This window comes from Chryseobacterium binzhouense, assembly GCF_007474545.1.
GTDB classification, from domain to species: Bacteria; Bacteroidota; Bacteroidia; order Flavobacteriales; family Weeksellaceae; genus Chryseobacterium; species Chryseobacterium binzhouense.
The window spans coordinates 1-115,343 of sequence record NZ_VKOG01000002.1 but is presented as its reverse complement, the minus strand read 5'-3'; the positions used below and the strand labels follow the sequence as shown (position 1 = coordinate 115,343).

The following is a 115,343-nucleotide window of genomic DNA, read 5'->3' as shown; positions in this document are numbered from 1 at the left end:
ATTCACATTGTGGGCAATGTCAAATTCTACCTTTTGTTTTTTTACAAATGAAACAATGCCTCGCTGCCATAAATAATAATACAGAAGCGCACCGCGACCTCCCTTTTTCCAGAAACGCATCCAGTAAGGAAGATCAAAATAAAGGAAATTCATGTTCTGATATAAAGGATCAGGATTTTCCTTCATGTATTTTTCGATATGTGTTTTATTGTTTTCTCTCGTTACGACAAAAACTTTACGAAATCTGGCGATCTGATACACAAAATTCCATCCCATCGCATCTTCCGATCCTTTATACGGATTGATGGCGTAGCAGGTTGCGAGTATCGTCTGACTGGTTTTCATGAGTTCTTGTTTTTAAAAGTTTAGCGGGAATTCCGCCGATAATACTATTGTCCGGAAAAGATTTGGTAATTACACTTCCTGCCGCGAGAATACATCCGTCTCCGATTTCCACACCGTCCAGAATCGTTACTTTACTGCCGATCCAGCAGTTTTTCCCGATTTTTATTCCTTTTCTGTTAACGCCCTGAAACCGGATTGATGTTTCCAGATCTTCATAATTGTGATTTTCGGGATGACAGCTCAGATATTGTCCAACAATGCATTCGTCTCCGATTTCCAGACCTCCGGAACCGCCGAGATAAGCAAATTCTCCGATCCCGACATTATTTCCTATCTTTATTTTTTCTCCGATATTGTTAAAAGAAGTGGAAACAATCACTCTGCTGAAAGCGCCGATTGACACATTGTCTCCGAATTCAATTCCGTGTCTGGAAAGGGCAGAAACGTACACATCATTTCCCAGACGCAGAAACTTTCCCCATTTTATTTTAGAAACATTAAAGAAACTTACTCTTTTGCCCAAAAGCATTGCTTTGGGATTTCTGAAAAAAAGAAGCATCCTGAAACCTCTGATGATGCTCCAGAGCTGGATCCAGATAAACTGCAGAACCGCTCCGGAGTTCAGATCATCATCTATAGTAAAGTAGGGACTTCTTAGTTTTATAATTTTTACGACAAGCTTTTTCATCTCTCTGTGATTATCGTATTCATGATAGTTCCCAATGTCACATCAAGATCATTGTTTTCGATCGCGAGATACTTCACTTTCCGGTTTTTCCTTTCCAGTTTAGAGAAAAGGGAACTGTACTCTGAAGTAAGGTCGCAGATCGAGTGATACGAAAGTTCTTTTTTTCTGCTAAGTATTTTTTCAGGCGCGGCATACAGGAAGAAGTTGAACTCAGGCTTCATCAGGAAATGATATCCTGTCTCCGTTACGGATTTCGGAAGCTGAATGTTGCTCCTTCTTGCATCGGCAATAAAATCGAAATAATACCTGTCGTATAAAACTATTTTTCCCCTCAAAACATATTTTGTGTAAATAACAAATTGTCCTAAAATATAATCTGTATAATAATATCCGAATCTCAATAAAGAAGAAAGGGAGTTTTTATTGTTTCCCTGTCTTGGCAAAGAGTTTACTGCATCCTCATGTGCTTTTTCCTTCCCTTTTGTCCATACACTCAGGATCGGAAGCAGGGAAGGTCTGTGTCTCAGAACTTTCACAGGTCTCCTGTAACGTTTTTCAATCAGTTCGGAAACTTCCGAGATCACGGTAGATTTTCCGGCTCCGTCTACACCGCTGAATGTGATGATGAATCCTTTTTCTGCAAATGAATCTTTTAAATAATGAACAATATTTTTAAAATAACTGAATCCTCTGTTTTCGGTTTTCATTTTCAGGGTTTTAATGGTAAGTTCTCTGTCGGTTATCTTGTTTGATTTTAAATGTTCTGAAACAAATTTCTCATATGCTTCAGGAATTTCTGCATGGTTCAGGCTGTAAAAAAGATCAATAAATCGGGCAGTGTCTTTTTCTGAAACTTTATAGACGCCAAATCTGTTTTTTCTTCTGTTCTCAAGGATTTTTGAAACTTCCATGATCTGTATATGCTTCCATTTTACCTGATGGATAAGATCCAGATTAAGAATCTCGTTTTGCAGGGTAACAATTCTTACTGTCTGCATGAAAGATTTTTTCACTGTTGAAACTTTCTGCACCAAACTGTGTCCGGATAAATAACTGACTAATTTGTGAGCGTTTTCAGAGGAAATAATCAGATCAATATCAGAATTCAGTTTCAGTTTTTCAGGTTCTTCGCTGTGAAATTTCAAAGCGGCATAATCTGTATGGTAAAGCGCATCGAAAGTATCTAAAATTACGAGTTCTCTTTCGGTAGAGTAGTCTTTAAGAACCAAATTCAGTGCTTCATTCCATGTTTTTAACAGCCAGTGAATCTGTAAATGCCATTCTTCCTGTGCCGCATAAATAGTAAGATAAGAAAGCGTATTCGTGAGAAGATAGAATTTTAAATATTTCTGAATTTCTGCGTCACTGAAGCGAAAGGTCATTTTATTTTTCTCTTCAATTTCTGTATAAATTTCTTTCCAGCTTTTTCTCTGGATTAAAATTCCGTTCTGAATGATAAAATGAAAGAAATCGAACGCTTTCGGTTTTTCTGTGGAAGACAGTTCCCAGTCGTAAACCGCCAGTTTTTCATTCTTTACGTAACAGTTCCATGAGGTGAAGTCTCCGTGCGAAAAGGCAACATCGATGTTTTCGTCTTCGTTGGTGTGTCTTAGGATCGCTTTTATCTTTCGGATGATGTTTTTCGGAATTCTTTCATCTTCAATATTTAAAAACTGTTCTTTTACCTTTTGAAAATAATTCCATTCCGAGATTTTCACGCTTCTTTCATGATGTATAGAAATCATTTTCAAAGCTTCCGCATGAATTTTCGTAAAAGAATTTTCACGCATTCCGCCTTTTGAAATATCAGATAATTTAAGGATATTTTCATTGACCAAAGAAACTTCCGGAACCTCCAGCGCTTTATCTGAAATAATTTTTCTAAGGTTTTTACTTTCTGTGGCAATCAGTTTTTTGGCAGAATCCGTTTCCGCAATCTTATAAAAATATCCTCCGCTGAAAAGGATTGCCTTGTTGTTTGGTCCTACTGTTCCTGTAAAAATTGCCCAGTCATTTTCGATATTAAAAACCGGCTGATTATCTTTTACATAATAAAGAACTTCTTTTTTGAAAACAATTTTCTGCAAACGAAGCGCAAAAACCGTCTTCACCAATACTTCGAAAAGTTTTGCTTTCGGTGTGGCTGCATTGTAAAATTTTAGAAATAAAGGCTTTCCGGAATCTGAGTTCCAAAACCACCTTACTGTTCCGTCAGGATTTTTGATGTACGAAAAAGAGATTTTTTTGCTGTTTTCCTCCTGTTTTGTAAACAATCTGTACCCAGTATTTCTAAATAATGTTTTCATGATAATTATTTATATACCAAAGCAGTATAAAAATATCTGCCAAAAAATTAAGTTACTGGTAATTAAATAGTTATTTAATTTTTAGTTAAATTAAAATTCCAAAATATGGAAAAAATACTGTTCTGTGGAAATTTATTCCTGCGTCAGCTCCGGTCTTTTTTTCTTAAGAATGATTTTCTGCAGTCTTGTAAGATGACTGTTGTTGCGGAAAGCGATGGAAAAAATAATGATCTGGTAAAACATGATTCCGTAATTACTTTCCCCGAAAATCCCAAATTCTGTAAAGGAATTGATCACGATAGGAATAAGAATCCCGATAAGCATCAGTTTCAGTTCTTTCTGTTCAGACAGTATGGATTTTACGGTAAAAAATACCTGAAAAAGAACAATGGTAAACCCAATGAATCCAAGATTCATGAGAACCTGCATGAAAGTATTGTGTGTCATTTTTCCCGGGTATGTATGTGCGCTCTGGAAAAACTCTTTGTAATCGATCCTCATAAAACCAAAGCCCAACAGCGGTTCTCTGGGTAAACCTTCCGTAATTAGAGCCTGCCAAAATGGAAGTCTTCCTGTAAGACTCATGATCTCTTCCAGCCTTTCCTGATCGCCGCCTTTCAGAATAACGCTGTACACGGCGAAAGGTGCAACCATGGCAACAAGTGCTATAATGGCAAATTTCAGGGTTTTCTTTTTGGTCTGGTTGATATGGAAGAATACGATCAGCAAAAATCCGATAAGAGAAGATCTCGATCCGGTCATGAATAAAGCATACAAAATGACAAGGATTTTTATAATGGTCCAGACTTTCTTTTTAAAACGGTAAAGATCAAAAATAAGACAGGCAGAACCCACTCCGGCAAGCATTCCGAGTTCATTTGGGTTCATCATTGTTCCGCCCAGTCTGGCTTCTTCACCACCGTCTGTAAGCCGGAAAAATACATCGGGAGCAACCCACATTCCGATCACGAAGATCAACTGAAGCACAAAAACCGTGTTTCCTAAAAGGTGATATAATCTGATGTTGTGTCCTTCAAAATAAACATCTAAAACTTTGAGACTTTTTACGAAAAAATAGGCAAAAACAAAGCTCTGAAAGGTCATGAACCACTGCAAAGCACTGAATCCCGGATTGGTACTCCAGGAAAATGAAATAAAGCCTAAAATTAAGTAGCAGATGTATAGAATCGGCGAAAATATATTTTTGTATTCTAAAGAATTAATGCTTCCGTAATTAATAATCTTCCGGTAAACCAGAATAGAGGAGATCATAACGCCCATTCTTCCGACCACTTTTATGGCTCTCGTAATGTTTACGTTTTCGCTCCATGTAAAAAAACAGGCTACCATAAGCAGCAGAATGATGAAGAGCTGATTGTTCAGCTTTTTAAGAAATTTCTGATGATGAAGAGGTAACGTTTCCATTTCAGCAGTTGTAGAGTTTGGAGTTCATTTCATCAAGAATATAGTTCCAGTCGAAGGCTTCTTCTACCATTTTTACTGCATTTCCGCAGATCTTTTCATAGTTCTGCCGGTCTTTCCAAATTTTGGAAATATCGAAAAATGCTTTAGTGAGAAGCGTTTTTTCAGGAAAAGGAATATTGATTCCCGCGTTGAACTGTTCCACAAGATATCCGATGTTGGTATTTTTGGTAACGATACAGGGTTTTCCGAAATTCGCCGCTTCGATCACCGAAACAGGCAATCCTTCGTTTCTGGAAGGATGCACAAAAACGTCCATCTTTTTCAGGAGATCATTTTTTTCTTCACCGAATTTACTTCCGAAAAGAACTGTTTTTTCTTCTATTCCCAATGTCTTGATCTTTTGGTGAAGTTCAGCTTTTTCATTGCTGTCGCCAATGATCCATAACTTAGAATCGGGATCCGCCTTAGAAAATTCAGCAAAACTTTCGACAAGCAGATCCAGACCTTTTGTGTAAATATCCAGCCGTCCGACAAATCCGAAGATCAGCGTTTCCTTTTGAGAGCTGAAAGAAAGATCATCTTTTATTCTTTCCAAACCATAAGGAATCAAAGTGCCTTTTCGGGTCGGAAAAATCGACTGTAAACCCTCCATTTCGCTTTCGCCGATGCAGTGAACATTTGATGCGTTTTTAATAACGGTTTTTTCAAATAATTCAAAATACACTTTTTTGGTAAGTATACTTTTCTGCATTGCGACTGCGTTGTACGCACCGTGCGGCGTAATGATATATGTAAAATTGTGTTTTCTTAAAAATCGGCTTACTGTGGCAAAAACAGGAATCCATCCGCCGTGAAGATGAAAAACCGTAGATTCTTCGCTGTTTATAATTTCATTCTGAAGATCTTCAGGAATGGAAAAAGGATTTTTTCTGCGTTTAAAAATCTTTGTTCTGAAATTTCTTTCCGGATAATTGATCTCTGTGTTTTCGGAAATTCCCCAGACTTCCACATCCTGCCTGTTTTCAGCCTGTTTGGTCGCGATGTTGTACACGACTTTATTCACGCCGTTCATCTTTTCAGGATTCGCTTTCCCCAATATCAAATGTACTATGCCCATACCGAAATCTGTTTTCTGTTAAGTAAAATTTTCCAGTATACGATCATTAAAATCTGGTTGATCACAAGACCTGCAACTGCGCCGTAAAGTGCACCGTATTTCAGTAAAAAATGAAAACTGAGAAGCGAAAACACAAACGAAATGCAGTATCCTGTAAAAAAAGCTTTGTTCTGTTCTAAAACTCTGATGGAAATCCGGGTAGGGTAGCTGTACAAAATCACGATATATAAAACTGAAACCAGTTTAATCACAAAGCCGTACTGTTGATATTTTTCTCCGCCCAATAAGGTAATGAGAGGTTCCGAAAAAATAAAGAAACCGATGATTAAAATTCCTAAAGCCATCATTCCTTTCGACATACTGAAAAGAAGGGATTTTTTTTCTTCTTTTTTATCCTGATAATGAATCTGGGCTGTTTTCGGAAGGTAATAATTTTCAACGGTCTGAAGAATGACATTAATAACCCCGAAAAACGACTGAACCAGCCTTAACGATCCTAAAGCATTGACTCCTAAGTAAATTCCCGCTACCAGAGTGAAAAAATTACTGGAAAACCACTGAACTACCGAAGCGCTCAAAAGCCATTTTCCTTCTGTAAAATGATAATGAAAAAGGGAAGCATTTTTTAAACTGAATTCTGCATTTTTCAAACAATACCAAATTCCGGGAAGGGAAGCAATGGCGTTGACGATAGCAATAATCAGAAGACTTTTTCCTAAATCAAGACTGTTTTCAAACCAGATTAAAGGAAAAACAAGAAGGAAGATGCTGTCGATAAAAAGCACCAGTTGTATGCGGTCTATCGTAAGCAGAACTTTTCTCAGGAAATCTTGAAAAACATAGGCTGCTGCAAAAGCAATAATTGCCAAGAGATTGTCTTTAAAAAACGCCAGTGCAGAAACGGGCAGAAATTTAGCCATCAATAATAAGGCAGAGAAAATCATTATTAAAACCACTGAAGCCTGAAAAACAAAACCCAGCGATTTTTTAGTGAATTCTTTGGCTGCCAGAATCTGGAAAGGCTGTACTACAATGGCGTTGCAGATACCTACCAAAAGATACGTCACCAAAAGTACAGACGAGAAGAGACCAAAATCTGAAATATTCAGTTTCTGGGCAAGAAGAAACGTCAGAAGAAAATTTGTTCCGCTGAAAATCAGCTGGTCTGCGAAAACCAGAGATGTGGGTCTGCGAAATATTTCTGTAAGCTTTTTCACGATCTTTTTCTGTTTATAAAACTTTTAACAGTTGTTATTAAACTCGGGTTATAGCCTTCTTTATTCAGTACAAACCAAAGATTGTTCAGTTTGTATTCATCCTTCAGAAGTTCTACGTTCATGATTGTTTTTTCGGCTGTTTTCCGGCTGTCTAAGACAAACAGATTTTCATCTGCCATTTTCAGGAATAGTAAAGGAAGTTTCCCTTGTTTTATCGACTGGTTATTGATGAGGCAAAGATCATTTCCTGTCATTTTTTCACGGATCAGATTTTCAATATCCGTTGAAGTTGATCTTAGGTTTTTCTCTTCTGAAAAGTCGATATAATCAATGTTTTCAATGTCTTTCAAATTTCCGGCTACATCGATCACCAAAACTTTTCTGGATTGCGCCTGTAAAGCTTTTATGATGTTTTTTGAATGAAACATATGCTGTTTCGATTTATCATAAGACGTGATGCAGATGAGGTTTTTATCTTTAATAATTTCTTTCAGTTCCATTTCCAGAACATTTTCGAGGAAATGATGCATTATATTTTCTCTGTTTTTAATATAAGGCGTTGTAAATGCAACGGGAATGGTGCTGTTTTTTTCGATGGTGTACACATCATTCACTTTCGCTTTCGCAAAATGTACGGCGTAGATCAGAGCAATAGATCCGATCATGCTCATAATGGCTGCAACAATGATGATGATGGAACGCATCGGTGAAACCGGCTGTTTCGGAAGTTCACCTCTTGTAATAATTTTATGAAAAGAAATTTTTGCCGCTTTGGCAATTTCTGCATCTATTCTTTTTTCGTTCAGGAAGTTGTAGTTTTTTTCGTAAAGATTAAACTCGCGATTCATGATATTCAGCAGTTTTTCTTTCTCGGGAAGCCCGATGAAAGCCTGTTCTGCAACCTGAATATCTCGGTCAATATCGTTGTATTTAATCTGTAAATTCTTCTGGGTGTTTCTTATACTTTCGGTCTGGTAATCGGTAAGATCTTTAATTTTAGCATCAATAATTTTTACTTTTTCGTGTTCCGGAGTGTAGGTTAAAAGCAGTTCCTTTTTTTCGGCCTGAAGCTGCTTCATATTTTTCACCATTTCGGTGGACAGAAGGTCGTTGAATGCTTCAAAATTTGGTGCAAGTTCGAGATAGTTGTCTTTTCCTTCAGAAATATAGCTGTTGAGATTTTTAATGGCATCAAGATTCATTTTCAGATTGCTTTTCTGAATTTTAAGCTGGGAAATTTTTCTCAGATCTGTTTCTGTTTCCTGCGGAATATTGATGATATTTTCTTTGTTTCGGTAATTTTCTATACGGTTTTCTGCACCGGAAAGCTTATTGTTTGCCTGTCCGATTTCATTTTTCAGAAAGTCCACCGTTGTATTGGCAGCGCGGTATTTATTTTCAATATAATCCTGAATATAGGTTTCTGCAAGTGTGTTTACCAGAAGACTCGCTTTTTCTGGAACGTTGCTTTTGTAATTGATCCTGATAACGGGAACATCTTTGTCTACGGAAACAATATCCAGATTTTTATTTACTTTATCCAGAAGTTTTTCTCTGCTCAGGAATTCAACTTCATACTGATCGACAATTTTGGCATCAGGTTTAGACTGAAGATAGCTGTCGTTTTTACTGATCAGAATTTTTCCTCCTTTAATGGCTGTCGGAACTCCGAAAGTTCCTTTTATTTCTTTGGCGGAATCTGAATTTATTGTAAAATTCTGATTTGAATTTACATTAATAATAAATTTTTTATCGTAATTTTTTTCATCGCTAAGAATGCTTTCCACTTTTATCGGAGAATCGTTGAACAATTCTACAGAGCGCACTTTTCCTTTTCTGTAAATTTCTGTTGAAAAAGGCAGTTTTGCGAGTGTTTTTTCAATTAAGGATGTAGATTTGAGAACCTCTATTTCTGTGCTGATTTTGTTTGGCGTGGCAAAAACATCAAAATCTTTGAAGAGATTGGCGCTCGGAACGCCTTCCTGTGTATCCGCAAGCTTCAGTTTTGCCGTGCTTTCATACATCGGCGTTACATAATTGAGGTATTTTTTCGCTGCCAGAACTGCAATAATCATGGCAAGAACGACGATAGGAAATCCTCGTAACAGCGGTTTCAGAAATCTTACATTCTCGTTGTTCATGGTCATCAAATTTTATAATAATCCTATCAGAATTGCAGCTGCGGAAGTTACGGTTGCAAAAGGTATAATGGTGGAAATTCTCTTGTCAAAATCTTTACTTTTCTTGGAAGGAACAATGATGTAATCTCCCGGATGCAGAATGATATTCTGGTTCGGAACATCTTTCATTCTGGTAAGATCAATATTGGTAACACGAACGTTTTCACCTTCCTGTCTCAGAATTTTAATGGATTTTAAATTGGCATACATTTCGAATCCGCCTGCTTTTGAAACCAGCTCCAGTAATGTGTTTTGGTCTTTATCTACCTGAATTACAGCCGGGTTTCTTACTTCGCCCATTATTGAAATTTCTTTGTTGAGAACTTTTACATCAATCACGGGATTTACAAGCCATTTTTTGAGTTTTGTTTTTATTTCTTCCTTCAGTTCCGGAACAGATTTTCCCACCACCGCAGTTGTCCCCAGTTTTGGGATTTCTATATTCCCATTGATGTCTACCAGAAGCCACTTTCCGTATACTTCATTAGAATTATAAATTCCGTACACAGAACCTACACTCAAATCATCCTGTCCCCAAACGGAAAGCGTAATTTTGTCGTCTTTACGGATTCTGTATTCATAGCTCGGATCATAGCTGAAATCCTGCATATTTCGGGAAGCTTGTTCCTCTTCCAGTACATTGTAGGTTTTACAGGAAACAAGAAGAAACAGAAAAAGAGACGATATGAAAACTTGTCTTAACATATGTTCTAAAATAAAAGAGAAAAGAATTTTCGGACGCCTTTCAATTGATTACCAGACATTTCTTCTTTAATGAGCAGAATTTTCTGTATGGTTTCTGTCATTTTTTCGCAGACATTGGCATCTTTCACCAGATAATCGAAAGCACCATATTTCAGCGCATTAACGGCGGTGTCAATATTTTCCTGTGCGGAAACCATAATGACATATATATTGGGATCGTATCTTTTTATTTTCTTTAAAACTTCAAACCCATTCATATCTTCCATATTGTGATCCAGAAAAATAATGTCCGGCTTTTGATGAAGTTCATCCAGACATTCTTCTCCGTTGCTGAATGAGGTAACATCTTCATAATTATGATTTTTCAGATACTGCTCATAAACACTCGCGCAGAATCTGTCATCATCCACAATAAAGAATTTTAGGTTTTGGTTGTTGGTTTCCATTTTAAACATTTGGAAACATTATCTCTACTTCTGTGCCTTATTATAAGTTATTGATAAATAGTTGTTTGAGTTTAAATATATTTCCAAAAAATGGAATAAATTCTTAATTTTGGATTCTAAATATTATTTTAATTCTTCTTTTAGCTGAATAATAACAGTGTTTAGAGTTTGTTTTACTTTTTCAAACAGCAAATGCAGTTTTGAAAACTCAGTATCATTTTCTTTGGCTAAAATTTCAAGCATTTTTACATCTTCTTTAATAGAATAAATTCCGATGCCTTCGATACTAGGTTTTATTTTATGGGTCAATCTTGCAATTTCAGCGCTGTTTTTCTCGTCAAATGCTTTTTCTACCAAAGGAATTGTCTCCTGAGTCTGTGAAATGAAGATAGAAAGCATTTTCTGAACAAATTCATCATTACCTCGGCTGAGTGTTTTGATGTTTTTAAGATCATATAGCACTTCGTGTCCATCAGATTTTTTTTGGCGGAGAGGTTTTTCTTTTTTGGTGTGTTTATAAATGATCTTGAGCAAATTTTCCTCGATAAATGGTTTGGTAATGTAATCATTCATTCCTGTATTGATGCAATTGTCGATTTCTGTTTTGAAAGCATTTGCGGTTAAAGCAATGATCGGAGTTTTGATTTCGAGTTCTTCCCGCAAAACTTTAGTCGCTTCAATACCGTCCATTTCCGGCATCTGAATATCCATCAGAATAATATCAAAAGATTCATTTTTTACGATGTCTACTGCCATTTTTCCGTTGTCTGCTTTTGTGACAATACATTTAAAATGATTCAACGAATTTTCTGCAATCAACTGATTAAGTTCATTATCTTCTACAAGCAGAACTTTAGTTCCGGCAATGGAAATGGTTTGTTTTTCCAATGAATTTCCTTTTTGAATTGCTTCACTTCCTTTGTCAATAGTAAATTTTAAATTGACGCAGGTTCCGGCATTTTTTTCGCTTTTCACCTGTATTTCACCTTTCATCAATTTTACCAGTTCTTTCGTAATTGGCATTCCGAGACCTGTACCGCCATATTTTCGGGAAACAGAACTGTCTTCCTGATTGAATTTTTTAAATATATTTTTTACGTATTCTTCGCTCATCCCGATTCCGGTGTCGGTGATAGTGATTGTTATTGTCTGTTTATCGGGGAAGTCTTTCTGCAGATTGCATTCAACTTTAATCTCTCCTTTATTGGTAAATTTCAAAGAATTGCCAATGATATTAAATAAAATCTGCTCTATTTTCAGAGAATCTCCTTTTAATGCAGTGGAAATATCAGGAGAAAAGTCTGTGATAAGATGTAGTTTTTTTTCTTTGGCTTTTGGCTGAAGAATGGCAATAACATTCTGAATACTTTCCTGAAGCGAGAAATTCTTATTATCCAGTGACATCTCACCAGATTCTATTTTCGATATATCAAGAATATTGTTAATAATGGATAACAGATGATGTGAAGCATTGTAGCTGTTTTCTATAAACTGTTTCTGTGTGCCGTCATTTCGGTTTATCCTTTTCAGTTCCCGTAAAAAACCAATAATTGCATTGAGCGGAGTTCTTATTTCATGGCTCATATTGGCAAGAAATACCTCTTTGGCTTTTGATGCTTCTAATGCTTTTGCTTTTTCCTGTTTCAGCTCTTCTTCAAGCTTTTTCTGATCTGTCACATCCAGATGGATTCCTATGGAGCCAAGCTGGTTGCCGTTGTCATCATAATTCGGAGCCCCGCTTATTGCCCACCATCTAATTTCACCTCTTTTATTTTTTACCGGCAACTGATAAACGCTAGAAACCCCAACTTTTCTTAATTGCAGCTGTTCCTGTACAAATTCTACACTGTTTTCTCCGTGTAAAAAGAGTTGGGAAGGATTTTTACCGATTAATTCATCCATTTCATAACCGGAGACATTACAGAAGCTTTGGTTGGCATACCGAATCACCTCATTATTGTCCACTTCCAGCAAGCCCAAATTCATATTGGCAATCATATTCCGGTACTTTTCTTCCTGTCTTCTCAGATGTTCTTCAGCTCTTTTTCTCTCTGAAATATCTTTGATAAAGTAGCAATAGTGTTTATCGTTATTCTGAATAACTGCAATCACTGACATTTCCACTGTAAGTTCTACACCATTTTTTTTGGTTACATTGAGTTCCAGCTGTTTGTTCAGCATCAATTTGTACAGTCTTTTATCAGCTTTCGGAATAATTTTACCAATAATCTGTTCGCCTTTCATTTCTTCTTTTGTCCAGCCAAAAGTTGAAGCTGCGCTTCGGTTCCAAAACGTGATCTCACCTTTGTCATTGGTAATAATGATAGCATTCATAGCAGAATCCATAATCATTCTGTTTCGTTCTTCACTTTGTTTAAGAAGATTTTGAGTAACAACGCGTTCTGTAATATCATTGTATTTCCAGAGATGTCCTTTGTAATGATCATTAATGAAAATAGGAATGTAATCTCTTTCCAGAAAGTTTCCGTTTTGGGTTTCCAGAAGTTCATTGGTTACAATTTTCTTTTCTTCCAGAATTTCATTAATTCTTTCTACAAAATGTACTTCATTTTTAAATAATGACTTAGATTCCTCAGCAGAATTGGTACAGTCTGCGCCGATCATATCATCCGAAGAAACCGGAATATTAAACATTCTGCAAAACAGATCATTGGTGAAGATGATTTTTCGGTTTTCGTCCTCCATTAAAATCCCGGACTGTAAATTTGCAAGTAGTTTTTTCAGAATTTCTACAGTTCTTGAAAGGTCTCTCTCAAGAAAAATACGCTCTCTTACGTTGACAAGCACCTGCGTGAAAATGGTAAGAAGATTTTTCTCTGTGTCTGACAATTCATGATAATCTTTTACAAAATCAAATCCTACAAAACCCAAACATTCGTTTTGCATCATTGCTGGAATAACCAGCAAACTTTTGATATCCTGTTCCTGTAAAATGTTTTTGATATCACTTTCCGGCAATTCATTAACATTCGGGTAATAAATACTTCCGCCTTTTTTGTTAATCTCCACCCATTCACCGATCATTTCCAGCGGTATATCCTGAAGATTATCTATTTGCGGACTTATTCCCTCATTGCAGTATTCAAAAACATTGGAACAGGTATTTTTTTCAAATTCATACTTAAAAATATAGGCTCTGTCTGCTTTTACAAACTCAGACATTTCTTTTAATGATTTATTGACACTTTCTGATACTTTTTCAATCGGGATGTTGATGTATTCAGAAGAAATATCCATTAGAAGATTCTGAAAATCAAGCTGTTTGTTGAGCTGTTCCTGCAGGAAAATTCTCTTTTTCAGCTGTTCTGTAACGTAAGATGATAATTCAGCAAGATCTTCAGAATTTTGATTTTCAACAGAAGGATCAAGGATTTTTATAAATTCATAAAGATTGGAGATCGATTTTTGCTTCAGCAGATTTTCATTTTTGAGATTGTTGTAAATCTCCTGATATTCTTCTTCACTTTGTTTAAAAGCGTGATCCATCAGTTCTTTATCTCTTTCAAAAGATTTATAGGACTGATTAACTGCATTAATGAAATTTTTGAATTGCGGATGAGATATACAGTCATCCGTAAGATGTTTGCTGATCTGCCTTTGTAAAAGTTTGTGGAATTCCGGCTCCATTTTTATTCAGTTTCGTTAACGGTTGTAATGGTAATTGTCTGATTGTGAAGTACACAATCTTCAAAGGGTTTCAGTGGAGAAATTTCGCCGTAAGAGTAGAATCCTGTAATAATAGGAACAGATCCCAATACATCTTTTATCATTTCTGCTTCTTCGTTGGTACGATCTCCTAAAACTAATTTTCTGCCGACACAGCTTATGATAACAGCCAGTTTTGGCTTCGTAGGATTCATCAAAAGACATTGGTTTGCTGCATCATTGGCTGCGTCAATCAATCGGTCCATATTTGCTTTCATAAATCTCACTTTACTGCCTTCCGGAAGATCTCCTGCGAAAACCATCATATTATTTTTTTCATTAATGGATAAAATCGTTCTTACAACCGGAGAAGTATTGTCATCAGATTTCAGTGATAAAGGAAAGAGCAGGGCAGAACCGGGAAGTTCTTCTGCATATTTTCCCAGGTATTTTTTATAAAGATCAAGCGCATTTTTGTGATCAATTTCATAAAGAATATTATTGTGAGATTTAGTTACTGTTCTTTCCAGCCCGAAGCTTTCCCAGCCACCGTAAGAAGCGTGAGATAATTCGAGATTTTCTCCGTAAAACCCAATTGCCACGATCTGATTGGGAACAGGAATCTGATTGAGCCCGACTGCTGTTTTTTCAAATTTATCGCCGTCACCCGCCAATCCTCCGGAAATCAGAACATTTTCCGGACGTACAGAATTTAGTCCCTGCACAAGCTGACTGCCATTTACAAGGCTTCCGTCTGATAAAACAAAAACCCATTTAAGATGTTCTTTTGGGAGCTTTTCCAGAAGGCTTTTTCCAGCTTCAAAACTGTTTAGGAAATCTTCTGTATTAATTTGTGACGTTTTAATATGAGATTTTGAAAAACTGATAACGGTAAGAACTACAGTATCATCATAGACTTCATTACTGAAAATCTCTCCGGAAGATGATGATAAAGCAATCTCTGCATTTGGGAATTTTTCTTTTAAAAGGAGAAAAAAACTGCTGTCTTCAATAATATGTCTCGCTCCGAATCCAATAACTAATTGAGCATTCTGATAATCAAGATTTTCATCATTTCTTTCATATTGACATTCTCCGTTTTTAAAAAATAATTTGGCAACTTTCATTAGTTATTTTGTTTTTTTTGGATTTCAACGGTATTTATAAGATTATAAATTGTTGATTTGCCGATATCTAAAACTTTGGCTGTTTTTATGACATCATTATTATTTTTTTTCAGGAAGTGTAAAATTATATCTGATGTATATTGTTTCAGTGTTTTATGTTCGCCAAGAAAAGACTCAGAATCTTTTTCAATAGCGTAGAAATTAATGTCTTCTGCTGTAATTTCGGAAGTATCAGACATTACGCAGGCAAGATCTATCACCGATTTCAGTTCTCTCACATTTCCCGGAAAACTGTAGGCTAAAAGTTTTTTTCGGGCATCTGCAGATAAAGCTAAAGGCTTGATTTTATTTTCTTTTGAAAACATTTCTATAAAATGTTTGGCAAGAATAAGAGTGTCCTGATCTCTGTCTCGCAAAGGTGGCAACTCAATCGGAAGACCAACAATTCTATAATACAAATCTTCACGGAAATTGCCTTTTTTTACTTCCTGTGCAAGATTTTTGTGGGTTGCTGTAATTACTCTTACATCCAGTTTTATTTTTTGATTTCCGCCGACTCTCGTAATTTCTCTTTCCTGAAGTGCACGCAGCAGTTTGCTTTGTATATTAAGATCAAGCTCGGCAATTTCATCCAGAAAGATAGTCCCTCCGTTTGCCTGCTCAAATTTTCCGGAAGATCTGTCTGTTGCGCCCGTAAAAGCGCCTTTTTCGTGACCGAAAAATTCACTTTCTACCAATTCTTTGGGAATGGCTGCCATATTTACCGCAATGAAAGGTTTGTTTTTTCTCGCAGAATTATAATGTATTGCTTTTGCCACCACCTCTTTTCCCGTTCCTGTTTCTCCGGTAATAGAAACATTGATGTTGGACTTGATGGCTTTATTAATTTTTGAAAATATATTTTTTATACCCTCACTTTGCCCGATTATGGTTTTTTCGAAGGTATATTTTTTCTCAAGTTCTTCTTTTAATTCTTCAACTTCCTGTTTTAAGATGATATTTTCTCGTAATCTGATAATGGAACTCCACAATAGGTCTTTGGTATGCTCATTTTTTACAATGTAATCTTTTGCTCCCTGTTTCAGAAAATCTATGGCAACTGTAATATTTTCCTGTCCGCTGATTACGATAATCGGTAAATCAGGATGGGTATTTTTTATCTTTTTAAAAAGCTCATCGCCTTTCATATCGGGCAGACCAAAGTCAATACATAACATGTCCGGATTTCTGTAAAGCTCCGCAAGGCACTCTTTAGCTGTGGAGTACAAAAAAACTTTATAATCTGGGTTGAGCTGAAGATGATATTTTAGCATTTCACCAAAAAAAAGATCATCATCTACTAAAAATATTTTGCTCATTGTGATGTTAAAATTATATTCAAAAATAATTATTTATTATTACAAATTTAAAAATTTATGTTCGTGAAATTATTTTAAGTCATACACAATGTTGTGTTTTGCTTAAGTTTATCTCAAAGCCATATTTCTGAAATATTTTTCTATTTAAAGAATATTAAGTTTAAACTTATTTCAAATCCTCTACTTAACTTTTGATGCATATTAAAAAGAGTTAAGATTACTGCAACTACGGAATACAGAGACCAAAAAACTTTCAGATAAGTCTAAAAAAGAGGAATTTTGCAAACGGTAATTACAAACGAGATCATCCTGTTTTCATAAAAGTAAAGACTACTGCAACTACAGGATGAGAGGGTAAAAAAACTTTTATAAGAACAAAATAATGATCAAATTTGAACTCTCAAAATTCGGATAGTCATTGACTGCAAAAAGTATTATGTTAAGAAATTGGGCATAAATTATTGCAGATAAAATGTAAAGTTTTGCTGTTGATCGCAAAATATTTTTAAAAAAACAGGGTTGCCTGATCATAACTCTGTAATTAATCCAAAACCATAAAGAAAAACTTTATTCATAGCGATTGGCTTATGAACAGGGAGAGAATTTTCTCAATTATCAATTTGTCAAATCTAATTTTCAAAAAGCAAATGAGTACACCTACACCATTAAATACGATCTTCAGTTGGTTTGAAGAAGGCGATATGCCTACGGAATATCAATTTAAGCAGACATTCTCTTCATTCCGTCATTTGGATGATAAAATTAAAATGACTGATGTGACAGGATTAAATGAAGCTTTTACTGCAATTTTTGCTAATCATCTCGAAGATCAGAATGCGCATCATTCGGTACTGGCAAAGCTTAATGCATCAAATCTCACTGCAGCCAATGTAGAGGAATGGAAAGAAAAGTTAAAAATACATTTAGCAGCAACTGTTGATGGCAACCAGGAGACAGGAAATGTCTATACAAAAGAGCAGATCCGGGAGATTCTGAATGCATTTCAAATAAAAGATGATGAAATGCTTGCTGATATTGCCAGAATTAATGCAATGCTGATTTCCAATGATGTAAATCTTGATGAATTACAAAAAATAGTAGACTACATCAAAGAAAACAGGCAGCAGATAGAATTGCTTAAAGAAACTGGAATCGGAAATAGTTCAGACGATAAAATCAGTCTTATTGGAAATTATTCAAACTGGGGTTCAGTTACTTATCAAAATCAGTTTAACGATTTGGTGTATGATAAGATTAAAAAAATAGAAACAGCTGATCCCGAAAAAATTAAACATGAAGAAAGAGTAAGGGGAGACTCCCGAATAAAACATGATCTCGATACATTAAGTTTTATCATTGATGCTTACGATACAGTTACCATGTTTACAACGCCTCTTAAGGTAAAAAGAATAGACACAAATACTATTGACGTGCTATTCGATTCTATCCCACCAAATATGATTCAGTTAACCATTAAAAAAATATAATTATGGACATTAAATACGCTTATTACAGAAGTTCTGTCGGTTACAAAATTGAAGGAAAAACAGACAGCGAAGTTTTAACAGCCGGCGGCGGCACAAGGTCAATCAGTACGTTTTGGCATGATGGAAATTTGAATCCCTCAGATTTTGTACCCAAAACACGGACATTAACCATTAACGGTACAGCTTATGATTTGTCGGCAAACAGATCATTCACAACGCCCGATACGATTACCCGTTTAAAAGGAGGTGCATCAGGTTCTCTGGTTTCGGGAGATATTACGCTTGCTGCAGGTTCTAATATGGCAATCAGTCAGGCAGGGAATACCATTACTTTAGCTTCCACGGACACCACTTACAGCGCAGGAAATGGTTTGACATTGTCGGGAACTACATTCTCTTTGCCGGTTACCACTTCAGGTACAGGAAATGTAGTTACAGGAATTACCCAAACTGCTAACGGAATTACGGTATCTTTAGGTTCTTTGCCAACAGCTGCGGATCTGGCTAATTATATTCCGGTATCGCAAAAGGGTACAGCGAATGGAGTTGCTACACTGGATGCATCGGGGCAGGTTCCTGCAACGCAATTACCATCGTATGTAGATGACGTTTTAGAAGGATATTATAAAGCTGCAGACGGAAAATTTTATAGAGAAGCTGCGTATACAAACCTTCTTGCTGCTGAAACAGGGAAAATTTATGTTTCGCTTGATACCAACAAAACGTACCGATGGACGGGAACTACGTTCGTTTATATTACTTCCGGAGCTGTAGATTCTGTAAACGGATTAACAGGTGTTGTGGTTTTAAATAAATCTCATGTAGGTTTAAGTAATGTTGATAACACGGCAGATGCAACCAAAAGTGTTCTTTCTGCTACAAAATGGACTACAGCTAGAAGCATCGCCCTATCAGGAATTACCTCCACAGCACAAAACATTGACGGTTCCGGAAATGTTACCATTCCTGTCACTGCTGTTCCGGCAACATTATTAACGGGAACTGCGGCAATCAATACCACCGGATCATCTGCAAAACTAACAACTCCGAGAACAATTTCTGCTACGGGCGACGGAACTTGGAATGTTTCTTTTGACGGTTCTGCCAACGTTACTTCAGCTTTAACATTAGCTGCAACAGGAGTGACAGCGGGAACTTACGATGCGGTTACAGTAGATTCTAAAGGTAGAGTTATCGCCGGAAATAATTCTGTGAAATCATACAGTACTTCCATTTCAGGAACTGCAAGTGTGGTACACAACTTAGGTACCAGAAACGTAGACGTTGCAATGTACGATACAGTAACATTTTACAAAATCGACGGCAGAATAAAATTAACAGATCCGAATAAAATCGATATTGAATTTGATTCTGCTTTACCAAACACTGTAGCTATAACAGTAACCCGTAAAGATATTTAACATGGATATTAAATATGCATACTATAACACCTCCAAAGGCTATAGGGTATTGGGCGGTACTGCCGCCCAATTTTTAAAAGCGGATGGTAGTTTAGATTCCAACAATTATTCATTATCAGGACATACTCATGCATTTTCCCAAATAACATCTAAGCCAACTACAGCATCAGGATATGGTATTACAGATGTACCAAGACAAGCGGTATTAGGAGGTGATGTCAACTCTGTAAGAAGCGTTGATACAAGAAATACAAATCCGTTACCTTCAACTGATATAAAAGCCGGTGTATGGTTTGATTTTAAGTCAAATTCAGCAATTGAACTGAATAATTTTCCTGTAGGTACTTATAGCGCAAGTATGACTTTTGTACCCTATAGTGATAATTCAGGAAATAATAATACAGCATTCAGATTAGTACAATCCAGTAATAATTTATTTTTTCAAAATTATAACAATACATGGGGTGTCTGGAATAAAATTTTTCATACGGGAAATTTTAATCCATTAGAATATGCTTCAGTAAATCATACGCACACTTTTGCATCATTAACTTCAAAACCAACTACATTAGCTGGTTATGGTATCACTGATGGGCTTAATAATGTTTATTTATCATCAAAATCTATATCTGATGCTAATTTAGTAAGCGAAGGTACGCAGACTAATTATCTAGGGGGCAGTAATAGACCTTCCGGCACTATGGATGGTAGTTTATTATCCTTAAGTTACAGTTCTGCATGGACTACACAATTATATGGAGACTGGAGAACCAATGACATATATCTTAGATCACAAACAGCTGGTAACTGGATTTCATGGGTTAAACTCTTACACACAGGTAATTTTAATCCGGCAATTTACGTAACACAGTCATCTTTAAATTCTCAACTAAGTGGAGTATATGCTACACTGAATGGTGTTCAGACTTTTACCAGTACCAATACTTTTTCGCAAAGTCCTGTAATTCCCAACGGAACTTTAGGAACTCATGCGGTAAACAAGAATCAGATTGAATTAATCACCAATTCTGAAAGTGAAGGAGGGCAACAATTAACGATCAGCGGAAATAATTCTGTAAAACTTACCAACTTTTTTGTAACATCAAGAGACGGTTCAAGAAACCCGGATGACATCGCTCCGAATTCAACACCTAAAAGAGTAAGGTTTGATTTTGCAAATGCAACAAGCGCTGGATTAGGAGCGTCAGGAAATTATGCCGGTATAATGACTTTTGCTCCTTGGGACGGAACATCTGCCTCTACAGGAGATTCATCATATCAGCTGGCATTTGCAAATCAGAATGGTGTGAATGGTTCGGGTGTTCCGATGCTGAAAATTAGAAAAGGAATTGATGGGAAATGGACAACTTCGTGGTATAAATTCTGGACACAGGCAGATTTTACATCAACGAATATTCAGCAATGGAATTATATGGCTCAATACGGTCTGCAGCTCAATTCAGACTTTACTGTAAATACAGGTGCAGGTTTACTCATTGCAGATGATTATTTCGGAGGTGAATCGGGGATGGTCGATCGTAATACTGAAAGATTTGTCTCTGCCAAGCAAGAGAGTTTTTATAAATATGGTTCACTTTACGGTAATTTTGACGGGCTGAACTTTAATTTAGATACAAGACTCTTCGGAATGGGAAGAGAATCTAATAAGGAGGATAAATTGACAGTAGAAGGTTCGGTTAAAGCCAGTAAAAACTTCAAATCCGAAGAGGAAAGACCCGACACCATCTTTATTCCCAATGGTAATGTAGCAAGTCTCAGAGATGAAATTGTGAACGATGAATCTGAATATGCAATCAGATTAGATCCCCACGAATACGAGATTGATCCTTCTGGTTATCTGGATGTAGATGACAGAAACCGACTGATTCATATTGTTGGAGAACAAATTAAAATGGTTGTTAATTTCAAAGAAATCTATCCGAAACAACAGATCGTTATTTATAATTTTGATAAATATGGTGGTACAATGGCAGTTAAAATTTATGGCAAAGACATTTATCATATTCCGGGGGGAGCTTTTCTGAGGCTGTATGTGACAAAATCACGCAGAGTAATTGCAGAAAGAGATTTACCATGTGAATTTGTCTGGTAATAAATACTATTTTAATTTGATATAAACCCACAGTCGAAGAATGAAAGTCTTTTGATTGTGGGCTTATGTATTTCTGTAGATTTTTTTTAAATTAATAACGATGTAAAATATATATTAATGATTTATTGTATGGCAAAAATTACAATGTACTGAAAATTAATAAAACCAGATGCTTCATTTTTAATAAATTGTGAGATGTTTTTCAAGGTATTAATTAAACATATTAATATCAGTCAAGACTGTAAATCATAGAATTAGATTCAGTTTTAGAGCATTGTTTTGAAAAGAAAATGCCTTAGATATAATAAAAATCCGCCTCACAATTGTAAGGCGGATTTCATAAATATTTTATCAGTCAGCACTATTTTTTTTCGACGATAGTATCTTTACGGCAACGGTAGTGACTACTGCTGCTGCAAAAATCTTTAGCAGAAAGTTCTTTCTATTGTGTTTCCATTCGGCTCCCCAACCACGTTCGGCAAAAATGTTTGGTAAATGACCTTTTTTTAAGTCGTCAATAATTCCTTCCAATGCACCCACACGGTCTGCCAGTACAAGAGGTAGCCATCTTCCATAGCTGGATTCACTATATTTAAAGGCAAATTTTCTAATTTCTCCATTGAGACCTTTTGGTGGTGATGCAGTTCCGAAAGCAGCGGTTAGATTGGGGCGCTCTACGGACTTCAGAATCTCAACATTTTCAGATTGCTGTTCGGGTCTTTCCCAGGCATATCCTTCGTGTTCTTCATCAGTACGTTTTTTCATAGGGTAGACGGGATCATTTTCAGGATCGGCATCAATTCCCCAACCTTTTATATGACTGTAATCTGTCTCTTCACTTTTTTTAAAATCGGAGGGTTTTGTTTCGTCTGTAAGCATGTTGTTCAATTTTTTAGTTAAAATTTATTAAGCCGTTGGCGGAATAAGCACGGTCTTTATGCAGCCATCAAGTTTGCGTGAAAATATATGATAGGCTTCTGCTACTTCTTCCAGTGGAACCCTGTGAGTAATGATTTGCTTAGGGTCAAGAATACCGTTTTTTACATGCTCAATAAGCTTTGGCAGATTACGTTTCACAGCTGCTTGGTTAGCCCGGATCGTAATACCCTTATTTACTACGTTTCCTATCGGAACCAAAGCGTCTGTAGGACCGTAAACGCCTACAATAGAAACAATGCCGCCTTTCTTTACAGAATTAATTGCCCAATGAAGCGCCGTTGTAGAACCACCCTGTAAAAGTAACTTTGTTCCCAAAACTGTATTCATCAAATTTCCTTTTGCTTCACAGCCCACGGCATCTATGCAAACATCAGCACCCAAAGAATCCGTTTGTGTTTTTATAAAAACTACCGGATCGCCGATACTGTTAAAATTATACGCTTCACATTGGGCATATTTTGCTACGAAATCAAGTCTATATTCCAGATGGTCGATGACGATTACTCTTCCTGCGCCAAAAAGCCATGAACATTTGGCGGCCATAATGCCAATCGGTCCTGCACCGAAAATTACTACCGTATCGCCTTTTTGAATGCCTGCCATTTCTGCCGCCTGATAGCCGGTAGGTACAACATCAGTAAGAAGTACTGCGTCATCAGGATCCATCCAGTCAGGAATTACGGTTGGACCAACATCTGCGTAAGGAACACGTGCATATTCTGCCTGCCCGCCCTGATAGCCTCCTGCCGTGTGGGAATAACCAAAAATGCCGCCTACTGCTGTTGCCATTGGATTAGATTCGTGACAGTTGCCATAAAGTTCCTGTTTACAAAAAGCACACTTACCACATGAAATGTTGAAAGGTACCATAACCTTATCGCCCACTTTCAGTTTTTCTACTGATGAGCCAACTTCAACCACTTCTCCGATGAATTCATGTCCAAAGATAGTGCCTGTACGTGTATCAGGAACAAGCCCATGATAAAGATGGAGATCTGATCCGCAAATGCATGATCTTAACACCCGCACAATGGCATCTTCAGGATGTTCTATTTGAGGTTCGGGCACGCTGCGGTCTGCGCGAACGCGGAAAGGTCCGCGGAAATTCATTGCTAACATATAATATTTTTATTTGGTGATGTTGTATATAAAGCAAAACGAATACCGATATAAAAAGGTTTAATACAATACATGCTTTTTTCTATAAAATAAACTGGAATTCGGAAGTCAATATAAAAGGTGTTTCTTTGTAATAAAAGCTAACACACATTAATTTATTTTGGTCAGAGTTTTTTTACTTTTTTTATCAATCATAGCAGGAATTTTAATTAAATATTTGAATTTCAATACTTTAAATATGCTAATTTTTTCTACTTTTTGTATCATGAATTTATTTATTCTTATCCCGAACTCATGTTAAATAAGATTATAAATTTTAGTTTTATCAAATAAAGATTTCTGATTTAATATCGTAATATTATTTTGAAATTCCAGCAAAACTGAAAGACTTTCCTTATGAATTTTTCGCTCTAAGGTTTCGGGATCGGGAATGTCCCAAAGTCCGCTGTGATGCCAATTGTTCGGGAAATCCCAATCAGGGCGGTCTATTATTGGATAAATGCAGCAACCGTATAATGGTAAACCGCTTTTAAGAATGGTTAAGCATTCTTCTGTAATCATTTTCAGCCAATCGTATCTGTCATCTTCAGGAATGCTGGTTTCCGACAATACAATTGGTTTTTTGTAATTAATAAATACTTCTTCAACTAATGAATGAAGACTTCGCCAGTATGGGTTAGCTGGTGTTTCGTTCCACGGAATAAATTGATGGACTGGAAATGTCCACTGATTATTAAAATAAAAATTAACTCCAATAATATCCAGATACTCTGGTTTTCCTCTCAGTTCAGGACATATTTTTCCTGTCAGAATCTCTAAAACCTGGAATTGTTCCTGATTTTTTTCGTTTGCTTTCAGCACTGAGATTAAATTTGACGGATCTTGCGAAGCAATATTAATTAAAGGCTCCGTTGTCATAATTTTAACTGTAGGATCTACTTCTTTCATCATCTCTATTCCTTCAATATAGGCTTTCATTAGCATATACTTCACTTCCCAACCTTGATTAACGCAGTAGGGACTTGTGCCATTGGCTTCACCACCTAGCCACGAAAGAAAACTGACTTCATTAATGGGCGTGATAATTAATTCGCCTTCAGGAACCAAACTTCGATATTTAATGACAAAAGCTCTGCATAAATGTGAGAATCTTCTGGCAAACATCGGATGCAAAGGGGTTAAATCGTCCGGAAAACCAAAATGGCAAATATCCCAAATAACCTGGATGCCGTTATTTTTGGAAGCGGCAATGATCTCTTCAACTTGTGTCCAATCATACTTGAATGGCATCTTTTCTATAAAACTCCATCGTATTCCTTCTCGAACCGTTTTAATATCAATCTTAGAAAGTCTTTGGTAGTCTTCGTGTATGAAACGGTTGTGACCTGTCAGTTCAATAAGGTCAATGCGTTCACCAAAAGCATTTTGATGATCCGCACATTCAAAACCGCCCATAAGAAAGGATTGAAAAGGATTTCTAAAGTTGGTAGAATTACTGCTGTGCTGCATCTTCTTCTTTGATGATCTTTCGGAATAATGCCAATGATTGTGCTACAACCTGATCCATATTGTAGTATTTATAAGTTCCCAACCGACCTGTGAAATAAACATTCTCTGTTTCATCAGCCAATTTTTTGTACTTATTATAAATTTCTTGATTTTCTTTTCTTGGAATTGGGTAATAAGGATCACCATCCGCAGTCGGATATTCGTAAACAATCGCTGTTTTGTGATGCTTTTGTCCGGTCAGATGTTTAAACTCCGTTATTCTTGTGTAAAGATTGGATGTGGGATAATTGATGGTTCCGGTTTGCTGATAACTTTCCTGATCCAGAGTTTCAAATATAAAATCAATTGATCGGTAAGGCAATTTCCCAAACCGATAGTCAAAATAAGCATCGATTGGTCCTGTATAGATCAGCTTTTTATGAGGTATAATATCCACAATGTCTTTATAGTTTGTATTCAACATAATGTGAATATTCTCGTGCAAAAGCATTGTTTGAAACATTTCAGTATAACCATTTTTTGGCATTGCCTGCAAAGAATCAGTAAAATAGCGGTCATCGCTGTTAGTCCTTGTCGGAACTCGGGCGGTAACCGAAGCATCCAATTCTGAAGGATCCAGGTTCCATTGTTTTTTGGTGTAACCACGGAAGAATTTTTCATAAAGTTCTTTTCCGACAACATTCAGGACGACATCTTCTGAAGTTAAAACAGGTTTGCGTAATTCTGCTTTTGAAGCTAAGAAATCTACAACCTCATCAGACGTTAGATTTTTTCCGTAGAGCTTATTGATTGTTGTGAGATTGATCGGAATCGGTACGAGCTGTCCGTCAACACTTCCTAAAACCCTGTGTTCATACGGGCGCCATTCTGTGAATTTGCTTAGATATTTAAAGACATCTTCGGAATTAGTATGGAAAATATGCGGTCCGTACTTATGGATCAGTATGCCTTCTTTGTTATAATAATCGTAAGCATTCCCTGCGATGTGATTCCTTTTGTCAACAATCAGAATCTTTTTTCCTTCTTTAGCTAATCTTTCTGCCAAGACCGAACCCGCAAAACCACAGCCAATAATTAGAAAATCATACATATATTCCGTTGTTTTTTTTAACATTGTTAATTAAATGATTCATTTTTTCAAACGTGCTATCCCAGGATTCATTCGCAAGAAAAAGGTCGACTTTTTTCATCCAATCTTTACTTGACGTTTTAGCCAGCTCTTCCTCTCCGTAATTAATGAAAGTTTCAGCATCTTTGGCAATGTAAACCAGATTTTCTTCCCCGTATGGTTTTATAACATCTTTTATCGGGGTTGAGATCACAGGAAGTCCCGCTGCGAGATATTCTGGTGTTTTTGTAGGACTAATGAACTCGGTAGATTCATTGATGGCAAACATTATCATAGCAATATCCCATTGGCTGATATAATCTGGAAGCTGTCCGTATTTTTTTGATCCTAGATAATGAATGTTTTCTGCTCTCGGAAGATCGTTGGCATCAATTTTCACAACCGGACCAATAATCACAAATTGCCAGTCTGGTTTTTTTGTAGAGATTTCTTTTAACAATTCGATGTCGAACCTCTCATCAATGACGCCAAAAAAACCAAACCTGGGATTGGCAATGTGCTTCTGGTCGTCAGGATCTTCCGTATAATATCTTGCTGCTTTGAAATGCTGTTTGTCTATACTGCTTGGAAAAGGATGGATGTTATGATGGCGGTTTTTCTTTGCCTGATAAAGGGTATGACCTCCGGTAAACACCACATCAGCTTTTTTGAACAGTTTCTCTTCCAGATCCAGCAATTGAGGCGGTGCAAAACGGAATGCAGAAAGCTCGTCCATAGAGTCATAGATAGTTACTTGAGGTTTGAGATGTGACGTGTATTCCAAAGCCATAGGTGTGTAATACCAACACAAATATGTTTTAATGTTGTGATCTGTAAGAACTTGGCTAACCAGCTTTTCCAGGCGTAAATTAATATTGTCTCCTTCCTCGCTGAGAAAGATTTTAATTATCGAAACGCCATCCTGAAGATCTATTTCGTAAAAATCCGAATTTGCTTTTCTTGGTTCTTCAAAATAAAAAACCCGATTTTTCTTGGCAAATCTTGTTAACAGATGTTGAGGGCGCTGGTACACGAAATCCCAGTGTAAATGGCTGAAACATATAATATTTTGCATAAGTTTGGTCACAAATTGAAATGGAAATTTTTTCCAGCTCTACTAAAAGCAATATGATCTGATTGAATGATGAGCAGTTGTGATTTGTAAAGCTAGACTTAATAAAATAATATGGATATGATTTAAGTCATAACGCATATAGTGCAGTCTGTTTTTGCAAATTGGTTGCATATACACAGAATTAATAATCTGTTTGTTTGCACAATCATCAAAAATTAAGAGCGGCGTGTAATGGCATAGCTCACCTATCAGAACAGTTACGGTAATTTAGTATCATTTTTGATAATGTTAATTAAATCTGAATAATCACCGTAGTATAAAGATATATGACAGAAAAAAAATTGAAACTCAGACAGCAAGCATTTGCATTAACGATCTGTACACTTACATTTATGGTTGTTTACAATTTTTCTACCTGGTATGCTGTTTCTTTAGATCAGGTTCCGTCATTTACTTTTTATTTTGAAAGGTTCATTCCTTTTGTGCCTCTGTCGATTATTCCTTACATGGCAAGCGGTTTGTTTTTCTGCGTTGCATTTTTTTCTTGTAAAAGTACATACCAGCTTAAAATATTAACATGGCGCATGCTATTTGTAACTTTTGTAGCAGGAATATTTTTTATAGCGTTGCCATTACAATTTTCGTATGCGAAACCAGAGGTGTCTAACCGCATTTTACAGCTGCCTTTTTCTTTCTTAAAGGCATTTGACTCTCCCTTTAATCAGTCACCATCACTACATATTGCTTTTGCATTTATATTTTGGACGGTATTTAAAAATCTGTCCAAATGGCGAATTCACCTAATGATCTGGCTGATTCTTTTGGGGATTTCAACTCTGACTACCTATCAGCATCATTTTATTGATATTTTAACAGGTTCAATTCTTGCCCACATCAGTTTTATCGTTATTCCTTACAGAAAGAACGATCCTAAGTACAGAAATTTATATTTGGCAAATTATTACTTTCTATCCGGATGGATATTTTTTTCTGCTGCTTTATTGCTACAGTATTTTGTTGGTAAGGAAGGTCTTATCCTTTTTGTGCCTTCATTGGCAAGTATGATTCTTGGTTATTATTGTCAGCTTAATAAAAATTTTTTATTAAGGTATGTTTTAACAATACAACAGAAATACTTGTTATGGATTGATAGGAAGGAATCTGAAGTAATAAAATAAATGATTGATGAAGAAATTCCGATAAGTAGAAGTATAGTCAAAACTTTGGAAGTATTTCCATAATAGTAAACATTTTTTTCAATTAAGCATTACGTAAAAGGTGTTGTTTAAAAGTCTACTTTTCCATTCAGCAAATTTAAAATAATGATGTTCTGTCGAGTTCGATCCAGACAGGTGCATGGTCACTGCTTTTTTCCCAGCCACGAACTTCCTTATCAACACCTCCTCTGAGCAGGCTTGATTTCAAATAAGGACTCAACAAAATATGGTCAAGTCTGATTCCTGCATTTCTGTCGTAAGCTTTGTACAGATAGTCCCAAAATGTATAGATCGTTTCATCGGGAAATAAGGTACGGATAGAATCTGTCCACCCATTTTTCATAAGCTAGCTGTAAGCTTTTCTGACTTCCGGCTGAAAAAGTGCATCATCTTTCCATCGTTCAGGTTTATAAACATCTTTTTCAGTCGGAATAATATTAAAATCACCTATCAGAATGGCAGGAAGATCCATATCAATAAATTGTTTTGTTCTTTTTTGTAAACGCTTGATCCATTCCATTTTGTATTCGAACTTTGGTCCCGGAAAAGGATTTCCATTCGGTAAGTAGAGACAGCAGATCACCATCTGGTCAATAATCACTTCAAGATAGCGGCTTTGGGTATCGTCTGCATTACCAGGAAGTGAACGCTGAACTTCTGTCATTTCAAGATCTTTAGACAGGATTGCTATTCCATTCCATTGCTTCTGACCATGCCATATTGCCTGATAGCCTGCCTGGTTAATTTCAGCAATAGGGAATTTTTCCTGTGACGCCTTTAATTCCTGAAGACATACAACATCGGGCTTTGCATTTCTCAGCCACTTTAGAAGCACGGGTAAACGGCTGTTGATGCCGTTCACATTGTATGTTGCTATTTTCATCGGTATGATCTGTATTTAAATTTTCTTTAAAGCTGAAGCTTTATGAACAGCACTTTTGCCCGTCTTTTCGCTGATTACCTCATATTGCGGACTGTCCTGAGATGCTCTTCTCTGCCTGTTTATAAAAATAAAATCGCTGGTATGAATTTTTGTGATGATTCCATGGGTCTCTCCATAACGAAATTTCCATTTGACCTTATCTCCTTTTTTCAACATTATTTTTTATTTTACCGGTTTCAATACTATCTGATCAACCGATATAAGACAAAAACCATACCTTATAAAAAGATTCTTTTTACTTTGAATAGAAGGATTAAGCTTGACGATAAAATCAATTGAGATATTTAAATGACGAAGAATATCATATTATATCAGATCTAACTTCATGAAAAAGTTTTAACCCATAAAGTCAATAGTTTTGTACAGAAAAGAATTAGAAATAAAAAAACCGACAAAGAAGTAAAAAAACTTCAAATGTCGGTCTTGTGACCTCGACAGGATTCAAACCTGTAACCTTCTGAGCCGTAATCAGATGCGCTATTCAGTTGCGCCACGAGGCCGTTCCTTTCTCCTTGTTTAAAGGTTTGCAAATATAGCACTTTTTTCTTTTCTTTGAAAGATGAAAGCAAGATTTTTAATGCTCATTGCAATTTTTATTTTAATTGCCTGTAAGAGAGAAACAAAAAATATAAATACAAAAGCTGTTTCCATATCCAAATTAGTCAAATTTAAAGAAGAAGCAGATTTTTTACAATTATCATCAGGGAATTTTAATTATTCCATCAAAAAAGACCAGCTGCCATTTAAAAAAATTATTTTGCTAAATGCAAGTATGGCAGGGTATGTCACAGAACTGAATGCTGAAAATCTGATTACCGGAATTTCAAGTCCCGAATATATTTATTCAGAAAAGATTAGAAAACTTATTCAGCAGGAAAAAATACAGAATGTAGGAAGCGAACAAAAATATGATATTGAGAGAATCATTTCGCTGAAGCCGGATGCTGTTTTCACCAACTATGTCGCTAATTTTGAAAATGCCTATGAAGTTTTGAAAAACAATGGTATTCATGTGATTTTTTTAGATGAATTCAACGAAGAGAAACCATTGGAAAAAGCTGCGTATATTAAAGTTTTTGGAAAACTCTTGGGTAAAGAGCAATTGGCTGATGCAAAGTTTAAAGAAATAGAAAAAAACTACAATAACCTGAAAAAACTGGCGCAGACTTCTCATTCAAAGCCAAAAGTTTTAGCTAACGAAATGTATGGTGATGTTTGGTATCTTCCGGGAGGAAAAACTTCTTTTGCCAATTTTATTTCTGATGCCAATGCGGAATATATTTTAAAAAATAATTCTGATACAAAAGCTGTAACAATGAGTTTTGAAGAAGTGTATATCAAATCAAAAAATATTCAGTTCTGGCTAAATGTTGGTAATCATCATTCAAAAAAAGAATTATTGTCAATCAATCCGTTTTATGCGCAGCTGGATGTTTTCAATCAGGGAAAAATATACAGTGTTTCGGGAAAGGAAAAACAAAAAGCCAACGATTTTTTTGAACAGGGAATTGTGCGCTGCGACTGGGTATTGAAGGATTACATTAAAATCCTTCATCCTGAACTTTTACCCGATGATAAAATTACTTATTTACATGAATTAAAGTAACTCGCAGTATTTTTATATTTTTGCATCAAGTTTATGCTTATGTGGAAAAAGATAAAACAATTTATTTTTATAATTCTTTTGCTGAATGTGGTTTTTATCGTTTGGGGAAGATTTTTTAATCCTCCAATTACCATTACACAGATCGGCGGCATTATAAAGTACGGAAAATTGCAGCGTGATTATATTTCCTATGATGAAATGGGAAATAATGTGAAAAAAGCGGTCATTGCCTCGGAAGACCAGAAATTTTTTATGCATAATGGCTTTGATTATACAGCGATTGAAAAAGCCATGAAATACAATGAAAAAGGTAAAAAAATCAGAGGCGGAAGCACAATTTCTCAGCAGACCGCTAAAAATGTATTTCTTTGGCAGGGTAGAAGCTGGATCAGGAAAGGACTGGAAGCAATTTATACTTTCATAATAGAAAAAGTCTGGAGTAAAGATATAATTCTTGAGCGTTATCTCAATTCTATAGAAATGGGACAAGGAGTTTTTGGAGTGGAAGCCGCAGCACAGTATTACTTCGGCAAATCCTCAAAAGATCTCAATACATCTGAAGCAGCGTGGATTGCAGCCGTTCTGCCCAATCCTAAAAAGTACGATCCCAAAAATCCTTCTGCGTATCTTAGAAAAAAACACAGCTGGATTATGAGACAAATGAAGAATGTGAGCCTGAAATAGTATCTTTGTACTAATGAAATTTTTTAGTTCAAATACGGGGAACTTTAAATCTGTTCTTAAAAAGTATTTTTCTTTTAAGAACGAAACTGCTTCTTTAGAACCTTTAGCCGATTTTTTGGAAGCAATAAAGAAGGCTGACTTTACGGATGTTCTCAATTTTTTTAAACAAAACCAACATTTTGCAGATAACTTCAAATACTATCTTTACAGAGTTTTTTCTGAAAGACCTTTTAATCTTTCATTAACGGAGGCAAGTATTTTATCTGAAAATGCTTTTTTTCCCGAACTCAAAAAGAGAATTCTTAATAAAGTTTTACCTCCTGTAGAAAATGAAAATACGGTTTGGTATCTTATTGACAATGTAAGCTTCAGACCAAAGCAGGATTTGGAATATTTTCATAATCTGCCGGAAAATGAAGTCGATGAAATGATGCAGATTCTTGGAATTTCCGATTTTATTCAGAGTTCTAAGGTGAAAAATGAACTGATATTTTCTATGAACATTCTTTCCTGGAGGGTGACCGGGATGGCTCTTGAAGTGGAAGTGGTGAGAATGGCTCCCGAATACCGAAATTTTGATAATCCCTTTTTGGCACTGCAAAATGAGCTGGAATCATTACGGGAAGAGTTTGAAGAAGATTCTGCTATACAGCTTCATTCCAAAGACAGCAGATATAAACAGATTAAAATTTATCTGCAGCAATGTCAGGATTTTGTAGGAATTGCATTTAAAAATTCTTCGAAATACGGAATTTCCGGTAAAATAAATCAGTCTTTGCTTAAAATCCGCCAACAGACCAAACGGATTTCTGAGATACTTAATTTATTAGTTATAGACAACGAAAGAGATATTATCGTAAAATCAAAACAGTTGATTTTTAATATTTTAAAATATAAATCTTCAAAAAATAATATTTCTGATCTTTTTAATGACAGTACCAGATTGCTTTCTCATCTGATTACCAATCATACTGCAGAAGCCGGCACGCATTACATTACTTCCAATCGGTATCAGTACGTTAAGATGTTTTATAAAGCAAGTGGCGGCGGAATCATCGTAGGTGCACTCTGTGTATTGAAAATGCTGTACGGCTTTATGCCCGGAAGCGACTTTTTTCATGCATTTTTGTACTCGCTCAATTATGCAATGGGATTTGTGATGATTTATCTTATGGGTTATACTTTGGCTACCAAACAGCCTGCAATGACAGCGGCAACAATGACAAAAGTATTGTCTGAACAGGAAAAATCAAACAGTAATTATACAGAATTTGCAGATCTGGTGTCTAAACTCTTCAGAAGTCAGTTTATAGCTTTTGTTGGAAATGTTTTGCTGGCTTTTCCGGTTGCTGTTGCGATTATTTACGGGCTGGATGTATTTTTCTCACAAAATCTTGCCGTTGAAAGATCAGATAAGCTTTTAAGAGATTTAGATCCTTTTAAATCGAAAGCAATTCTGCATGCTTGTATTGCTGGTTTCTATCTTTTCATTTCCGGCATTATTTCAGGAAATATTGGGAATAATTCGGTTTTCTTTCAGATTCCGCAAAGGATTGCTAAAAATCAGTCAGTTAAAAGGTTATTCGGAGACCGGTTTGCTCAGAGTTTATCAAGATATTATGCTAAGAACTGGCCCGGAATAATTTCTAATTTTTGGTTTGGGGTTTTTCTGGGTGCAACTGCGCCTATAGGTCTTTTTTTCGGGTTGGATCTGGATATCCGTCACATTACTTTTGCCGCAGGGAATTTTGCTTTAGGCTTGTACGGAAAAGATTTCACCATAGATTCTTACACATTCTGGATTTCTCTGATTACTGTTTTTCTTATAGGATTTTTCAATTTCCTGGTGAGTTTTAGCTTATCTATGTTTTTAGCGTTCCGTTCAAGAAAAATGAATCTTGGTGAGGTGCGGGAGATTTACCGTGCTATTTTCAAGTATTTTCTGAGACATCCGCTGAAGTTTTTCCTGCCCATCCGTTCTAATTTTGATTCTAAAGTGACGGCAATGGTCAGAAGCAAAAGTTCTATAAAACCAGAAGGTCAGTAAATTTGTCTTCACCAAATTGATCCTGAAATTTTTTCAGGTAAAAGCTTTTACGCATTTTAAAATCATTTTTCAGTAGAGGCGAGTTGATTCTGATCTGAATAATTTTATTGTCCAGATTTACACTCTCAATTTCCTGAAATAAAGATTCGTCCAAATAGTCTTCCAGATAATCTTTAATTTCAAAAGCAACCAGTTTATCTTCAAATCCGTAAATTCTGGCAAAAGATTTTACCAGTTCTGAAGACTGAAATTCACGTTTTTTATTTCTTTTCATTAATAACTTCTGTTAGATTTTGTTTGAAAACCGTTGTCTTTGAATAATTTTTCTATTTTAAGATAAAAATTATCGCACATTCCATTTATTTCTAATGATTTTTCTGAATTGAATTGCATTCTCTGGCATTCAAAACAAATTTCAAGAATTTCAAAAACTTTATCATTATCATTGAGAAATAGAACAGCATTTCTGGGAAAAAAGCATTTGTTTACTTCACGCATATCATTTTTAAACTTTCCACATGTATTGTAAAGTAATTGAGATAACTCAAATGTTTCTTTAAAATTAAGAGTTTTGATTTGCTTAATTCCTTCCAAACTTTCCTTCCCTAAAATTTGTTCTAATTTAATCGGAAAAGTTTGTTCAGAAATTAGCCTTTTTATCATTGTAGAATCAACATTTTTTCCTATTGGTGGTAAAGGTATAGGAAATTCACTTAAAAAATCAGTATTATAGGAAATGATCTTAACTTTGGTTGTTTTGTTAAAGGGATAGCTGTTTATAATCTCATTTATAGACAGCTTTTTTTGTCCAAAAGAGAACAGTGAAAAAATAAATAAAAAAACTGTAAATATTTTTTTCATAATACTTTGAATTTTTGTATCATTTGTGGGAAATCACACCTCAAAAATTATACTTTCCTCATTAATTTTTTTTACCACACTTTCTGTACGTTCCCGGTGAGTATCTGTAATGAAGATCTGTCCAAAGTTTTCCTGATTCACGAGTTTTATCAACTGCGCAACACGTGTGTCATCTAATTTGTCGAAAATATCATCTAACAGAAGAATAGGAGTTTTTCCGGTAAGTTCTTTTACCAGACTCATCTGTGCCAGTTTTAATGAAATTAAAAATGATTTCTGCTGTCCTTGTGAACCGATTTTTTTGATCAGAACCGAATCCATATCAAACAGAAGATCATCCTTATGAATACCTTTGGAAGTGTAGGTAAGCATTCTGTCGCGATCCAGACTTTCTTTCAGTAAATTTTCAAATAAATCTTCCAGTAAGTGAGATTCATAAACAACCGATACACTTTCTTTTCCGCCTGATATTATTTCATAGAAACTCTGTACAATAGGATTGAGTTTTTCAACAAAACTTTTTCTCTTTTTAAAAATCTGCGTTCCGGCTTTGGTTATGGGATCATCATAAATTTCTAAAGAATCTTTATCCCATGTCCTGTTTTTAGCAAAATATTTTAGCAAAGCATTTCTCTGTTGAATAATTTTCTGATATTGTATTAATCCAAAAAGATATTCAGAATCGGTTTGTGAAATCATAGAATCCAGAAATTTCCTTCTGCTTTCTCCCGAATCTGAGATGAGGTTGGAGTCGTAAGGTGAAATCATTACACTCGGCAGATAACCGATATGATCTGCTAAACGGTCATACGTTTTATCATTTTTTTTGATGATTTTCTTGGCTTCTTTCGGTTGGGAAATTTTAATAATGTCTTCAGAATCATCATTTTGAATTTCTGCGTTGATGGAGAAAAAATCTTCATCTTTTTTGATGTTATTAAGGTCTGTATTTCCCAAAAAACTTTTCCCTACAGAAAGATAATGCAGAGCATCCAGTATATTGGTTTTTCCCACACCGTTGTTTCCCACAAAGCAGTTGATTTGCGGAGAAAGATCAAACGTTTTTTCTGAATGATTTTTGAAATTGTAAAGGGAGAGTTTTTTGATGATCATAATCCCAAAAGTTTTTTCAGTTTTTCAGGATTTTGACGATTATCCCAAAAGGAAATGATATAAATGATTGATTCTGATTGTCTGTAAACAAGACTGTAGTTTCCTAGATGTAAAATTCTAAATGGTTTTATACTACCAAGTTTACCCATCAAAGGATTTATTTTTAGAAGATCTAAATTTTTATATATTTCCGCATTGATTTTTTTTGAATAGCTATTGCTTTTATTTCGATGATTCCAATATTCAAAAACCTTATTTCTTTGTGAGATTGCGATGTTTGACCAAATGATTATTATCTCATCCATTCTTCATCAAGTTTTCTAAGTTCTTCATCGGTAGTCACTCTTCCATATTTAATATCCTCTTCTCCGATCATAAGAAGTTCTTTCTGAGAATCAGAAAAAATATATTCATCTTCATCTTTTGCTTTTACAGATTCTAATAAATCGTTAACAGCTTTCAAAATACCTATGTTTTTAGTAGAAAAAATTTTTTCCATCAACTGGCTTCTCAATATTTCAATATTTTCCATCTCTCAAAATTTTAAGTAAAGATAAATAATCCAAAATAAAAACGGCAAACCGCAGCAGGTTTCAACTCCGAAAGAAAAATAAGCATCATCTCGTTTGCTTTCAGAAAAGTAAATTAAGATAAAAGTAATAATTGCAGTTAGAAATATACTTAGTCCGTATTGAAATTTCAGATAAAAAAGAGATAAAAGGACAGATATAAAAACCAAAACATAAGCGAGATATTTGGTGTTTTGTACCCCAATGAGTTTAGGAAAAGTCTGAATAGTATCGTTTTCCATATCTCGGATGTCAAAAGGTAAAACCAGAGCAGTAATAAAAAAGAAACTGATAAGAAATACAGGAATATTAAATTCTGGCAGCGTAAGCCAGCAATTCACCAATCCCCAAACCAATCCGACATAAAATACTTTCAGTAAGGGGATTTTCCGGATATAGTTTTCAAGAAAAAAACTGTTGTAAAGCAATCCTAAAATCACAATAATAAACCATTTTAGCAATCGTATTTCATTATGATTAAATATGATTAAAACTGCCGAAAAAATTCCGGCGATAATATTTAAAATGAAGATTTTGTAAAAATGTTTTGTTTTTTGATATTTGGTGTAAAGATAGCCGCTGAAATAGGTGATAAATATTAAAAGCACCGAAGGAAAACGGAATGTATTTTGCTCCAGCATGAAAAAAACTGCAAAAAAAGTTCCCATTAAAGAGACGTATAGTTGGCTGTCTATAACGGTTTTTTTCAGTACTTTTAAGCAATTCATTTAGTAAAAATAACACTTATGCAAAGATATTCCAAGATTTCGTTCCTATTCCTGCTTTTACTTAATTTTTCTATGGTTTTTTCACAAAAATATTACGATCAGCAGTGGAAGAAAGTACAGATAAATTCATCCAAAGGAAATTTTAAATCTAGTTTGCCTCTTATTTTAGAAATACAAAACCAGGCTATGAAAGAAAATAATACACTGCAGCTCATCCGTTCTTTGAAAGCGGAATTCAGTATCGTCAATCAGACTTCTGATGATGAAAAAAACGATTCAGCTTCAAAGTTTTTTGCAAAGCTTCAGAATTCAGAAAAAAAACTGAAAGGAGAGGATCTATTGGTTTATAAAGTTCTGCTATCGGGATTTATGTTTGATTATTATAATGAGCATTCATGGGAAATAAACGGAAGAACCAATATGAATTCTCAGGATGTTTCAAAAATTGAAACGTGGAGCAAACTTGATTTTAAAAATTATTTAAATAAAAATTTTAAAGAGCTTGATCAGCAAAGCAAGGCGATGAAAAAAGTTTCTTTTGTGAAGTATAAAGATGCCTTTTCAAATACAGATGATGTTCTTTATTTTCCTACTTTGATAGATTGGTATTCTATACGAAAAATTAATTTTTTATCCAATAACGAACTGTTTACCAAAAATGAATTAATGGAAAACAGAGCTGTAATCAATACAGTTTTTGATGAATTGATTGCCAAGAATTCAGGAAACTCTAAATTGTATTTCATGCATCAGAAATTGTCTGAAAACTGCGGGTTTACTCAATGCAAAGATAAACTGGAGCAACTTCAGGCTATTGTGAAATCTGATATTGACGGTGATTATAAAGTTCTTGTGATGGAAGAAATCATGAATGAATTAATCATTAAAAGCAAACAAAAAGAAGCTTCAGAAATTGCCAATCTTGCAAAAACCCAATATCCAAAATCTCCATTTTTAGAAAATATTAAAAATAAAGAAAATCAGATTACCAATCCTTATTTGGGTTTGAAATATGAAGAGCAAACGCAAAGTAACAAACCTATTCATCTGGTTGCAGAATATAAAAATGTTTCCGCTTTTTCGATTAATATTTATGAGGTGAAAGATGATTTGCAGTCATTCATTCAATACACGAAAAGTCCGTACAATAATGCTTTTTCCAAAGTCAAGAAAACATTGCTAAGAAAAGAAAGTTTTCAGTTAAATGATCCTAAAGATTATAAGCTTCATAAAACTTCATTCGAAATAAAGCCGCTTCCATCGGGAATTTATATGATTGAATATTTGGTTTTAGGTTCTGATGTTAAAGAGGAGACAGAACAGCAAAACTTTTATGTTTTGGTTTCGAATCATAAAATTATTTATCAGAATAAAAATGTTAAAAATAACCTTTTAAATGAGCTGAAACTTGTAAATTCTGAGAACGGAAAGCCAGTTAATAATGAAAATCTTAATTTTTACGAATTTGTAGATAACAAAACGCTGAATAAAATTGCAGGAAAAACCGATACAAGAGGAATTTTTAAGTTTCCTGAATCTAAAAGCACAAATTATTACAGAACGTATCTCGTTCATCAGCCAAAAACCAATGATTTCCAAATAATGGATATGTATGGAGAAAGATATTATGGAAATGATAATCAGAATAAAATCACACGTACCAAAGCCCAGATTTTCACAGACCGAGCAATTTACAGACCCGGACAAACTGTTTATTTTAAGGTAATCAATACCAGAATTGAAAAAGAAATAGAAGGAGTTGCTTCTGGATTAAAACAGAAAATTACTTTATACGATACAAATAATCAGGAAGTTTCTTCTCAGAATTTTACGACCAACGAATTTGGTTCCTATCATAGAAGTTTTATTTTGCCTAAAGGAAAGTTAAATGGAAATTTCCATTTTGCAACCGATGGCGGAACGGACGGATATAAATATTTTAGAGTTGAGGAATACAAACGTCCGAAATTTGAAGTGACTTTTGAGCCTGTAAAAGATGAATATAAATACGGACAAACCATCGAACTGAAAGGTAAAGCAATGATGTTTTCCGGAGTTGCGTTAAGCAATACCAATGTAAATTATGAAATTAAAAAACAAAATATCAGATGGAGATATTTTCCGTGGTATCCCAATGATAATGATCACGAGAACTCAATTTTAGGAGAAGTAAAAACTAACGAAAAAGGTGAGTTTACAATAAAATTAGACCTGAAAAAAGATGAAAAAATAGAAGGGATTCAGATTGACAATTATTCAATCAACGCCTCTGTAACCGATATTAATGGTGAAACACAATCTGCAGATACTAATCTGAAAGTTTCTTCAGTTTCACATTACATAAAAGCAGATCAGTTGAATGGTGTATTTGCAGACGAAAACGTAAAACTGAAAGTAGAAACGAAAAATTATAACGAACAAAACTTAAAAAAATCTTATCAGGTCAAATTATCAAAGCTGGAAACTCCAGACAGAATTTTCAGAGATAATTTTAAATCAGAAGTTCAGAACTTATCACAACTTTCAAAAGAAGAATTCATAACCAAATTTCCGCATGATCGATTCGATAAAAATGATGAAATTAAGAACTGGAAAACTTCGGTTGTCATTCTGAATGGAGCAAAGCGAAATGAAGAATCTCTTGATTTAGGAAAACTGGAAGCAGGCAATTACCAGCTTGAATTGTATAATATTGAAGGTAAAGACACCATCAAAGCTTCTCAGAATTTCAGTGTTTGGGATAAAAAGTCTCTGAAACCAAATCAGAAAACATTCTTAACTGTTTTACAACCAAAGAATGAATTTTCAAGAGGTGAAAAAGCAAAAATTTATGCTTATTCATCAATTCCTGATGCTTTGGTTAATGTTTTTGTACAAAACGGATCAGGGAAAACGGTTTCTGAAGTTCGTCAATGCAAAAATGGAATTTTAGAATATGAGATTGATATTTCGAAAGAGAAAGATGTGAACAATTTGAATATTCAGTTTCAGGTTGTTGCATTTAATGATGTTCAAACTCAAACGATTAATCTAAAGATAAAAGACTCCGAACAGCTATTAAAGATAGAAACCACAACTTTCAGAGATAAAATTGAGCCAAATGCTAAAGAAAAATGGTCGGTAAAGATTTCAGGAAACGAAAAGGAAAAAATCAATGCTGAGGTTTTAGCCAATATGTACGATATGTCTTTGGATCAGTTTGCGGTGAACAGTTTTGATTGGCAGAAATTATATACACCTTATTCTTTCTTTAGTTCTTATGACATGAGAGAAAATCTGGCTCAGAAGTATTACCAGAAAAGAATGAAATATTTAGGTAGAAAATATGTTAAAATACCACAATTTAATTGGCTTACAGATTCAATTAACTTTTTAGATTATTTGCAAAATGAGGTTGAAGTGGCTTCAAATCAAAATAATGTACCTGCAGCTCCTATTTCGGTTGCTGATTCTAGTGAAAATGAAATCGAAGAAGTTGTTGTAGTGGGTTATAAAGCCGTAACGAAATCAAGTGCAGTAACTTCTACAACTAAAATTGCTATAAATAAAGATGAAATTTCTGTCAATGAAGACTTGTCAAATGTTTCAGTCCGTCAAAATCTTAACGAAACCGCATTTTTCTATCCCGACTTAAAAACCGATTCTGAAGGAAACGTCAATTTTGAATTTACTTCACCCGAAGCTCTTACAAAATGGAAGCTGATGTTCTTGGCTCACACAAAAGACGCGAGAGCGACAACGTTGGAAAAAGAAGTGGTAACACAAAAAGAATTTTCAGTAACGCCAAATTATCCGAGATTCTTAAGAGAAGGTGATGAACTGAATCTGCAGTCAAAACTTTCCAATTTAACATCAAAAAAATTAAGCGGTTCTGCAAGTTTGCAGATTTTGGATGCTTTTACCAATGAAGATATTTCGCCTCAGTTTGGTTTACATTCAAACATTCAGAATTTTGATTTAAATGAAAACGGAAATTCGGCTTTAACATGGAAAATAAAAGTTCCGAAGAATGTTTCTTCCATTATTTTGAAAGTAGTAGCAAAAGCCGGTCAATATTCTGATGGCGAACAAAAAGCTGTTGCCGTTCTTCCCAACAGAATGTTGGTGACCGAAGCTGTTCCGGTTTTTGTGAAAGAAGGTGAAACGAAAACGTTTGTTTTAGATAATCTTAAAAATGCCAATTCTACAACAATTTCTAATGTTTCAAATACGCTGGAACTGACAACCAATCCGATTTGGGAAATTATGTTTGCGCTTCCAAGCCTGAAAAACGATCAGAATAATTCTGCCGATGTTATCTTTAATAAATGGTTTGCTGATGTTCTGGCTTCAGAAATTTTTAAAGCCAATCCGAAATTGAAAACTGTTTTTGAGGAATATCAGAATAAAGGATTACTAACTTCAAATCTTGAAAAAAATCAGGAGTTGAAACAGCTTTTACTGGAAGAAACTCCGTGGGTTTTGGAAAGTAAAAATGAGACAGAACAAATGGAAAAATTAGCCTTATTGTTTGATGCCAATACAATGAAAAATTCAATTAATCAGGATTGGGAAGATTTCAAAAAACTCCAGAATCCGGATGGTGGTTTTTCTTGGTACTCCGGTTATCCGAGTTCATATTCTACTTCACTGTATATCCTTAAAAACTTAGGAAAAATAAATGTTTGGTTAAAAGATAATGTGAAAGATTACCAAAATTCTGAACAGAAAGAATTGGTTGCCAATTTGGTGAAATATGTTGATAATGAAATTGATAAATATTATGATGTAAAAAAAGAAAACGTCTGGACAAACTGGAGTTTAGATTATCTCGATACAAGAAACTACTGGGAAAAAAATTATCCATTAAAAGGAAAAGGAGCTGCACTGAAAACTTTGGTGAAACAGAAATCAAAAACTGCGAAAATAACCGATTTTACCTTTTTCGGATTGCATCGTGCAGCGTTATTGATGCATGATTATGATTTAAATGATGTCTCGGATAAATTATTAAATTATCTTAAAGAAACTTCTGTAGATTCAAAAACTCAGGGTGTTTACTGGAAGCAGAATCTTGATGATTGGGGTTGGTTTAGCTCAAAAGTAGTGAATCATGCAGGAGCTTTGGAAGCCTTTAATAAATTAAAACCAAACGATCAGAAATTCATTGAAGACATGAAAATCTGGTTGATTACTCAGAAAGAGGTCAATTCATGGGGAAGTTCAAGAGGAACTTCGGAAGTTATTTTTACGATTTTAAATTCAGGAAAATCGTGGACGACATCAGAAAGCGACAAAGCAACCATCATTTGGGGCGGAAAAGAACTGAAACCTGAAACTCAGGCAACAGGTTATGTGAAATCTGCTGTAAAAACAGATGTTTTAGATAAAGATTTAGCGACTGTTACCGTAACAAAACCAGGTGCAGGAATTGTGCAGGGAGGTTTATTCTGGCAATATTATGAGGATTTGGATAAAATAAAATCTTCTGAGAATTATATATCAATTTCAAAAGAATTGTACAAAAAAATCAAAACAGTAAATGGTGAGGAACTGCAGAAAATCTCTTCTGAAACACCATTGAAAGTTGGTGATAAAGTGACGGTGAGAATGATTCTGAATACCGACAGACCAATGGAATTTATTCATATCAAAGATATGAGAGCCGCAGGATTTGAGCCTTTAAATGTTATTTCAGGTTATCAGTGGAAAAACAATCTGGGATATTACCAATCTACGAAAGATGCATCTACCAATTTCTACATTCAATATATGCCGAAAGGAAAATATGTTTTTGAGTACGATTATGTGGCTAATGCTTCAGGAAAATTCTCTAACGGCATTACTACGATCCAAAACTATTATGCTCCGCAGATGAATAGTCATACAAAAGGAACAAATATTGAAATTTCGGAATAGTTTTTACAGAATGAAAAAGCCGGCTCATGAATTCATGAACCGGCTTTTTTATGATCTCTTTTATTCAATTGCGACAGATTGGGTATAATTGGCAAAGGCCTCTTCAAGACTTGAAAATTTACCTTTAAATTCTTCAATATTAGAATCCTGAATGATATTTCCTTTATGAATAAGGATCACTCTTGTACAAAGTGCTTCAACTTCCTGCATAATGTGTGTTGAAAGCAAAACCGTCTTTTCTTTTCCAATTTCTTTTACTACATTTCGTATTTCAAGAATTTGGTTAGGATCCAGTCCGTTTGTTGGTTCATCCAGGATCAGCAAATCAGGCTGATGAATGATGGCCTGTGCCAAACCTACTCTCTGCTTGTAGCCTTTAGAAAGCTGACTTATTTTTTTGTATTTTTCAGGTGTAATTCCTACAAGGTCAATAACTTCATCTATTCTGGAATGGGAAATTTTATGAATATCAGCAACAAACTGCAGATATTCTTTTACATACATTTCCAGATAAAGCGGATTGTTTTCGGGAAGAAAACCTATACTTTTTTTAGATTCAATTTCATTGTCGGAGATGTTTTTTCCGTTAAAAATAATTTCACCTTCATCAATTTTCAATGCGCCAACAATAGATTTCATCAGGGTAGATTTACCTGCTCCGTTGGGACCCAGAAGACCAATGATTTCATTTTTGTCAATAGAAATATTAATGTTGTTAAGAGCGGTCTGCTCACCAAATTTCTTTGTTAGATTGATAACCTGAAGTGACATATTGTAAAAATATTTTAGCAAAAATATAAATAAAAAAACTCATTCCGGCAGAATGAGCTTATTATACTGAGAACAAAACTTTTATTTTCTTGTTTTTTTTGTTTTTACAGGGGTTTTTGCAGGCTGAGACTGCTCAGGAGCTGTATTCTGAACCGTATTATTAGGAGTACTGGTTACCGGATTTACAGCAGGTTGCTTTACAACAGCTTTTTTGTACATGTTTTCCTTTGTAGTACCGATGCCGAAAATTTTATCTATCTGCTTTTTATTCAGAAACTGAGATTTGCCTACATACTTTTTATTCTTGTTAATATACTGTATAAACTGCATGGTTGGCTGTCCGTAATTCTTTTCAAAGTGCAGTTCGATAATATCATTGGGAAGTTCCAAAGTTATATTTCCGGTTGGCTCATCAATAAAACCATCGCTGATCATTTTATAAAGATCGCTCACATCGCCGTTCACATCATTAAATGAAAAAGACCTGAAAGTATTAAGATTGCTGGTATTAATATCCTGATAATTGAATGTAAATCTATTTTCTTTTTTATAAAGACCTACAGAATTTTCTTTGCCTATCTCTACTAAAGTTTCATTTTTAAGTACTTTTATTTGAGAAAAAGCCAGAAACCCTATACAAAAAGTGAAAAGTAAAATTATTTTTTTCATGTGGTTTTAAATTTAATCGTTTGGTATATAATTGCCAATGTACAGATAAAAACAGCAATCTACCAATTTTCTTGCTGCAAAAATAATGTTTTTTTTAATTTAAATTTAAAACGAACCTTGAAGCTAAAGTTAATTTTCAGTAAAAAAGTTGTAATAATATCTTAAATAAAGTGTGTGATTTACATTTTCTTTAAATACTGTAGACAATTTTTATTTTTCTTTAAAATTACATTTAAATCCGCAACATTGTTTTATTGATGATGACCGGCTGTTATCATCTGTAGTGAAGATTTTATTTTTTTGTTTTGACTATTGCTGAAACCAAGCAGATAGACAGTGATCTTAAAGTCTTTTTTTCTGCTTGTATTAATTCTTAAAGTAAGTTTTGTTATTCCGTAGTAAGAAGATACTTTGTAATTGCAGATACTTGATTGAGGCAGTTCTATATAGGGATGATAAAACTTCTTAAACGTAAACGGATGATATTTTCTTATCGTTACACAACTTCCGGATACTTCATAGGTGACACTCTGAATATGCCATATTAAAAACATCATTGCTGCACAAAATGCCGCAATAATAATATACGAGGTTGATTCGCGAGAAATGAAGACAACCGCTAATGAAAGCAAAAAGGTGAATAAAATCACAGCACATACTAAACAACGGGTAAATCCGTAATTGGTAATTTTCATATTCAAGATCAGTTTTTTAGTTTAATTAAATAAATCAAATAATGAATTTAGGTTGAAATTATAAATTCACTTTAAGTTATTTGATGTACAAATTTAACTATTTGTTAACAATTTTCTTTATATGAGGCATTGAATTATTTTTATTGTGGTAAAAATTTAAAAAATTTTACAGATTTATATTGCAAGTTATTGTTTATCAGGTTTTTATTTTCTTTTATTGTGTCCATAAATATGTAATAAAAATGTTCTTTTTTAAGCTGTATTATGATAAAAAAACTCCAAAAATTCAACTTTTCGGAGTTTTAAAATTTATCATTTATCCAAACACTTTCTTGGTATAAACTTTAAAATAACAAATTTTGAATCTTTTCTCTATTCCTTGTCATAGAAAGACTCCGGCTTCTGCTTTTGCGCCAATTCTTTTAAAGATGTATAAACAAATATGTTGTCTCAGTTAGATCTCATTTTTGATAATGATCTAATGATTTTTTAACTTGCTTTAATGATTTGTGAAGTATTACATACAACTCTTGAAGTTGAATTATTTGATTTGATAAATTTCGTTAGTAATGATTATTGGTTGGGAATATGGTATCAATGGGAAACGGCTTTGTGAAGGCGGGGCTTTGATTACCAAATGGTTATATAAAAACTGCCCTGAGAAAAAACCATTTTCATTTTTCAAAAATTACAAAAAGTAAAAAAACGAAATGGTTTTTTGCGACTGTAAATGACAAAAAGTTCAACGAAAGGGAACTTCAGCCCCGTTTTTGCAAAACCGATGTTATCTGCAGACATATTTTTTATACTGGTCCGTAACAATTATGAAAATCAAAAATGTTTTTGCGGATAAAAATGCAAAAATCTTTCAATTTATATCTTCACCACTGCTTTTGCAAACCGATGTTATGTGTAGTATTTTAATTCGGATTGAACTTAATATTAAAATTCCTTAAATAATCCTCTATTGGTTCCAATCCCATTTCTTTTCTTCTTTCGTTCACAGTTTTAGGATTTTCTAATTCATACAATTTACCATTTTCTATTTGTGAACCATATATTTGGGGGTTTCCTTCGTCCATTAAAATCCTATCTTTCATCAATGCGTATTGTTGTTTAGATAAGTCTCCATTTTCAACCGCTTTCTCTATTTGTGGAAAATACTTTTTTCTGATTTCTTTAGTACTATGTTGCAGCCCCAGCCAGATTGCATCCATTTGTTTTTGACCTACCTGCTTTAATGTTGGCATACCACACTTTTCAATAATACTAATCACTAATTCTTGATTCCTATGATCTTCTTTAGCGAATTTGATGAAGTCATTTGATTTTCTTATCCGTTGGTCACTTTCTAAAACTTCGCTCAAAATTTGAACTCTTTTGCTGCAATCGACTTCAATAATATCTACTGAACCTACATAGACAAATTTATCCCTCTTCATATAAAGGAATATTAATATTATTAAAACAAGTGCGGTTAATATGCTAAATAAGGTTTTTTTCATTAAATTTAAATTTTGAGTTTTTGTTTAAATTTTTATTATGATTTTCAGTATTTTATGTGGTTTTTTGGATGTGCTTGCAGGTAACATCTAAATTACGCATAGCGTCAATTTAATTTACATGATATTCGCCAATACAATTTGTGTTTTTTATTTTATTATAGTTATTGTATATTGATTGTTAATGTTTTATGAAATGTTTTGAAGAAAATTTTTTGAATTAACGAATGTTGTAAATTTTTGGTTATTATATACAATAATGAAATATTCTCAGATATTTTACCATAAGAAAAATTCAAAGTCCCCTTGATTTTAAGCAAGGGGAACTTTGAATTTGTTTATCCAAATGCTCTCTTCAGGAGGCTCTCTACCTTCGGTTCGCTGCCTCTGAAATTCTTGTACAATTCCATCGGGTCTTTGGTGCCGCCGGAAGAAAGTAGAACTTTATATTTTGCAGCAATTTCCGGATTGAAAATTCCATTTTCCTTAAAATATTGAAATGCATCTGCATCCAAAACTTCTGCCCATTTGTAAGAGTAATACCCCGCAGAATATCCACCCTGAAAAATATGTGAAAAACTTGGGCTCATTGCGGTTTCAGGATTTGCAGGATACAATTGGGTGGCTTTTGTATATTCATCCTCAAATTCTTTTACACTTTTATTCTCCAACTCTTCAACTTTGGTGTGGTAATTCATGTCCAGCAATCCGAAGCCAAGCTGTCTTAATGTCTGATAACCTTCCATAAAGTTTTTCGACTGTGCGATTTTCTCAATTTTTTCGTCCGGCAAAACTTCTCCTGTTTTATAATGTTTTGCGAAGGCTTTTAAGAATTCAAGTTCGTAGCAGAAATTTTCTAAAAACTGCGAAGGCAGTTCCACAAAATCCCATTTTACAGAAGTTCCTGAGAGGGTAGGGTATTGTGTATCTGCCAACATTCCGTGAAGGGCGTGACCAAATTCATGAAATAAAGTTGTTACCTCCTGAAATGTCAGTAAACTCGGAGTGTCTTTTGTAGGTTTGCTGAAATTACAAACAATGGAAATATGCGGACGGGAATTTTCGCTGTCTTTCTGATACTGATTTTTATAACTCGTCATCCAGGCTCCGGCTCTTTTGCCTTTTCTCGGGAAATAATCTACATAAAGTAAAGCTTTGTAGCTGGTTGATGATTGTTGGCTGTCAGTCTGAGCGGAGTCGAAGACTTCTTTCACCTCATATACCTTTACATCTTCATGATATTTCGGGATGTCGTTTCTTTCTTCAAAAGTTAATCCGAAAAGTTGCTTTGACAATCCAAAAACAGCATCCTGAACCTGATCTAAAGGAAAGTAAGGTTTTAATTCCTCATCATTAAGATCATATTTTGCTTTACGCAGTTTTTCAGCATAAAAAGCGTGATCATAACCTTGCATTTCTTCAATTCCGTCTGCTTTTGCCAGAGATTTTAATTCTTCAATTTCTTTATCAGCATAAGGTTTTGCTTTGGTTAAAAGTTCGTTCAGAAAATCAATAACTTTTGTCGGAGATTTTGCCATTCTTTCTTCCAAAACATACTCTGCGTAGTTTTTGTAACCTAATAATTCAGCTTTTTGCTGCTTTAGATTCAGCAATTCTTTAATTAGATTCTGATTGTCAAACTCACCGCCGTCAAAAGATTTTTTTCCGTTTGCCAAAGCAATTTCCTTTCTCAGCTCACGGTTTTCAGCGTAGGTCATAAACGGAATATAACTTGGATATTGCAATGTTACCACCAAACCTTCCAGATTTCTTTCTTTGGCTTCTTCTGCATATTGTTCCAGAATGGCTTCCGGAATTCCTGCAAGATCTTCTTTGTTCGTAATATGTTTAAAATAGTTGTTGGTAGAAGCCAGAACATTCTGCCCGAATTGTAAAGATTTTAAAGATAAATCCATATTAATTTTTTTTAATTTTTCTTTGTCTTCTTCATTCAGTAAAGCGCCGCTTCTTACAAAACCTTTATACGTTTCATTCAAAAGCATTTGCTGTTCTCCGTTGAGATTGTATTTTTTTCTTTCGTCGTATACTTTTTTGATTTTATTGAAAAGTGCTTCATTTTGAGAAATTTTTGAAGAATACTCTGTTAAGATCGGGGAAACTTCCTGTGCGATCTGCTGTATCTCGTCGCTTGTTTCTGCCGAATTTAAATTGAAAAATATATTGGAAACTACATCCAGTTGTTCTCCCGAGTAAGCCAAAGCTTCAATTACATTTTCGAAAGTTGGTTCTTCCGGATTATTGATGATAGCATTGATTTCTTCTTCCGACTTCTGAATCAATTCCTTAAAAGCAGGAAGATAGTTTTCGTTTTTAATCTGGTCAAATGGTGCTGAATGATATGGTGTGGTAAATTTTTCAGTTAAAATATTCATATGCTGAGTTTTATTTAATGTAAATGTAAAAATTCTGATGAATCGACAGCGATATTGTTCAAAAATAATACCCTAAAGATAAAATGTGACAAAAATGCTTTATCTTTAATATCTTGTCATAAGCGAAGTGGAAATATGGCTGGAATGGCTAATTTTGAACAGATAAATGATAATGATTTAAAAATAAACTAAATTTCTATAACCATGAAAACAATTTTAAAGGCTTTTGGCGTAATTGCTCTTTTAATCATTGTTTATGTCGTAATTGCTTTATTGGCTTTCGGCAATAACTATCATTATGAAAAATCTATGATGATAAATGCACCAAAAGAAAAAGTGTGGCAGCAAGTCAGTTCTATGAAGGCTTTCAATCAGTGGAATCCGTGGATGAAGCTGGATCCGAATATGAAAATAGTCTATTCGGGAAGTGAAGGTCAGGTTGGTGATAAATATTGTTGGGACAGCAAAAATGATGATGCGGGAGCAGGATGTCAGGAAATCAGAGACTTGATTGAAAATCAAAAGCAGAAAACAGAAATGATTTTCCAAAGACCCTTTGCGGGACAGGCAACATCAGAAATTATTCTGTCATCCGAAGGTAACGGAACCAAGGTAACTTGCACGATGGATACAGAACAGGAAACCTGGATGAAAATCATACGCCCGATGATGGATTACCAAATGGGGAAATCCTACGAAGAAGGTTTGAATAACCTCAAAACCTTAGTCGAAAAATAAGATTAACATATTATTTCAAAGAACTGTTTTCAAATTCTGAAAGCAGTTTGTGTTTTCATTTAAATTAAAATATTATCTTTATGTAAAGATTATGATACATGGAGAAGACGGCATATGAAAAAAATAACATAAGAAATTATGTAAAAAATGTGATTGCTGAAAAGATTGAGAAACTAAAAAACTTTATAGAATTTACATTAGAAGCAAGTCGCGACATCAAAAAAACTCCAAAATATGACAGCATGAGAGAGGAAATGCAGGAAGAAATTTATCAGATGCAGCGTCAGTTGGGAGCTTTAAATGATTTAAAAAGAAATATGGCTAAGGTTCTGAACAATTCTACTGAAAGAGTTCAGCTGGGGTCTCTGGTGATTACCAATAAAGCAAGATTTTATATTTCTGTTTCTTTGGGGGAATTTTTCTTTGAGGGAGACCGTTTCTATGCGATTTCCTCCGAAAGTCCAATGGCAAAGAAAATGATGGGAATGAAATCAGGTGACGAATTTACATTGAATAAAATCCATCAGAAGATTGTTGAGGTTTTGTAGAGTGAAAAAGTAAGATGTGAAAGTAAGAAGTAAAAAGTAAAAAGTAAAAAGTAAGTTTTTAATAAACATCCGTATATAGTTTTCGTAATCTGGCTTTTTCGCTATTTTTGTTAGATGAATAAAGCAGACGTTTTAAAAGAAATCATAGAGCAAAGAAGAAGTATATTTCCGAAAGATTATTCAGATACGGCAATTTCGCAGGAAATTCTTGACGAAATTTTGCATTCCGCTACATTGGCTCCGAATCATAAGCGTACCAAACCTTGGCGTTTCAAAATATTCCGTGGAAAAGAAAAAGCAAAACTGGCTTTGGAAATGCAGTCGATTTATAAGGTAACGCAGCCCGAACAACTTTTTTTAGAAAAAAAATACAATGATATTGGTTTTAAAATCAACAAAGCAGATGCTGTTTTTTCCATTGTAGTCAATTTTAGCGGAATGGTTCCGGAATGGGAAGAAATTGCCGCAGTTTCCATGGCGGTTCAGAATATGTATCTTACCTGTACAGCAAACAATATTGGCTGCTATTGGAGTTCTCCAAAGCTTGTTGACCACTTAAAAGAATCCTTAACAATTCATGAAAATCAGAAATGTCTTGGGCTTTTTTATATAGGAAATTTAGAATAATCTATTCAGGCAATATTATTTTGCGACAAATTACCTTTAAAATATTAAATTTGCCAATCAAAAGCGAATAGCAATTTGCTATGCGCCAAAAGCTATATACAATGACTTCACAAGAAATAAGACAGCAATTTTTAGACTTTTTTAAAAGCAAAGGACATTTGATTGTTCCATCTGCGCCCATCGTTTTGAAAGATGATCCTACTTTGATGTTCTCCAATTCAGGGATGACGCAGTTCAAAGATTATTTTTTAGGATATAAAGAGCCAAAAGCCTCAAGAATTGCCGATACGCAGAAATGTCTCAGAGTTTCCGGAAAGCATAATGATCTGGATGATGTAGGTCGTGATACTTATCACCACACGATGTTTGAGATGCTGGGAAACTGGTCTTTTGGTGATTACTTCAAAAAAGAAGCGATTGACTGGGCTTGGGAATTGCTGACGGAAGTTTATAAAATCCCGAGAGAAAATCTTTACGTAACCATCTTTGAAGGTGATGAAAAAGAGAATCTTGAACGTGATAACGAAGCCTATAATTACTGGAAAGCACACATTTCTGAAGACAGAATCATCAACGGAAATAAAAAAGATAATTTCTGGGAAATGGGAGCGAGCGGACCTTGCGGACCTTGCTCTGAAATCCACGTTGATCTGAGAAGTGAAGAAGAAAAAGCGAAAGTTTCAGGACTGGAGTTGGTAAATAATGATCATCCTCAGGTCGTTGAAATCTGGAATCTGGTTTTTATGCAGTTCAACAGAAAAGCAGACGGTTCGCTGGAGAATCTTCCTGCCAAACACATCGACACCGGAATGGGATTTGAGCGTCTTTGTATGGCGTTGCAGCAGAAAGAATCCAATTACGATACGGATGTTTTCACGCCTTTGATTGCTAAAGTTGAAGAACTTTCAGGTAAAAAATATACCGGAATTTTAACTGATGAGAAAGACATCGCCATTCGTGTGGTGGTAGATCACATCAGAGCAGTTTCTTTTGTGATTGCAGACGGACAGCTGCCTTCCAATGGAGGAGCCGGTTATGTGATCAGAAGAATTTTGCGAAGAGGAATTTCGTACGCTTATCGTTTTTTAGACCGGAAAGAGCCGTTCCTTTATCAATTGGTGGCTGTTCTTCAGGAGCAGATGGGAAAATTTTTCCCGGAATTGGAAAAACAGGGAACTTTGGTTACGGAAGTGATTAAAAGTGAAGAGGAATCTTTTTTAAGAACTATTGAAACAGGTTTAATCAGAGTAGAGAAACTGATTCAGCAGACGATTGCTGATGGTAAAAAAGTATTGCCAACCGAAGAAGTTTTCGAATTATATGATACGTATGGTTTCCCTGATGATTTAACGAGAATTATTGCTGAGGAAAAAGGATTAACGATTGATGAAGCAGGATTTGAGCAGGCTTTGAACGAACAAAAACAGCGTTCAAAGGCAGATTCGGCTCAGAAAGTGTACGATTGGGTAACTTTGGAAGAAAAACCGGAAAACTTTGTGGGTTACGATAAAACGGAGTCTGAAACCTACATTACAAGATACAGAAAAGTAGAAAACAAAGACGGAGAATTTTATCAGGTCGTGTTGAGCGAGTCGCCTTTTTATCCCGAAGGTGGTGGACAAATCGGTGATAAAGGCATTCTTGAAAATGCCGTTGAAAGCTTTGAGGTTTTGGAAACCAAAAAGGAAAACGGATTGATTATCTCTTTAATCAACGGGCTTCCGAAAGATGCCGGTGCTGTTTTTTATGCTAAAGTGAATGCAGCTGAAAGAAAAAATTCTCAGGCAAACCATTCAGTGACGCATTTATTGCACGAAGCATTAAGAGAAGTTTTGGGAACACACGTGGAGCAGAAAGGTTCATTTGTGGGTCCGGATTATCTTCGTTTCGATTTTTCACATTTCAGCAAAATGACGGAGGAAGAATTGAAGCTGGTTGAAGATAAAGTGAATGCGAAAATAAAGGAAAGTATTGCGTTGCAGGAATTCAGAAATATTCCGATTCAGGAAGCTTTGGACAGAGGTGCAATGGCTTTGTTTGGCGAAAAATACGGTGACAGTGTAAGAATGATTCAGTTCGGAACTTCAATGGAATTGTGTGGCGGAACGCACGTAAAAAATACCAGCGAAATCGGTCATTTCAAAATTGTATCCGAAAGCTCTGCGGCAGCCGGAATCCGAAGAATTGAAGCGATTTCAGGAGACAAATCTGCAGAATATTTCAAAAACTTAGAAAAACAGATCACTGAACTTTCTCAGATATTAAAATCTAAGGATATTGTTAAATCTATCGAGAAATTGATCGAAGAAAACACTTCACTGAAATCTGAAGTAGAAGCGTTCAAAAAAGAGAAAGCAAAAGGCGAAATTGGCGACTGGAAAAATGCTTACGAACAAAAAGGCGACAAGCAGCTTTTGGTGAAGAAAACGTCGTTGGATGCAGCTTCGGTAAAAGATATTGTCTTCCAGCTGAAAAGAGAAATCCCGACTTCGGTTACCGTGATTCTTTCTGATGCAGACGGAAAACCGATGATTACGGTGGGCGTTTCCGATGATTTGGCTGCGAATTACCAAGCCGGAACGATTGTAAAAGATCTGGCAAAAGAAATCCAGGGCGGCGGCGGCGGAAATCCGGGCTTCGCAACAGCAGGCGGAAAAAATCTTGATGGTCTGGAAAATGCGTACCAGAAAGCGTTGACTTTGTAAGAGAAGTTTGCAATAAATTTATGTATAATCCCTTTCAGTTTTGGAAGGGATTTTTATTAAAACTTTGCTGTAGATTAGTTTTTTGTTTGTAATAAACTTCATATAATTTGATAAGAATATATAGAGAACTATTTTTGTTTAAATCCTTCCATTAATGCAGAATTTTCAATTTCAGTTTTTAAAGATTCCATAATTTCTTGAATCTCTTTAAACATAATTTGATAAGTATTAAAATCAACTCTCAAATAATCACCGTGAGCAATGTTATTTCTTGCATCAACCAAGTCATTGATCAAACTTTCATATGCTGAAAATTTCGATTCGTTAATTCCAATTATAAATAATATTTCTCTAAATATGTTATATTTTAAGTTAGATTTAGTTTGGATAACATTTGTTGTTAAAATATTTGAATTTTTATCAAGTTCATTAATTAAAAATTCAACTGTTTTTGATTTTTCCTCAATATTTTTAATTTCTAAATTTCCTATTTTTTTTGATAATGATAGTGCTATAAATTGTGGTCTTAATTCTTTATGTTTTAAATATTTTTTTGCAACATATTCCAAATATATTTCAGTTGACTTTTTCACAAAGCCTTCCCAGTGTGCGTACAGAATAGGAACTGAAAATCTCAGTGAAGCACTTTGTTTTGGACTTGGAGTTTCAGGAACATAATCATTAATTATTTTCAATTCCTTTCTACGCCAAGCATAATCTTCACCGATAAGATTGCTTAATTGATCATAGGTATATGCTCTTTTTGCCATTATTTTGCAAAATATTGAATTGAAAATGGTATTAATTTGGGTATTCTACTTTTTGCATTTGACCCTGATCCAGATGTTTGGTTATAAGTTTCCTGTTCATATAACTTTTGAATTTTATCAATAAGAATATTATCATCGGTTGGAAAATTATAATTTGAAATGTTTGATGCTACACCTACAGAGATTGCTTCAAATGCAGATTCTAAAAATTTTCCTTTAAAATCATTTCCACTAAACTTTTTAAAGGCTTTTTCACTTAATATTCTGTTCAAAGTAGAGAAGGTTAAATCAAAATTTTCTTTAACTAATTTAAAGTTCAGATTTTCACTATTTAGTATATCTTCATTAATATCGTCAAGAAAATCTCCAACATCTTTTTTGTGATTATATTTATAGTAAGTTAATGCTATAAATCGTAATAATAGTTCCATATGATATTGTTCTTCATATAATCTATCTGATAAAGATAACGTTTCAAGGAAATTTGAGTTGGTAGCCATTTCATTAAACCAATTATATTTGTCGGGATTTATCATCAACATAACATTATTTCTAACTTCTTGATTTGAAGCATTAGAACCTCCAGTATTAAGTCTTTGGAAGACCTCAAACTTAGCACGTTTATCAGACTCACTTAATATTATCGTTAGATGAATTTTTGCTCTCTTTATAGCTAATTTCAATCCTTGCGGCAACTCTTTACTTTCATTATCATTTTCCCATTTAAAACCTTCTAAACTAGGGATATACTTTGTGCCTTCTAATGTTAATGGATCAGAATCTCTTAGCACACCAAATAACTGCAATATAGTTGAAACCCTTTGTAGACCGTCTACTAATTCCCATATTCCAGTTTCATCCTGATAAACAAAGATCGAAGGAATGGGTATGCCTAAAATTATTGACTCAATAAGCTTGACTTTTTGACCATGAGACCATCTGAAAAGCCTTTGATATTCTGGTCGTATAATTATTTCATTGTTTTCGTACAAATTAACAAGTTCTCCTATTGACATTGAATAACTGTCAGTCTTAAAACTAGTTCTTCTTTCTTCAATTTGCCTGTTTAGCTCTTCCATTTTCTTCTTTAGGTTATTAGTTACAATTAGTGTTTATCTAAATATTTTCATAAAGATAAAAAAAACTATTAAAACAGTTTAATTCAATACTAAAAGAAAATTATTTCAACATTATAGTATTTTTCTTAATACAAATTACTCGAAATGATAAAGCTTCAAAAAAACAACACAAACCCTTAAAATCTCTTAAATAAAATTTAATTTATCAATCATTCGGGAATTGAATAAAGTGGAAATCAACAGTATTGAATTGATAGCCAACAGATTTAATTTTTAACAAAAGTTTATATTTTCTGCTGTAGTATTGTAACTTTCTTATCAATAGTTTTGTCTTATTAATAAAAACTATATGACAAAACTTTTATCTCCATTATTTTTACTGTTGGGTATTGTGATCTTTGGTCAGAGTCAGATTAAAGTAATCAGCAAAAACAGCAAAAAGCCGATAGAAAATGCGGCGGTCTATTGTGAGGATGAGCTTTTGGGCAAAACCAATTACGAAGGCGTGCTGAATTTTAAAACCAAATGTAAAAAGGTTGAAATTTTAGCCAACAATTTTGAAGATGAAACAGCAGATGTAAAGAAAGCCATGGAAGTGATGCTCAAACCATCGTCTGAAAAAATGAGCAATATCGACAAAATTATCATTGCTGATAAAAGCGATCCCAAAGCGCTGAAAATTCTGGACGAATTCAATAAAAGAGAAAAAGAAAATTCTCCCAAATCATTAGATTCATATCAATTTAAATCGTACACCAAATTTTCTATTGATGTAGACAAAGATTCTGTAGATATTTTTAAAAATTTCATTATCAGCCGGAAAGATTCTCTTTCAAAAGTTGAAAAGAAGCAGGAGTTTAAAAAGAAAAGTGAAGAAAAAGATTCTTTAATTGGTGAAGATTTTCTGAATGCGGCAAAAGACAGCCAGATGTTTTTGTGGGAAAAAGCGACAGAATACAAATATTCTCAAAAGTTTGGTGATAAAACGAATATCATAGACAACAGGATGTCAGGTTTTAAAAATCCGATCTATGAAGCTTTGGCAATCAATATTTCTAACCTCAACAGAACGCCGAGGCAGCTGAGACCCGAAAACAGAAAGCTGTTTAATTTTTATGTTACAGACACGATCCAGATTGACGGACGAGATACTTTCGTGATCAAGTTCAAAGAAATTACCGACAAAAAAAGGCAGAACCCGAGAAAATTTAACGGGAAAATTTATATTGACAGTCAGACTTTTGCGCTCAAAAAATTTGAAAGCATCAGTAAGAAAATCAATGAAGGAAACATAGTCTCGGTATGGAAACCAATTAACAACAAATGGTTTCTTGCCTATGAAGATATGAAAGTAAAAATGGGTGACCAGACTTTTAATATTTCCAAAAAAGACAGCGTAAAAACCGATACTTTAAAGAAAGGTCAGTATCTGAGCGATAGGAAAAAATACCATCAAAAGACATTCGGAAATTATCTTTATGTAAAAAACAGGTTTTTTGATTACGAAATCAATCCCGAGCAAAAAGCTTCCGAATTTAAAGGTTATTCGCTGGAAATGAGAAATTCTGACGGCAGTCTTTTGCAGCAATACAGAACCGACAGTCTTACGGCAAGAGAATCCGCAACCTACACCAATATTGATAATTTTGTAGAAAAGCATGAGTTTGAGAAAAAATTAGGATTTTTAACTCAGCTGGTGCGTGGAAACATCCGCTATAAAATGATTGATTTTGATCTCACTAAACTTATTAGTTATGATAAATACCAAGGTCTGCGTTTAGGAGCAGGAGTAAAACTGAATGAAAAATTCAGCAAAACCTTTTCTCCGGACGGATATTTCGGATACGGTTTTAAAGATCACCGCTGGAAATACGGTTTGGGACTTGATGTAAAACTGTCTTCCAAAAGAACTTCAGTTTTCAGAGTAGATTATGTGGATGATGTTTTTGCAGCAGGCAGATTCAGCAATACGATGTGGGATATGATGATGAAACTTTCGGATATCAATCTGGATCTTCACAACGCCAATTTTTACAGAAATCAAAAATGGGGAGCATCTTATCTGTATGATATTTCCAATTCACTCACGATGAGAGTTGCTGTGAATAAAGAAAAACAGAAAGTGTTGTTTGATTATCAGTATAGAGACCTGGGAAACAGTTTTGATAATGTAAGCACGACGTTGTCTTTCAAGTATTCTCCTAATGATAAAAACATTATGACGCCTAGCGGAAAATATACCTATGAAAAAAGATTTCCGCAGTTTTTTGTGAATTTTGAAAAAGGATATAATGCTTTAGGCGGTGAGCTGGATTATCAGAAACTGGATGCCTTAATCGTTCATCAGTTCAGAACTAAATTAGGTTATACTAATTTGAAACTTTTCGGGGGAATATCATCTGGAACAGCTCCGATCTGGAAAAACTTTGAAATTGCGGGACAAACCGAAAGAGGTTTGGATCATTGGTACTCAAGCATCAGTACACCATCCAATTTAGGGTTTGCCACCATGCCTTCGGGAACTTTCTTTGCCGATAAATTTGTGGCGTTTAAAGTTTCTCAATACCTTCCTTTCAGATTCAGAACATTAGGGAAAAGATATTCTAATATTGAGCTGGAATATCAGGCGGCTATCGGAGATTTCAAAAACAGAGGAGATCATCAGTTCGATTTTATACCGCTGGATCATTACTATCAGGAAGTGGGACTGATTTGGAACCGGTTTTTGGGAAGGAATTTCGGAGTTGGGTTTTCTTACCGCTTAGGACATTATCAGACATCAGAATTTAAAGAGAATTTTGGCGTGAAACTACGCTTTAATGTTCTTAACTAAATGATAAAAACAGAGACTGCGGTTTCTGTTTTTTTATACATGCTTTGAAGAAGTTCGGTTTTTAAATCTGAAAAGAACGGATAAATTATTCTTGATTTGTAAGTCTAAATAATTTTAAGAAAGATTAATTAAAAAAAATAACAGGCTCTTAGTTTCGCTAAACTTTTATGACAATATAAATATTACTACTTTTGACAAGCATTTTTGTATGAAAAAGGGAATCTCTGTCATATTTCTGTTGGTTTTTATTTTTGGTTTTTCACAATCAAGCATTACCGTTTTCAATGAAGATGATTATAAACCGATTGCTGATGCAGAAATTTTCTGTAACAATATTGTCTTAGGTAAAACTGATGCTCACGGTTTTTTGGAGTTTAAAACAAAATGCAGAGATATACAGATCAAAGCCGGCGGATTTTATACGGAAAATATTGCGGTAGAAAAATCAATGAGCGTTTCCCTGATCAGGAATTCATCCAGAATTACGGCAATAGAAACCGTGATACTTCACGATAAAAGCGATCCTGAAGCGTTGGAAATTTTAAGAAAAGTAGAAAAGCTTTTCAAAAGTAATTCTCCCGAAAGCTTAGATTCTTATGCCTATAAATCTTACGAAAAATTATCTTTCGATATAGATCAGGACAGTATTGCAGCCTACAGAAATATATTCAGCAGAAATCTCAGTTTTTTCAGAAAAAATAAAAACGGGGATTCCATCAGCGATCTGTCATCAAAGAAAATTCTTTCCCAAAGCAAACTTTTTCTATGGGAAAGGGCTCAGGAATTTATTTATTCAAAAAAATATGGCGAAAAAATCAATATTCTGGACAATAAAATTTCCGGTCTGAAACAGCCTATTTATGAGCTGATCGCATTACAAAGCAACAGAAATAAGATTCCTGAACAGATCAAACAGGAAAACCGTGGCTTGTACCGTTTTTTTCTTACAGACAGCGTTCAGATTGACGGACGGAAAACTCTGGTGATCAGATTCAGGGAAGCCAATTACAAGAAGCCGATGAAAAGGAGAAAATTCAGCGGAGCTATTTATATTGATGCAGAAACTTTCGGAATCAAAAAAATTGAAAGCACCAGTAAAGAAAAAAATGAAGGATATATTACAAGCAGTTGGGCGTACTTTAATGGCAAATGGTTTTTGGCGGAAGAAAATGTGAAACTCAGGCTCAGCCGTCTGAAATTGGGGAAGGAATACACCAATAATGAAGAAAACAAAGAAGAGAAAAGAAATTTCGGAGCGTATGCATTTCTGAGCTCAAAATATTTTGATTATACTTCTCCCATAGAAGAAAATTCCGCGGACTTTAAAGGATATACTTTTTCCGTAAAAAACACTTCAGGTCATACCTTGGATCTTTATCGTCAGGAACCGCTTTCTGTAAGGGAAGAGAATACATACGCAACCATCGACAGTTTAGGTAAGATTTATAATGTCGACAGAAAAGCCAGAGTTCTGACTGGTTTAATCAACGGTCAGGTTCGTGTAGGAAGCTTTGATTTTGATATTGGTGAGATTGTAAATTACAATTTATCAGAAGGTTTCAGAGTAGGTTTGAAGGGCAAGCTTAATGAAAATTTCAATGCGTATTTTTCACCGGATTACTATTTTGCTTACGGTTTTAAAGATGACCGATGGAAATACGGAATTGGTCTTGATATGAAAGCTTCTCTGGAAAAAAACAACTTTTTCAGGATTGAGTATTATGATGATGTCAATTCTTCGGGTGAATTTTACCGCAGGCTATGGACATTCAGAATGCGGATGATGAATTACGGAAACAATATCAACAATGACAAATTTTACCGGTACAAAGGCGTTTCTTTATCATATCTGAATGACATTAATAATGGTTTGACACTGGCTTTTGCTGCCCGAAGAAATTTTGAAGCGGCGCAGTTTGACTATGATTTTCGGGGAAGAGGAGATGCTTTTGAAAATTTTAATACGCTGGTTACTCTTAAATATTCTCCCAACTCTACCAATATTATGACGCCGCAGGGAAAGTCTTTAATTGACCAGAATTATCCAGAGCTTTATTTTAATTATGAGCAGAGTGTAAAAGTTTTTGGCGGAGATTTCAATTACACACGTTTTGATGCTCTTTTTGCACACAATTTCAAAACCAGATTGGGAAGAACAGGATTGCGCTTATACGGAGGTGTAGTTTTTGGCGAAGCACCTATATGGAAGCATTTTACAATGAACGGACTGGCTTCCCCGAGCCGTGATATTAATTTTAACCTGACTTCCTATCTTGGTTTTGCAACTCTGGAAGGCGGAAAATTTTATAATGACCGTTTTATTGCCTATTATTTGACCCATAAAATACCGTGGTACTTCAAAAGTATAGGGCAGAACGTATCCAGCTTTGATTTTGTGATCCGTGGAACCATTGGTGATATGAAACATCCGGAATACCATGATTTCAGATTCAGAAAACTGGATCGTCTTTATCAGGAAGTAGGTCTGGAATGGAGTAATTTTTTATCTTCGTACTTCAATCTCGGATTTTTTTACCGGGTAGGATATTATACAACCAATAATTTTAAACAGAACTTTGCTGTACAGTTTAAATTAAAACTTCTGGAGTTTTAAAATTCCCCTCCTTTGGAGGGGTGTCAAAAATTCTTAGAATTTTTGACGGGGTGGTTAAAGCCAAACCATTAATCTTAAAAGTAGAATATGAAAAAAATAGAAATAAAAGCCGAGCAGTTTTTTGAATTATTAAGACTTAAAGATACTTCAATGTGGTCTGTATTTGCTCAAATGATTGATGGCGAAGAAAAAGAAATCATTTTTCTGGATGTTGAAGATAAAATTCTGTTCAATTATATACTTCCCGCAAATGCAGAACAGCTGGAAGAAGACAGGAAAGAATTTTCTAAACAGTTTGCCGATAAGATGGCACGTTTCAACTAGCGGTCTGTAATTCCTCATAAACCATATCATTTGCGGCACTTTTTTTGTCAGAAGAAACCTTTGTAAGCATGATGAATGTATGCTTATGAAAAAAGGTTTCTATGAAAAATATTTTTACAATCTTATTTTCTTTATTATTCAGTATCGTTTTTTCGCAGTCAAAAATTGTGGTGAAAAGTGCAGTTGATGAAAGTGCGGTTTCCGGAGCGGTGGTGAAATGCAACAATCAGTTGATTGGAAAAACCGATCAGTCGGGAACTTTAGTTTTCAAAACGAAATGTAAGAAAGTGGAAGTTTCTGCAGCAGGTTTTTACCATGATGATGCGGTAGTAGATAAACTGATGGAAGTTTTTATGACCAGAACAGATGTAAAAACCCGCGAAATTCAAACAGTGGTTCTTCAGGATAAAAGTGATCCGAGAGCATTGGAAATTCTAAGGAAAATCAATGATAATTATAAAGAAAATTCCCCACAAAGTTTAGATTCATATTCTTATAAATCTTATGAGAAAATATCTCTGGATTTTGATGAAGACAGCATTAAGGCATACAGTAATTATATTGCCAACCGGATAGATTCGTTAAAAAATTTACCTCAGCAAGCTATGAAAAAACAGGAGAGACAAGATTCTCTGCAATCAGTCGGGCTGATGAAACTGATGGGCGAAAGTAAAATGTTTCTTTGGGAAAGAGCATTGGAGAATTTATACTCAAAAAAATACGGCGAAAAAACCATTGTTCTGGACAATAAGATTGCCGGTCTGAAAGAGCCGATCTACGAATTGATGGCTTTCCGATCCAACAGAAATCATATTCCGAAAGAAATAAAAGAAGAAAACAGAAATCTTTACCGCTATTATCTCACAGATTCTATTGAGATTGACGGACGTGAAAATTATGTGATCCGTTTTCGTGAAGTTAATTACAAGCAGCCAGTCAATAAAAGAAAGTTTAACGGCTATCTCTATGTAGATAAAGATACCTACGCATTAAAAAAAATTGAAAGCAACAGTAAAATTAAAAGTGAGGGAAGCATCACCAGTATCTGGAAACCCATCAATAATAAATGGTTTCTGATAAAAGAAAATTACAAAATTAAATTAGGTGCAGCCTCGTTTGCAAACAAGGAAGAGTCTGGAAAGAAAACAAAAGAAGAAAAAGAAGCTGAAAAACAGACCAGAAGCCAATTTGGAACGTATGCTTTTGTAACAGCAGATTATTTCGATTTCAAAACTCCTATTGAAGAAAAGTCCCAGGATTTCAAAGGGTATTCTATGGAAGTCGAAAACTCCGACGGGAATATTATCAATCAATACAGAACAGAAAGTTTAACCCAAAGAGAAGAGACAACATACCTAAAAATCGACAGCCTGAGCAGCAGATACAAACTTGATCAGAAAGCAAAGGCATTAACAGGATTGCTGAAAGGTAAAATCAGACTGGGAATGCTGGATTTTGATCTTGCCAGAATTGTTGGATATAACAAATATGAGCATTTCCGTTTAGGTGCAGGCGTGAAACTGAATGAAAAATTCAGCAGATATATTTCCCCGGATGCATATTTTGCTTACGGTATTTATGATAAGAAATTCAAGTTTGGAGCAGGGGTTGATATCCGTACTACGACAGAGAAAAATTCTTTTTTTCGTGCAGAATATTTCAATGATGTAATGGCTGCAGGACGTTTCTCAGAAAATTTATGGAATTTCAGAATGAGAATCATGAATTCCGGTGTTGCACTCAACAACGGAGTATTTTACGGTTATGAAGGCTTTAAACTAAGTTATGAAAATGATCTTACCAACGGATTGACCCTGAATATTGCAGCCAGAAAGTCAAAAGAAGATGCAAAGTTTGATTATAATTATAAAGGTCTGGGTAATGAATTTGATATTACATCATCTATTATCACTCTAAAATATTCTCCTAACTCAAAAAATATTATGACTCAAAATGGTAAATATACTTATGAGCAAAATCTTCCTGAGTTTTATTTTAATTACGAGCAGGGATTCAGGTCTTTAGACGGAGATTTCAATTTCAGCAGGCTGGATGCACTTTTTGTACACAATTTTAAAACCAAATTAGGAGTTACAGGATTGCGTGCCTATGGAGGAATCGTGTTTGGAGACGCACCGTTATGGAAAAATTTTACAATGAACGGATTGGGAAAAGCAAATAGCAGACTCAATTTTAACCTTACTTCCTATCTTGGTTTTGCTACCATGGAAGGCGGAAAATATTATAATGACAAATTTGTGGGAGCGTATCTCACCCACAGATTACCGTGGTATTTTAAAAGTTTTGGCAAAAATGTTTCAAGTTTCGATTTGATCTATCGCGGAATTATCGGAGATATGAAAAACCCTGAATTTCATCAGTTTGATTTTAAAAAATTAAATCATCTTTACAATGAGGTGGGACTGGAGTGGAATAATTTTCTGTCATCCCAGTTCAATCTTGGTTTTTTCTACAGAGTAGGGCATTACAACACAGCCAAGTTCAAAGACAATTTTGCTATTCAGTTTAAACTGAAGTTATTGGGATTTTAGGTTAGAAGCCATTATAGAAACCTTTCGGATTAAGTTATAGTTTTTTTTACTTAAGTTTCAAGAACTCATCAACCGTTTTTCTTGCTTCTGCTACATCGTGTACCCGTAGAATTTTTGCACCTTGTTTTAAAACTTTTAGATGAAGTTTTTGAGTTTCTTCATTGATGTGTAAAGGGGATTTCCCCAATGGTTTATAAATGAAAGATTTTCTCGAAATCCCAATAAGCAAAGGAAACTGACCGAAACCAAAAAACTGTGTTTCATCTATCATTTTCATCTGGTCTTCAACTTTTTTTCCGAAACCGAAGCCGGGATCAAGAATAATATCTTTGATGCCTCTTATCAGTAATTCCTGAATTTTTTTGGTGAAATATAGATTGATCCTCAATGCAATATCATCAAAAATAATTTTTTCGTGCATTGTCTCATAAGTAGGATTTATATGCATTAATATATATGGAAGTTGGGTTTCAGAAACAGCATCCAGCATATTTTCATCAAACTGACCGCCGGAAATATCGTTGACAATATCAATTCCTTCATCATGACCAAAACGTACGGTTTCGGCATAAAAAGTGTCCAATGAGATTAAAGCTTCCGGAAACTTTTTTTTGATTTCGGAAATCACTTTCCCGATTCTTTTTATTTCTTCACCGCTGGTAAGAAATTCTGCTTTTGGTCTGGTAGACTGTGCGCCAATATCAATAATTTCTGCACCCTCTTTCAATAATTTTTCGGTGTGCAGCAAAGCAGATTTTTCATTATTAAACTTACCGCCGTCTGAAAAAGAATCAGGAGTGAGATTCAGAATTCCCATAATTTTTGGAGAAGTCAGATCCAGCAGTTTTCCATTGCAGTTGACTGAATGAAAATTAGAAGACAAAAAAGAATGATTATTATGAGACATCAGTTCAGATGGTTTTATTGAACAAAATTAAGCTAAATAAGGTTATCTCTCAACCAGCTTTTATATTTTAATATTTTTGATGAATTAATTTTAATTTAAAGATTAATTGTATACCACCCCGTCAAAATTTCCCTGAAATTTTCGACAGCCCTCCAAAGGAGGGGAAGTTTAAAAACTTCAAATGCTTAGGCTCTCAAATTTTAAATGATCTAACTCTGTAACCCAATCTCCTGTCTTGAAAAACAAAATTTTGTATCTTTGAAAGATTAAGGAAATGTATGTCAAAAACTTCAGAACAATTTGGTGAAATTATCTCGGAATGCAGAGATTTATTCAGTAAAAAACTTCAGGATTACGGTGCAGCATGGAGGGTTTTGCGCCCAAGCTCAATTACTGACCAGATTTATATTAAAGTCAACAGAATCCGTACTTTACAGATGACGGATGTGAAAATGATTGATGAAAGTGAGGAAGGGGAATTTGTTGCAATCGTCAATTATTCTATCATCGGGCTTATTCAGCTTGAAAAAGGGCTTTCGGATGATTTTAATGAAAATAAAGAAGAAATATTGCAGCTTTACGATAAATATGCCTTTGAAGCTAAATCTTTGATGGAAAAGAAAAATCACGACTACGGCGAAGCGTGGCGGGATATGAGAATTTCATCTATTACGGATTTAATTTATCAAAAAGTTTTACGAACCAAGCAGATAGAAGACAATAAGGGCAAAACTCTGGTTTCTGAAGGTCTGGATGCCAATTACTTTGATATGCTGAATTATGCAGTTTTCTGCCTGATTAAATTTTCGGAACAGACACAAAAACCTGAACCTAAAACCATTTAAAAATGATAAAAAATTTACTTCGCTTTATTATTGCTGTTATTTTCATTCTTTCGGGATTTGTAAAAGCGGTAGATCTGGTTGGCTTTTCTTTTAAAATGGAAGAATATTTTTCGCCTTCTGTTTTCAATATGCCATTTCTGGAAAAATTTGCACTTATTTTTTCTGTAATTGTTGTGGTTTTGGAACTTTTTCTGGGACTTATGCTTTTATTGAAATTGAAGCTCAGATTTACACTCTCTGCATTGATTGCCTTGTGTATTTTCTTCGGATTTCTCACCTTTTATTCAGCTTATTATAATGTAGTCACCGATTGCGGATGTTTTGGTGATGCTATAAAATTTACACCTTGGGAAAGTTTTGTGAAGGATATTGTTCTTTTAGCAGGCTTAATTGTTTTATTCGTGCTCTATAGAAAAGATTTCGTAAAAAAGGATTCATATGGTGCTTACACCGAAAAGCCTGAAAACAATAAGTTTAAATCTGTATTTTTCGGAATTTTCACAGGAATAATGATCTTCATTATGGCTCATGGAATTATCAATGAGCCAATTATTGACTTCAGAGATTACAAAGTAGGAACAGATCTGAAAGCTGAGAAAGAAAAAATCAGCAAGAACCAGTCGGTCTACAAAACTTTTTATTCCATGAAAAACACAAAGACAAATGAAATAATCAGGGTGAATCAGGATGATTATGTGAAAGAATCTAAATATTGGGAAGAGGGCACACCGTGGAAAATAGAAGAAGGGAAAAACGAATCGGTTTTGGTAAAAGAAGGTTACAAATCTGAAATAGCGAAATTTAAAATTGAAGATCCGGCAGGAGTAGATTTAACACAGGAGATCATCAATGCTCCAAAAGCAATTCTTGTTTTTTCATATCATCCAAAAGAAGTATCTAAAGAACTTTTGACTAAAGTAGAAACGAAGGTGAAAGCTCAGAAAGCCAATTTGGTCTACGGAATTTCTACCGATCCTGCTACTTTCAAAATGATCAAAAATACATTGATGGATGGTACGGCTATAAAAACCATTGCCAGAAGCAATCCGTTTGTAGTTGTCTTGGAAAATGGTAAAATTGTAGACAAACAGCCTGCAAAAAACTATGTTGACTAAACGGTGGCTGAATGATAAATTCTCAGTTTTAACTGCGTAAAAATATTAAACATAAAATTAAATATAAAACAATGCATAAATCAAATAAATCAATAGCCGGTTATCATTTGTTAATGATTCTATCTTCTGTAGACGGGGAATTTGCGCCGGAAGAAGGAATGATGGTTCAGCGTTATCTTGCTGATGAATTTCCTTTCAAAATGAATTTGGATAATGAGCTTGAAACTATAGCGTTGCTTCAGCCTGAAGAATGGAAAGACCATTTTGAATTTCATGCACGTTGTTTTCTGGAAGATTCTACGGAAAACGAACGCATTAAGTTTGCTGAGTTTGCAAAATCCTTAATAAAAGCGGATGAGGTAGTAACGGATGAAGAACACACTTTCTACAGACTTCTGAAAAATCTTTGGAAATTGGATTAAAGAAAAAAGCAGGATTAATGTCATTTAAAACAACAATACAATAAACTATGAGAAGAAAAATAGTTGCAGGAAACTGGAAAATGAACAAAAACGTCATTGATGCTCAACAATTGATGATGCAGTTATTAAGCTATAAGAATAACAATGCTGCCAATTGCGAAGTCTGGATCGCACCGCCTTCTTTGTATCTGATGATGGCAAAAGATATTTTTGAAAAAGATGAAGTCGGAGTTTTTTCTCAGGATATGAGTGAACACGAAAGCGGAGCTTACACAGGCGAGATTTCTGCAGATATGCTTGAATCTATTGATGCAGCAGGCTCTCTGATTGGTCATTCTGAAAGAAGACAATATCATGGCGAAACTGATGAAAGCTGCAATAAAAAAGTAAAATTGGCTTTAGATAAAGGTTTGGTTCCTGTTTACTGCAATGGGGAAACTTTAGAGCAAAGAAAAGCAGGGCAGCATCTCGATGTGGTAAAAACCCAGACAGAAACTGCACTTTTCACACTTTCAGCTGAAGAAATCAAAAAAGTGGTGATCGCTTACGAACCGGTTTGGGCAATCGGAACCGGTGAAACAGCAACTCCGGAACAAGCACAGGAAATTCATGCACATATCAGAAACTGTATTGCTGAAAAATACGGACAGGAAGTTGCGGAAGAAATTTCCATTCTCTACGGAGGTTCTGTAAAACCGGATAATGCTAAAGAAATTTTCTCTCAACCGGATATTGACGGTGGTCTTATTGGTGGTGCAGCTCTTAAAGTAGAAGATTTCTCTAAAATTATTGAGGCTTTTAATTAATTCTAAAATAAAAATTACATCAGACAAAAGATGAAAAAATTTTCTCTGCTTTACCTCGCAATTCTTTTGTTTGATGTAATTTATTCTGTATTATATAACGCTTTTCTTACAGATTTTGAAAACCAATACCTTAGGTATCCATTCTATTTCCTTCACTATATAATAAGCACTCCGGCAGTTTTTTTCAATAAGCTTCTGCCGTTTTATCTGCCTTTGCCTTCATATCAGCTGATTCTTATATTTCTTGGAAATGTCTTCTTTCAGACATTATTGATGTACAGTCTTTTTTTTAGAAAAAAGGATCAAAATATAATTAACTGATCAGTTTCATCACTTCAAGAGCTACTTTCAGAGCTTCGGTTCCGTCTTCCAGAGAAACTTCTACATTTTTATTTTCAGTAATAGCTTTAGCAAAAGAATTTAGTTCATCCAAAATAGCATTATTAGGCTGAATGTTTGGATATTCAAATAAAATCTGATTTTTTTCACCTTCCGCATTTTCAATAATCATATCAAATGGAGTTGGATTTTCGGGTGCTTCTTTCATGCGGATTACTTCAGATTTTTTTTCTAAAAAATCAACAGAAATATAAGCATCTTTTTGAAAGAAGCGGCTTTTTCTCATGGCTTTCATAGAAATTCTGGAAGTAGTAAGGTTGGCTACGCAGCCATTTTCAAATTCAATTCTTGCATTCGCAATATCAGGTGTTTTGCTTACTACACATACGCCGCTTGCGTGAATGTTTTTCACAGGAGATTTTACAACACTCAGTAAAATATCCAAATCGTGAATCATGAGATCCAAAACCACAGAAACATCGGTTCCGCGCGGATTAAATTCAGCAAGACGGTGAATTTCAATAAACATCGGATTCTGAATATAATCTTTTGCACCAATAAAGGCAGGATTGTATCTTTCAACATGTCCTACCTGAGCTTTAATAGCATTTTTTCTGCAAAGAGACACAATTTCCTGAGCCTGCTCCAGAGTTTGTGTAACTGGTTTTTCGATAAAAAAGTGAAGACCTTTTTCAATAGCTTTTAATGCATAATCATAATGGTAGATTGTAGGAGTTACAATATCCAGCATTTCAATTTCATTCAGAAGATCATCAAAATTTTCAAAATACCTGTAGCCAAGTTCGGCTTCCAGTTTTCTTCCGTTTTCTGCATCTTTATCGTGAAATCCAATCAGTTGATATTCTGTAGACTCATTCAGAAGTCTTAAATGTATTTTTCCCAAATGTCCGGCTCCTACCAAACCTGCTTTTAACATAGTTTTCAAATTTTTGTAAAGATAATAATTTGTTGATTGTTGTTGGTTGACAGTTATCAGAAATTTGAAAACCTTCAACTAAGGGCAGTCAATAAATAACAAAATTTCTTATTTTTGTGATATGGTAGATTCATTTGTACACAAGGGGAAAAGAAAGAATTTGATTGAATATCTCAGACGGAAAATCGGGATTTCTGACGAAAATGTTCTTGCTGCAATGAATGCTGTTCCGAGGCATCTTTTTATCGAAAGTATTTTTGAAGATTTCGCATACGAAGATCGCGCTTTTCCTATTTTGGCGCATCAGACAATTTCACATCCTTCCACGGTAGCAGAGCAATCAGAACTTCTGCAGCTTAAACCTGGAGAAAAAGTCTTGGAAATTGGGACGGGTTGCGGTTATCAGACGGCAGTTTTAATTGCAATGGAAGCTTTGGTTTATACAGTGGAAAGACAAAAAGATTTGTTTGATTTTTCTAAAAATAAACTTCGTGAAATGAATTTTTACCCAAAGTTTCAGAGTTTCGGAGATGGTTTTGCCGGTCTTCCTACTTTTGCTCCTTTTGATAAAATTATTGTGACCTGCGGAGCTTCAGTTTTACCTACAGAGCTTTTAAAACAACTGAAAGTGGGCGGTAAAATGGTGATTCCTTTGGGGCCGACAGATGAACAGGTTTTGTACAGATTTACCAAAATTTCGCCAACGGAAATTGAAAAAGAAGAATTCGGAGCTTATAAATTTGTTCCGATGCTCAATAATACGAATCAGTAGCGATGATAGATCCTGAAATTAATCAATATAACGAAGGTCAGCAAAGTTCAGACAAAGAGATTTGTTGTTTTCTTGCCGAATTGATTGGTGATGAGCTTTACGAAGCCGAAGGCAAAATCTGGCATTCACATCCGGTCTGGTTTTTAGATGAAAATCCTATTGTCGGTTACAGTAAACAAAAAATGGAGTTCGTTTGATGTTTTGGAGCGGAAAATCTTTTGATGAAGAACAATTGAATAGCAAAGGAAATAAATTTCAGGATGCATCAGTATTTTATAATGATCTGAATGAAATTAATAAAGAAGATGTTATCCGCTGGCTTAGGAAATCAAAAGAAATTCAATGGGATTATAAAAATTTAGTGAAAAGAAAAGGAGAGCTGATTCGTTTAAAATAAAAACTTGTAGGTAATTGGAATCATTTTTGTCTTGTTACTTTCATACCAAAAAAATAGCATTATGGAAGATAATATTAATGAGCAAAACAGAAAACTAAAGGAAATGGATTATAATCCTGGAGAAGATATTTTCAACAGAGAAAAGCACATTCCTTTAGATGGAAATGGAAATCCTATTACCAATCCCAATCATGTAAATGATGAAATGCCTTACGGATTGGATGTTCCGGGAGCCGAAGATGACGATAACTTTGAGCAGATCATCAGCCAGATTCCTGATGAGGAAAACAAGCTGTACAGCAGAAGCGACAATGAAGATGATCATGAAGAAGAAAACGAAGAAATTATTTTTTAATATAATCCCGCAGTTGTAAGCGGGATTTTTCATTTATAGTTTTTGTAATAAGTGATTTTTAGGTAGATTCCAGAAATTAAATTCATTTAAAGACTCAAATAGCAGATTTGAAACGAATTTTCAATTTTCATTCGTATAGTTTTGTATTAAATATTAACTTTGGCAATCTTTGAATTTTATTAATTCAAAATCTTAAAAATGTATGTAATATGAAATTGAAACACAGTCTGCTGGCTTTCGCAGCTCCTCTTCTGATGAACGCACAACAAGTAATGACGCCCGAAATTCTTTGGACTTTAAAAAAAGTCGGAGTTCAGGCAGTTTCTCCGGATCATGCTGCGCTTATTTATAAAATAGGACAAACTGATTTAAAAACAGAAAAGACAAAAAATGAAAATTATTTTTTAAATATTGTTAATCATCAGTCAGCGAAAATTGATTTAGGGAAAAAATCTTTGATTCAATGGGATAAAAACGGACTTTATGCTCAGGAAGGCGAGAAAATTCATCTTTCAAAAGATAACGGAAAAACCTGGACCGAATTTTATACTGTTGGTGAAGTTGATAATATTGTTGTTTCTCCGGACGGAAAGAAAATAGCTTTCAGCAAGCAGGTTTTGGTAGAAAAAGTAATGGGTAAAGACAAATATTCTGATACTCCAAAAACTACAGCGCAAGTTTATACCGATTTGAATCACAGACACTGGGATTATTTTAATGAAGGGAAATACAATCATGTTTTCGTGGTTGATGTTTCTTCGAATGTAGATTCGGCAAAAGATTTACTGGAAAATAAAATGTGGGATTCTCCGCAAAGACCTTTCGGAGGAGCAGAAGATTTTATCTTTAGCCCGGATTCTTCACAGCTTTTATATGTTACAAAACCAAAAAGTGGGAAAGAGTACTCAGCAAGCACAAACACCGATATTTTTGCTTATGATTTAGCTTCAGGAACCACTAAAAGCTTAACTGAATCTAACAAAGGCTATGATGTTAATCCAAAGTTTAGTCCGGACGGAAAGTCTTTGGTTTGGCAAAGTATGGAAAGAGACGGCTACGAAGCCGATAAAAATGACATTAAGCTGATGGACTGGAAGTCTGGTAAAACTTCAAATCTCACAAAAAACTGGGATGAAAGCGTTACCGGTGATGTATTCTGGAGCGGAGATTCTAAATCTATTTATTTTACGGCAGCTTTTAAAGGAACTAAACAACTATTTTCTTTAGATCCTAAAAGTTCAAAAATTCAGCAGATTACTAAAGGAAATTTTGATATTAATGAAATTTTTGCTGATCAGAAACTCTCACTTTTAGTCTCAAAAACAGACATTAATCATGCTTCAGAAATTTATTCTGTAAATCTGAAAAATGGTGAACTGAAGCAGGTTACCGATGCAAACGGAGATGTTTATGCGAAATTAGCTCAGGGAAAATCTGAGCTCAAAATGGTGAAAACTTCAGACGGAAAAGAAATGGGTGTATGGTTCCACTATCCGCCAAATTTTGATCCGAATAAAAAATATCCTACCCTTGTCTATTGTCAGGGTGGTCCTCAATCTGCATTGACGCAGTTTTTCAGCGCAAGATGGAATTTCTCTTTGATGGCAGCAAACGGCTATATTGTAGTGGCGCCAAACAGAAGAGGTATGCCGGGTTGGGGAACAAAATGGAACGAAGAAATCTCAAGAGACTGGGGCGGACAACCCATGAGAGATTATTTGGCAGCTACAGATTTTGCAAAAACATTACCTTATGTAGATGGTGAAAGAGTAGCGGCTGTTGGTGCAAGTTATGGAGGTTATAGTGTATTTATGCTGGCGGGAATTCATAATAACCGATTTAAGACTTTTATTGCACATGATGGTTTATTTGATATGAAATCATGGTATCTTACAACGGAAGAGCTTTGGTTTGCCAACTGGGATTTGGGTTCACCTTGGGAAAAACCGCTTCCAAAAGCTTATACAGAATTTAACCCAAGCAATTTTGTAGATCAATGGAATAAACCAATCATGATTATTCAGGGCGGAATTGATTTCAGAGTGGGCTATGAACAGGGACAGGAGGCTTTTCAGGCAGCAAAACTGAAAGGACTAAAATCTAAATTTGTGTATTTCCCGAACGAAAATCATTGGGTTTTACATCCTCAAAATGGTTTGGTTTGGCAAAGAGAATTTTTTGACTGGCTGAAAGAAACTTTATAATTACAATTAAACGAAAATTCCCCTCCTTTGGAGGGGTGTCAATAATTCGTAGAATTTTTGACGGGGTGGTTTTATATCAAAGTTTAACACAAGATATAATCAACAGAGGCGGGCTTTAGCCCGCTTTTTGTTTTCAGAATCTCAGGTTAATACCAAATTTCGTATTAAATTATGCAAAACCGGATCTCATCATTTCCTCCAATTATAAACATTAATTCTAAAATTTTAATTTTAGGATCAATTCCCGGTGTAAAATCTTTGGAAAAACAGCAATATTACGGTCATCCTCAAAATAAATTCTGGAAAATTATTTTTGAGTTGTTTAATGAAGAATTTACAGAAGATTATGTTCAAAGGATTAATGTTCTGAAGAAACATCACATTGCATTATGGGACGTTATTGATTCCTGCGAAAGAAAAGGCAGTTTGGATTCTGAAATTAAAAACGAGGAAGCCAATCAGATCCCGGAACTTCTTCAAGAATATCCTAATATTCAAGCAATATTCTGTAACGGAGGCAAATCTTACAAAAATTCGCAGAAAATGTTAGGTAAAAGTCCTCTTATACCATTTTATTTATTGCCGTCAACAAGTCCGCTGCACACTATTTCTTTTGAAAAGAAATTAGATGACTGGAGGAAGATATTGAATTATTTATAAATTTCAATTTTACTGTTAAAAAAATATATATTTGTAGTTCACAAATAAGATAATTTACGATGAAGAAAAAGTTTTTACTGTTGTTTTGCTTTGTTTCAAGCGTTGTATTTTCACAGGAGTATCATTTCGATTATAAATGTTACAATTCTGAAACTCAACTTAAAGGCAGTTACAAGGGGAATAAGCGAACAAATATTATTTATTTCAATTCAATAAATAAAGATATTATTGGTTATGATTATTTTTTTTCAAAGCAACCTAATCGTAGTTTTTTGTTATATGATTTTAAGTTAAGTAATTTATATTCTTACTCAATAAATCAGGAAAGCAAATTTTCAAGTTTAAAATTAGATCAAATTTATCCAATAAAAATTTATTCTGATGAGATTATAGTAAGAAGGGCAGATGCGACTAAACTTTCAGAAAATACATTTTTAATTAAAACTTTTAAATCTCTTAAAAATGGTAAATCAAATTTAGAAATAAAAATTTTGGTTGAAAAAACTTCCTACCCAATGCCTAAAGTTGTGTTTATGGATCTTACTCCTAATATTCATTCTAAGGTTTATGATGCGTTACTATCAAAGTTAGATTCTGAGTACTACAGAATAGTAGAAGTCACGACAGATTATAAAAATGGTGTAATTATGCATGATGATTTTTCAAAATGTGAAAAAATTAACCTAAAAATCCTAGCTGATAGTGATTATGCTAAAGCATCTAAATAACTGAAAACTGTAAAGTTTATTTTTAGAATGTTAAAATCCGCTGCACACTATTTCTATTTCTTTTGAAAAGAAATTAGATGACTGGAGGAAGATATTGGAATTTGTTTAGAACCCATTTATTCTCAAAAAACAAAAACTTGACAAACCCCTTCAAAATATCGTATATTTGCACCTCCAAAAAATTACAGTCTGTAATTTTACATAATTTTTAAACCGTAATTTAAAAAATGAAGACATCCGATTTTAATTTCGACCTTCCTGCTGAGTTGTTGGCAGAACACCCTTCAGAGCACAGAGATGAAGCAAGATTAATGGTTCTCAACAGAAAAACTGAAACCATTGAGCATAAACTTTTTAAAGATGTAGTTGATTATTTCGACGAAAAAGATTTGTTCATTTTCAATAATACCAAAGTTTTTCCTGCCCGTCTTTACGGAAACAAAGAAAAGACAGGAGCAAAAATTGAAGTTTTTCTTTTAAGAGAATTAGACAAGGAAACTCGTGTTTGGGACGTTTTGGTAGATCCTGCAAGAAAAATAAGAATTGGCAACAAATTATTCTTTACCGAAGATGAATCTTTGGTAGCTGAGGTAATTGACAATACTACTTCAAGAGGTAGAACATTAAGATTTTTATTTGATGGGTCTTACGAAGAATTCAGAGCTAAATTGAAAGAGCTGGGGGAAACTCCGCTTCCTAAATATATCAAAAGAGAGGTTGAGCCGGAAGATGCAGAAAGATATCAGACTATTTATGCAAAAATTGAAGGAGCTGTTGCGGCACCTACTGCTGGTCTGCATTTCTCAAAACATTTGATGAAGCGACTTGAGATAAAAGGAGTTGACTTTGCTGAAATTACCCTTCACGTTGGTTTGGGAACATTCAACCCCATTGAGGTTGAAGATCTTTCTAAGCACAAAATGGAATCTGAAGAAGTGATTATTGATGAGAAAAATGCTGAAATCATTAACAGAGCCGTGCAGGAAAACAGAAGAGTATGTGCTGTAGGAACTACAACAATGAGAGCTATTGAAACATCAGTTTCTTCAAATAAAAAAATATCTGCATTTCAAGGTTGGACAAATAAATTTATTTATCCTCCACATGATTTTGGAATTGCTAATTCTATGATTACAAATTTCCATACGCCAAAATCTACGTTAATCATGATGATTGCTGCGTTTGCAGGTAAAGATTTTGTTATGCATGCATACGAAGAAGCTGTAAAAGAAAAATATAAATTCTACTCTTACGGAGATGCAATGTTAATTCTATAAAAAGATAATAGGTACAGGTTGCAGGTATTAGTTTAGTTGCAACCTGTCATCTATAACCGATCAACTGAAATGAAAGACATAAGAACTTTATCACTAGATCAGCTCAAAGATTACTTTGTTTCTTTGGGAGAAAAACCTTTTCGTGCGAAACAGGTTTATGATTGGCTGTGGAGTAAAAATCTTCATTCAATTGATGAGATGACCAATCTTTCAAAACAGCTTCGGGATAGAATTTCTGAGGAATATATCATTAATCCTGTTTCAGTAGATTTACTGCAAAAAAGTACAGACGGAACCATAAAAAATGGTGTAAAACTTCATGACGGATTATTGGTAGAATCTGTTTTGATTCCGACGGAAACCAGGACAACAGCCTGCGTTTCTTCACAGGTAGGATGTTCTTTGAACTGCGAGTTCTGTGCTACAGCAAGACTCAAAAGAATGAGGAATCTAGAAGTTGCCGAAATTGTAGATCAGGTTGCTTTGATCGACAGTCAGAGCAAAATGTATTTTAACAGACCGCTTTCCAACATCGTTTTCATGGGAATGGGAGAGCCGATGATGAATTATAAAAATGTGGTGGAAGCCATCAGAAAAATTACCCAGCCTGAAGGTTTGGGAATGTCACCACGAAGAATTACCGTTTCTACATCCGGAATTCCTAAAATGATCAAAATGTTGGCAGATGAAGGACTGAAGGTGAAGTTAGCGTTGTCTCTTCATTCGGCCATTGAATCTAAGCGTAATGAAATTATGCCTTTCTCTGATAAATTTCCACTAACGGAAATTATGGAGGCTCTACAGTATTGGTATAAGCTGACAGGTTCTGTTGTTACCTTTGAATATTGTGTATGGAAAGGAATTAATGACGGCGATGAAGATATTAAAGCATTAATTAAATATTGCAGACAGGTTTCTTCAAAAGTTAACTTAATTCAGTATAATCCTATCGGTGACGGAAAATACGATCAGTGCAATAAGCAGGCTGAAGAAAACTATATCCGTCAGCTTGAAAATGCAGGTATTGTCTGTGTAGTAAGAAAAAGCCGTGGTGGAGATATTGATGCTGCGTGCGGACAATTGGCAAATAAATCCGCAGAGTAATGACTTTCTTTTGGCTGTGCTTGTTCTATTTCAGCGTAGTTTTCATAATATTTTCATTTATATACTTTATTTACGACAAGATTAAAAAGAAAGACAGCTTAAAGAGTGTATTCTTTTTCTTAAGCTTTCCATTATTCTTTTTTGCTGACAACAGACTTTGTCATTCAATTGCTGATGAAATCTGTTCGGATTTGAAACATAACCGTCTTAAACTGGAGAAAAATAATTTTATCACTACATCTGATCTTTTAACTTTAACAGTTTCTTCTCAAAAATATTATTTTGAGGGAAAAACGTATGGAGTTACTGTTTTACCTTCTGGTGATGATCTGATATTTAAAAAGGATCGTATTACTGGAAAATATTGGGTTTTCTACACTAAATATCATCTTAGCACAAAGCGTGCAGTCGAATACATTGAGTCAAAGTAATATAAACTTTGAGAAACGTTAGGAATATTAATACATTTTGAAATCTCTTCGATCAATTTTCGATTAAATTTTCATTAAAATAGTAAAAAAGAATTTATGGTATTTCCATAAAATTCTACATTTGTAAAAATAGCGAATAATAATGATGGATTTTTTTATGGGAGAAGATGGTCTGGAAAGTGTTTATGCCTGGTCAATTCCCATTCTTGTTACTGTAATTTTGGCTGAGATGATTTATAGTCATTATTCTGAAGCTAAATTATACAACGGGAAAGATGTTGCAACAAGCGTTTGTCTTGCTGTGATGAATTTTGGGTTAGATCTTGTCATGAAAGTCTTCGCAATGACAGTGATGTTCTTTTTTTATAATCTAAGTTTTTTTACTTGGGAATTTACCATCTGGTATTGGCTGATCTGTTTTGTACTCACTGACTTTGCCTATTATGTATTGCATTATGTAGACCATCATTCGAGAGCCTTTTGGGCAGTTCATATTACTCATCACAATTCAGATTATTTCAATCTTACGACGGGTTTCCGAAGTCCGGTTTTACAGCCTTTATACAGATATTTATATTTTTGTCCGTTAGCGTTTTTGGGTTTTAATCCTTGGCATATCATGGTTGTTTATGCTATCGGTCAAGTATACGGAACATGGGTTCATACACAAACGGTAAAAAGTCTGGGAATCTTAGAGTATATTTTGGTAACACCTTCACATCACAGGGTTCATCACGCATGCAATATCAAATATCTGGACAGAAATATGGGAATGTGCCTTATTGTTTGGGATAAAATATTTGGAACTTTTGAGAAAGAAGATCCTCAAACTCCTGTAAAATTCGGGATTTATCCTAAAATGCCCGACAACAAGCCGGATACTGTTCTTTTTTATGAATGGCGCAAAATATGGAAAGATCTCAGACAGCCGGGATTAAAGTTTTCAGACAGAATTAATTACATTTTTAATGCTCCGGGATGGAGACATGACGGGAAAGGGAAGACGGTAAAGGAATATCAAAAAAATTACGGTCAGAAAAGTGCTTCAGGAAAATAAGTTTAAACAAAAATAAAAGAGACTGCAAAAGAACAGTCTCTTTTTTGTTTATTAACTTTAATCTAAGACTGTATCCGTCACAAGCTGAGATTAATTTGTTGCCTAAAATATTTACTTTAAAACATCTGCTTCAATCATGCTGTCTTCAAAAATCTTAACAAAAGCCTTTGTATAATCCTCTTTGGTAGCAAAATTTGGATTTTCCATAAACTTTTGCGGATTTATCGCAAATAAAGGAAACCATGTTGAGCTGATCTGAATCTGAATTTTATGCCCTTTTTTAAAGGTATGAACAACATCCTGTAACCTGAAATTAACGGCTGTTTTTTGGTTTGGAATAATTGCTTCTGCTTTTTCACGGGAGTTTCGGAATCTTGCAGGCATAATTTCACTTCTTACCATCTGATGGTAATTTCCATAGATAACACCTTCTTTCTTTTCCGCAGGTTTGAAATCTTCAGGATATACATCAATCAGTTTTACCGCAAAGTCTGCGTCTGTTGATGTAGAGGCAATATTCAGTTTTGCCATAATTTCTCCGGCAAAAGTGAGATCTTCTGTAAGAACATCAGTAGTAAAAGTGAGGACATCGGGTCTTCCCACAGCAAATCTTTGATCTTCAGACATGTAATTTTTCGGAGTGAAGCCATTGAAATCTTTTAGACTGACCGAGCTGAGAACAGGGTTTTCAGGATCACTGTAGTACTCTGAAAAACCTGTTCCGGATTTGTTTCCTAATGTTTTTCCCGCTAGATAAAACTGTAGTTTTTTTGATTCTTTTGGCGGATAAACCGAAAACTCACGCCATTCTTTTGCTCCGGTGTCATACATTAAAGCTTCAGGTAAACCCGCATCTTGTTTCGTATTTCCTTTCAGATAATGAGTGAAAAATTTTGTTTCGATGTTTTTCTGATAATAGGTTGCGATGCTGTCGCCAAAATAAATTTGATTATGAAAATGTTTTCCATCTTCTCTGGACCATCCTCCGTGAGAGAAGGGACCCATTACGATAGTGTTTTTGGCTTTTGGACTTGTTTTTTCAATGGTTTTATAAATATTCAGCGGTCCGGAAAGATCTTCGGCATCAAACCATCCTCCCACAGTCATCACCGCATGACTGATGTTTTTCAGGTGGGGCAGCAGATTTCTTTTTTGCCAGAAATCGTCGTAATTGGGATGATTCATAATTGCTGTCATGAAAAAATTATTTTTGTAATATTTTTCATATCCATCTTTTAAAGTTCCCATTTCTCTGTAAAATTTAAGACCGTCTTCAGAAAATGTTTTAATCATTGAATCGGTGTACCAGGCTTTATTTTCAGGTTTTGTTTTCTGAACTCCGAATACAGGGAAAGTCCTGAAATATCCCAGCATAAATCTGCCATTGTGAAGAAAATCATCATTCCAGAAATCAGAAATCGGAGCCTGAGGTGATGATGCCACCAAAGCAGGATGCTGAGAAAGAGTTCCTACGGCTGTATAAAAACCAGGATATGATATTCCGTACTGACCAATTTTTCCGTTATTATCTTTAATGTTTTTTAAAAGGTATTCTATAGTATCGTAAGTATCTGTGCTTTCGTCAACATTTTTTTTAGATGTGCGATCTACCTGCGGAGTCATGTTGGTAAAAGTTCCTTCACTCATGTATCTTCCTCTTACATCCTGAAAAACAAAAATGTATTTATCTTTCATAAGAAATTGATTAGGACCCAGTTTGGTTTTGTATTCGTTTTCACCGTAAGGTGCAATGCTGTAACAAGTACGCTGCATCAAAAATGGATATTTATTTTTATTTGAAATGTCTTTCGGAATGTATACTGAAGTAAAGAGCTTAACTCCGTCTCTCATTGGAATATAAAACTCTCTTTTAGTGAAATTATCCTTTACGAATGTATCGTTTTGGTTGTTTTTTATCTGAGATTTGCCAAGAAACCACAGAAAAATAAATAGGATGGAAAAATGAATCTTCATAAAATCTTATTTCTAATTTTATATAATACAGTTAAGATTGCTGAAAAATGAAATTTATTATGCCTGAAATTGCAATATTAATTGATATTTAATTTTACTGGAGTTATTTAAAAAACGGATTGTACTCCTTCTCAAATCCGATTTTCGTAGGATTTCCATGTCCGGAAAAAACTTTTGTTTCGTCATCTAAAGCAAAAAGTTTAGACTTGATGCCGTCAATAAGCTGTTCATAGTTACCCTTGTATAAATCTGTTCTTCCGATACTCCCTTCAAACAGAACATCACCGGAAATAATAAATTTCTGAATTTTGTTATGATAAACAACACTTCCCGGCGAATGTCCAGGAACGTGATACACCGTAAAAACTTCTCCGTCAAGCTCAAGCTTATCTCCTTCTTCAATGTATTGAAGATCTACATTGATGTGTTCGAGATCAATTCCGAATCTCATGCCGCTGATCTGGAACATATCCAATACTTCTTTATCTTCTTTATGCATCAGAACAGGAACTTTATAAGTGTCAAAAGCCCACTGCAGTCCTAAAATATGATCAATATGAGCATGTGTAAGCAGAATTTTTTGAATATTCAGTCCGTTATCCAAAACGAATTTTTCAATTGTATGAGTTTCTTTTGCATTCATATTTCCGGGATCAATCAACCATGCATTTTTATTATCATTATAAATAATGTATGTATTCTCACTGGCAAAATTGAAAACGAAACTTTGGATATTCAACATATTTTTTTATTTATTGCAAAAATAGAAACAAATTGATTTTATATAACGAACTTCTGTATAAATTTTTGTAATGTAATACAATATTGCTTTTTGAATGACCAATATTGGAATTACCATTTCTCCGTAAGATATTTCCAATATCTTTTCGGAACATGCTGAATGTGAAGCTTTGTATTTTTTCGTTCTTTAATATTCGTTTTAGTAAAATAGCTTTGCCAAAGGGTTTGGTATTTTCTTTCTTCCTCGTGAAATTTTTGCTGGTATTGGTTAAAATCTAATCTTTCATCAGGATAAAAAAAATCGCAGTTTTCCAAATCGTAGAACAATCCGTAATGTCGTCGCAAATCATAAATCATCCATTTTTGATCCGCATATCGGTCTTTAAAATGTTTTCTGATTAAAGGTAAGACATTAAAATCCGGATTAATTTTTGCGAAATAAATATCGTCCTGCATTTTCTCAAACCTAACGAAAGCAGTCATTCTGTGTCTTTCTCTGCTTACAGATTTGCAGATTTTAGCAATTTTCAAAATATCATCATTCGCAAAATTTTTCAGAACATTTTCTTCCGGGAATGTCACAGATTGCTTCACCACGGATAAAATCAATTTCTCTAATTCATTATCCTCAGAAAGGTATACACGCAGCAAATCATTAATTCCCGATTTTCCGATACTTTTTTCCAGTTTATTGAGAACTCTTTCAGATTTTTCCTGCTGTGTTACAACCTCGTGGATCTCCGCAAACATATTTTCCTGAACAAAATTTTCCCGGTTTCGGATTTCCACGTCTTTATAACGATATTCAAAAACTTCAAATATCGCTGTAAAAAGTCCATCGAAACTGCCGTCGTAGAGAAGAGTTGTCATTGTTAAGTTGTAGAGTTGGAAGATTTGAGAGTTGTAGTGTTTGAAAGATTTAGCGCTGTCAGGCTGAGCGGAGCCGAAGCCTTTCTGTCTAAGAAATCACATTATTAAAAATATTTTGGAACATCCCGGCTTCCGTGAAGCACTCTAACAATTCTGATATGATTATCCAAAATCCGATAAAAAATAATATGATTGGCTTTTGGTAAACTGTATAAACCTTTTTTTATTTCATGCCGCTTTTTCCCTAATTGCGGATTTAGAATTAACTTTTGAAAAATTTCTTCGATTTCTAAAAGATATTTTTCCGCCTGGTCAAAACCGAATTCTTCCAAAGTATAATCAAAAATGTCTTCTAAATCTTTATCAGCAGCTTCAGATAAAATATAGAATTCTTTAGACATTATTTTTCTTTTGCTTTTTGGCTTGGATTATATCTTTTACAGAACGGGAACTCGATTCATTATTCCAGCCTTTTTCGATCTCAAGTTTCAAATCTTGAATTACTTTATGCCGATAAACTTCGTGAAGGCGTAAAGCATCCCGCACAACTTCACTTGCATTTTGAAAATCGCCCGATTCTATTTGTTTTGAAATATATTCTTCCTGCTTTTTTGTAAAACTGACATTCATTACAAAATCTTTTTTCGAAGTTACAAATTATGTCTAAATTTAGCAAATATGAACAATTGATTTAAACACTTCGACTAAGTTTACATTGAGCGAAGTAGAAACATTCAGTGTAACATTTCTAATACTAATTTTTTAATCTACGAATTGTCAGGCTGAGCGGAGTCGAAGCCTTCGTATTCTAAAATAAGGTCAATTGCTGAGAAAACTGATTCTGAAACTTGGACTGACTTCCGCCAATAATCAACTTTCTTAAGTTTAAGTCTGTTAAATGCTTCAAAAATGGATTTCCGTAAGTGAAATCAATGAAATATTTTGCACGGTTAACGGCTGCTCCCAGTTTTTTAAGATGATCAATATTCAAAACCTGAAACTGTCTTGCGCTCACAATTTTTTGCGCAGTTTTTACACCAATTCCAGGGATTCTGAGAATCATTTTATAATCTGCTGTCTGCAAATTAACAGGAAATTGTTCCAAATGCCGCAAAGCCCAACTTAATTTTGGATCTACTTCCAAATCCAGAAAAGGCATATTAAAATCTAAAATTTCATCAGCTTTGAAACCATAAAACCTCATCAGCCAATCTGATTGGTAAAGACGGTTTTCCCTTAAAACAGGAACTTCCGAAGTTATTGCAGGTAAACGATTATCAACCGTTACAGGAATATACCCCGAATAATAAACCCGCTTCATTCCGTAATTTTTATAAAAATGATCGGCAACTTTGATGATTTGCAAATCGTTTTCGTTGGTTGCACCTACAATCATTTGTGTGGATTGTCCTGCCGGTGCAAATTTCGGAGCGCTACGGATAATTTTTTTCTCGTCTTTATATTGCTGGATGCCTTTTTGAACAATTCGCATTGGCTGAAGCATATCTTCGCGGTTTTTATCAGGAGCCAACAATTTCAATCCGGATTCTGTCGGAATTTCAAGATTGACAGACAGTCGGTCTGCATACAGAGCCGCTTCATTCATCAAATCATCACTTGCTCCGGGAATCGATTTCAAATGAATATAACCATTAAATTTATGTTCGGTTCTCAATTTTTTTGCCACCCGAACCAGACGTTCCATAGTTGTATCCGCATTTTTGAAAATCCCTGAACTCAAAAATAAGCCCTCTATATAATTTCGCCGATAAAAACTGATAGTCAAATCCACAACTTCTTCTACTGTAAAAGCTGCACGTTTGATGTCATTTGATTTTCTGGAAACGCAATAAATGCAATCATAAATACAATGATTGGTCAATAAGATTTTCAGAAGCGAAACACAACGTCCGTCTTCAGTATAAGTATGACAAATTCCGCTTGCAGAACTGTCTCCCAGACCACCGTTATTTTTTCGTTTTCCACCGCTGGAAGAACACGAAACATCGTACTTGGCAGCATCTGCAAGTATTTCAAGTTTTTCTTTTATGCGGTCGAAATTCATATTGGCGTTAACGGATTTTAATTTTAATTACAATTTGTCAAATTTAGTTCCAAAATTGATAAATGTCAATCTTTTTTGATAGAAGTTATCAACGCTTTAAAGTGACAAATTAGTATATTTACACGTATCAATTTTATGTTATAAATTGCGGGAGCATTTACATATTACTTATTAAGAAAAAACAAAAACAACATATGAATCATAAACCCGTTGAAGGTTTTTCCAAATTAACGAAGCAGGGAAAAATCGACTGGCTCATAAACGAGTATCTCGAAGGAAACAAAGAATATCAAAATATATTAAACCAATACTGGAACGAAAATGCTGATTTGCAGAAGCTCCACGACGAGTTTTCCGAAAATACCATTTCCAATTTTTATATGCCTTACGGAATTGCTCCGAATTTCCTGATTGACGGAAAGCTGTTTGCACTTCCGATGGCAGTTGAGGAAAGCTCCGTTGTAGCAGCAGCCTCAAAAGCAGCAAAATTCTGGATTGATAAAGGTGGTTTTAAAACAACGATCATCAACAATGAAAAACTGGGACATACCCACTTTATTTTTGATGTGGAAGCTCATAAACTTCTTCATTTTTTCAATTTTAAACTAAAGAAAAAACTGCTGCAAGCAACAGAAGATATCACCGCAAATATGAAAAAACGCGGCGGCGGGATTCTGGACATTAAGTTGGTTGATAAAACCTCCGAAATGCCAAACTATTATCAGCTGAAAGCAAGTTTTGATACGGTGGATTCGATGGGAGCTAATTTCATCAATTCCTGTCTGGAGCAGTTTGGTAAAACATTGAAACAGGAAGTGGCGGTAAGCGAAGATTTTTCTCAGGAAGAAAAAAATTCTTTGCAAATTGTGATGAATATTCTGTCCAATTTCACTCCGGATTGTATTGTAAGAGCTGAAGTTTCCTGCAAAATTGAAGATCTGAAAGATGACAGCGGAATTTCTAATGAAGAATTTGCCTGGAAATTTAAACAGGCAGTTACAATTGCTGAAATTGAACCTTTCCGTGCAACAACTCACAATAAAGGAATTATGAATGGAGTAGATGCCGTTGTCATTGCTACCGGAAATGATTTCCGAGCAACTGAAGCTTGCGCACACGCATACGCAGCGAGAAACGGAAAATATTCATCTCTCACACATTGCACCATAGACAACGGAATTTTCAGATTCTGGATTGATCTTCCGATTTCTGTTGGTGTTGTTGGTGGTTTGACGAATCTTCATCCATTAGTAAAATTCTCTTTGGCGCTTCTTGGAAAACCTTCCGCACAGGAATTGATGAGTATTTTGGCAGTTTCCGGTTTGGCTCAGAATTTCGGAGCGTTACGTTCTTTGGTCACAACAGGAATTCAGAAAGGACATATGAAAATGCACCTTTTCAATATTCTGAATCAGTTTAACGCAACGGAAGAGGAAAAGCAATATTTTGTGACCTACTTTAAAGATAAAACGGTGAGTCATCACGAAGTGATTGCGGAATTGGAAAAGTTGAGAAGTAGATAATAACGTGAAAAGAATAATCATCATATTAGTTCCTGTTTTATTTAATTTTTCTTTTGCACAAAGTGATAAGGAAATATTGGATGTAAAAGGAGAAAGAGAAAAAATATACACTCAATTTCAGGAGAATAAATCGGAATTGTATAAAAAGTACATTCTTAAACACCCTGTTATATTCGAAAAACAAAGTAAAACTGAGAAAAAAGTACATGATTCCTTAGCGAGGTTAGATTACGGTAAGTACAAAAAAGAATTACAATTATGTAAAATAAAAAAAATAGAAGAACTGAAAAAATTGTTAAATACACTAAACAATCAGCATCCATTAATTGGAAAAAAAATGGCCTATTTGAAAGATTATCCAAACGAGGTTGAAAGAATAAATAAACTTAGAGATAGTGAAGATTTTTCTGGAATTGAATTTTTAGGAATTCCAAACGATCAAAGAGGTAGCTATGAAAATCTATCTGCCGGTAGAAATGAAATTAACCAGAATTTTCTTAGCTATTTTCAGTCACTTAAGTTAAAAGAGTTCAATGAAATTCCTTTGTCTGCAAAAATTTATTTTATTTTGGATACAGATGGATACTTAAAAAAAAATAAAACCAATATCTGGAGATGAGGAGTTTTCTTATCTGTCCGCTATAGTTTTATATGAAATGAATAAAAAATATTTTAATTACATTCTAATCACAGAACATATATTGCCAATAAAGACAAGTACAGAATAAAGAATTTAATAATGAAAACAATCACTTTAGTCTTCGGAGCTGTTTACGGAATGCTATCTGTCATTCTAGGAGCTTTCGGAGCACATGCTTTAAAAAAAATATTATCTGTGGAAAGACTGGAAAGTTTTGAAACAGGCGTAAGATACCAAATGTATGCTGCTTTTTTTTTATTAATTGTAGGCTACATTTTGAAATTTGAAACCAAAACCGAAAACTGGATTTCCTGGTTGATGATTTTCGGAACAATTCTTTTCTCTTTCAGTATTTACGGATTGAGCATGCAGGATTATTTTGGGATGAATATGAAATTTCTCGGACCGATCACTCCGCTTGGAGGATTATTGATGATTCTGAGCTGGATGTTGCTAATTTTCTATTTTGTTAAAATGAAAATGTAATATTTTCAAGATAAATGAAGAATTTATGTGTTTCGGCGCGGCGGCAAAGCCGCCGCGCCGAAATTTTAGTCAAAGATCAAATTTAATTATATTTCTTCCATAGGATTCCAGAAAATATTTTTAAAATTCTTGATTTTTAAATTTTCCACTTCTATACCTTCTTTTTCCAATCTTGTTTGAAACTCAGGAACCGACAGTAAACCTGATGATGAAATGACCCGATGTGCCGGAACATCATCAGGGCATCCTCCCATTGCTTTTCCTACATGACGGGAGTGATTTGGAAAACCAACAGCTTTTGCAATAGCGCCGTAGCTTGTTACTCTGCCTTTCGGAACCAGTTTAGTAATTTGCCATACCTGTTTTTTAAATATTTCGTTCATGATATTTATAGCATAATTTTTGGATAATTTTTATTCTAAGCAGCTATTCCGGCAATCAGACAATTTTGAATATTGTTTTCATTAAATGACTCTTTCAGAAATTTAATTATAAATTAAAGATATGAAATAAGCGTGATTTAAGATACATATACGGATGAAGATAGTTTTTTAAATAGAATAAAATTTACTTATGAAGAAATCAGTTTTTAAAGTTTTAAATAAGATTAACAAAGCTATTCTGCCAAAACTAAGTGATAAGGATCCGGCCAAGCTAACCAAAATCCAGAAAGGAATATTGGCTTACCGCTACTTTGTATTGGTAAATTCATTAGACTGACTTAACGAGAAGTTTTTGTTAATTTATAGAGTATAAAAGCAAAATACAATTGCGTATCTTTGCAGCATGATACGTATTACAAAAATTTTTACATTCGAAACTGCTCATGTTTTATATAATTATGATGGTAAATGTAAAAATATGCATGGACATTCTTACAAACTTTTCGTAACGGTAAAAGGAAGACCAATTAATGATCTTGATCATCCTAAAAATGGAATGGTGGTAGATTTTGGAGATATAAAAACGATTGTAAAGTCTGAAATTGTAGATGTTTGGGATCATGCTGTACTCATCAACGGGTTGTCTCCTCATAAGCAATTGGGTGAGGATCTCGAAGAAAAAGGGCATAAAGTAATTTATTGCACCTTTCAGCCAACCTGCGAAAATATGTTGTATGCTATTGCAGCCAAAATAAAATCTAAACTTCCGGAAGGAATTTCTCTTGCCTATCTTAAACTTCACGAAACCGAGAACTCCTACGGAGAATGGTTTGCTGAGGATAATTAATACGAAAGATTTAAAACGTTAAGTCGTGCTTAAAACAACCATTCATTTAGAGCCCGGAAAAAAAGTATATTTTGCTTCTGACCAGCATTTTGGAGCTCCTAATCCTAAAGAAAGTAAAATTCGCGAAGAAAAGTTTATCCGTTGGATGAATGAAATTAAAGAAGATGCTCAGGTTTTATTTCTTATGGGCGACCTGTTTGATTTCTGGCATGAATGGAATCACGTGATTCCTAAAGGTTATGTACGTGTTTTAGGAAAGATTGCTGAATTGAAGGATAGCGGAATCCAGATTTATTTTTTTGTCGGAAATCATGATTTGTGGATGAAAGATTATCTTGAAGATGAGATTGGCTGTACTGTTTTCTACAAAAAACAGTATTTTGAAATGGGAGGAAAGCAGTTTCTCCTGGCTCACGGAGACGGTTTGGGACCGGGAGATAAAGGTTATAAAAGGATGAAAAAGGTGTTTACCAATCCTGTTGCTCAGTGGTTTTTCAGGTGGCTGCATCCGGATATTGCAATGAAAATTGCTTTGTATCTGTCTCAGAAAAACAAAATGATTTCGGGAGACGAAGACAAAGAGTTTTTAGGAGAGGATAAAGAGTTTTTAATTATCTACTCTAAAAAGAAACTGGAGAAGGAAAATATAGATTATTTTATCTATGGTCACCGTCATTTACCTATGGTTTTAGAATTGGAAAAGAATTCAAAATACATTAATTTGGGTGACTGGATATCTTATTTCACCTACGGAGTTTTTGAAAATGAATTTGAACTGAAAACTTTTGGAGCTGTAAAATAAAAAATTACCCCTAAAAGAGGTAATTCTCAATAAAGGCTATAAACCCCTTATTATTAATCCATATTCTGGTACGAATATACACAAAATATTAAACCAAATTTTTATTTACTTCTTAAAGTGTGAATTATTTTTGATTGTAAGATATAATTGCCTCAAAATGAGTAATTAAATTTATATAAAGCAGTGAATTAAGTTGAAAAATATATTTAATATAAAGAACGAACAGGATTTTTTGGAAGCTTCGTTGTCAGCGTTTACATTTCAGTATCATCATGTAGAGGTGTACAGGAAATTTGTAGATTATCTCAATATCAATCCTGAGAGTGTTGATTCCTTAGACAAAATTCCGTTTCTGCCGATAGAGATGTTTAAGAATCATAAAGTTCTCAACAAAAATATTTCTTCAGATCTGTATTTCCAGAGCTCAGGAACTACGATGATGAATCTTTCTAAGCATTATATTGCTGATGAGAGTATTTATCAGGAAAGTATTGTAAGGAGCTTTGAGCAATTTGTTGGCAAGCCGGAAGATTTTATTTTTCTCGGACTTTTGCCCAGCTATCTTGAACGCAAAAATTCATCTCTCATTTATATGGTAGACTATCTGATGAAGAAATCTGGTGAAAAAGAGAACGGATATTTTTTGTACAATCATGAAGACTTGCTTCATCTCTTGAATCTTCTGAAAGGTAAAAAAGTAATTCTTTTCGGGGTTTCTTTTGCACTTCTGGATTTTTTAGATTATTGTCTGCAAAGCACTCAGAACCTTGAGCATTCTGATATACTTACTGTAATTGAAACAGGAGGGATGAAAGGAAGAAAGGAAGAAATGACAAAAGATGAATTACTGAAAATTCTGCAAAATGGTTTTGGAACCGATAAAATTTTTTCAGAATATTCTATGACCGAATTACTTTCTCAGGCATATTCTTTAGGAAATAATGAATACCAGTGTCCGGGCTGGATGAAAATTTTAATCAGAAACACCGAAGATCCTTTCAGTTATGAAAAGGAGGGGAGAACAGGAGCAATTAATATTATTGATTTGGCAAATATTCATTCCTGCTCATTTATTGCAACTCAGGATTTGGGTAAAATAGAGAAATATAAATTTCAGGTATTGGGAAGGATTGATCATTCCGATATTCGCGGTTGCAGTCTGCTTGTAAGTTGATGACAATTGGTTTATTATATAAATTAAATCGTGTTAAAAATAGAAGAACTCGTTCATGCATTCATTCATTCTCAATGCGATTTTGAGAAAGAAATTGTTCTTACCAACCATTTTCAGGCAGATTGGGAAGCAGATATTCTAATAATAAATTCTGAGGGTTTTAGTCACGAAATAGAAATAAAACTTTCTAAAAGTGATTTTAAAAATGATTTTAAAAAATCGTACACCAATAATTCTACAGGAGAAAAATATCTGAAACATGACAAGATATGCTGCGGTGATTATATCTGCAACACATTCAGTTTTCTGCTTCCGATGGGAATGATAGAACACTCTTCAATACCTTCACATTGCGGAATTATTGAATTTTACCACAATGTAGATTCCTGGGAAACTGAATTTTATGAAATCCGCAAACCCCCGAGAGTGCATAATGATTCTTACTGGAAACTTACAGATAAGGATTTGTTCATCAGAAAAATGGCACTCAATCTTCTTTATCGTAAAATGGAAATTAAAGGAAAGCACGAAGAACTTATTTTTAAAAATCCATTTGATTTAAAAAATAAAAAATAAAAAAAATCCTGCCTCAATAAAAAATGAAGCAGGATTTATCTTATAAAAAGCCGCTGATCTATGATACTTTATGTTCAGGCTTTTCAATCAGTAAATTGTAAGTGAAAGCAGCAACAATACCGCCTAAAACCGGAGCAACAATAAATAGCCAAAGCTGCGAAAGTGCTTCTCCACCTGCAAAAATAGCAGGACCGATACTTCTTGCAGGATTTACAGACACTCCTGTTATTTTTATTCCTACAATATGAATAAGGACTAAAGAAAAACCAATTGCTAAACCGGCAAATCCGCCATTGATATTTTTCGTTGAGGTTGATCCTAAAATAACCATCAAAAAGATAAAAGTAAACACAAACTCTGCAACAAATGCAGCAGTCATATTGTAAGCATCCAGATAACCGGTTCCCCAACCGTTAGAACCCAATGCCCATTCTCCTATTACAGCACCGGGATGATTGGTGAAAATTATGTAAAGAATTCCTGCACCTATTATCGCACCTACGATTTGTGCAACAATATAAAGGATCGCTTCATCCAGTCTCATTCTTCCGGCGGCAACCATTGCTATTGAAATTGCAGGATTGATATGACATCCTGAAATATGTCCGATTGCGTATGCCATTGCAATTACACTCAGACCGAATGCAAAAGAAATTCCCAGAAGTCCGACTCCTGTTGTGCCATCTGCACCGGCAATTACTGCGCTTCCGCAGCCCATGAGAACAAGTACCATTGTGCCAATCATTTCGGCAGCAAATTTTGATGTTTTTGAAATCATTTTAATGTTTTTTAAATTATTAAATGCTAATGTACAAAAAAATTAATTATTCAATTAATTAGATTATTTGGTGGTTTTTAATAAATAATATGATGTTGATTTTAAATTATTGACAAAAAAATAACTATATTTAGACGTGTTTTCATTTTTCAAGTACAATATCATGTATAATAATTCTAAAAATAATTAATTATGAGTTTAAAATCTACTTTTTTCAAAATGCTGTTTTTTCTTACAGGAATATTTATTTCTGCTCAAAACAGTATTCTTTTGGTGTCTTCTGCTACAGGAGCTAAGAAAATTCTCCGTTTGAGTTCGTCAGACGGTTCAGTCATCAATGCGAACTTTATTGATATGACGGCACAAAATCCCGGAACGGTAAAAGGTATTGCTCAGGTAAATGATAGGATATGGGTTACAGATCAAACGGGTGATAAAATTTACATCTACGATTTATCCGGAGCTTATGTGTCTACAATCTCTTCAGGATTAGATAATTTACGCGGCATTAATGTCGTTAATAATGAGGTTTGGGTTACCAATGCGGGAAGTGCAAATGGTGCAACCGCAAACTCAATCGTCCGCTTCAGTTTAACAGGAACTCTTTTAGGAACTTATCCGGCTCCGAATACATCAATATTTGATGTTCTGGATAACAATAACGGGACGGTATATGTTTCGGGTTTAGACATCAATGGCATTCAGAAAATTAACTATTCAGGAGTTTCACAGGGAAATCTTGTTCCTTCGGGAGTTTTTCAGAATTTACAGCAAATAAATTTTACATCCAATGGAAATATTATTGCAGCGGTTTTCCAAAATAATTCCACCTCCGGAAATAATGCCGGAGTATATGTAATTTCATCAGCAAACGGAAGTATTCTGAATTATTATCCGGTAAGTAGTGGGAACCTTAGAGGTGTTATTCAGGCTGACAACGGAAATATTCTTTATACTACAGGAAGCGCATTATTTTCTATTAATACAGCAACTGGCGTTCAGACACAATTGGTTACTGGTCAGTTTCAGTATCTTACAAAAGCCACATTGCCCAATCTATCAGTGAATGATGTGCAGAAAGATTTTGCTAAATTTTTTCCAAATCCGGCAACCGATTTTATCATTATTAAAAGTGACAGTCCTTTACAGCAGATACATATTTTTGCGTCAGACGGAAGATTAGTAAGAAAACAAGCGGTAAATAATGAGACAAAATACAGGCTGAATATATCAGACTTATCCACAGGAAATTATTATCTCCAGATAGAATCAGAATCCAAAATGATGAGACATCAGTTCATCAAAAAATAGTTTCTGGTAAAAATTCAATCTTACAGGCTTTATATAATTAAAGCCTGTTTTTATGAGAGCTATAATGTATAAATGCTGAACTTGTTTAAAGTAAAAGAAAGAATGAAAACTTTATGAAAAAGTTGTTTCATTCTTTCAAAAAAAAGTTTGTTAAGCAAAGATATTATAAAAAAGAGATTTGTCCGTATTTATCATTAGGAGAAAAGAAAAATAACTCCAAAGTATTGTTGGAAGATGTTGTAAGAGCTATTCTATATCGTCTTAAAACAGGCTGTCAATGGCGGGAACTTCCTATGAAACAGTTTTTTGAAGTAGAATATAGCTGGAACAGTGTTTACCAGCATTTTGCAAGATGGAGTAAAAATGGAAGCTGGGAAATGATCAAACAAAGACTCTTAGAAAAGTACAAAACACTTTTGGACATGAGCTGTATTCAGTTGGACGGATCCCATACAATATCAAAAAGAGGAGGTGAGAATGTTGGCTGTCAGGGAAGAAAAAAAGCAAAGACGAGCAATATGCTTTTTATTTGTGATAATAATGGTCTTCCTTTAAGCTGTTCGGAAGTTACTTCCGGAAACCATCATGATGTTTTTGAAATCGAACAACAATTGCATATGATGTTGAAAGACATAAAGAAATCCGAAATTAGGACAGATTACCTTTTTCTAAATGCTGACGCAGGCTTTGATGCTTGGGAATTGAGAAACTTTTGTATAAAAAATGATCTGTTTGCCAATATTGATTTCAATAAAAGAAACGGCAATATCTCAGATAGAGAAGAAATTTTTGATAAAGAACTTTACAAAAGAAGATTCGTCATTGAGCGAATGAATGCATGGATAGACGGATTCAAAGCACTATTAATAAGATATGAGACTAAGGAAAAACATTGGAGAGACTTACACTTGTTAGCTTTTGTCTGCATTCTAATTAGGAAACTTTAAACAACTTCGCTAAAAAATATTAACTGAAAATTTGTTATATTTGAAAAGTTTACAGATTAAATGAAGTTTAAGTTGAAATTATTTTAATGAAAAAGCTGCTGTATTTTTTTCTTTTTTTATTAGGTCATGTTTTTTATTCTCAGTCATCACAGAAGATTAGTCCGTGCTACGATTTGAAAGAGGTGTTGAAAGTTCAGCCAACTTTTCTTTATCAGCCTCATCTGGACGCTTCAAGAAGTTTTAATGTGAAAATCCTGGAAACTACAGCTCACGTTCAGAGATATATCAATAAAGGTAAATTCCATACTGTTAAAAAAAGTGGTAAAGGTTTCAGAGTGCAAAAACTGGATTACAGTAGAGCATATTTGGTCTCAAAAGCGAAAATTACATTAGAAAACATCGGAGCAAAATTCAGCAAAGAGACCAAAGGTCAGACTTTTACCGTTTCGTCACTCACAAGAACGCTTGAGGATCAATGCAGATTGCGAAAAGTCAACAGCAATGCGTCGTTAGGCATCAGTTCCCATAATTATGGAAATTCTTTCGATATTTCTTATGTGAGATTTAATAATGTTCTTCGAACCAATCCTAAACTGGAAGCGGCATTAGAAAAAGTCTTAAAGCATTACGCCAATCTGGGGCGTATCTATTACATTAAAGAAAGGCAGCAAAGCTGTTTTCATATTACCGTAAGAAATTACTGATTAGATGAGGAGTATTTGATATTCTACAATTATCTTCAAGTATAAATAATTAAGACAGAAGTAAGCTGACTGAAAAGGTTACTATATTTATATGTTGCGGATAATCAATTTTCAGCCGTTAATTTGGAAATTATCAAGGGAAAGGCATTACAAAACACTACAAAACCACACTTTCTCCATCTTCCGGAACAAAAACTTTTTCCAGCAACTGATGATTTTTAAGTTCATTGCGAAGTTGAATTCTCGTGGTTGGGCAATGATTCAGCGCTTCCAAATGATTGGCAAAAACTTTTCCGGGCGCATTTTTGATGAATTTTAGAATGTCATCCATTGTCATCAAAAGCGGTTTTCCAAAATCCAGTTGAGCGCTTCCGCACGCCAAAACCGAAATATCGGGTTTCAGTTCTCGCAACACCCGATCTACGTGCTGCGTATAGACTGTATCTGCACTGATGTATATGGATTTTTCATTGGGAAGTTCCACATAGAAACCCATCACATTTCCCATTGGTTTTGCAATAAATCCGTAACCGTGAATGGCAGGAATTCCGATGATTTTTCCGCCCAAAAAATCGTATTCTTTCCAAAAATCAATACTTTTAGCAATGTTTAGTCCTCTTTTTCGGAGTGTTTTTTCATCATTTTTAGAACAGATAACAGGAATGTTTTTCTCTTTCAGAAACGCTTCTGCATCTTTGTCCAAATGATCGGGATGCAAATGCGTAATCAAACAATGCGTCACTTTTTCTAAAACGAAATCGCTGTTGGAAGGTAAATCCACCAAAGGATTTTTTCTTGGTTTGAAACGGAAAAGCGTAAAAGGCAAACCCGAACCTTTTTTGCCCAACATAGGATCGACTAAAATAAATTTTTCTTGTGTTTCTATAACCAAAGTGGCGTTACGAAGATGATGTAGTTTCATTTTTTTTAAATTTTAAATTTTTGCAAAGATGAAACGACGGAGCGATGCAAGTCATTGATTGGAATCAAGAAATTTCTTTTATTCGAGTTTTTTTGCGTGAGGGATTGCAGTGGAAATCTTTTTTGTGAGGAACGAACAAAAAAATTGGAACGAAAAGCCCGACCTGACTGAAGAATGAAGGAAGGGCACGCCCAAATTTTAAAAAATCCGTTTCCGAATTCTGCTCAACGTTTCGGGCGTTATTCCCAGATACGAAGCAATGTGATACTGCGGAATCCGTTGCAGCCAATTCGGTTTATCTTGTAGCAAAAGTTTATAGTTTTCTTCGGCGGTATTGATGAACTGGGCAAATTCATCTTGTTCTTTTTTCTCAATAATCCGCTGAAAAATTTCGTCCACAAAGAGTTTTCCGCAACTGTATTCCTTTAAAAAATGAAGGAATTTTTCTTTGGATAAGGTTCTGATTTGTACATCGGTAACGCATTCCTGATTTTTGCGGGTCGGTTTTTCGGAAACAAAGGAATAGAAATCGGTTACAAATTCGCCAGTAAGAAAAAAATCAATGTTTTTCTCCTTTCCGTTGTTGGCATAAAATTCCCGAATAATTCCGCTGTCCAAAAAACGAAGTTCTTTTTCTGTTTCCCCAAAATGTAAAATCGGCTGGTTTTTCTTATAATTTTTGGTTTCGAAAGAATTCACAAAAAGCTCCAAACCTTCTTTATTAAAAGGAAATTCGGTAATGAAAAACTGGTACAGTTGGTCGTTTTCGGGCTTCATCTTGTGGGCAAAATTAAGCAAAAAACAACCCCGAAAGCAACGTTTAGCGATTGTCCACCAAAACTTTTTTCAAATCGCCTTTTTCTTGCATCAGCAATACCAAAACGTAGGGAGCAAAAAAAACAATCCCTAAAATCATTGCTGCCAATCCTATTACAATAGATTTTCCTGAGAAATGATTGCGCCACATCACCCAAAGTCCAGAAAGTGTGAGATAACTCATAAAATCCAGATTAAACTGTCCGCTCCAATTAACGGATTTCACATTGCTGAAAAACACCGAAAACAAATCAGCGCCTTCTTTTTGAAACACCAAAATGGTATACACCAAAACAGCCAAAGCTTGTACAGCCAAAAGAACTTTTAGAAAATTAGAATTGTTCATTTTTTTTATTTTTTTTTTTTTGAGTTAATTAAATTTCCGACACATTATTTTAATACGCTTTTGAGGCGAAAAATCGTCAAGAAAAGCGTTGAAAGTTTATTTTTTTACATTGAAGTTGTTTAAGGTGAATTAAATTCAAAATTCACTTTGCTGTAAACTCCTTCGGAGTTTTATCTGTGTAGAATTCATGTTCAAAACCATTCTGCGTTCCGTAGGAACGCTATCTATAAGTATTGAATTTGGATATTTTTATTGCAATCCTACGGATTGCGCTTGGTCTAATTGCTATTATCTCTACACAGATTCTGCTCCTAAAGGAGCACTTATGATTTTTTGCAACGATTTTTTTACTTTAGACAAGCTTATTTTCGGGAAAAAACCTGTGAAAATCAGAGTTTTAAATGTGCAAAAATCTGCGTGAACACTTTTTTGCAGAAAATCAAATCTATGAATACCTTTTCAAGCTTTTGCAGCTTTCCAGAGCGGCCCAACTGCAATCAGCAACACCAAAATATTAATAAACGCATTACTCGTATTTCCCGATGCTACAGAACCCGCACTATCCAAGAAAAACCACGCCAAAAGTCCCGCTAAAACTGCTTTTCTTACTTCATTTGGCGCTTTATCGTAGACCCATTTTTGCAAAAACCAGATGCAAACACCCCAACCAAACAAAAATCCGCCCGTTAAAGCACTCAAAAATCGGGTGGTTGGTGCTTCGTAATTCTGCAATCCGTCCAGCGGAAGACTCAGCAAATCCAAAGACCAGCGTGCCGGTTCCGAAGTTGGCAACATTGTTCCCAAAAAGAAAATCGGACCAAAAGAACCCACGACAATTGCGGTAATTTTCAGGTAAAACTTGTGAAATTCTTGTGTCATTATCTAAATTTTTTGCAAAATTAGTCCTACAAAAGTTCAGATTGTAGACGCTTGCGTACAAAATGATAGATTAATTTTTTTGGGCGCCTTTTTCCGCCCTCTGTTCCCGCTTTTTTGTAAATCCCCCAAAGCTTTTGCCATTCCGGAATTTACAAAAAGAGCTCCACTCAGGTCGGGGCGCAACAGCAACAAAGTTTAGTACCTTGGGTATAAAACAGGAGATTATTGAAAATGTCACTCAAAATTTTTAGCAATTCTTTTCAAATTTTCAAAATAATGCGAAATCCATTCAAAACTAATATTCTCGGGGTTTATTTGAAGGAAAAAATTTTCCAAAGCCAGTTCAAAAATACTTTCCAACTGCTTTACCGAAAGTTTCAGTTGCAAATCGTTTGCCCAGACTTTTATAAATTCATTTCCTATAATTTGGTTCGATTTTTCCAGCGTTTCCCGAAATTCTTTTTTCTGTTGATTAAACCGAAGTTGGCGGTTAAAAAGTAAATCGGTTTTATGTTCCACCAAAATTTCTATCAACTCAGGTTGTATAGTTTGAGCCAATTTCTCTTTTTCGGCAATAATCTTAGATTGTTCCAAATGATAATTCAGGAGTTCTTCTACAAAGAGTTGCATATTCGCAAAATGATGATAAAAGGAAGACTTGCTAATCCCGATTTTTTTGGCAAGCGTTTCTATTTTCAAGGCATTTTCGCCCTGCAACGCCAATATTTCGTAGCCAGAGGTTATCCAAATGGATTTTGTTTGGGTCATTTTTTACTAGGTGTAATTCTTTTTTATAACTTATTCCTGATGATCTTCTGCGTGCATCGGAGAAAAATTCTGCGAAAATCTGTGGAAATTATTGCTCCCCAATCACTTTCTTTCGGTGTTCCAATCCCCATTCGATGATTTGATAAATCAGTTGTTTGATGGACGCTCCGTGATCCGTCATTCGGTATTCCACGGCAATCGGCGATTCTTGGATAACGACTCTTTCTATCATTTTCAGGTCTTCCAAATGGCGTAATTCTTTGGTTAAAGTAGAAGAAGTAATGTTTTTTAAATCCAATTTCAATTCGTTAAACCGTTTCGATCCATCGCAGAGTTTTGCCAAAATCAATCCACGCCATTTTCCACCAATAATTTCCAATACATCGGCAACTACTAATGCGCCTTGTTCTTTTGAAGTGACTTTCAGCATAGGTATCTTTTTATATACTTGTATTTTTTTACTACTAGGTAGCAAATATATACTTAATATTTATCTTTGCAAAAAAAATAAGACAATTATGAGCATTTTATTGAATCCTTTTTCGAAAGGAAACTTTACCCTAAAAAATCATATCGTAATGGCTCCAATGACCAGAAGCAGAGCCATTGATAATATTCCCAACGATTTGATGGCAACCTATTACGCCCAAAGAAGCGGCGCCGGACTCATCATCACCGAAGGAACGTCGCCATCGGCAAATGGTTTGGGTTACAGCAGAATCCCCGGAATTTTTAGCCCAGAACAAATAGAAGGTTGGAAGAAAACAACCGCTGCCGTTCACGAAAACAATAGCAAAATTTTTGTACAACTGATGCACACCGGTCGTGTTGCCCACGATATTAATTTGCCAAAAGGCGGAAAAGTCATTGGCGTTTCCGACATTAAAGCAGCAGGAGAAATGTATTCTGATGGTGTAGGAATGAAAGAACATTCGCAACCAGTAACTTTAACCACGGATGAAGTGTATGAGTTGATGAACGAATACGTTTCGGCGGCGAAAAACGCTGTGGAAGCGGGTTTTGACGGGGTGGAACTGCACGCTGCAAACGGTTATTTGTTGGAGCAATTCCTGAATCCGAACGTAAACAACCGAACCGATGAATTTGGCGGAAGCATTGAAAATAGAGTGAAATTTCTAATTGAAACCGCTCAAAAAACGGCAGATGCCATCGGAAAAGAAAAGGTAGGATTACGAATTTCGCCGTTTTCTACGTTCAACGATATGCAGCCGTACAGCGAAGAAGAAGTGAACGCAACCTACACCTATTTGGCAGCAGAACTGAACAAAATTGGGATTGCGTATTTGCATTTGAGTTATAATCCGCAAGTTTCGGAAACATTGATGAAGGGTTTAAAAGAAAATTTCGATGGTGTGATGATTCTTTGCAACGGACTTACTGCTGAAACTGCTGAAACGGCTTTGCAACAAGGTTTTGCAGATTTAGTAGCGTTTGGAAGAAATTACATCGCTAATCCAGATTTTGATCAGCGTTTGGCAAAAGACACTCCGCTGAACGAAGTAGATTACAATACGTTGTACGCACCGGGAGCGGAAGGTTTTACGGATTATCCTTTTTTGAATAACAATTAAAATGTAATGAACAGGTCGCTCCTACGGAGCTGAACTTGCGGTATGAATGAAAGTTCTATTAACAGTTTGCTCCTACGGAGCTAAATAAATGGAAAATACGGGAGGATGTAGTTTGTTTATCAAATTGAAAATTACACAATCAAATGTATTGTAAAAATCCCGTAGGGATTTACTGTTATTAGAAAAGATGAATTCGTTAAAAGCGAAGCTCCGTAGGAGCGACCTGTAAAGAACGATAAGCAAACATTAATTAAAAATAGTTCTAAAAAAATCCCGAAGGGATTTACTATTAGTAGAAAAGATGAATTCGTTAAAGGCGAAGCTCCGTAGGAGCGACCTGTTCATTAATGCTTCAAAAATTAATGTGTTTCGATTCTGATAATTTCTTCGAATGGTTGCAGCCCGACTTGAACGGAGCTCTTTTTGCAAATTTTTAACGAGGGCAAAAGCGTTGGGAAAATTTGCAAAAAAGCGGGAGTGGAAGGCGGAAATAGCTGCCCAAATAAAAGTAACTAAAAATTTAATTTAAAAATAAAATAATGAAAGCAATACAATACACAGCGTTTGGAAATGCGGACGTAGTAACAGAAAATGAAGTGCCAAAAGCCGCAATAACCCAAGAAAATCAGGTGTTGGTAAAGGTAAAAGCATTTACCATCAATCCGTTGGATATGAAGATTCGACAAGGATTTATGCAACAGGTGTATCCGGTGCAATTCCCTTTCACGCCTGGTTTGGACGCTGCCGGAATCGTAGAAGCGGTAGGAAGCGAAGTGACGAATTTCAGCGTAGGCGATGAAGTAATGGTGTCGGCAATAGGCGGAACGTACGCCGAATATTGCGTAGTTCCGGAGCAAAATGTAGAGAAAAAACCTGCCGAAATTTCGTTTGAAGAAGCAGCGGCATTGGTGATTCCGATGGCAACGGCTCAGTCGCTTTTGGTGAATGTAGGAAACGTACAAGCTGGACAAAAAGTGTTTGTTCAAGGAGCTTCAGGAGCGGTTGGTGCAGCGTTGATTCAATTGGCGAAAGCGTTGGGAGCGTATGTAATAGGTACAGCTTCGGGCGAAGGCGTGGATTTTATTAAAAATTTAGGTGCCGATGAAGCGATTGATTATAAAACGCAGGATTTTACGCAATTGGTAAAAGAAGCGGATTTGGTGATTGATTGTGCGGGTGGACCATCGCAAAATGCCTTGTTTGAAGTGGTGAAAAAAGGCGGAACATTGTTAAGCATCACAATGCCGCCATCGCAAGAATTGGCGGAACAATTTGGCGTGAAAGCACAGTTTGTTTCATCGGATTTATCGGCAAAAAATATGCAGTACGGTTTGCAATTGCTTGCCGAAGGAAAGCTGAAACCTTCTGTAGCAAAGACTTTTACAATGAGCCAAGCTGCCGAAGCTCAAAATTTGGTTTCCGCAGGTGGCGTGAATGGGAAGGTGGTTTTGACGGTGGGATAATTTATTTTGATCTCAAATAAAAATCCCAAGAAGCAAGCGTTTCTTGGGATTTTTTGTGGAATTAATTATAAGAATCAGTTTCGTTTATATTTTTTTGAGTAATATTAATGCATTTCTTTTATATATCCGTGACACTTATAAATTGCATTAGTGATTTCAAAAAGAACCAGAACACTTGTGAGCTTTGTAAATAATTATCTAGAAACGGAATAACTGATTTACAATTCTTTTATTTTGCTTACTTTTGCACCCGAAAAACATTCACATACATTATTCATCATTAATATTCATAAAAGATGCTTTCGGTTCAGGGTTTAGGTTTACATCATTCGGGAAATTATTTGTTTCAGAACGTTAATTTCACTATCAAAAAAGACGATAAAATTGGTCTTGTAGGAAAAAACGGAGCAGGGAAATCTACGCTGCTGAAAATGCTTTCAGGAGAAATTTCTTTTTATGAAGGAAATGTTGTGCCGGAAGGAAATATTACGATTGGCTTCCTTAAACAAGATCTTGATTTTGTAAAGGGAAGAACGGTCTGGAACGAGACCATGCAGGCTTTTGAGCAGATCAATGCCTGGAAAGAAGAATTGGAGGAAGTAAATCATCAGATGACGGTAAGAACGGACTACGAAAGTGATTCTTATACTGATCTTATCAATAAAATGACTGAGCTGAATGATCTTCTGATGCACCATGATGCCTACAATCTGGAAGGAGATATGGAAAAAGTGCTTTTCGGTCTTGGCTTTAAAGCAGATGATTTTCAGAAAATAACAGATGAATTTTCCGGAGGATGGAGAATGAGAATTGAGCTGGCTAAGCTTCTTCTTCAAAAGAATGATATTATGCTTCTTGATGAGCCTACCAATCACCTGGATATGGAATCTATCATCTGGCTGGAAAACTTTTTGAAAGATTATCCGGGAGCAATTGTTTTGGTAAGTCACGATAAGCAGTTTATGACTGCGGTCTGCAACCGAACTTTTGATATTAATAATAAAAAGGTTGATGATTATAAAGCCAACTATTCCAAATATCTGGTGATGCGTGAAGACCGCCGCGAAAAGCTGATTCAGGCAAAAAAAAATCAGGATGCGGAGATCAAGCAGATGGAAGATAATATCAATAAATTCCGTGCAAGTGCTACAAAAGCTTCTTTTGCCCAGTCACTGATCAAAAAATTAGATAAAATCGAAAGAATTGAGGTGGATAATGAAGACGTTTCTAAATTTAATATCCGTTTCGTACAGTCTGTAGTTCCCGGAAAAGTTATTTTTGAGGCAGAAAACCTGGGGAAATCTTACGGAGAAAAGAAAATTTTTGATAATGTAGATTTTATGGTTCAGCGAGGAGACAGAATTGCGCTTCTCGGACAAAACGGACAGGGTAAAACTACATTAGCTAAAATTCTTGCAGGAGATATTAAAGATTATTCAGGAAGCTGGAATTTAGGACATAATGTCAATATTGGTTATTTTGCTCAAAATCAGGAAGAGGTTCTGACTCCGAATAAAACGGTGCAAGAAGAAGCAGAGGATGCGGCTACCGAAGAAACCAGACCGAGAGTAAGAGATTTATTAGGTTCATTCCTTTTTCAGGGTGAAGCGGTCAATAAGAAAACGAAAGTGCTTTCTGGAGGTGAAAGAAACCGTTTGGCGCTGTGTAAGTTATTGTTACGTCCGTTCAATACATTGATTATGGATGAGCCTACCAATCACCTTGATATTCAGTCAAAAGAAATCATTAAGCTTGCTTTGCAGAAGTTTGAAGGAACGTTGATTGTGATTTCTCACGACAGAGAATTTTTACAGGGACTTTGTGATAAAATTTACGAGTTCCGGGACGGGAAAATGAAGGAGTTTTTGGGCGACATCAACGAATATCTTGAGTACAGACAAAAAGAGTCCATCAGAGAGATTTCTGCCGAAAAAGCTAAACTTCATGGTGAAGAAGCTAAAGCTGAGGTAAGGGTAAAGAAAGAGGAAAAGACATCCGGCAACGGCAGCGAGCAATCAACATCAGGAACTGGGAGCAAAGAACAGAAAAATATTCAGAACAAGCTGAAAAAAGTGGAAGAGCAAATTGCAGAGCTTGAGACCGCTATAGAAAAGTTTGAGGCTTCTTTTACTAAAGAAAATCCTTCTGAGGAAACCCTTGAAAAATACAATAAAACCAAAGAAAATCTGGATCTTGCTTTGCAGGAATGGGAATATTTGGGAACACAGCTTGAATAATTTCAGCATAAGGATTAAAGATGGACTTTTACAGTTCATCTTTTTTTAGCTTGTAAATGTAGTTTTAAAAGTTGTTGATTTATAAAACGAAAAATTTAAATTTTGTAGAGTTGGTTAAAAAATAATATTTATTGAAAGCGTTTTCATATATTTTTTATAATTTTGCAACATGATTTGTACTAAAAGCAGACATTTCAAAAATTTTATCTCCAGACTGATGTTCGGTGTATACTTTTTTGCGCTGTTTTCTCAGACATTTCATGAGCACGACTTTTCTGATACATTGAAAACATTCAATCTTAAAAAGTCAGAAAACACGCTTACAAAATCTGATGCTAAAGAATCTAAAGGAGACTGTTTGGCCTGTCATTTTATATCGACCGGAAACACACTTATGCCTGAAGAATTTACTTTCAAAGCAATTCAGCATTCAGAGAAAACAGAACAGATTTTTACTCTTCAGGAAAAAATTTGGGCACAAACCAAATATTCTTTCCAGCTTCGCGGTCCGCCCGCAATTTCTTAATTCTTAATTATCTTTTTGGATTTTTTTGTTTAAATCTTAGGATTTAAATCATTGATTACTTTGAAATAACACTTTGAAGCGGTTAAAACGGTCATAATCGGTTATTTTAATGTACTTGAATAATTCTTAGCAATTATTATAATGATGTAAGTCAAAAATTGAAGCATTCCGGAATGAATTGTTTCATATTAAGTATTACATAAAAATCCAATCCAAATTTTTAACGACATATATCTTTGATCTTTTACTGATAAAAGATTCAATGATATAGCTCAATGTATTTACAATGAAATTTATATTAAGTTTTTTATTGGTTCTTATGGGACTGGTAAATATCAACGCACAGAAAACCTACACCGTAAAAGGAAGTGTACAGGATTTTCATGATAAAACAATGCTGGAAAATGCGGAAATCCGAATAGGAAATTTTTCTGCGAAAACAGATAAAAAAGGTCAGTTTTCTCTGTCGGGAATTCCTGCTGGGAATTATGATCTTATTGCCAAACATCCGGAATGCAACGACTATACTGAAAATATACGGGTTGACAGAGATTTGCATTTGGCTATAAGACTGGAACATCATGTAGATGAAATTCAGACCGTAACGATTCACGGAACTCACAAAGCAAAAGGTGCTGTCATCATGACAACGCTTGACAGAGCAGATATTGAAAGGAATTCTACCGAAAATCTTGGAAATCTTCTGTCGCAGCTTTCAGGAGTTACTGCTCTGAAAACCGGAAATAATATTACAAAGCCGGTAATTCATGGTTTATACGGAAGCCGTGTTTCAATCTTAAATAACGGAGTGAAAATGGCGGAACAGGAGTGGGGAGTTGAACATGCTCCGAATGTAGATGTAAATGATTTTGAACATATTGATGTGATAAAGGGTGCATCTGCTCTGAAATATGGTAACGAAGGAGTGGGAGGAGTCGTGATTTTAGAACCTGCACTTATTCCTAAAAAGGATACTTTGATGGGTAACGTAAAACTTTCCGGAATTTCCAATGGAAGAGGAGGGGAAATTTCTGCTAATCTTTTAAAATCATGGAAAAACCAATGGTTTGTAAAAGCAGGCGGAAGCTATAGAAAGCTGGGAGATTTGTACATTCCGCATCATACTTTGCAGAATACGGGTGCAGAAGTTAATTCTTTTAATTTCTCGTTCGGAAATCACAGTTTTCTACAGGGTTTTGATGTTTCTTATAGCGGAATCAGACAGGATTTTGGAATATATAAAGGTGCGCATTTGGGAAGTCCTTCAGATTTTTACAAAGCAATCAATTTGGGACAGCCTTATTTTTTGGATGATTTCAGCTACGAAATTGGAAGCCCGAAACAGGAAGTTGAGCATCATATTGCTAAAATTTCAGCTTACAAACGGTTTGCAGATTTTGGAAAACTGACTTTTCAGTACAGCTTTCAATTAAATCAAAGAAAAGAATTTGATATCAGAAGAGGAGATTTGAATGCGCTGCCTTCTATGGATTTGCGACTCATTACTCATTCTGCGAGTTTAGTTCATCTTATTGAGCGTACAGACTGGAGTTTAGAAAGTGGTATTTCCGGAGGCTTTCAGGATAATTACCCCAATCCTGCAACCAGAGCAAGACGTTTGATTCCCGATTATTACCGTTATGATGCAGGTGCTTTTTCTGTTTTTAAATACAGATTTAATTCAAAACTGAATGCTGAAGCAGCTGTAAGATATGATTTCAGCAGATATGACGCTTATAAATATTACGACGAATCTGACTGGAATAACAGATTTGCAAAGTTTTTCCCTGAATTTTTCATTCAGAAAAGCGACAGCAGGATTTTGGCAAGACCTATTTTAGATTATCACAATTTTTCGGCTAATCTGGGGTTAGATTATAAACCTTTTGATAATGTTGAAGTTAAATTTAATTTATCAAGAGCCGACAGAACTCCCAATCCTGCGGAATTATTTGCAGACGGACTGCATCACTCTGCAGCAATCGTGGAAGAGGGTGATATGAGAATTAAAAGAGAGACGCTTTATCAGGCAAATCTCTCTTTAGTTTCTAATTTTAATATACTGAAGGGACTTCGTATTGAAGCATCTCCATATATAATGATCTCTGATAATTTTATCAATCAGATTCCTACAGGGGTTGTGAATTCTAACCGAGGTGTTTTTCCGATTTGGAGTTATCAGCAGATTAAAGCCAGAATTTTTGGAATTGATGCAGATGCACAACTTAATATTCTTGATCGGTTGAAATGGAATACAGGATTCAGCGCATTGAAAGGAGATGATTTGTCTAATAACGAACCCCTGATTCTAATGATGCCATCCAATCTCAGAAATTCAGTAGAATGGAAAATGAATATTCCTAATAATTTCTATCTGCAACTGGAGAATGTAAGCGTATTTAGGCAAAATCGTTTTCCGATCAGAAATCAGACGGTTGACTTTATAGATAACGGTACTTTTTTCAGGGAAGAATTAGACTTGAGTACTCCTCCTCCTGCTTACACGGTATTTAATGCTTCTGTAGGAGCAGATGTGGCTAAAAACTTTAATATCAATTTCAGAATCAACAATATTTTCAATACAGAATATCGTGAGTATCTCAACAGGCTCAGGTTTTTTATGCCTGAAAATGGCAGAAACTTTATTATAACTTTTAAATACAACTTTTAATTATTAATATTTTAAAAATTTTAAAAAATGAAAAAATTCTTAAACATTACACTGGTAATTTTTGCAGCACTTTTAGTTTTCTCGTGTAGAAATGATTCTACCGACATTCCGGAAGATATTCATGATCATGATGAAATAGAAAAAATGGTGGTGAGATTAACCAATGCAAATGATCCTACGGATGTACAGACGATTAGTTATATCGGTGGGGTTGCTGATAAACATATTCATGCAGAAGCAGGAGATGTGTTCAATGTTGATCTGGATTTTCAGGTAAAACATGATGACCATTACGACAGTGTAAATGGCGAAATTATGGAAGAGAAAGATGAGCATTTTATCACATTTGGTTTTTCAGGGGCAAATGTTATCGTAAAAAGAGCAGCTAATGATGTTGCAAGAACAGATGGTAATAAACTGGGACTAAAAACTCAATGGACTGTTGTAAGCACAACTCCAACAGGAAAAGTAAACATTAAGCTGGTACACGCACCAACTTCAGTAAGCCAGAATTCTCCTTCAGCAGACAATCAGCTTGGAAGCACAACAGGCGGAGAATCTGATGTAGATGCATTGATTGATCTGCATTAATACCATTATTCAACAAATTTTAATATTATAAAAAGACATCATTTTGGTGTCTTTTTATGTTTTTTCTTAAAAAAATAATTTCTAATAACTTAAAGAAAAAGCAAATGATCTGTATTGCATATCTGAAATAAAATTGTAATTTTGCACAACTTTTTGTGGGAGGGTTTGTAAAAAGTAAATTATTAATAATTAATGACTTCCGTATTTTTTAACGCCACAGTTATTCAAACCATTAAAAAAGAAGGAATACAAATTTTTAGAAAATGTCAAAAGAGACAAATTCAGCAGAGGTTTTATTAAACCAAAACGTAGCACCGGAACAATTTGATTGGGATTCTTTCGAATCTGGTCTTGATGCAGACGCAAGAAAAGAAAAAAGCGATCTTGAAGAAATCTACAACGGATCTTTAAACAACTTAGACGATAATGACGTATTGGTTGGGAAAGTTGTAAGATTGACTGACAAAGAAGCTATCGTAGACATCAACTTCAAATCTGAAGGTGTTATTTCTCTTAACGAATTCCGTTACAACCAAGGTTTGAGCGTAGGTGATGAGGTTGAAGTAATGGTTGACAGAAGAGAAGACAAAACTGGTCAGTTACAGTTATCTCACAGAAAAGCAAGAACATTGAAAGCTTGGGATAAAGTAAATGAGCTTCACGAAACAGGTGAAATCGTAAACGGTTTTGTAAAATCTAGAACTAAAGGTGGTATGATCGTAGACGTACACGGAATCGAAGCATTCTTACCAGGTTCTCAGATCGACGTTAAGCCAATTAAAGATTACGATCAATTCGTAGGTAAAACTATGGAGTTCAAAGTTGTGAAAATCAACCCTGAGTTCAAAAACGTAGTAGTATCTCACAAAGCATTGATCGAAGCAGATATCGAAGGTCAGAAAAAAGAAATCATCGCTCAGTTAGAAAAAGGACAGGTTCTTGAAGGTACTGTTAAGAATATTACTTCTTACGGTGTATTCATCGACCTTGGAGGTGTTGACGGATTGATTCACATTACAGATCTTTCTTGGTCTAGAGTGAACCACCCATCTGAAATCCTTGAGGACGGACAAACTGTAAAAGTGGTTATCCTTGACTTTGATGATGAGAAAACAAGAATCCAATTGGGTATGAAGCAATTAGAAGCTCATCCTTGGGATGCTCTTTCTGCTGACATGAAAGTTGGAGATAAAGTAAAAGGAAAAGTAGTAGTTCTTGCTGACTATGGTGCATTCGTAGAAATCGCTCCAGGTGTAGAAGGATTGATCCACGTTTCTGAAATGTCTTGGTCTACTCACTTGAGAAGTGCAGGAGATTTCGTAAAAGTTGGTGATGAAGTAGAAGCAGAAGTATTGACTTTAGATAGAGAAGACAGAAAGATCTCTTTAGGTATGAAACAATTATCTAAAGATCCATGGGAAAATATCGAAGCTAAGTATCCTGTAGGTTCTCAACACGTTGGAACTGTAAGAAACTTTACAAACTTCGGAGTTTTCGTAGAATTGGAAGAAGGTATTGATGGATTAATCTATATCTCTGATCTTTCTTGGACTAAGAAAATCAAGCATCCATCTGAATTCTGTGCAGTAGGTGATAAACTAGATGTTGTAGTTCTTGAGCTTGACATCCAGGCTAGAAGATTATCTTTAGGTCACAAGCAATTAACTGAAAACCCTTGGGATAAGTTTGAAACTAAATATGCTGAAGGAACTGTACACGCTGGTAAAGCGGTAGAAGTACACGATAAAGGTGCTTCTGTACAATTTGAAGATGCTGAAGTAGAAGCTTTCTGCCCATCTAGATTATTAGAGAAAGAAGACGGATCTAAAATCAAGAAAGGAGAAGAGGCTGATTTCAAAGTAATTGAGTTCAACAAAGAATTCAAGAGAGTTGTAGTTTCTCACACAGGAATTTTCAGAGACGAAGAGAAAAAGAATGCAAAAGAAGCTTCTAACAGAAATGTATCTTCTTCTTCTAACAATGAAGAAAGATCAACTCTTGGAGATATTGATGCTTTAGCAGAATTGAAAAAGAAAATGGAAGGGAAATAATCCTGAACATTTTTTGATATAGAACCACTCGAAAGAGTGGTTTTTTGTTTTATAAGTGTTTATCAACAATCCATAAAATAATTACAGTCGTATATTAAAATTCAGGAATGAAATTGAGAAATAGTTAGTAAATTTATCAATCAAAACGATTAATAATGGATAGCAATACTGTTTTTTTTACTAAATCTAAAAAAAGAATTCTTTTGGCTGCATTTTTTGCTGTTCTTCCGATAAGTCTTTTTGCACAGGAGAATGAAAGATTGATAAAAGATTATATCCTGAAAAATAAAATCAGCGAATTTAAAAAAGCCGATCTGACGAATTTTAAAATAGATAATAAAGATTTTTCACAGTCTTTGAATGGAGAGATTATCAAAATACAGCAGACCTTTAAAGGGATTCCTGTTTACAATTCTTTAGCGACTGCTTTTATTAAAGACAGAAAGATTACTTATTTTAATGACAGTTTTGTGAAAAGTTTCACATCGTTTTCTGATGATGTAACGGTCTCTCCAAAGAATGCGTTAGAAAAAATTGCAGATTCTTTTAGCAGAAATGAAATATCAGATTATATCATACTAAATGATTCAGATAAAGAGCCTGATCACAAAAACTTCGTAAAACAAAATTTTGTATATAATCTTTCAGGGTCTGATTTAAAATTATGCCACCAGTTTTTGTTCCATGATCCGGAAAATTCAAAATACTGGAATGTTTTAGTTGATGCATCTTCGGGAGAAATTATTTCAAAAGAAAACCTTACCTTAGAATGTCATTTTCATAAAGATGCGTATTCTCATGATTCCACGCATCAGAATAATATCATAAAAAATTCTCTAAAAAAATACCCATCAACATTTTTGGCTGATAATGCAAATTATAATATTTTTCGTTTACCGGTAGAAGCACCTACGTTTGGTAGCAGAACGCTGGTTTCAAATCCGTGGATCTTATCTTCATCTCCCCAAGGTTGGCATTCTACAGGAGCCGAAAAATATACGATTACCAGAGGTAATAACGTCTATGCATATGAAGACAGAAATGATAAAGATCAGCCGGGATATTCTCCGGATGGCGGATCTTCCTTAAATTTTAATTTTCCTTTTTCAATCAACGGGACTCCGGATTTCAATCAAAATGCAGCAATTACCAATTTGTTTTATACCGCAAACAGGGTACACGATATTTTCTATCAGTTTGGTTTTACAGAATCTGCAAGAAATTTTCAGCAGAATAATTTTGGAAAAGGCGGTATCGGAAATGATTATCTTCTGGCTGAATCTCAGGATGGAGGCGGATTAAATAATGCCAATTTTACTACTCCTTCTGATGGAAAAAAACCTGTAATGCAGATGTATCTTTGGTCAAGAGTCAACAGGTATTTTTATTATAACGCTCCTGTTTCTGCAATTCCGCGTGTTCCGCAGGCAAGCGCAGCTCAATTTGGACCGCAGCTGAATGGTACGGGTGTGACGGGAGATGTGATGCTGGCAAATGTGATTGATGGCTGTACTCCGTTAACTGCAAATTCTTTAACAGGAAAAATAGGTCTTATAGAAAGAGGAGGCGGAACCAACTGTACTTTTGCCCTGAAAGTGAAAAATGCTCAGGATGCAGGTGCAATTGCAGCGATTATTTACAATAATCCGGGAGCTATTAATTTTCCTGCATCAATGGGCGGAACAGATGCTTCAATTACCATACCTTCAGTTTTGATTAATAATGCTGAAGGAGAATATATTAAAACACAGTTGAGTAATTCATTAACGGTAAATGTTACTCTCAAAAGTGATCCGGCAACTGCAGTAACTCCTGACGGAAGTTTTGATAACGGAATCATCACCCACGAATATGGTCACGGAATTACCAACAGATTGACCGGGAACGGATTTAGCTGCCTTTCCAAAGTTCAGAGTAAAGAACAAATGGGAGAGGGATGGTCAGATTTTTTTGCTTTAATGTTGACCAATACTCCAAATGCTGATGCTTCTGTTCCACGAAGTATAGGATCTTATGCGAGTGGTCAGTCTGCATCAGGTTTAGGATTCAGACCTGCAAAATATTCTCCGGATTTTTCTGTGAATGATTATACGTATGCAGATACTAACGGAATGGAGTTTGAGGAAGACGGTGAAATTGTTCCGGATGTGCACAGAATAGGATTTGTATGGGGATCAATGCTTTGGGATCTTCATTGGCAGTATGCTGCAAAATATGGATATTCTTCTGATGTTACCGCCAACAAAAACAGCGGAAGTGCAAGAGTTCTTCAACTGGTGACAGATGCTTTGAAATTACAAACCTGCAATCCTACATTTATTGACGGAAGAAATGCAGTGCTGAATGCCGAAATGCTTACCACTGGTGGCGAAAATCGTTGCATGATATGGAAAACTTTTGCTAAAAGAGGTTTAGGTTTAAATGCTTCCGCTGGAAGTAAAACAAATATTAACGATCAGGTAGAAGATTTTTCTGTTCCGGCAGACTGTAGAGAAGGAAATGCAAATGCTGCAATAGATAGAAGTTTGATTAAAATTTATCCGAATCCTGCTAAAGATGAGTTCTTTATTTATCTGAAAGATAATACAATTGGAAAATTATTTGTTCAGATGTATGATATGTCAGGAAAATTAGTGCTTTCTGAAGATAGGTTTTCACCGGATGCAAGAATTCCTGTTTCTACAAAAGATCTGGAAAATGGAATATATGTTGTAAGTGTTCAGGGAATAGGAGTAGATTTCAGAACAAAAATTATTATCAAAAAATAACTTCCATTTAAATATTTTATCAGGATAAAAGATGATTCGTTGAATATCAGTTATACTTTACTACTTTTTTGCAGACAATCAGAAATGATTTAAGTAAATTAAATAATAGCCTGAATGATTTCAAACAATCAATGTTTTATATGTTAAATAAGTATTGAAACGGTACAAACTCTCAGATTCATTGATAAAAAGGCACCCCTGTCAATGTAAAATATTGTATATTTGCCGGCTTTTTAAAAATTATGAAGAAGAATATTGTTAAAGGAATTTTATTTGTGGCATTGGGTGCAAGCGTTTACGGAATGTTGGCAACTTTCGTAAAAATGTCTTATAAAGAAGGATATACAACAGCGGAAGTCACAACATCACAATTTGTTTTGGGAATTATAGGACTTTTGATTCTCAATTTTGTTCAGACAATCACTTCAAAAAATAAACTTTCTTCGCCGTCATCGGGAGAAATGAGACGCTTGCTGATTGCAGGAACTTCTTTAGGCTGCACAAGTCTTTTTTATTATATTTCGGTACAGTATATTGCTGTTTCGGTTGCTATTGTTCTATTGATGCAGTCAGTATGGTTTAGTGTTGTAGCAGAAAGTTTTCTGACAAAAAAATTCCCAGGTTTAATAAAAATTTTTGCCACAGGAATTGTATTGAGCGGAACAGTATTAGCAACCAACCTCATTAATTTAGATGTAAATCTGGATTGGAAAGGAATCTTTTGGGGATTGTTGGCTGCAGCCTCATTCACCGTGACAATGTTTACTTCCAATACTATTGCAACTCACTTGCCTGTTTTACGCAAAAGTATGATCATGTTGAGCGGTGGCTCTGTAATAATCTTTCTTTTTCTGTTTTTTGCGCAGATTGGTCCGTTATATTCAGAGAGCCTAAAATCATTTTATCTGAATTTTACAGATAATACACAGCATATCAGACCCTTCGATATATCTATTTTTTGGACCTATGGTTTTATTTTAGCATTATTCGGAACCATTATTCCGCCAGTGTTATTTAATTTGGGTTTTCCAAATACGGGTTTAGGTTTAGGAAGTATTATTTCTTCTTTAGAACTTCCTGTTTCTGTGACGATGGCATTTTTTCTTTTAAACGAAAAAGTGGCTCTGATTCAGTGGATCGGGATCATATTGATTTTAATGGCAATTATTTTAATGAACTTACCTTCACGGAAAAAAGTTACTACTGTCGAATTAGATTTAAAATAAAAAAATAAAACCGTTTCTCTGAGACGGTTTTTTATTTACCATTGTTTCCGTCTTGCGTAGATAAATGTAATGATGACTATGGTAACCATTATGCCTACAGTTATAAAATAACCGTATTTTGTATGCAGTTCCGGCATATTGTCAAAATTCATTCCGTAAAGACCGGCAATAAAAGTGATAGGTAAAAAATAAACAGAGTATATTGCCAAAACTTTCATCACCTGATTGGCTTTTTGGTCAGATAGGGCGAGAAACATAGAAATAAGGTTGGTAATCTGTGCATTGAGATGATCAAAGTCAGCAATTACATCTTTGTGTTTGTCTTTCAGATCAACAAACTCAGCATCCTGGATATTAAGAAACTTAAATTTATCAATTGCATCGGTTGATATAGTCATTACTCTTGCATTTAAACCAGATTTCCTTTTCAGACGGTAAAGTCTTCGTATTTCATTGGTATGATTAGTATTTTTCAGAAAAATTTCATTTTCAATATTATCCATTGTTTCAAATAAATTCAGAGATTCATCATCAAAACTTTTCATAATGAGTAAAGCAATCATTAAGGCAATTTTATCAGACGAACAGTCTTCCTGCTCTGTAGAAAGCCGCTTTTTGGTTTCCGAAATACTTTTGGTTTTCATCCGGTGAACCGTTATAATTGTTTTTTCAAGAATGAAAATGCCGATTTTGGTACTGATGTCACTTATTGTATTAAGATTTTTACGTTCCAGTTCAGTACTTTCCCGAAGAAGAAAAAACTTTACATTGCCATCTTCCTCATATTTTGGAAGGTGATTGGGATCCAGCGTGTCTTCCAGAAGAAGATTGTTAATCTGATATCTTTCATGAAGAAACTGTATGTCTTCGGAAGTTGGAGCTTCTACGTCTATCCATTCGCAGTTCGAATCTCTGTAAAATGTATTAATCGGCATAAAGTAAAAATACTGATATTTTAAAATAGTATGTATTCAATAAGTTTTATATTTGCCAAAATTAAACAAACTATATGATTAAAAGTACAATAAAAGGAATAGGTTTTCATGTCCCTGATCATGTTGTTACCAATGATGATTTAGCAAAATTAATGACCACCAATGATGAATGGATTACAGAACGTACAGGAATAAAAGAAAGAAGACACCGTATTAATAGAAATGATTCTCAGGAAACGTCAGCATATTTAGGATTTAAAGCCTCTGAAAAAGCTCTGCAAAATGCTGGTCTCACGGCAAAAGATATAGATTATATCGTTTTTGCTACGCTTTCACCAGATTATTATTTTCCGGGATGCGGAGTTTTGCTTCAGGATATGCTGGGCTGCGATACGATAGGAGCTTTAGATGTTAGAAACCAATGTTCCGGGTTTGTATATGCAATGAGTGTAGCCAATGCTTTTATCAAGTCAGGAACTTACAGAAACATTTTGGTCGTTGGAGCTGAGATCCATTCTTTCGGATTAGATTTTTCTGATGAAGGAAGAGGTGTATCAGTAATTTTTGGAGACGGAGCAGGTGCTGTGGTGCTCTCAGCAACCGAAGATGAAAATGCAGGAGACATTCTGGCAATGAATATGCATTCAGAAGGGAAATATGCAGATGAGCTATGCACACAGTTTCCGGGATCTAAGTTCGGCTGGAGTGACAGGATGCGTAAAGAACCGGAAAATGTTACCAACAAAGAAGTTTATCCTATTATGAATGGTAATTTTGTATTCAAGCATGCTGTAACAAGATTTCCGGAAACTATGCAGGAAGCTTTATCTAAAGCCGGAAAAACTATAGATGATCTGGATATGTTTATTCCACATCAGGCAAATTTAAGAATAGCGCAGTTTGTACAGCAGAAATTCGGGCTTCCTGATGATAAAATTTACAACAATATCCAAAGGTATGGAAATACAACTGCAGCTTCTATCCCTATTGCTTTAAGCGAAGCAATCGAAAAAGGAAAAATCAAAAGAGGAGATTTGGTTTTACTTTCCGCCTTTGGAAGTGGTTTCACTTGGGGAAGTATTTTGTTTGAATACTAATTCGTTTTAACTAAGAACAATTAGCCTCTGAAATATTTCGGAGGCTTTTCTTTTATCTCTCTTCCGTTTTAAGCTGTATCTTTTTGAGCGCTGCTTTTTAGAGTGTTTGAGAAAATGATGCTGTTTCACTCAGGGCTATTTTGGGGAGAAGTCAGGAGTTAGGATTTAGGAATTAGTTAGAGTTATAAATAAGAAGGTAAGAGGAAGGAATTTCAATCGCTGAGCTTGTTTGGATAAGTAATCATTAAGTGTCTTAAGTGTAAAGTAAATCATATTGACATTTTCAATATAGCAGTCCTACGGACTGCCCCTCACTTGCCGTATGCAGCTTCCCTCTTTCTTCACCATCCTCCCACCATTCACCATTCCCCTTTTGTAAAATTTTTCTTTCGAATAACCAGTTAGTTAGGGGTGAATATGGATTAAATATGAATTTTATGT

At 34.8% G+C, this 115,343-nt stretch carries 102 protein-coding genes and 1 tRNA gene (1 of these 103 running past the window's edge); 52 read left to right on the top strand and 51 right to left on the bottom strand.

Translation table 11 applies throughout. The features are described 5' to 3' along the window. The 12 genes from FNE73_RS06240 to FNE73_RS06185 form a co-directional block, all read right to left on the bottom strand. Positions 1-345, bottom strand: partial view of a glycosyltransferase gene (locus tag FNE73_RS06240; RefSeq protein WP_143883921.1) — the 5' end (the start) only. The gene continues 888 nt to the left of window position 1, outside the view; the window shows 345 of its 1,233 coding nt (coding positions 1-345); its start codon is at positions 343-345; its stop codon lies beyond the left edge, outside the window. Beyond that, positions 293-1,033, bottom strand: a complete 741-nt coding sequence (locus FNE73_RS06235; protein ID WP_143883920.1) for an acyltransferase — start codon at positions 1,031-1,033, stop codon at positions 293-295. The genes FNE73_RS06240 and FNE73_RS06235 overlap by 53 nt, the downstream gene beginning before the upstream one ends. Continuing rightward, complete coding sequence (locus tag FNE73_RS06230; protein WP_143883919.1) at positions 1,030-3,339, bottom strand: nucleoside/nucleotide kinase family protein; 2,310 nt, start codon at positions 3,337-3,339, stop codon at positions 1,030-1,032. Before FNE73_RS06230 ends, FNE73_RS06235 begins: the two co-directional genes overlap by 4 nt. A gap of 132 nt (positions 3,340-3,471) precedes the next feature. After that, the gene (locus tag FNE73_RS06225) at positions 3,472-4,764 is read right to left on the bottom strand and encodes an O-antigen ligase family protein (protein ID WP_143883918.1); all 1,293 of its coding nucleotides are present in this window, start codon (positions 4,762-4,764) and stop codon (positions 3,472-3,474) included. Position 4,765: 1 nt separating this feature from the next. Beyond that, complete coding sequence (locus FNE73_RS06220; RefSeq protein ID WP_143883917.1) at positions 4,766-5,881, bottom strand: glycosyltransferase family 4 protein; 1,116 nt, start codon at positions 5,879-5,881, stop codon at positions 4,766-4,768. Then, positions 5,872-7,098, bottom strand: coding sequence for a lipopolysaccharide biosynthesis protein (locus tag FNE73_RS06215; RefSeq protein ID WP_143883916.1), 1,227 nt, complete (start codon positions 7,096-7,098; stop codon positions 5,872-5,874). Before FNE73_RS06215 ends, FNE73_RS06220 begins: the two co-directional genes overlap by 10 nt. Then, the gene (locus tag FNE73_RS06210) at positions 7,095-9,239 is read right to left on the bottom strand and encodes a GumC family protein (protein WP_185147301.1); all 2,145 of its coding nucleotides are present in this window, start codon (positions 9,237-9,239) and stop codon (positions 7,095-7,097) included. The genes FNE73_RS06215 and FNE73_RS06210 overlap by 4 nt, the downstream gene beginning before the upstream one ends. Before the next feature lie 12 nt (positions 9,240-9,251). After that, positions 9,252-9,983, bottom strand: a complete 732-nt coding sequence (locus FNE73_RS06205) for a polysaccharide biosynthesis/export family protein (protein WP_143883914.1) — start codon at positions 9,981-9,983, stop codon at positions 9,252-9,254. A 5-nt stretch (positions 9,984-9,988) separates the two neighbouring features. Next, positions 9,989-10,429: a response regulator gene (locus tag FNE73_RS06200; protein ID WP_143883913.1), complete on the bottom strand. Its 441-nt coding sequence runs from the start codon at positions 10,427-10,429 to the stop codon at positions 9,989-9,991. 123 nt (positions 10,430-10,552) lie between these two features. Further along, positions 10,553-14,077: a PAS domain S-box protein gene (locus FNE73_RS06195; RefSeq protein WP_143883912.1), complete on the bottom strand. Its 3,525-nt coding sequence runs from the start codon at positions 14,075-14,077 to the stop codon at positions 10,553-10,555. Between the two features lie 2 nt (positions 14,078-14,079). Then, complete coding sequence (locus tag FNE73_RS06190; RefSeq protein WP_143883911.1) at positions 14,080-15,222, bottom strand: FIST signal transduction protein; 1,143 nt, start codon at positions 15,220-15,222, stop codon at positions 14,080-14,082. Then, complete coding sequence (locus tag FNE73_RS06185; RefSeq protein WP_143883910.1) at positions 15,222-16,580, bottom strand: sigma-54-dependent transcriptional regulator; 1,359 nt, start codon at positions 16,578-16,580, stop codon at positions 15,222-15,224. Before FNE73_RS06185 ends, FNE73_RS06190 begins: the two co-directional genes overlap by 1 nt. A 647-nt stretch (positions 16,581-17,227) precedes the next feature. On the opposite strand from FNE73_RS06185, the gene FNE73_RS06180 reads away from it, so the two are divergent. From FNE73_RS06180 to FNE73_RS06170, 3 genes are read left to right on the top strand one after another with little or no spacing between them, the layout of a single operon-like run. Continuing rightward, positions 17,228-18,067, top strand: a complete 840-nt coding sequence (locus FNE73_RS06180) for a hypothetical protein (RefSeq protein WP_143883909.1) — start codon at positions 17,228-17,230, stop codon at positions 18,065-18,067. Between the two features lie 2 nt (positions 18,068-18,069). Further along, positions 18,070-19,488 (top strand): phage tail protein, encoded by a 1,419-nt coding sequence (locus tag FNE73_RS06175; RefSeq protein ID WP_143883908.1) that lies wholly within the window; start codon positions 18,070-18,072, stop codon positions 19,486-19,488. A 1-nt stretch (position 19,489) separates the two neighbouring features. Then, positions 19,490-21,601 (top strand): hypothetical protein, encoded by a 2,112-nt coding sequence (locus FNE73_RS06170; protein ID WP_143883907.1) that lies wholly within the window; start codon positions 19,490-19,492, stop codon positions 21,599-21,601. Positions 21,602-21,952: 351 nt separating this feature from the next. Here FNE73_RS06170 and FNE73_RS06165 read toward each other — a convergent pair whose 3' ends face one another. The 5 genes from FNE73_RS06165 to FNE73_RS06145 form a co-directional block, all read right to left on the bottom strand. Next, positions 21,953-22,480, bottom strand: a complete 528-nt coding sequence (locus FNE73_RS06165; protein ID WP_143883906.1) for a hypothetical protein — start codon at positions 22,478-22,480, stop codon at positions 21,953-21,955. Positions 22,481-22,507: 27 nt separating this feature from the next. After that, positions 22,508-23,650 carry a zinc-dependent alcohol dehydrogenase gene (locus tag FNE73_RS06160; RefSeq protein WP_228429915.1) on the bottom strand — a complete coding sequence of 381 codons (1,143 nt, stop codon included), beginning with the start codon at positions 23,648-23,650 and terminating at the stop codon, positions 22,508-22,510. A 306-nt stretch (positions 23,651-23,956) separates the two neighbouring features. Continuing rightward, positions 23,957-25,168, bottom strand: a complete 1,212-nt coding sequence (locus FNE73_RS06155) for a hypothetical protein (RefSeq protein WP_228429912.1) — start codon at positions 25,166-25,168, stop codon at positions 23,957-23,959. Beyond that, positions 25,152-26,282, bottom strand: coding sequence for a UDP-galactopyranose mutase (glf, locus tag FNE73_RS06150; RefSeq protein WP_228429909.1), 1,131 nt, complete (start codon positions 26,280-26,282; stop codon positions 25,152-25,154). The genes FNE73_RS06155 and glf overlap by 17 nt, the downstream gene beginning before the upstream one ends. Next, positions 26,251-27,351, bottom strand: coding sequence for a glycosyltransferase (locus tag FNE73_RS06145; RefSeq protein WP_143883904.1), 1,101 nt, complete (start codon positions 27,349-27,351; stop codon positions 26,251-26,253). Before FNE73_RS06145 ends, glf begins: the two co-directional genes overlap by 32 nt. A gap of 326 nt (positions 27,352-27,677) precedes the next feature. Here FNE73_RS06145 and FNE73_RS06140 point away from each other — a divergent pair, with 326 nt between their 5' ends. After that, entirely contained in the window at positions 27,678-28,529 is an 852-nt protein-coding gene (locus tag FNE73_RS06140) for a phosphatase PAP2 family protein (RefSeq protein WP_143883903.1), read from the top strand. Positions 28,530-28,665: 136 nt separating this feature from the next. Here FNE73_RS06140 and FNE73_RS16830 read toward each other — a convergent pair whose 3' ends face one another. From FNE73_RS16830 to FNE73_RS06125, 4 genes are all read right to left on the bottom strand, one after another. After that, entirely contained in the window at positions 28,666-28,911 is a 246-nt protein-coding gene (locus tag FNE73_RS16830; protein WP_228429906.1) for an exonuclease/endonuclease/phosphatase family protein, read from the bottom strand. A gap of 3 nt (positions 28,912-28,914) precedes the next feature. Continuing rightward, positions 28,915-29,451, bottom strand: a complete 537-nt coding sequence (locus FNE73_RS06135; protein ID WP_228429903.1) for an exodeoxyribonuclease III — start codon at positions 29,449-29,451, stop codon at positions 28,915-28,917. A gap of 15 nt (positions 29,452-29,466) precedes the next feature. Continuing rightward, positions 29,467-29,667: a hypervirulence associated TUDOR domain-containing protein gene (locus FNE73_RS06130; protein ID WP_143883902.1), complete on the bottom strand. Its 201-nt coding sequence runs from the start codon at positions 29,665-29,667 to the stop codon at positions 29,467-29,469. A 270-nt stretch (positions 29,668-29,937) separates the two neighbouring features. Further along, a tRNA-Arg gene (locus FNE73_RS06125) sits at positions 29,938-30,011 on the bottom strand. Between the two features lie 59 nt (positions 30,012-30,070). Here FNE73_RS06125 and FNE73_RS06120 point away from each other — a divergent pair. The 3 genes from FNE73_RS06120 to FNE73_RS06110 are packed head-to-tail and all read left to right on the top strand — an operon-like array spanning position 30,071 to position 33,848. After that, on the top strand, positions 30,071-31,117 hold the full coding sequence (locus FNE73_RS06120) for an ABC transporter substrate-binding protein (protein WP_143883901.1): 1,047 nt from the start codon (positions 30,071-30,073) through the stop codon (positions 31,115-31,117). Between the two features lie 39 nt (positions 31,118-31,156). Beyond that, a complete protein-coding gene (gene mtgA, locus FNE73_RS06115; RefSeq protein ID WP_143883900.1) occupies positions 31,157-31,801 on the top strand; it encodes a monofunctional biosynthetic peptidoglycan transglycosylase in 645 nt (214 codons plus the stop codon). A 13-nt stretch (positions 31,802-31,814) separates the two neighbouring features. Further along, positions 31,815-33,848 carry a recombinase gene (locus FNE73_RS06110; protein WP_143883899.1) on the top strand — a complete coding sequence of 678 codons (2,034 nt, stop codon included), beginning with the start codon at positions 31,815-31,817 and terminating at the stop codon, positions 33,846-33,848. On the opposite strand, the gene FNE73_RS06105 is transcribed toward FNE73_RS06110, so the two are convergent. From FNE73_RS06105 to FNE73_RS06080, 6 genes are read right to left on the bottom strand one after another with little or no spacing between them, the layout of a single operon-like run. Beyond that, positions 33,826-34,122, bottom strand: coding sequence for a hypothetical protein (locus FNE73_RS06105; protein WP_143883898.1), 297 nt, complete (start codon positions 34,120-34,122; stop codon positions 33,826-33,828). The genes FNE73_RS06110 and FNE73_RS06105 overlap by 23 nt on opposite strands. Beyond that, positions 34,122-34,709, bottom strand: a complete 588-nt coding sequence (locus tag FNE73_RS06100; protein ID WP_143883897.1) for a hypothetical protein — start codon at positions 34,707-34,709, stop codon at positions 34,122-34,124. Before FNE73_RS06100 ends, FNE73_RS06105 begins: the two co-directional genes overlap by 1 nt. A gap of 33 nt (positions 34,710-34,742) precedes the next feature. Next, complete coding sequence (recF, locus tag FNE73_RS06095) at positions 34,743-35,822, bottom strand: DNA replication/repair protein RecF (RefSeq protein WP_143883896.1); 1,080 nt, start codon at positions 35,820-35,822, stop codon at positions 34,743-34,745. After that, positions 35,819-36,127 (bottom strand): type II toxin-antitoxin system RelE/ParE family toxin, encoded by a 309-nt coding sequence (locus FNE73_RS06090; protein ID WP_143883895.1) that lies wholly within the window; start codon positions 36,125-36,127, stop codon positions 35,819-35,821. The genes recF and FNE73_RS06090 overlap by 4 nt, the downstream gene beginning before the upstream one ends. Next, positions 36,115-36,354, bottom strand: a complete 240-nt coding sequence (locus FNE73_RS06085; protein WP_143883894.1) for a hypothetical protein — start codon at positions 36,352-36,354, stop codon at positions 36,115-36,117. The genes FNE73_RS06090 and FNE73_RS06085 overlap by 13 nt, the downstream gene beginning before the upstream one ends. Before the next feature lie 3 nt (positions 36,355-36,357). Next, a complete protein-coding gene (locus tag FNE73_RS06080) occupies positions 36,358-37,119 on the bottom strand; it encodes a UbiA prenyltransferase family protein (RefSeq protein ID WP_143883893.1) in 762 nt (253 codons plus the stop codon). 18 nt (positions 37,120-37,137) lie between these two features. Here FNE73_RS06080 and FNE73_RS06075 point away from each other — a divergent pair, with 18 nt between their 5' ends. Continuing rightward, positions 37,138-43,017, top strand: coding sequence for an alpha-2-macroglobulin family protein (locus tag FNE73_RS06075; protein ID WP_143883892.1), 5,880 nt, complete (start codon positions 37,138-37,140; stop codon positions 43,015-43,017). Between the two features lie 60 nt (positions 43,018-43,077). Here the strand turns inward: FNE73_RS06075 and FNE73_RS06070 are convergent, their stop codons facing one another. From FNE73_RS06070 to FNE73_RS06050, 5 genes are all read right to left on the bottom strand, one after another. Beyond that, positions 43,078-43,788, bottom strand: coding sequence for an ABC transporter ATP-binding protein (locus FNE73_RS06070; RefSeq protein WP_143883891.1), 711 nt, complete (start codon positions 43,786-43,788; stop codon positions 43,078-43,080). An 81-nt stretch (positions 43,789-43,869) separates the two neighbouring features. Further along, entirely contained in the window at positions 43,870-44,457 is a 588-nt protein-coding gene (locus tag FNE73_RS06065; RefSeq protein WP_228429900.1) for a hypothetical protein, read from the bottom strand. Positions 44,458-44,708: 251 nt separating this feature from the next. Beyond that, on the bottom strand, positions 44,709-45,152 hold the full coding sequence (locus tag FNE73_RS06060; protein ID WP_143883890.1) for a hypothetical protein: 444 nt from the start codon (positions 45,150-45,152) through the stop codon (positions 44,709-44,711). A gap of 920 nt (positions 45,153-46,072) precedes the next feature. Continuing rightward, on the bottom strand, positions 46,073-46,657 hold the full coding sequence (locus FNE73_RS06055) for a DUF6624 domain-containing protein (protein ID WP_143883889.1): 585 nt from the start codon (positions 46,655-46,657) through the stop codon (positions 46,073-46,075). Positions 46,658-46,992: 335 nt separating this feature from the next. Continuing rightward, positions 46,993-49,047: a M3 family metallopeptidase gene (locus FNE73_RS06050; RefSeq protein ID WP_143883888.1), complete on the bottom strand. Its 2,055-nt coding sequence runs from the start codon at positions 49,045-49,047 to the stop codon at positions 46,993-46,995. A gap of 204 nt (positions 49,048-49,251) precedes the next feature. On the opposite strand from FNE73_RS06050, the gene FNE73_RS06045 reads away from it, so the two are divergent. From FNE73_RS06045 to alaS, 4 genes are all read left to right on the top strand, one after another. After that, positions 49,252-49,785: an SRPBCC family protein gene (locus FNE73_RS06045; protein WP_143883887.1), complete on the top strand. Its 534-nt coding sequence runs from the start codon at positions 49,252-49,254 to the stop codon at positions 49,783-49,785. A 98-nt stretch (positions 49,786-49,883) separates the two neighbouring features. Then, entirely contained in the window at positions 49,884-50,333 is a 450-nt protein-coding gene (locus FNE73_RS06040) for a GreA/GreB family elongation factor (protein ID WP_143883886.1), read from the top strand. Between the two features lie 114 nt (positions 50,334-50,447). After that, complete coding sequence (locus FNE73_RS06035) at positions 50,448-50,960, top strand: nitroreductase family protein (protein ID WP_143883885.1); 513 nt, start codon at positions 50,448-50,450, stop codon at positions 50,958-50,960. A gap of 101 nt (positions 50,961-51,061) precedes the next feature. After that, complete coding sequence (gene alaS, locus FNE73_RS06030) at positions 51,062-53,665, top strand: alanine--tRNA ligase (RefSeq protein WP_143883884.1); 2,604 nt, start codon at positions 51,062-51,064, stop codon at positions 53,663-53,665. A 128-nt stretch (positions 53,666-53,793) separates the two neighbouring features. Here the strand turns inward: alaS and FNE73_RS06025 are convergent, their stop codons facing one another. Further along, complete coding sequence (locus FNE73_RS06025; protein ID WP_143883883.1) at positions 53,794-54,435, bottom strand: MAE_28990/MAE_18760 family HEPN-like nuclease; 642 nt, start codon at positions 54,433-54,435, stop codon at positions 53,794-53,796. Next, positions 54,435-55,514, bottom strand: coding sequence for a DUF262 domain-containing protein (locus FNE73_RS06020; protein ID WP_143883882.1), 1,080 nt, complete (start codon positions 55,512-55,514; stop codon positions 54,435-54,437). Before FNE73_RS06020 ends, FNE73_RS06025 begins: the two co-directional genes overlap by 1 nt. 349 nt (positions 55,515-55,863) lie before the next feature. Between FNE73_RS06020 and FNE73_RS06015 the strand changes: the two genes are divergently transcribed. The 4 genes from FNE73_RS06015 (at position 55,864) to FNE73_RS06000 (ending at position 63,837) form a co-directional block, all read left to right on the top strand. Further along, entirely contained in the window at positions 55,864-58,347 is a 2,484-nt protein-coding gene (locus tag FNE73_RS06015) for a DUF5686 family protein (RefSeq protein ID WP_143883881.1), read from the top strand. A gap of 208 nt (positions 58,348-58,555) precedes the next feature. Further along, on the top strand, positions 58,556-60,961 hold the full coding sequence (locus FNE73_RS06010; protein ID WP_143883880.1) for a hypothetical protein: 2,406 nt from the start codon (positions 58,556-58,558) through the stop codon (positions 60,959-60,961). Between the two features lie 87 nt (positions 60,962-61,048). Further along, positions 61,049-61,285 carry a hypothetical protein gene (locus FNE73_RS06005; protein WP_143883879.1) on the top strand — a complete coding sequence of 79 codons (237 nt, stop codon included), beginning with the start codon at positions 61,049-61,051 and terminating at the stop codon, positions 61,283-61,285. Between the two features lie 101 nt (positions 61,286-61,386). Beyond that, positions 61,387-63,837, top strand: a complete 2,451-nt coding sequence (locus FNE73_RS06000; RefSeq protein WP_143883878.1) for a DUF5686 family protein — start codon at positions 61,387-61,389, stop codon at positions 63,835-63,837. Between the two features lie 46 nt (positions 63,838-63,883). Here FNE73_RS06000 and folP read toward each other — a convergent pair whose 3' ends face one another. After that, complete coding sequence (gene folP / locus FNE73_RS05995) at positions 63,884-64,744, bottom strand: dihydropteroate synthase (RefSeq protein WP_228429897.1); 861 nt, start codon at positions 64,742-64,744, stop codon at positions 63,884-63,886. 278 nt (positions 64,745-65,022) lie between these two features. Here folP and FNE73_RS05990 point away from each other — a divergent pair, with 278 nt between their 5' ends. The 4 genes from FNE73_RS05990 (at position 65,023) to tpiA (ending at position 67,932) form a co-directional block, all read left to right on the top strand. Next, positions 65,023-65,589: a DUF1599 domain-containing protein gene (locus FNE73_RS05990; RefSeq protein ID WP_143883877.1), complete on the top strand. Its 567-nt coding sequence runs from the start codon at positions 65,023-65,025 to the stop codon at positions 65,587-65,589. Between the two features lie 2 nt (positions 65,590-65,591). Then, positions 65,592-66,704, top strand: coding sequence for a BT_3928 family protein (locus tag FNE73_RS05985; RefSeq protein WP_143883876.1), 1,113 nt, complete (start codon positions 65,592-65,594; stop codon positions 66,702-66,704). Positions 66,705-66,775: 71 nt separating this feature from the next. Beyond that, positions 66,776-67,126 carry a tellurite resistance TerB family protein gene (locus tag FNE73_RS05980; protein ID WP_143883875.1) on the top strand — a complete coding sequence of 117 codons (351 nt, stop codon included), beginning with the start codon at positions 66,776-66,778 and terminating at the stop codon, positions 67,124-67,126. A gap of 47 nt (positions 67,127-67,173) precedes the next feature. Then, a complete protein-coding gene (gene tpiA / locus FNE73_RS05975) occupies positions 67,174-67,932 on the top strand; it encodes a triose-phosphate isomerase (RefSeq protein WP_143883874.1) in 759 nt (252 codons plus the stop codon). Positions 67,933-68,245: 313 nt separating this feature from the next. On the opposite strand, the gene FNE73_RS05970 is transcribed toward tpiA, so the two are convergent. Continuing rightward, positions 68,246-69,208 (bottom strand): Gfo/Idh/MocA family protein, encoded by a 963-nt coding sequence (locus FNE73_RS05970; protein ID WP_089743228.1) that lies wholly within the window; start codon positions 69,206-69,208, stop codon positions 68,246-68,248. Positions 69,209-69,329: 121 nt separating this feature from the next. On the opposite strand from FNE73_RS05970, the gene FNE73_RS05965 reads away from it, so the two are divergent. From FNE73_RS05965 to FNE73_RS05920, 11 genes are all read left to right on the top strand, one after another. Further along, positions 69,330-69,980 (top strand): protein-L-isoaspartate(D-aspartate) O-methyltransferase, encoded by a 651-nt coding sequence (locus FNE73_RS05965; RefSeq protein ID WP_143883873.1) that lies wholly within the window; start codon positions 69,330-69,332, stop codon positions 69,978-69,980. Between the two features lie 2 nt (positions 69,981-69,982). Then, the gene (locus tag FNE73_RS16825) at positions 69,983-70,177 is read left to right on the top strand and encodes a hypothetical protein (protein ID WP_228429895.1); all 195 of its coding nucleotides are present in this window, start codon (positions 69,983-69,985) and stop codon (positions 70,175-70,177) included. Further along, entirely contained in the window at positions 70,177-70,377 is a 201-nt protein-coding gene (locus FNE73_RS16820) for a hypothetical protein (protein WP_228429893.1), read from the top strand. Before FNE73_RS16825 ends, FNE73_RS16820 begins: the two co-directional genes overlap by 1 nt. Positions 70,378-70,438: 61 nt before the next feature. Beyond that, positions 70,439-70,732 (top strand): hypothetical protein, encoded by a 294-nt coding sequence (locus tag FNE73_RS05955; protein WP_143883872.1) that lies wholly within the window; start codon positions 70,439-70,441, stop codon positions 70,730-70,732. Positions 70,733-70,941: 209 nt separating this feature from the next. After that, entirely contained in the window at positions 70,942-72,936 is a 1,995-nt protein-coding gene (locus FNE73_RS05950; protein ID WP_143883871.1) for a S9 family peptidase, read from the top strand. Between the two features lie 171 nt (positions 72,937-73,107). Then, positions 73,108-73,596 (top strand): DNA-deoxyinosine glycosylase, encoded by a 489-nt coding sequence (locus FNE73_RS05945; protein ID WP_143883870.1) that lies wholly within the window; start codon positions 73,108-73,110, stop codon positions 73,594-73,596. A 59-nt stretch (positions 73,597-73,655) separates the two neighbouring features. Beyond that, complete coding sequence (locus FNE73_RS05940; protein ID WP_143883869.1) at positions 73,656-74,324, top strand: hypothetical protein; 669 nt, start codon at positions 73,656-73,658, stop codon at positions 74,322-74,324. A gap of 227 nt (positions 74,325-74,551) precedes the next feature. After that, on the top strand, positions 74,552-75,601 hold the full coding sequence (queA, locus tag FNE73_RS05935) for a tRNA preQ1(34) S-adenosylmethionine ribosyltransferase-isomerase QueA (protein ID WP_143883868.1): 1,050 nt from the start codon (positions 74,552-74,554) through the stop codon (positions 75,599-75,601). A gap of 69 nt (positions 75,602-75,670) precedes the next feature. Continuing rightward, positions 75,671-76,705 (top strand): 23S rRNA (adenine(2503)-C(2))-methyltransferase RlmN, encoded by a 1,035-nt coding sequence (gene rlmN, locus FNE73_RS05930; protein WP_143883867.1) that lies wholly within the window; start codon positions 75,671-75,673, stop codon positions 76,703-76,705. Between the two features lie 191 nt (positions 76,706-76,896). Further along, positions 76,897-77,136 (top strand): hypothetical protein, encoded by a 240-nt coding sequence (locus FNE73_RS05925; protein WP_143883866.1) that lies wholly within the window; start codon positions 76,897-76,899, stop codon positions 77,134-77,136. A 142-nt stretch (positions 77,137-77,278) separates the two neighbouring features. Then, positions 77,279-78,193 (top strand): sterol desaturase family protein, encoded by a 915-nt coding sequence (locus FNE73_RS05920; protein ID WP_143883865.1) that lies wholly within the window; start codon positions 77,279-77,281, stop codon positions 78,191-78,193. A gap of 111 nt (positions 78,194-78,304) precedes the next feature. Here the strand turns inward: FNE73_RS05920 and FNE73_RS05915 are convergent, their stop codons facing one another. The 6 genes from FNE73_RS05915 to FNE73_RS05890 form a co-directional block, all read right to left on the bottom strand. Beyond that, the gene (locus tag FNE73_RS05915) at positions 78,305-80,167 is read right to left on the bottom strand and encodes a CocE/NonD family hydrolase (RefSeq protein WP_143883864.1); all 1,863 of its coding nucleotides are present in this window, start codon (positions 80,165-80,167) and stop codon (positions 78,305-78,307) included. Positions 80,168-80,270: 103 nt separating this feature from the next. Further along, positions 80,271-80,909 (bottom strand): MBL fold metallo-hydrolase, encoded by a 639-nt coding sequence (locus FNE73_RS05910; RefSeq protein ID WP_143883863.1) that lies wholly within the window; start codon positions 80,907-80,909, stop codon positions 80,271-80,273. Positions 80,910-81,019: 110 nt separating this feature from the next. Continuing rightward, positions 81,020-81,778 (bottom strand): TIGR03915 family putative DNA repair protein, encoded by a 759-nt coding sequence (locus FNE73_RS05905; protein ID WP_143883862.1) that lies wholly within the window; start codon positions 81,776-81,778, stop codon positions 81,020-81,022. A gap of 104 nt (positions 81,779-81,882) precedes the next feature. After that, positions 81,883-82,179, bottom strand: coding sequence for a type II toxin-antitoxin system RelE/ParE family toxin (locus tag FNE73_RS05900; protein WP_143883861.1), 297 nt, complete (start codon positions 82,177-82,179; stop codon positions 81,883-81,885). After that, positions 82,172-82,408: a type II toxin-antitoxin system ParD family antitoxin gene (locus FNE73_RS05895; RefSeq protein ID WP_143883860.1), complete on the bottom strand. Its 237-nt coding sequence runs from the start codon at positions 82,406-82,408 to the stop codon at positions 82,172-82,174. The genes FNE73_RS05900 and FNE73_RS05895 overlap by 8 nt, the downstream gene beginning before the upstream one ends. 178 nt (positions 82,409-82,586) lie before the next feature. Beyond that, complete coding sequence (locus FNE73_RS05890; RefSeq protein WP_143883859.1) at positions 82,587-83,843, bottom strand: putative DNA modification/repair radical SAM protein; 1,257 nt, start codon at positions 83,841-83,843, stop codon at positions 82,587-82,589. 194 nt (positions 83,844-84,037) lie between these two features. Between FNE73_RS05890 and FNE73_RS05885 the strand changes: the two genes are divergently transcribed. The 3 genes from FNE73_RS05885 (at position 84,038) to FNE73_RS05875 (ending at position 86,492) form a co-directional block, all read left to right on the top strand. Beyond that, positions 84,038-85,366: a hydroxymethylglutaryl-CoA reductase, degradative gene (locus FNE73_RS05885; RefSeq protein WP_143883858.1), complete on the top strand. Its 1,329-nt coding sequence runs from the start codon at positions 84,038-84,040 to the stop codon at positions 85,364-85,366. A gap of 4 nt (positions 85,367-85,370) precedes the next feature. After that, positions 85,371-85,985, top strand: coding sequence for a hypothetical protein (locus FNE73_RS05880; RefSeq protein ID WP_143883857.1), 615 nt, complete (start codon positions 85,371-85,373; stop codon positions 85,983-85,985). Positions 85,986-86,105: 120 nt separating this feature from the next. After that, positions 86,106-86,492 carry a DUF423 domain-containing protein gene (locus tag FNE73_RS05875; protein WP_143883856.1) on the top strand — a complete coding sequence of 129 codons (387 nt, stop codon included), beginning with the start codon at positions 86,106-86,108 and terminating at the stop codon, positions 86,490-86,492. An 86-nt stretch (positions 86,493-86,578) separates the two neighbouring features. Here the strand turns inward: FNE73_RS05875 and FNE73_RS05870 are convergent, their stop codons facing one another. After that, entirely contained in the window at positions 86,579-86,875 is a 297-nt protein-coding gene (locus FNE73_RS05870) for an MGMT family protein (protein WP_143883855.1), read from the bottom strand. Positions 86,876-87,278: 403 nt separating this feature from the next. Between FNE73_RS05870 and FNE73_RS05865 the strand changes: the two genes are divergently transcribed. The 4 genes from FNE73_RS05865 (at position 87,279) to FNE73_RS05850 (ending at position 90,274) form a co-directional block, all read left to right on the top strand. Continuing rightward, positions 87,279-87,722, top strand: coding sequence for a 6-pyruvoyl trahydropterin synthase family protein (locus tag FNE73_RS05865; RefSeq protein WP_143883854.1), 444 nt, complete (start codon positions 87,279-87,281; stop codon positions 87,720-87,722). A 25-nt stretch (positions 87,723-87,747) separates the two neighbouring features. Beyond that, positions 87,748-88,524, top strand: a complete 777-nt coding sequence (locus FNE73_RS05860) for a UDP-2,3-diacylglucosamine diphosphatase (protein ID WP_143883853.1) — start codon at positions 87,748-87,750, stop codon at positions 88,522-88,524. Positions 88,525-88,717: 193 nt separating this feature from the next. Further along, entirely contained in the window at positions 88,718-89,698 is a 981-nt protein-coding gene (locus tag FNE73_RS05855) for a LuxE/PaaK family acyltransferase (RefSeq protein ID WP_143883852.1), read from the top strand. Between the two features lie 30 nt (positions 89,699-89,728). Further along, a complete protein-coding gene (locus FNE73_RS05850) occupies positions 89,729-90,274 on the top strand; it encodes a hypothetical protein (protein ID WP_143883851.1) in 546 nt (181 codons plus the stop codon). 58 nt (positions 90,275-90,332) lie between these two features. On the opposite strand, the gene aqpZ is transcribed toward FNE73_RS05850, so the two are convergent. Then, positions 90,333-91,052 carry an aquaporin Z gene (gene aqpZ, locus FNE73_RS05845; protein ID WP_143883850.1) on the bottom strand — a complete coding sequence of 240 codons (720 nt, stop codon included), beginning with the start codon at positions 91,050-91,052 and terminating at the stop codon, positions 90,333-90,335. 192 nt (positions 91,053-91,244) lie between these two features. On the opposite strand from aqpZ, the gene FNE73_RS05840 reads away from it, so the two are divergent. From FNE73_RS05840 to FNE73_RS05830, 3 genes are all read left to right on the top strand, one after another. Beyond that, on the top strand, positions 91,245-92,363 hold the full coding sequence (locus tag FNE73_RS05840) for a T9SS type A sorting domain-containing protein (RefSeq protein WP_143883849.1): 1,119 nt from the start codon (positions 91,245-91,247) through the stop codon (positions 92,361-92,363). 113 nt (positions 92,364-92,476) lie between these two features. Beyond that, positions 92,477-93,310, top strand: a complete 834-nt coding sequence (locus FNE73_RS05835; protein WP_228429891.1) for an IS5 family transposase — start codon at positions 92,477-92,479, stop codon at positions 93,308-93,310. Positions 93,311-93,396: 86 nt separating this feature from the next. Then, positions 93,397-94,014: a DUF5715 family protein gene (locus FNE73_RS05830; RefSeq protein WP_143883848.1), complete on the top strand. Its 618-nt coding sequence runs from the start codon at positions 93,397-93,399 to the stop codon at positions 94,012-94,014. A 157-nt stretch (positions 94,015-94,171) separates the two neighbouring features. On the opposite strand, the gene FNE73_RS05825 is transcribed toward FNE73_RS05830, so the two are convergent. From FNE73_RS05825 to FNE73_RS05815, 3 genes are all read right to left on the bottom strand, one after another. Further along, complete coding sequence (locus tag FNE73_RS05825) at positions 94,172-94,936, bottom strand: MBL fold metallo-hydrolase (protein ID WP_143883847.1); 765 nt, start codon at positions 94,934-94,936, stop codon at positions 94,172-94,174. A gap of 198 nt (positions 94,937-95,134) precedes the next feature. Next, the gene (locus tag FNE73_RS05820; RefSeq protein WP_143883846.1) at positions 95,135-95,713 is read right to left on the bottom strand and encodes a Crp/Fnr family transcriptional regulator; all 579 of its coding nucleotides are present in this window, start codon (positions 95,711-95,713) and stop codon (positions 95,135-95,137) included. 43 nt (positions 95,714-95,756) lie between these two features. Next, complete coding sequence (locus FNE73_RS05815) at positions 95,757-96,098, bottom strand: hypothetical protein (protein ID WP_143883845.1); 342 nt, start codon at positions 96,096-96,098, stop codon at positions 95,757-95,759. A gap of 187 nt (positions 96,099-96,285) precedes the next feature. Here FNE73_RS05815 and FNE73_RS05810 point away from each other — a divergent pair, with 187 nt between their 5' ends. Then, the gene (locus FNE73_RS05810; RefSeq protein ID WP_143883844.1) at positions 96,286-96,519 is read left to right on the top strand and encodes a hypothetical protein; all 234 of its coding nucleotides are present in this window, start codon (positions 96,286-96,288) and stop codon (positions 96,517-96,519) included. A gap of 38 nt (positions 96,520-96,557) precedes the next feature. Here FNE73_RS05810 and FNE73_RS05805 read toward each other — a convergent pair whose 3' ends face one another. From FNE73_RS05805 to FNE73_RS05795, 3 genes are all read right to left on the bottom strand, one after another. Beyond that, positions 96,558-96,977 carry a hypothetical protein gene (locus FNE73_RS05805; RefSeq protein ID WP_143883843.1) on the bottom strand — a complete coding sequence of 140 codons (420 nt, stop codon included), beginning with the start codon at positions 96,975-96,977 and terminating at the stop codon, positions 96,558-96,560. Between the two features lie 234 nt (positions 96,978-97,211). Further along, complete coding sequence (locus FNE73_RS05800; protein ID WP_143883842.1) at positions 97,212-97,745, bottom strand: TetR/AcrR family transcriptional regulator; 534 nt, start codon at positions 97,743-97,745, stop codon at positions 97,212-97,214. A gap of 88 nt (positions 97,746-97,833) precedes the next feature. Then, positions 97,834-98,175, bottom strand: a complete 342-nt coding sequence (locus FNE73_RS05795; protein WP_143883841.1) for a winged helix-turn-helix transcriptional regulator — start codon at positions 98,173-98,175, stop codon at positions 97,834-97,836. A gap of 88 nt (positions 98,176-98,263) precedes the next feature. Here FNE73_RS05795 and FNE73_RS05790 point away from each other — a divergent pair, with 88 nt between their 5' ends. The 9 genes from FNE73_RS05790 to FNE73_RS05750 all read left to right on the top strand — a co-directional run bounded on the left by FNE73_RS05790 (position 98,264) and on the right by FNE73_RS05750 (position 112,870). Continuing rightward, positions 98,264-99,337: an alkene reductase gene (locus tag FNE73_RS05790; protein ID WP_143883840.1), complete on the top strand. Its 1,074-nt coding sequence runs from the start codon at positions 98,264-98,266 to the stop codon at positions 99,335-99,337. A gap of 539 nt (positions 99,338-99,876) precedes the next feature. Further along, positions 99,877-100,800, top strand: a complete 924-nt coding sequence (locus FNE73_RS05785) for an NADP-dependent oxidoreductase (RefSeq protein ID WP_143883839.1) — start codon at positions 99,877-99,879, stop codon at positions 100,798-100,800. 296 nt (positions 100,801-101,096) lie between these two features. After that, entirely contained in the window at positions 101,097-103,037 is a 1,941-nt protein-coding gene (locus FNE73_RS05780; RefSeq protein ID WP_143883838.1) for an ABC-F family ATP-binding cassette domain-containing protein, read from the top strand. Positions 103,038-103,206: 169 nt separating this feature from the next. Next, on the top strand, positions 103,207-103,563 hold the full coding sequence (locus tag FNE73_RS05775; protein WP_143883837.1) for a hypothetical protein: 357 nt from the start codon (positions 103,207-103,209) through the stop codon (positions 103,561-103,563). A 286-nt stretch (positions 103,564-103,849) separates the two neighbouring features. After that, positions 103,850-106,234 (top strand): TonB-dependent receptor, encoded by a 2,385-nt coding sequence (locus tag FNE73_RS05770; RefSeq protein ID WP_143883836.1) that lies wholly within the window; start codon positions 103,850-103,852, stop codon positions 106,232-106,234. 27 nt (positions 106,235-106,261) lie between these two features. Continuing rightward, a complete protein-coding gene (locus FNE73_RS05765; protein WP_143883835.1) occupies positions 106,262-106,825 on the top strand; it encodes a hypothetical protein in 564 nt (187 codons plus the stop codon). Between the two features lie 263 nt (positions 106,826-107,088). Next, entirely contained in the window at positions 107,089-108,876 is a 1,788-nt protein-coding gene (gene rpsA / locus FNE73_RS05760) for a 30S ribosomal protein S1 (protein ID WP_143883834.1), read from the top strand. A gap of 155 nt (positions 108,877-109,031) precedes the next feature. Then, the gene (locus FNE73_RS05755) at positions 109,032-111,644 is read left to right on the top strand and encodes a T9SS-dependent M36 family metallopeptidase (RefSeq protein WP_143883833.1); all 2,613 of its coding nucleotides are present in this window, start codon (positions 109,032-109,034) and stop codon (positions 111,642-111,644) included. 242 nt (positions 111,645-111,886) lie between these two features. After that, entirely contained in the window at positions 111,887-112,870 is a 984-nt protein-coding gene (locus FNE73_RS05750; protein ID WP_394366295.1) for an EamA family transporter, read from the top strand. A gap of 35 nt (positions 112,871-112,905) precedes the next feature. Here the strand turns inward: FNE73_RS05750 and FNE73_RS05745 are convergent, their stop codons facing one another. Beyond that, positions 112,906-113,805, bottom strand: a complete 900-nt coding sequence (locus tag FNE73_RS05745; protein ID WP_143883831.1) for a magnesium transporter CorA family protein — start codon at positions 113,803-113,805, stop codon at positions 112,906-112,908. 74 nt (positions 113,806-113,879) lie between these two features. On the opposite strand from FNE73_RS05745, the gene FNE73_RS05740 reads away from it, so the two are divergent. Then, positions 113,880-114,902: a 3-oxoacyl-ACP synthase III family protein gene (locus FNE73_RS05740; protein ID WP_143883830.1), complete on the top strand. Its 1,023-nt coding sequence runs from the start codon at positions 113,880-113,882 to the stop codon at positions 114,900-114,902. The last annotated feature ends 441 nt before the right edge of the window (positions 114,903-115,343 follow it).

Excerpts from the sequence above, each read along its gene's own strand:
- FNE73_RS06235 (WP_143883920.1), bottom strand. The coding sequence starts at position 1,033 with ATGAAAAAGCTTGTCGTAAAAATTATAAAACTAAGAAGTCCCTACTTT.
- FNE73_RS06230 (WP_143883919.1), bottom strand. The coding sequence starts at position 3,339 with ATGAAAACATTATTTAGAAATACTGGGTACAGATTGTTTACAAAACAG.
- FNE73_RS06225 (WP_143883918.1), bottom strand. The coding sequence starts at position 4,764 with ATGGAAACGTTACCTCTTCATCATCAGAAATTTCTTAAAAAGCTGAAC.
- FNE73_RS06220 (WP_143883917.1), bottom strand. The coding sequence starts at position 5,881 with ATGGGCATAGTACATTTGATATTGGGGAAAGCGAATCCTGAAAAGATG.
- FNE73_RS06210 (WP_185147301.1), bottom strand. The coding sequence starts at position 9,239 with ATGAACAACGAGAATGTAAGATTTCTGAAACCGCTGTTACGAGGATTT.
- FNE73_RS06205 (WP_143883914.1), bottom strand. The coding sequence starts at position 9,983 with ATGTTAAGACAAGTTTTCATATCGTCTCTTTTTCTGTTTCTTCTTGTT.
- FNE73_RS06200 (WP_143883913.1), bottom strand. The coding sequence starts at position 10,429 with ATGGAAACCAACAACCAAAACCTAAAATTCTTTATTGTGGATGATGAC.
- FNE73_RS06195 (WP_143883912.1), bottom strand. The coding sequence starts at position 14,077 with ATGGAGCCGGAATTCCACAAACTTTTACAAAGGCAGATCAGCAAACAT.
- FNE73_RS06190 (WP_143883911.1), bottom strand. The coding sequence starts at position 15,222 with ATGAAAGTTGCCAAATTATTTTTTAAAAACGGAGAATGTCAATATGAA.
- FNE73_RS06185 (WP_143883910.1), bottom strand. The coding sequence starts at position 16,580 with ATGAGCAAAATATTTTTAGTAGATGATGATCTTTTTTTTGGTGAAATG.
- FNE73_RS06180 (WP_143883909.1), top strand. The coding sequence starts at position 17,228 with ATGAGTACACCTACACCATTAAATACGATCTTCAGTTGGTTTGAAGAA.
- FNE73_RS06175 (WP_143883908.1), top strand. The coding sequence starts at position 18,070 with ATGGACATTAAATACGCTTATTACAGAAGTTCTGTCGGTTACAAAATT.
- FNE73_RS06170 (WP_143883907.1), top strand. The coding sequence starts at position 19,490 with ATGGATATTAAATATGCATACTATAACACCTCCAAAGGCTATAGGGTA.
- FNE73_RS06165 (WP_143883906.1), bottom strand. The coding sequence starts at position 22,480 with ATGCTTACAGACGAAACAAAACCCTCCGATTTTAAAAAAAGTGAAGAG.
- FNE73_RS06160 (WP_228429915.1), bottom strand. The coding sequence starts at position 23,650 with ATGAATTTCCGCGGACCTTTCCGCGTTCGCGCAGACCGCAGCGTGCCC.
- FNE73_RS06155 (WP_228429912.1), bottom strand. The coding sequence starts at position 25,168 with ATGCAGCACAGCAGTAATTCTACCAACTTTAGAAATCCTTTTCAATCC.
- glf (WP_228429909.1), bottom strand. The coding sequence starts at position 26,282 with ATGTTAAAAAAAACAACGGAATATATGTATGATTTTCTAATTATTGGC.
- FNE73_RS06145 (WP_143883904.1), bottom strand. The coding sequence starts at position 27,351 with ATGCAAAATATTATATGTTTCAGCCATTTACACTGGGATTTCGTGTAC.
- FNE73_RS06140 (WP_143883903.1), top strand. The coding sequence starts at position 27,678 with ATGACAGAAAAAAAATTGAAACTCAGACAGCAAGCATTTGCATTAACG.
- FNE73_RS16830 (WP_228429906.1), bottom strand. The coding sequence starts at position 28,911 with ATGAAAAATGGGTGGACAGATTCTATCCGTACCTTATTTCCCGATGAA.
- FNE73_RS06135 (WP_228429903.1), bottom strand. The coding sequence starts at position 29,451 with ATGAAAATAGCAACATACAATGTGAACGGCATCAACAGCCGTTTACCC.
- FNE73_RS06130 (WP_143883902.1), bottom strand. The coding sequence starts at position 29,667 with ATGTTGAAAAAAGGAGATAAGGTCAAATGGAAATTTCGTTATGGAGAG.
- FNE73_RS06120 (WP_143883901.1), top strand. The coding sequence starts at position 30,071 with ATGAAAGCAAGATTTTTAATGCTCATTGCAATTTTTATTTTAATTGCC.
- mtgA (WP_143883900.1), top strand. The coding sequence starts at position 31,157 with ATGTGGAAAAAGATAAAACAATTTATTTTTATAATTCTTTTGCTGAAT.
- FNE73_RS06110 (WP_143883899.1), top strand. The coding sequence starts at position 31,815 with ATGAAATTTTTTAGTTCAAATACGGGGAACTTTAAATCTGTTCTTAAA.
- FNE73_RS06105 (WP_143883898.1), bottom strand. The coding sequence starts at position 34,122 with ATGAAAAGAAATAAAAAACGTGAATTTCAGTCTTCAGAACTGGTAAAA.
- FNE73_RS06100 (WP_143883897.1), bottom strand. The coding sequence starts at position 34,709 with ATGAAAAAAATATTTACAGTTTTTTTATTTATTTTTTCACTGTTCTCT.
- recF (WP_143883896.1), bottom strand. The coding sequence starts at position 35,822 with ATGATCATCAAAAAACTCTCCCTTTACAATTTCAAAAATCATTCAGAA.
- FNE73_RS06090 (WP_143883895.1), bottom strand. The coding sequence starts at position 36,127 with ATGGATGAGATAATAATCATTTGGTCAAACATCGCAATCTCACAAAGA.
- FNE73_RS06085 (WP_143883894.1), bottom strand. The coding sequence starts at position 36,354 with ATGGAAAATATTGAAATATTGAGAAGCCAGTTGATGGAAAAAATTTTT.
- FNE73_RS06080 (WP_143883893.1), bottom strand. The coding sequence starts at position 37,119 with ATGAATTGCTTAAAAGTACTGAAAAAAACCGTTATAGACAGCCAACTA.
- FNE73_RS06075 (WP_143883892.1), top strand. The coding sequence starts at position 37,138 with ATGCAAAGATATTCCAAGATTTCGTTCCTATTCCTGCTTTTACTTAAT.
- FNE73_RS06070 (WP_143883891.1), bottom strand. The coding sequence starts at position 43,788 with ATGTCACTTCAGGTTATCAATCTAACAAAGAAATTTGGTGAGCAGACC.
- FNE73_RS06065 (WP_228429900.1), bottom strand. The coding sequence starts at position 44,457 with ATGAAAAAAATAATTTTACTTTTCACTTTTTGTATAGGGTTTCTGGCT.
- FNE73_RS06060 (WP_143883890.1), bottom strand. The coding sequence starts at position 45,152 with ATGAAAATTACCAATTACGGATTTACCCGTTGTTTAGTATGTGCTGTG.
- FNE73_RS06055 (WP_143883889.1), bottom strand. The coding sequence starts at position 46,657 with ATGAAAAAAACCTTATTTAGCATATTAACCGCACTTGTTTTAATAATA.
- FNE73_RS06050 (WP_143883888.1), bottom strand. The coding sequence starts at position 49,047 with ATGAATATTTTAACTGAAAAATTTACCACACCATATCATTCAGCACCA.
- FNE73_RS06045 (WP_143883887.1), top strand. The coding sequence starts at position 49,252 with ATGAAAACAATTTTAAAGGCTTTTGGCGTAATTGCTCTTTTAATCATT.
- FNE73_RS06040 (WP_143883886.1), top strand. The coding sequence starts at position 49,884 with ATGGAGAAGACGGCATATGAAAAAAATAACATAAGAAATTATGTAAAA.
- FNE73_RS06035 (WP_143883885.1), top strand. The coding sequence starts at position 50,448 with ATGAATAAAGCAGACGTTTTAAAAGAAATCATAGAGCAAAGAAGAAGT.
- alaS (WP_143883884.1), top strand. The coding sequence starts at position 51,062 with ATGACTTCACAAGAAATAAGACAGCAATTTTTAGACTTTTTTAAAAGC.
- FNE73_RS06025 (WP_143883883.1), bottom strand. The coding sequence starts at position 54,435 with ATGGCAAAAAGAGCATATACCTATGATCAATTAAGCAATCTTATCGGT.
- FNE73_RS06020 (WP_143883882.1), bottom strand. The coding sequence starts at position 55,514 with ATGGAAGAGCTAAACAGGCAAATTGAAGAAAGAAGAACTAGTTTTAAG.
- FNE73_RS06015 (WP_143883881.1), top strand. The coding sequence starts at position 55,864 with ATGACAAAACTTTTATCTCCATTATTTTTACTGTTGGGTATTGTGATC.
- FNE73_RS06010 (WP_143883880.1), top strand. The coding sequence starts at position 58,556 with ATGAAAAAGGGAATCTCTGTCATATTTCTGTTGGTTTTTATTTTTGGT.
- FNE73_RS06005 (WP_143883879.1), top strand. The coding sequence starts at position 61,049 with ATGAAAAAAATAGAAATAAAAGCCGAGCAGTTTTTTGAATTATTAAGA.
- FNE73_RS06000 (WP_143883878.1), top strand. The coding sequence starts at position 61,387 with ATGAAAAATATTTTTACAATCTTATTTTCTTTATTATTCAGTATCGTT.
- folP (WP_228429897.1), bottom strand. The coding sequence starts at position 64,744 with ATGTCTCATAATAATCATTCTTTTTTGTCTTCTAATTTTCATTCAGTC.
- FNE73_RS05990 (WP_143883877.1), top strand. The coding sequence starts at position 65,023 with ATGTCAAAAACTTCAGAACAATTTGGTGAAATTATCTCGGAATGCAGA.
- FNE73_RS05985 (WP_143883876.1), top strand. The coding sequence starts at position 65,592 with ATGATAAAAAATTTACTTCGCTTTATTATTGCTGTTATTTTCATTCTT.
- FNE73_RS05980 (WP_143883875.1), top strand. The coding sequence starts at position 66,776 with ATGCATAAATCAAATAAATCAATAGCCGGTTATCATTTGTTAATGATT.
- tpiA (WP_143883874.1), top strand. The coding sequence starts at position 67,174 with ATGAGAAGAAAAATAGTTGCAGGAAACTGGAAAATGAACAAAAACGTC.
- FNE73_RS05970 (WP_089743228.1), bottom strand. The coding sequence starts at position 69,208 with ATGTTAAAAGCAGGTTTGGTAGGAGCCGGACATTTGGGAAAAATACAT.
- FNE73_RS05965 (WP_143883873.1), top strand. The coding sequence starts at position 69,330 with ATGGTAGATTCATTTGTACACAAGGGGAAAAGAAAGAATTTGATTGAA.
- FNE73_RS16825 (WP_228429895.1), top strand. The coding sequence starts at position 69,983 with ATGATAGATCCTGAAATTAATCAATATAACGAAGGTCAGCAAAGTTCA.
- FNE73_RS16820 (WP_228429893.1), top strand. The coding sequence starts at position 70,177 with ATGTTTTGGAGCGGAAAATCTTTTGATGAAGAACAATTGAATAGCAAA.
- FNE73_RS05955 (WP_143883872.1), top strand. The coding sequence starts at position 70,439 with ATGGAAGATAATATTAATGAGCAAAACAGAAAACTAAAGGAAATGGAT.
- FNE73_RS05950 (WP_143883871.1), top strand. The coding sequence starts at position 70,942 with ATGAAATTGAAACACAGTCTGCTGGCTTTCGCAGCTCCTCTTCTGATG.
- FNE73_RS05945 (WP_143883870.1), top strand. The coding sequence starts at position 73,108 with ATGCAAAACCGGATCTCATCATTTCCTCCAATTATAAACATTAATTCT.
- FNE73_RS05940 (WP_143883869.1), top strand. The coding sequence starts at position 73,656 with ATGAAGAAAAAGTTTTTACTGTTGTTTTGCTTTGTTTCAAGCGTTGTA.
- queA (WP_143883868.1), top strand. The coding sequence starts at position 74,552 with ATGAAGACATCCGATTTTAATTTCGACCTTCCTGCTGAGTTGTTGGCA.
- rlmN (WP_143883867.1), top strand. The coding sequence starts at position 75,671 with ATGAAAGACATAAGAACTTTATCACTAGATCAGCTCAAAGATTACTTT.
- FNE73_RS05920 (WP_143883865.1), top strand. The coding sequence starts at position 77,279 with ATGATGGATTTTTTTATGGGAGAAGATGGTCTGGAAAGTGTTTATGCC.
- FNE73_RS05915 (WP_143883864.1), bottom strand. The coding sequence starts at position 80,167 with ATGAAGATTCATTTTTCCATCCTATTTATTTTTCTGTGGTTTCTTGGC.
- FNE73_RS05910 (WP_143883863.1), bottom strand. The coding sequence starts at position 80,909 with ATGTTGAATATCCAAAGTTTCGTTTTCAATTTTGCCAGTGAGAATACA.
- FNE73_RS05905 (WP_143883862.1), bottom strand. The coding sequence starts at position 81,778 with ATGACAACTCTTCTCTACGACGGCAGTTTCGATGGACTTTTTACAGCG.
- FNE73_RS05900 (WP_143883861.1), bottom strand. The coding sequence starts at position 82,179 with ATGTCTAAAGAATTCTATATTTTATCTGAAGCTGCTGATAAAGATTTA.
- FNE73_RS05895 (WP_143883860.1), bottom strand. The coding sequence starts at position 82,408 with ATGAATGTCAGTTTTACAAAAAAGCAGGAAGAATATATTTCAAAACAA.
- FNE73_RS05890 (WP_143883859.1), bottom strand. The coding sequence starts at position 83,843 with ATGAATTTCGACCGCATAAAAGAAAAACTTGAAATACTTGCAGATGCT.
- FNE73_RS05885 (WP_143883858.1), top strand. The coding sequence starts at position 84,038 with ATGAATCATAAACCCGTTGAAGGTTTTTCCAAATTAACGAAGCAGGGA.
- FNE73_RS05875 (WP_143883856.1), top strand. The coding sequence starts at position 86,106 with ATGAAAACAATCACTTTAGTCTTCGGAGCTGTTTACGGAATGCTATCT.
- FNE73_RS05870 (WP_143883855.1), bottom strand. The coding sequence starts at position 86,875 with ATGAACGAAATATTTAAAAAACAGGTATGGCAAATTACTAAACTGGTT.
- FNE73_RS05865 (WP_143883854.1), top strand. The coding sequence starts at position 87,279 with ATGATACGTATTACAAAAATTTTTACATTCGAAACTGCTCATGTTTTA.
- aqpZ (WP_143883850.1), bottom strand. The coding sequence starts at position 91,052 with ATGATTTCAAAAACATCAAAATTTGCTGCCGAAATGATTGGCACAATG.
- FNE73_RS05840 (WP_143883849.1), top strand. The coding sequence starts at position 91,245 with ATGAGTTTAAAATCTACTTTTTTCAAAATGCTGTTTTTTCTTACAGGA.
- FNE73_RS05835 (WP_228429891.1), top strand. The coding sequence starts at position 92,477 with ATGAAAAAGTTGTTTCATTCTTTCAAAAAAAAGTTTGTTAAGCAAAGA.
- FNE73_RS05830 (WP_143883848.1), top strand. The coding sequence starts at position 93,397 with ATGAAAAAGCTGCTGTATTTTTTTCTTTTTTTATTAGGTCATGTTTTT.
- FNE73_RS05825 (WP_143883847.1), bottom strand. The coding sequence starts at position 94,936 with ATGAAACTACATCATCTTCGTAACGCCACTTTGGTTATAGAAACACAA.
- FNE73_RS05820 (WP_143883846.1), bottom strand. The coding sequence starts at position 95,713 with ATGAAGCCCGAAAACGACCAACTGTACCAGTTTTTCATTACCGAATTT.
- FNE73_RS05815 (WP_143883845.1), bottom strand. The coding sequence starts at position 96,098 with ATGAACAATTCTAATTTTCTAAAAGTTCTTTTGGCTGTACAAGCTTTG.
- FNE73_RS05810 (WP_143883844.1), top strand. The coding sequence starts at position 96,286 with ATGTTCAAAACCATTCTGCGTTCCGTAGGAACGCTATCTATAAGTATT.
- FNE73_RS05805 (WP_143883843.1), bottom strand. The coding sequence starts at position 96,977 with ATGACACAAGAATTTCACAAGTTTTACCTGAAAATTACCGCAATTGTC.
- FNE73_RS05800 (WP_143883842.1), bottom strand. The coding sequence starts at position 97,745 with ATGACCCAAACAAAATCCATTTGGATAACCTCTGGCTACGAAATATTG.
- FNE73_RS05795 (WP_143883841.1), bottom strand. The coding sequence starts at position 98,175 with ATGCTGAAAGTCACTTCAAAAGAACAAGGCGCATTAGTAGTTGCCGAT.
- FNE73_RS05790 (WP_143883840.1), top strand. The coding sequence starts at position 98,264 with ATGAGCATTTTATTGAATCCTTTTTCGAAAGGAAACTTTACCCTAAAA.
- FNE73_RS05785 (WP_143883839.1), top strand. The coding sequence starts at position 99,877 with ATGAAAGCAATACAATACACAGCGTTTGGAAATGCGGACGTAGTAACA.
- FNE73_RS05780 (WP_143883838.1), top strand. The coding sequence starts at position 101,097 with ATGCTTTCGGTTCAGGGTTTAGGTTTACATCATTCGGGAAATTATTTG.
- FNE73_RS05775 (WP_143883837.1), top strand. The coding sequence starts at position 103,207 with ATGATTTGTACTAAAAGCAGACATTTCAAAAATTTTATCTCCAGACTG.
- FNE73_RS05770 (WP_143883836.1), top strand. The coding sequence starts at position 103,850 with ATGAAATTTATATTAAGTTTTTTATTGGTTCTTATGGGACTGGTAAAT.
- FNE73_RS05765 (WP_143883835.1), top strand. The coding sequence starts at position 106,262 with ATGAAAAAATTCTTAAACATTACACTGGTAATTTTTGCAGCACTTTTA.
- rpsA (WP_143883834.1), top strand. The coding sequence starts at position 107,089 with ATGTCAAAAGAGACAAATTCAGCAGAGGTTTTATTAAACCAAAACGTA.
- FNE73_RS05755 (WP_143883833.1), top strand. The coding sequence starts at position 109,032 with ATGGATAGCAATACTGTTTTTTTTACTAAATCTAAAAAAAGAATTCTT.
- FNE73_RS05750 (WP_394366295.1), top strand. The coding sequence starts at position 111,887 with ATGAAGAAGAATATTGTTAAAGGAATTTTATTTGTGGCATTGGGTGCA.
- FNE73_RS05745 (WP_143883831.1), bottom strand. The coding sequence starts at position 113,805 with ATGCCGATTAATACATTTTACAGAGATTCGAACTGCGAATGGATAGAC.
- FNE73_RS05740 (WP_143883830.1), top strand. The coding sequence starts at position 113,880 with ATGATTAAAAGTACAATAAAAGGAATAGGTTTTCATGTCCCTGATCAT.